The following is a 114,824-nucleotide window of genomic DNA, read 5'->3' as shown; positions in this document are numbered from 1 at the left end:
GCCCTACCATCGCATCAAAGGGCCCTGCGAGGGCCTTAACAATACGAAAGGCTGGGAGAGACGCGATGTTCAGCAAACAAGACCAGATTCAGGGATATGACGACGCACTGCTGGCGGCGATGAATGCCGAGGAGCAGCGCCAGGAAGATCATATCGAGCTGATCGCGTCAGAGAACTACACCAGCAAGCGGGTGATGGAAGCCCAAGGCAGCGGCCTCACCAACAAATACGCCGAAGGCTACCCAGGCAAGCGCTACTACGGTGGCTGCGAGCATGTGGATAAAGTCGAGGCCCTGGCCATCGAGCGCGCCAAGCAACTGTTCGGCGCCGATTACGCCAACGTGCAGCCGCACTCCGGTTCGTCCGCCAACAGCGCGGTGTACCTGGCGCTGATCAATGCCGGCGACACCATCCTCGGCATGAGCCTGGCCCACGGCGGTCACCTGACCCACGGCGCTAAAGTGTCGTCCTCGGGCAAGCTGTACAACGCGGTGCAATACGGCATCAACACCGACACCGGCCTGATCGACTACGACGAAGTCGAGCGCCTGGCGGTGGAGCACAAGCCGAAGATGGTGGTGGCCGGTTTCTCCGCCTACTCCAAGACTCTGGATTTCCCCCGTTTCCGTCAGATCGCCGACAAGGTGGGCGCGCTGCTGTTCGTCGATATGGCCCACGTCGCCGGCCTGGTTGCCGCCGGTCTGTACCCGAACCCGCTGCCTTACGCCGATGTGGTCACCACCACGACTCACAAAACCCTGCGCGGTCCGCGTGGCGGCTTGATCCTGGCCAAGGCCAACGAAGAGATCGAGAAGAAGCTCAACGCCGCCGTGTTCCCTGGCGCCCAGGGCGGCCCGCTGATGCATGTGATCGCCGGCAAGGCGGTGTGCTTCAAGGAAGCGCTGGAGCCGGGTTTCAAGGCTTACCAGCAACAAGTGATCGATAACGCCCAGGCCATGGCCAGCGTGTTTATCAAACGCGGCTACGATGTAGTGTCCGGCGGCACCGATAACCACCTGTTCCTGGTCAGCCTGATCCGTCAGGGTCTGACCGGCAAAGAGGCGGATGCCGCCCTCGGTCGCGCCCATATCACCGTCAACAAGAACGCCGTGCCGAATGACCCGCAGTCGCCGTTCGTGACCTCGGGCCTGCGCATCGGCACCCCGGCGGTGACCACGCGTGGTTTCAAAGTGCCGCAGTGCATCGAGTTGGCTGGCTGGATCTGCGACATCCTCGACAACCTCGGCGACGCCGATGTCGAGGCTAACGTGGCCAAGCACGTGTCTGCCCTGTGCGCTGATTTCCCGGTTTATCGCTGAGCGCGGTATTGGAGTAATGACTATGCAACGCTACTCGGGCTTCGGCCTCTTCAAGCACTCACTCAGCCATCACGAAAACTGGCAGAAGATGTGGCGCACGCCGACCCCTAAAAAGGTGTACGACGTGGTCATCGTCGGCGGCGGCGGGCATGGTCTGGCGACCGCTTACTACTTGGCCAAGGAGCATGGCATCACCAACGTGGCCGTGGTCGAGAAAGGCTGGCTGGGCGGCGGTAACACCGCGCGCAACACCACCATCGTGCGTTCCAACTACCTGTGGGACGAGTCGGCGCACCTGTACGAACACGCGATGAAACTGTGGGAAGGCCTGTCCCAGGACCTGAACTACAACGTGATGTTCTCCCAGCGTGGCGTCTACAACCTGTGCCACACCCTGCAGGACATCCGTGACTCCGAGCGTCGCGTCAGCGCCAACCGCCTCAATGGCGTGGATGGCGAGCTGCTGAATGCCAAGCAAGTAGCCGACGAGATTCCGTACCTGGACTGCTCGAAAAACACCCGCTACCCGGTGCTCGGCGCCACCGTGCAACGGCGTGGCGGCGTGGCCCGTCACGATGCCGTGGCCTGGGGCTTCGCCCGCGCCGCCGACGCCCTCGGTGTGGACTTGATCCAGCAAACCGAAGTGATCGGCTTCCGCAAGGAAAACGGCGTGTGCATCGGTGTGGAAACCACCAAGGGCTTTATCGGCGCCAAGCGCGTTGGTGTGGTCACTGCCGGTAACTCCGGTCACATGGCTTCGCTCGCCGGTTTCCGCCTGCCAATCGAATCCCACCCGCTGCAAGCGCTGGTGTCGGAGCCGATCAAGCCAATTATCGACAGCGTGATCATGTCCAACGCCGTACACGGTTACATCAGCCAATCCGACAAGGGCGACTTGGTGATCGGTGCCGGTATCGACGGTTACAACGGCTACGGCCAGCGCGGTTCGTACCCGGTGATCGAGCACACCATCCAGGCCATCGTCGAGATGTTCCCGGTGCTGTCGCGCGTACGCATGAACCGCCAGTGGGGCGGCATCGTCGACACCACCCCGGATGCGTGCCCGATCATCTCCAAGACCCCGGTGCCGAACATGTTCTTCAACTGCGGTTGGGGCACCGGTGGCTTCAAGGCCACGCCGGGCTCAGGCAACGTGTTTGCCGCCAGCCTCGCCAAGGGTGAAATGCACCCATTGGCGGCACCTTTTTCCATCGACCGTTTCCACAACGGTGCGTTGATCGACGAACACGGCGCTGCCGCCGTCGCCCACTAACAGGAGAAATTCCCTATGTTGCATATCTTCTGTCCTCACTGTGGCGAACTGCGCTCCGAAGAGGAATTCCACGCGTCCGGCCAAGCGCACATCCCGCGCCCGCTGGACCCGAACGCCTGCACCGACGAGCAGTGGGGCGACTACATGTTCTTCCGCGACAACCCCCGTGGCCTGCACCACGAGTTGTGGATTCACGCCGCCGGGTGCCGCCAGTATTTCAACGCGACCCGCGACACCGTGACCTACGAAATTCTTGAAACCTACAAGATTGGCGAGAAGCCGCAATTCACCGCCAAGGCTTCTGGAGAGAAGGTATGAGCCAGATCAATCGCCTGTCCAACGGTGGCCGGATCGACCGTAACAAGGTCCTGACCTTCAGCTTCAACGGCCAGACCTACAAGGGCTTTGAAGGCGACACCCTGGCCGCCGCGTTGCTGGCCAACGGCGTCGATATCATTGGCCGCAGCTTCAAGTACTCGCGCCCTCGCGGCATCTTTGCCGCCGGTGCCGAAGAGCCGAACGCAGTGCTGCAGATCGGCGCCACCGAAGCCACCCAGATTCCTAACGTACGCGCCACACAACAGGCGCTGTATCAAGGTTTGGTCGCCACCAGCACCAACGGCTGGCCGAGCGTCAACAACGACATGATGGGCATTCTCGGCAAGGTCGGCGGCAAGCTGATGCCGCCGGGTTTCTACTACAAAACCTTCATGTACCCGCAATCGTTCTGGATGACCTACGAGAAGTACATCCGCAAGGCCGCCGGCCTGGGCCGCTCGCCGACCGAGAACGATCCGGACACCTACGACAACTTCAACCGTCACTGTGACGTGCTGGTGGTGGGCGCAGGCCCTGCCGGGCTGGCGGCGGCGCTGGCGGCTGCGCGTAGCGGCGCCCGCGTGATCCTCGCCGATGAGCAGGAAGAGTTCGGTGGTTCGTTGCTCGACTCCCGCGAAAGCCTGGACGGCAAGCCCGCCAGCGAGTGGGTCGCCAGTGTGATCGCCGAATTGAAAAGCCTGCCGGACGTGGTGCTGCTGCCCCGCGCCACGGTCAACGGCTACCACGACCATAACTTCCTGACCATTCACGAGCGCCTCACCGATCACCTCGGCGACCGTGCGCCGATCGGCGTGGTGCGCCAGCGCATTCACCGTGTGCGTGCCAAACGCGTGGTGTTGGCCACCGGCGCCTGCGAGCGTCCGTTGGTGTACGGCAACAACGACGTGCCGGGCAACATGCTGGCCGGTGCGGTCTCCACATACGTGCGCCGTTACGGCGTGGCACCGGGTAAAAAATTGGTGCTGTCGACCAACAACGATCACGCCTATCGCGTGGCCTTGGACTGGTTCGACGCCGGCCTGGCCGTGGTGGCTGTCGCCGATGTGCGCCACAACCCACGCGGTGCACTGGTGGAAGAAGCTCGCGCCAAAGGTATCCGCATCCTCACCGGCAGCGCCGTGGTCGAAGCCCGTGGCACCAAGCGCGTGACCGCTGCGCGTGTCGCCGCGATTGACGTCAAGGCCCATAAAGTCACCAGCCCCGGCGAGTGGCTGGACTGCGACCTGGTAGCCAGCTCCGGCGGCTACAGCCCGGTGGTTCACCTGGCTTCGCACCTGGGCGGCAAGCCGATCTGGCGTGAAGACATTCTCGGTTTCGTCCCCGGCGAAGCGCCGCAGAAACGTGTGTGCGTCGGTGGTATCAACGGCGTCTACGGCCTCGGCGATTCCCTGGCCGATGGTTTTGAAGGGGGCGTGCGCGCCGCCAGCGAAGCCGGTTTCGCGCCGGTGGAAGGCACTCTGCCAAAGGCCCTGAGCCGTCTGGAAGAACCTACCCTGGCGATCTACCAGGTGCCGCACGACAAAGCGACCGCACGGGCGCCGAAGCAATTCGTCGACCTGCAGAACGACGTTACCGCTGCCGCCATCGAGCTGGCCACCCGCGAAGGCTTTGAGTCGGTCGAGCACGTCAAGCGCTACACCGCGCTGGGCTTCGGCACCGACCAGGGCAAGTTGGGCAACGTTAACGGCCTGGCTATCGCTGCGCGCTCGCTGAACGTGACCATCCCGCAGATGGGCACCACCATGTTCCGTCCCAACTACACGCCGGTCACCTTCGGCGCCGTAGCGGGCCGGCACTGTGGGCATATCTTCGAACCCGTGCGCTACACCGCGCTGCACGCGTGGCACGTCAAGAATGGCGCCGAGTTCGAAGACGTCGGCCAGTGGAAACGTCCTTGGTACTTCCCGCGCAACGGTGAAGACCTGCACGCCGCGGTGAAACGCGAATGCCTGGCCGTGCGCGACAGCGTCGGCCTGTTGGATGCGTCCACCCTCGGCAAGATCGACATCCAGGGCCCGGACGCCCGTGAGTTCCTCAACCGCATCTACACCAACGCCTGGACCAAGCTCGACGTGGGCAAGGCGCGCTACGGCCTGATGTGTAAGGAAGACGGCATGGTCTTCGACGACGGCGTGACCGCGTGCCTGGCCGACAACCACTTCCTGATGACCACCACCACCGGCGGCGCCGCCCGCGTGCTGCAGTGGCTGGAAATCTATCAGCAAACCGAATGGCCGGACCTCAAGGTGTACTTCACCTCGGTCACCGACCACTGGGCGACCATGACCCTGTCCGGCCCCAACAGCCGCAAGCTGCTGGCGGAAGTCACCGACATCGACCTGGACAAGGACGGTTTCCCGTTCATGACCTGGAAAGAAGGTTTGGTGGGCGGTGTGCCGGCGCGGGTGTTCCGCATTTCGTTTACCGGTGAGCTGTCGTACGAAGTCAACGTGCAGGCCGACTACGCCATGGGCGTGCTGGAACAGATTGTCGCCGCCGGCAAGAAGTACAACCTGACTCCGTACGGCACCGAAACCATGCACGTACTGCGGGCCGAGAAGGGCTTCATCATCGTCGGCCAGGATACCGACGGCTCGATGACCCCGGACGACCTCAACATGGGCTGGTGCGTCGGTCGTACCAAACCGTTCTCGTGGATCGGCTGGCGCGGCATGAACCGTGAAGACTGCGTGCGCGAAGAGCGCAAGCAACTGGTGGGCCTCAAGCCGATTGATCCTAAGGTGTGGCTGCCGGAGGGCGCGCAACTGGTGCTCGATCCGAAGCAGTCGATCCCGATGAAGATGGTTGGTCACGTCACCTCCAGCTACGCGCACAACTCCCTGGGCTATTCGTTTGCCATGGGCGTGGTGAAAGGCGGCTTGAAGCGCATCGGCGAACGGGTGTTCTCGCCCCAGGCCGATGGCAGCGTGATCGAGGCTGAGATTGTGTCTTCGGTGTTCTTCGACCCGAAAGGGGATCGCCAGAACATTTGATAGACCGAGGCGCGGCCATCGGGAGCAAGCCCCCCCCCCCTGTGGGAGGGGGGTTGCTCCCCGATGACGCCAGTAGCCACACAACAGAATTCAGAACAGGTGCTTTATGACAGCAGCCAATGTGTACCAACAACGCCCCACTACCGGCGCCAAGGCCGAGTCGTCGCTGCACCATGCCGACCTCGCCAGTCTGGTCGGTAAGGGCCGCAAGAACGCCGGTGTGACCGTGCGCGAAAAGAAACTGCTCGGCCACCTGACCATTCGTGGCGATGGTCACGATGCCGCGTTCGCCGCCGGTGTGCACAAGGCCCTGGGCATCGAATTGCCCGGCGCCCTGCAAGTTATCGTCAAAGGCGAAACCAGCCTGCAATGGCTCGGCCCGGATGAGTGGCTGTTGGTGGTGCCGAGCGGTGAGGAATTCGCCGCAGAGCAGAACCTGCGTGCCGCGCTGGGCGACCTGCATATTCAGGTGGTCAACGTCAGCGGCGGCCAGCAGATCCTCGAACTCAGCGGCCCGAACGTGCGCGATGTGCTGATGAAATCCACCAGCTACGACGTGCACCCCAATAATTTCCCAGTGGGCAAAGCGGTAGGCACGGTGTTCGCCAAGTCGCAACTGGTGATCCGCCATACCGCCGAAGACACCTGGGAGCTGGTGATCCGTCGCAGCTTCTCGGATTACTGGTGGCTGTGGTTGCAGGATGCCTCGGCGGAATTCGGCCTGAGTGTCCAAGCCTGAGGAATAACCCATGAGCCGCGCACCCGATACATGGATTTTGACCGCCGACTGCCCCAGCGTGCTCGGCACGGTGGACGCGGTCACCCGCTACCTGTTCGAGCAGGGCTGCTACGTCACCGAGCACCATTCGTTCGATGACCGCCTCTCGGGCCGGTTTTTCATTCGCGTGGAATTCCGCCAGCCCGACGGGTTCGATGAGCAAGCCTTTCGCGATGGCCTGGCTGCGCGGGGCGAGGCGTTTGGCATGATCTTCGAGCTGACGGCACCGAACTACCGGCCAAAAGTGGTGATCATGGTGTCCAAGGCCGATCACTGCCTGAACGATCTGCTGTACCGCCAGCGTATCGGCCAATTGTCGATGGACGTGGTGGCGGTGGTGTCAAACCACCCCGATCTCAAGCCATTGGCCGACTGGCATCAGATTCCCTACTACCATTTCCCCCTCGACCCCAACGACAAACCGTCCCAGGAGCGTCAGGTGTGGCAAGTGGTGGAAGACACCGGTGCCGAACTGGTGATTCTTGCGCGCTATATGCAAGTGCTGTCGCCGGAGCTGTGCCGCAAGCTCGATGGCAAGGCCATCAACATTCACCACTCATTGCTGCCGGGGTTCAAGGGCGCCAAGCCGTATCACCAGGCGTACAACAAGGGCGTGAAACTGGTGGGCGCCACTGCGCATTACATCAACAACGACCTGGACGAAGGCCCGATCATCGCCCAGGGCGTGGAGGTGGTGGATCACAGCCACTATCCCGAGGATTTGATTGCCAAGGGGCGCGATATCGAAGGGCTGACATTGGCCCGGGCGGTTGGGTATCACATTGAGCGGCGGGTGTTCTTGAATGCCAATAGGACAGTGGTGCTATGACTGCCGCTATCGGGGGCAAGCCCCCTCCCACAGTTGAATGCGTGCACAAATCAAAATGTGGGAGGGGGCTTGCCCCCGATGAGGCCCTGACAAACAACACAAGCAACAGCATCTGTACCCGAGCACTTAACGCGCTGCCCATTTGACGGCAACGCAGTTCCATAAAAACAACAGCGAGGTGAAAGCATGTCTGGTAATCGTGGTGTCGTGTATCTCGGCAACGGCAAGGTCGAAGTACAGAAAATCGACTATCCCAAAATGCAGGACCCCCGTGGCAGGAAGATCGAGCACGGCGTCATCCTGCGCGTGGTCTCCACCAATATCTGCGGCTCCGACCAACACATGGTGCGCGGCCGTACCACTGCCCAGACCGGCCTGGTGCTCGGTCACGAAATCACCGGTGAAGTGATCGAGAAGGGCAGCGACGTCGAAAACCTGAAAATCGGCGACTTGGTTTCCGTCCCCTTCAACGTGGCTTGCGGGCGCTGCCGTTCCTGCAAAGAGCAACACACCGGCGTGTGCCTGACCGTCAACCCGGCCCGTGCCGGTGGTGCCTATGGCTACGTCGACATGGGCGACTGGACCGGCGGCCAGGCCGAGTACGTGCTGGTGCCGTACGCCGACTTCAACCTGCTCAAACTGCCGGACCGCGACAAGGCCATGGAGAAAATCCGCGACCTGACCTGCCTCTCCGACATTCTGCCGACGGGCTACCACGGCGCGGTGACGGCGGGCGTTGGCCCAGGCAGTACCGTGTACATCGCTGGTGCCGGCCCGGTTGGCCTGGCCGCTGCTGCGTCGGCGCGTCTGCTGGGTGCGGCAGTGGTGATCGTCGGTGACGTCAACTCCATCCGCCTGGCTCACGCCAAGGCCCAGGGTTTTGAAGTAGTAGACCTGTCCACCGATACGCCGCTGCACGAACAGATCGCCGCGTTACTGGGCGAGCCGGAAGTGGACTGCGCGGTCGACTGCGTGGGCTTTGAAGCGCGCGGCCATGGCCACGATGGCGTCAAGGCAGAGGCCCCTGCCACCGTACTCAACTCGCTGATGGGTGTAGTGCGCGTAGCGGGCAAGATCGGTATCCCGGGCCTGTACGTCACCGAAGATCCGGGTGCCGTCGACGCCGCCGCGAAAATGGGCAGCCTGAGCATCCGTTTCGGCCTGGGTTGGGCCAAATCCCACAGCTTCCACACCGGCCAGACCCCGGTGATGAAGTACAACCGCCAGCTGATGCAGGCGATCATGTGGGACCGCATCAACATCGCCGAGATCGTCGGCGTGCAGGTGATCAGCCTGGACGACGCACCACGGGGCTACGGCGAGTTCGATGCGGGCGTGCCGAAGAAGTTTGTGATTGATCCGCACAAGTTGTTCAGCGCGGCGTAAACCCAGGCACACGAAGGGCCAAATGTGGGAGGGGGCTTGCCCCCGGTGGTATTGATTCAGTCAGTAAATAGGTGACTGAATCGACGCCATCGGGGGCGAGCCCCTTCCCACATTGGGTTGTGGTATTGGGATATCAGCGGCTGGCCAGTGCGCCCTGATAGACAGTGGGCCCGGTCGGCTGTTTGCTCACCGAGCCGCCTTTGGTTTCCGAACTCACCATCAACTCCACCGGTTTGCTGATGGACGCTTGCTGGCGTGGGTTCAGGCCGATAATGCCTTTGCCGTCCTCCGGCAACAGGCCCAGGGAGATCGGCGTGCCGTCTTTGGGAATCGCCCACAGTTCCAGGCTCTTGTCCGGCTCTGCGGCGGCGGCGGCGATGGGTTGCACTTCCAGGTAGTCTTTGTGCGCCATGATCTGCGCGGCCGGCTGCTGGGTGGTGGTCACCAGGGTGGCGGCGGATTTGACGCTGTCCTGGGTGTAGATCGCGCCGCCGATACCGGCAACCACCACGACACAGGCACCGAGGAACAGGCGAGGGCGGCTCCAGAATGGAGGCTTGTGCTCAATCACTTGGGGTTGGATCGCAGTCATAAGTCTCTTCCTGACAAATTTTGTAGTCAGTTCATGGACTCGTTTAGGCCGGATCGGTTCCTCCCTGGCTCGGAACAACCGACCGGTTACCCAGTCAAAACCCTGCTTTCGCCCCTACATCCTGAGGTTGTATCCATGAAGATTTCACGCGGTTTCGCCCTGTCCTGCCTGATGACGCTGGCCGCCGGGCCCGCACTGGCCGCAGGCTTCAGCCTGGGCGACGCGGCCAATGCCATTGCGGGTATGCAGGGTGGTAACAACAAAGCCGCTGCTGCCGCACCGTCGTCCCAGACGGCCGACCTGCTGAGCACCCTGACCTCGCAGTTGAACGTTACCCCGGAGCAAGCCATCGGCGGCACCGGCGCCATGCTCGGCCTGGCGCGCAATCAGTTGAGCGGCAAAGATTATTCGCAGTTGGGCCAGAGCGTGCCAGGGCTTGACCAGTTGTCGGGCAACAATGCCCTCGGCAGCCTTGGAGCCTTGAGCGGCATGCTTGGCCAGACCGGCGGCAGCAAGACCAGCGGCCTGGACGGCCTGCTCGGCAATGTAAAAAACACCAACGACCTCAACACCGCCTTCAGCGCCTTGGGCATGGACAGTGGCATGGTCGGCCAGTTTGCCCCGGTGATTCTGCAATTTCTGGGCAGCCAGGGCGCCAACAGTTCGGTGCTGGGCAAGCTGGCTCAAGCCTGGGGCACCGGCAGCTGATTATCCCTGCGCGCGCAGGTGCTCGATGCGCGCGTCTTTTTCCTCCCAGAGCTGGTTCACCCAGCTCTGGACGGTCTGGCGAAAGGCCGGATCGTTCTCGTAATCCCCCTGCCACAACGCCGGGTCCAGCTCGCGGGTCTGGATATCGATGATCACCTTCGGCACCGCGCCGCTGATCAAGTCCCAGAACCCCGGGATCTTCTGCGACGGGTACACCACGGTCACGTCGAGAATCGCATCCAGCTGTTCGCCCATTGCCGCCAGCACAAACGCCACACCGCCCGCCTTGGGCTTGAGCAGCCGCTTGAACGGTGAAGCCTGCTGCGCATGTTTGGCCTGGCTGAAGCGCGTGCCTTCCAGGTAATTGACCACCGTCACCGGCTGGCGCTTGAACAGCTCGCACGCCTGTTTGGTGATTTTCAAATCCTGGCCCGCCAATTCCGGGTGTTTGGCCAGGAAGGCTTTGGTGTAGCGCTTCATGAACGGGTAATCCAGCGCCCACCAGGCCAGGCCGAGGAAGGGCACCCAGATCAGCTCTTTTTTCAGGAAGAACTTGAAGAACGGCGTGCGCCGGTTGAGGGCCTGGATCAGCGCGGGAATATCCACCCACGATTGATGGTTGCTGATGACCAGGTACGACGTGTCACGGCGCAGCTCATCGCCGCCGCGGATATCCCACTGGGTCGGAATGCACAGGGCGAAGATCAGTTTGTCGATCTCGGCCCAGGTCTCGGCGATCCACATTACCGCCCAGGACATGTAGTCCCGAGAGCGGCCAGGCGCCACCAGTTTGAGCAGGGCGAACACCATCAGCGGTCCGATCAGGACCAGCGTATTGAGTAACAGCAGCAATGTAACCAAACAGCCGGTGAGCAGGCGGCGCATAAGCAACTCTTGGAATTGTGTGGGCGGGCCATGATAAGCAGCTTGAGTCTAGAGGCCAAATCACAAAACGCCGGGTGATCTAACTAAGTAGCGCTTATGCGGTCTAGAATCCGCCTACTTCTTTTCCGAGGAATCACTTCGTGAAACTGCTCCTTGCCTCCCTCGCCCTGGTTGCCCTGCCGGTCATGGCCGCCGAACCGACCCTCTACGGTCGCTACGAATACATCCAGTTGCCGGAGATCGGCGAAACCTTCAAGGCCAAGATGGACACCGGCGCGCTGACTGCCTCGCTGTCGGCTCGCGACATCGAAACCTTCACCCGCGATGGCGACGACTGGGTACGTTTCCGCTTAGGCGGCAAGGACGCGTCCGATAAGGTCTTCGAACACAAAGTCTCGCGCATCAGCAAGATCAAGAGCCGCGCCGACGAAGACGACGAAAAAGATGAAGCCAGCGTGGCCAAGCGCCCAGTGATCGATCTGGAGATGTGCCTGGGCAACGTCAAGCGTACCGTCGAGGTCAACCTCACCGACCGCAGCAGCTTCAACTACCCGTTGCTGATCGGTGCCAAGGCCCTGCGTGAATTCGGCGCTGCGGTGAACCCGGCCCGTCGGTACACTGCCGACAAACCGGACTGCTGACGGACTGCCATGCCCCACATCCTGATTGTCGAAGACGAAGCGGCGATTGCCGACACGCTGATATTCGCCCTGCAAGGCGAGGGCTTCGGCACCACTTGGCTGAGCCTGGGCCAGGCGGCGCTGGAGCATCAGCGCAAGACTCCGGCCGACATGATCATCCTCGACATCGGCCTGCCGGACATCAGTGGTTTTGAAACCTGCAAGCAATTGCGCCGCTTCAGCGAAGTGCCGGTGATGTTCCTCAGTGCCCGCGACGGTGAGATCGACCGGGTCGTGGGGCTGGAGATCGGCGCCGACGATTACGTGGTCAAGCCGTTCAGCCCAAGGGAAGTGGCGGCGCGGGTCAAGGCGATCCTCAAACGCGTCGGCCCCGGTGTGGCGCCGGCGCTGTTTCAGGTGGATCTGGAGCGCATGCAGATCGCCTATCGCGGCCAGCCCTTGAGCCTGACGCGCCATGAGTTTCGTCTGCTGCAAAGCCTGTTGGAACAACCGGAGCGGGTGTTCAGCCGCGAACAGTTGCTTGACGCCGTGGGCGTGCCTGCCGATGCCGGCTACGAGCGCAACATCGACAGCCATATCAAAAGCCTGCGCAGCAAATTGCGCGGCATTGCCGCCCAAGCCGAACCGATCCAGACCCACCGCGGCCTCGGCTACAGCTACAGCCCGAGCCACAGCTGATGCGCCTGGGGCTGCGGATGTTCCTGGTGTACGCGCTGTTTATCGGCCTGACCGGCTATTTCGTGCTCAGCACCGTGATGAAGGAAATCCGCCCCGGCGTGCGCCAGTCCACCGAAGAAACCCTGGTGGACACCGCCAACCTGCTGGCCGAGATCCTGCGCGATGACGTCAAAAACGGCACCCTCGGCCAGAGCCACTGGCCCGCGCTGCTCAAGGCTTACGGCAATCGTCAGCCGGGCGCGACCATCTGGGGGCTACCGAAAAACCAGGTTAACCATCGAATTTACGTCACCGACGCCAACGGCACCGTGTTGCTCGACTCCAGCGGCGTGGCGGTGGGCCAGGACTATTCGAAGTGGAACGACGTTTACCTGACCCTGCGCGGCGAATACGGCGCGCGTTCCACCCGCAGTAACCCGGAGGACGCCACCTCGTCGGTGATGCACGTGGGCGCGCCGATCCGCGATAACGGCCAGATCATCGGCGTGGTCACCGTGGCCAAGCCCAACAGCTCGTTGCAGCCCTATGTCGACCGTACCGAGCGGCGCCTGCTTTGGTACGGCGCCGGGCTGGTCATCCTCGGGTTGCTGCTCGGCGCGCTGTTGTCGTGGTGGGTGAGCGCCGCCCTGCGCCGTCTGACCGCCTATGCCGAAGCCGTCAGCGAGGGCCGCCGCGCCGAGCTGCCGCACTACCGGGGCGGCGAACTCAAGCAACTCTCCACTGCTGTGGAGCACATGCGCACACAGCTGGAAGGCAAAGCCTACGTCGAACATTACGTACACACCCTGACCCACGAACTGAAAAGCCCGCTGGCGGCCATTCGCGGCGCGGCGGAGCTGTTGCAGGGCGACATGACCCGCGAGCAACAGCAGCGTTTTGTCGGCAATATCGACAGCGAAAGCGCACGCTTGCAGCAGTTGATCGAACGCCTGTTGAACCTGGCGCAGGTCGAACAACGCCAGGGCCTGGAAGAGCAGGTGAGCATCCCGCTGGCGGCCCTGGTGAGCGATGTGCTCAATGCCCAATGTGCGCGCATCGAAGGCGCTGGGTTACACGTCGAGCAAGCGATTGCGGCGGATGTGAACGTGTTTGGCGAGCCGTTCCTGTTGCGCCAGGCGCTGGGCAACTTGCTGGATAACGCGTTGGATTTCACCCCGCCGGGTGGCACGTTGCGCTTCAGTGCGAGCCGCCAGCACAACGATGTGCAGGTGAGCCTGTTCAACCAGGCCGCGCCGATTCCCGACTATGCCTTGCCGCGTTTGAGTGAGCGGTTCTATTCATTGCCGCGTCCGGCCAGTGGGCGCAAGAGCACGGGCCTGGGTTTGAACTTCGTTGAAGAAGTGATGAAGCTGCACGGCGGTGCGTTGCAGATCGGCAATGTGCCGGGTGGAGTGCAGGTGGTGCTGCATCTCCACACAGTCTCCACAGTACCCACATAAAACCCCCACGCGCGCGGCTCACGCTCTGCCCATCAAAACAGGGAGAGCCCCATGAACCGCAGCCTGCTTTTCAAACTTGGCGCCATTGCGCTACTGATCCTGCTGTTACTGATTCCGTTGTTGATGATCAACGGCATCATCAGTGACCGCCAGCAACTGCGCGACGGTGTCGTGATGGACATCGCCCGCAGTTCCAGCTTCGCCCAGCGCCTGACCGGCCCGGTAATGGTGGTGCCGTATCGCAAGACCGTGCGTGAATGGAAACTCAACGAAAAGCTCAACAAGCGCTATGAGGAAACCCGTGAAGAACGCGGGCGCCTGTATTTCCTGCCGGACCGTTTTGAACTCGACGGCCAGGTGCAGACCGAGCTGCGCGCTCGGGGGATTTACCAGGCACGGCTGTTCCATGCCGATAGCCGCATCAGTGGGCGCTTCGAGCTGCCCGCGCAGTTGGGCATCAACGAAAATTTCGCGGACTACCGCTTCGAACCGGCGTTTCTGGCGGTGGGCATCAGCGATATCCGTGGCATCGAAAATGCCCTGAAGCTGGAGCTGGGCAGCCAACGCCTGGAGTTCTCGCCAGGCACCCAAGTGGATTGGCTGGGGGAGGGCGTCCATGTCACGCTGCCGGAGCAGGACAGTAAAAAACCGGCGGTGGTGGACTTCGCCTTCGACCTGCGTCTGCAAGGCACCGAACAACTGCAAGTGGTGCCGGTGGGCAAGACCAGTCAGGTATCGCTGGCGTCCAACTGGCCGCACCCCAGCTTTATCGGCAACTTCCTGCCGGCCCAGCGTGACATCACCGACAAAGGCTTCACCGCCAACTGGCAGACCTCATTCTTCTCCACCAACCTCGAACAGGCCCTGCAAACCTGCCTGGACCGCGAAGGCTGTGACGACTTCAACAACCGCAGCTTCGGCGTGAACTTCATCGACCCGGTGGACCAGTACCTCAAAAGCGATCGCGCGATCAAATACGCGCTGCTGTTTATCGCCCTGACCTTTGCCGGTTTCTTTCTGTTCGAAGTGCTCAAGAGCCTGGCGGTGCACCCGATTCAATACGCCCTGGTGGGCGTGGCGCTGGCGTTCTTTTATCTGCTGTTGTTGTCGCTGTCCGAGCACCTGGGGTTTGCCCTGGCGTATCTGATCTCGGCGAGTGCGTGCGTGGTGTTGATCGGTTTCTATGTGTGCCATGTGCTGCGCAGCGTCGCCCACGGCCTGGGGTTCTCAGCGGGGCTCGCGGCGTTGTATGGCTTGTTGTACGGGTTGTTGAGTGCGGAGGATTACGCGCTGCTGATGGGTTCGCTGTTGTTGTTCGGCCTGCTGGGCACGGTGATGGTGCTCACGCGCAAATTGGACTGGTACGGGGTGGGCAAGCGCAAGGCGAGCGAGCCGCTGCAGTTTGATCTGGAGGCGGTGCAATGATCGGCTTGCGCGAGGATCGACAAGTAGGGGCGCAGTTAGCCACAAGGATCGCCACATTCCTTGCTGTCACCACTGCCCACTGTGGCAGTGGGCTTGCCCGCGATAGCGGGGGGTCAGAAACCGATGTGCTGGATGACATACCGCAGTCGCGGGCAAGCCCGCTCCCACATTGGGTCGGTGTGCAGGTCAGGCCGGTGGCTGGGTCTGCTGCATCGAAGGCCGCTGGCTGACGTCGGCGTACCAGGCGGCAAGCTGTGGGTTGTCCACGCGCCATTGCATATCCGGATGGCGAAAATCCAGATAACCCAGGGCACAGGCCACGCTGATCGCGGCAACGTCGAAGTGGCTGGCCAGTTCGGCGATGGCATTCTGTTCCAGCTCGGCGAGGGTGCGGCGGATTTTGTTGCGCTGCTCGTCGAGCCACTGATCCCAGTGCTTCTCCACCGGGCGCAGGGCGGTTTCGTAGCGCACCAGCACGGCGGCATCCATGATGCCGTCGGCCATCGAGGCCAATGTGAGGCGGCGCCAGCGTGCCGAGCCGTCGCGGGGGATCAGCGGGTTGCCGACGTGCTGGTGGTCGAAGTAATCGAGGATCACCCGGCTGTCGTGCAGCACCGAGCCGTCAGCCAGACGCAACGCCGGGATCTTGCCCACCGGGTTGCCGTCGACCAACTGCGCATCGGGGTTGACCGGGGTCGGCATGCAGGCGTGCAGGGCCACGCGGTCCTGCTGGCCGGTTTCGAGCAGCAGCACGCGGACTTTGCGTACGAACGGCGATGCAGGGTTGTGGAACAAGGTCATGCTGGGTGTGGACATGGGCATTCCTCTGGATTGACTGTGGCTAGCCTAGAGGGTCGTGCGGTGGCTGGCGAGGGGGCTTCATCGGGGGCAAGCCCCCTCCCACAATTTGAATGTGTTAACAAATCAAAAATGTGGGAGGGGGCGAGCCCCCGATGAGGTCCTCAGCCACGCCCCTTGAACAACCCCCAACTACCAATGGCCGCTGGTATACCCAACCCCACCCAACTCAACGCATCCCACCCACCATCTCCCAATAACGCCGCAAACAGCCCGGCGGCGCTGAGCAGGCCGATTCCCAACGGAAGACCGAACACCTTCCAGAAACTCGACTGGCGCGGCCTCATGCCTTGCCCGCCCTGCGTTTGGCGATCCACAGGTAAATCCCGCTGATCAGCACGACGATGGTCAGCCCATCCAGCAGCGCCCACAGGATCTTCATCGGCATGCCGCCATAGTCGCCAAAGTGCAGCGGCTGGGACATGCCCATGGCGTCCATGTACCACGGCCGTTCGGCGATCGCCGTGACCTGCAGGGTGCTGGCGTCGATCAGCACCGGGGTGAGCAGGTGCGAAGTCAGGTGCGTGCTGCCCTTCATAAACACCGCATAGTGGTGCTCGCTGGAGAACCGCGTGCCGGGGAAGGCGATAAAGTCCGGCTGCATACCGGGTGCGGCGCGTGCGGCGATGCTCAGCAACTCGCTGGCCGGGGCGCGTAAGGTCAGCGGCGGCGCATCCTTGTACGGTTCGATCAGGGCCGTGAGGCTGTCCTGGCGCCAGGCGGCGATGAGCAGGTCGGCGCAGGCGCTGATCACGCCGGTCACGCCCACCACCAGGGCCCAGGTCAGCGTAACCACGCCGATCAGGTTGTGCAGGTCGAGCCAGCGCAGGCGGGTGGTTTTGTCCCGGCGCACGCTGGCGAATTTCAGACGACGCATGAACGGCAGGTACAGCACCGTGCCGGAAATGATCGCCAACACAAACAGCACACCCATAAACGCCAGCAGCAGCTTGCCCGGCAGACCGGCGAACATATCCACATGCAGGCGCAGCAAAAACAAGGTGAAACCGCCATTGGCCGAGGGCATCTCCAGCGCGTCGCCGTTGCGCGCATCGAGCATGAAGGTGTGGGACGCGTTCGGCTCCGTGCCGGCGGTGGCGGCCATGATCGCGATCACACCGTTCGGGTCGTCTTCATCCCAGGCCAGGTATTGCAGGGCCTCTCCGGGGCGATGGGCCAGGGCCTTGTTCACCAGTTGTTCCAGGTTCAATCGCGGCGTATCGGCCGGCATCGGCTGGAGCTGGGGTTCGTTGCCCAGCAGATGGTCGATCTCGTGGTGAAACACCAGCGGCAGGCCGGTGAGGGCGAGCAGCAGCAGGAACACCGTGCAGATCAGGCTGGTCCAGGTGTGGACGAAGGACCAGCGGCGGATGGTTGTGCTTTTCATGTTTCAGCCTGCAGCCTCTGCGCCGATCACCATTGGTACGTGGCGCTGGCGACGACGCTGCGTTGGTCGCCGAAGTAGCAGTAGTTGCCATCGCAGGTGGACAGGTAGTCCTTGTTGAACAGGTTGGTGGCGTTCACCTTCAGCGACGCGCCTTTGAGGCTGTTGTCCAGGCGACCGAGGTCGTAATGCACCGCGCCATCGAACACGGTGTAGGCGTTGGCCTTACCCAGCCAGGTGTTGGCCTGGTCGCCGTAGGTGTTGCCGGTGTAACGCGCGCCAAAGCCGATGCCGAAGCCATCGAGCACGCCGGTGTGCCAGGTGTAGTCGGTCCACAGCGACGCTTGCTGGTTGGGCATCAGTTGCAGGCGGTTGCCTTTGTATTGGCCTTTTTGCACCTCGGATTTGGCCAGGGTGTAGGCGGCGATCACCTTGAGGTTATCGGTTACGTCAGACACCGCTTCCAATTCCAGGCCCTTGACCTTCACTTCGCCGGTCTGGTCGGTGACTGAAACGCCGCCGGCCTGGAAGCTGGTCACCAGCACGTTCTTTTGGGTCAGGTCATAGACCGCCGCGCTCAGCAGGGTGTTGGAGCCGGGCGGCTGGTATTTGACCCCCAGTTCCCATTGCTTGCCTTCGGTGGGTTTGTACGACTTCACAGGATCGACGCTGGCGTTGCTCGCCGGCTGGAACGACTCGGCGTAGGACAAGTACGGCACGAAACCGGAGTCGAACACGTAGCTCAAGGCCGCGTTGCCGCTGAAGTTCTTGCTGCGGTCAGTGTTGGTCGCGTCGTTCTTGTTGAAGTAGGTGGTGCCCTGGTGCACCCAGTCTTCACGGCCGCCCAAGGTCAGGCGCCAGTTGTCCAACGCCATCTGGTCCTGGACGTAAAGCCCGGTTTGCACGGTTTTCTGGTTGTAGTCATAGAACGCTGTGGAGCGCGCAGGACGGACGGTCGGGCCCCCGTAGCTCGGGTTGAAAATATTGGTGCCCGAGGCCAGACCGAAGATCGACAGATAGGACGTGTCGGTACGCTGATGATCCAGGCCCAGCAGCAGGGTGTGGGTGATGTCCCCCGTGGCAAAGTCGGCCTGGAAGTTGTTGTCCACGGCGAACTGGCCGATGTTCTCGTCCACATTGGTGGTGGACCGGCTGATATTGCCCGCCGCGTCGGCCGGCGAGAAGGCGTAGGAGCCCACGGTCAGTTGCTGGAACGACAGCTCGGACTTGGTGTAACGCAGGTTCTGCTTGAATTGCCAGGTATCGTTGAGGCGATGCTCGAAGGCGTAGCCCAGGGCGTAGTAGGTGCGGTCGTAGAACTCATAGTCCGGATCGCCGAGGTTCTTGTGGTGGGACACCTCCCCCAGCGGCGATTTGATCTTGGTGCCCTGGATCGGCAGGAACTGGCTGGTGGTGCCGGTATCGTCGCGGGTGAACTGCGACAGCAAGGTCAGCCGGGTGTCGGGGTCGATGTTCCAGGTCAGGCTGGGGGCGATGTTGTAGCGCTTGTTGTCGATGTGATCGACCTGGGTGCCGGAGTCGCGCACCACGCCGCTCAGGCCATAGAGAAACTGGCCGTCGTCGTCGATCTTGCCGGTGCTGGCGAAGTTGATCTGGCGGTGATTGTCGCTGCCGTACTGCACTTGCACCGCATGGCTGGCCTGCTCGCTGGGACGGCTGCTGACCATGTCCAGCAGGCCACCCGGTGGAGTCTGGCCATACACCGACGAGGCCGGTCCGCGCAGCAGGGCCAGGCGATCGAGGTTCCAGGTCTCGGCTTTCGGGTTGGCATACACGCCACGCGGCAGTGGCAGGCCGTCGAGAAACTGCGTCGGCTCAAAGCCGCGTACGCGCATCCAGTCGTAGCGCGTGTCGCTGCCGTAGCTGGCGGACACGATGCCGGGCATGTATTTCACCGCGTCGTCGAGGGTGTGAACGCTACGATCCTGCATCTGCTGGCGGGTGGCGACGGAGATCGAGCGCGGCGCTTCCACCAGGGCGGTGTCGGTCTTGGTGCCGGCGGCGGTGCGTGTCGCCAGGTAGCCTTGGGCCGGGCCCCATGCGCTTTCATAACTGCCTTGCCCGGTGATGTTGGTTTCCGGCAACGCCACTACGCCGTCCGGAATCGCCACCAAGGTGAAGGTTCCGGCGCTGCTCTGTTCCAGCTGCAACCCCGTGCCGCGCAGTGCTTGGCGCAGCGCGCTCTGGGCATCGAACTGGCCGTTTACAGGAGCGGAGGTTTTACCGGCGGCCAGGGCCGGATCGAGGGTCAGCGCCAGGCCGGCCTGGCTAGCGATCTGGTTGAGCGTGCTGGCCAGAGGCGCCGCCGGCAAGTTGTAGGCACGCACGCTGGAGGCCTGTTCGGCGGCCAATAGCTGAGGCGTGATCAGCGGTGTGCCGAGGGCAATGGCCACGGCCAACAGACTGGGGCGCAGCAGGGTGTCTAGTGTGCGGGACATAGGGCGGCTCCTGAATGGAAGTAATTCGCAATTGCCTATGTGCCGAGCGAGATTCGAAAAGTGATAGGGCTGGATGAAAATATTTTTTGCCGGGGATTTTTCGGTGTGTTTGCAGGCCTATCGGGGGCAAGCCCCCTCCCACAGTTGATCGGATATTGTTCAGGTCAATGTGGGAGGGGGCTTGCCCCCGATAGCCTCAACCCAGGCCTCACTGATGCCTAACGCTTGGCACCCACCGTCACCCACCACGGCGTGTGCTGCGTGATTTGCACCGGCAACGTCGGCAGCAGCGCATTGAGCGCCAGCGTGGTGTCGTGCAGCGGGAAGCTGCCGGTGATGCGCAAGTCGGCCACGTTTTTATCCACGCCTAGATAGCCAGGGCGGTAGCGACTCAATTCCTCGACCACGTCGCCCAGGCGCGCGTTGTCCACCACCAGCATGCCGCGCGTCCAGGCATCCGTGGCGGGGGTGACGGCCAGGGACGGGCCGAGGCCGTCGCTGCGCATCAGCACTTGCTGGCCTGCTTTGAACACCTGTTCCTGAGGCAGCGCCTCCGGCTGCGCTGCAACGGCGGACTGCAGCACGCTCAGGCGCGTGGCGTCGTCTTCGCGCTTGACGATAAACCGCGTACCTAGCGCCCGCAGGCGGCCGTCGCGGGTCTGCACGTAGAACGGGCGCGCATCGTTATGGCCGGTTTCGACGAGGATTTCACCGTCCTGCAGCACGATCAGCCGGCGCTTTTCATCGAAGCGCACGTCGATGGCGCTGTGGGTGTTGAGGTTGATCTGGGTACCGTCCGCCAGTTTCAGCGTGCGCTGCTCGCCGGTGGCGGTGCGTTGGTCGGCCAGCCAATAGTGGATCGGCACATAGCGTTCGCCTGCAAATAACCCCAGGCCGCAGATAAGCGCAATGCTCGCCAGGCCGCTGCCGAGCTTGCGTACCCGTTGACGGATGGCCTGACGCGACTGCAACAACGCGGCGCGCGCCGGGCCCGAGGCGATGCTGAAACGTTGGTCGAGCATGCCCAACTGGCGCCAGGCGCGGGCGTGTTCCTCATCGCTGGCCAGCCATTTGCTGAACTCTTCACGCTCGACCGCACTGCCGTCGCCAGAATCCAGGGACAACTGCCAGGCAATCGCCGCATCCAGCACGCGGGCCGAGACCGGTTTGGCGCCGACTGCACTCATGTCGGCTCGCCATACAGTGCGATATAGCACTGGCGAATGCCCTGGGCCAGGTACTGGCGCACGCGGGGCACCGATACGCCGAGGCGTTGGGCGATCTGCGCGTGGCCCAGGCCGTCGAGACGACTGTAGAGAAACGCCGCGCGGGCCTTGCTCGACAACGTGCCGAGCAATCGGTCGATGGCTTTGAGGTCTTCGAGGATCAGTTGCTGGGCTTCGGGGGACGGGTGTTCGCTTTCCGGGATCAGCATCAATTCGGCCAGGTAAGCCTGCTCCAATGCCGCGCGCCGGAAATAGTCGAACAACAGGCCCTTGGCGATGGCCACCAGAAATGCCCTTGGCTCGCGCGGTTCCGGCAACGTGTCGCGCCCCAACAGGCGCATGAACGTGTCCTGGCTCAGGTCTTCGGCGCGGCTCGGGCACGCCACGTTGCGCCGCAGCCAGGCCAGCAGCCAGCCGCGATGGTCGCGATACAACGCACCAACCCGCTCACTGTGTGGGTTCTGGACCGACGACAAGGCATCACCGAATAAACAAGAGGTTTAAACTAACGAGAATTATTCGCGATTGTGTCAGAGGCGTGGGGTAGGCGCAATTGGCGTCTGTCGGGAGATGAGATTAAAACGATGGCGCCTGTTGCCGGCGTTTCCATTGGCTCAACCGCGTGTGCAGCGCGTGCGGTGTATCGATTGACTGCTGGCGCGCGCGGCTGAACAAAATCAGCATCAGCTCCGCCGTGGCCAAGGCGTCGGCGCTGGCGTGATGGCGTTCGCCGACTTCCAGGTGAAAGTGTTTGACCCAATCGTCCAGCCCTGCCTCGCGAAGAGGTGCTTCGGGGCACAGCAGGGGGGCGATGTCGGCCACATCCAGAAACGGGTGGGTCAGGCGATAACCCAGGCTGTCCTTGAGCGCGCGGCTCAGCATGTGTTGATCGAACGGCGCGTGGAACGCGAGCAGTGGGCTGTCGCCGACGTACTCCATAAAGTCCAACAAGGCTTCCACCGGATCGCTGCCGGCGGCAATGGCGCTGGGCCCCAGGCCGTGGATCAGCACACTGGGGCTGAGTTTGGTTTCGGGGCGTTGCAGGGTGCGCTCGAACAACTGTGAGAAGTCCACCGCGCCATCCTCGATCACTACCGCGCCGATGGACAGCACCTGGTCGCGGTTGAGGTTCAGGCCGCTGGTTTCCAGGTCCACCACCACCCAGCGTTGGCTGCGCAAGGCGCCTTCACTCAGCGGCGCGGGTTTGGGCAGTTGCGCCAAGCGCCGTTGTTGGGTTGCATCCAGCTGGGGTTTGGCCGCGCGCAGCCAGGCGAACAGGCTCACAGTTGATACCGCTGGGTCAGGCTGCTTTGCAGGCGCTGGGCCTGGCGCAGGGATTCGCGCAGGATGCGCCGGTCCAGGTGGTTGAGGCTGTCGGGATCGACGCGGTTGGAATACGGCTGGTTTTCGCGACTTTGCAGTTGGTGCTGCTGCATGCGGGTCTGCTGGATAAAGTGATAGGCCTCCTCATACGCCGCACCGTCCAGCGGTTCGATAACCTCCTTGACCACCAGTTGGCGCAGACGCTCCAGGGTGTTGTTAGCGTGAATGCCGTTGGCCAGGGCCAGCAGGCGCGCGCCGTCGACGAAAGGCGTGAGACCCTGCACCTTGAGATCCAAGGTGGCTTTTTCGCCACCTTTGCGGGTTAGCACAAAGTCACGGAAACGCCCAACCGGGGGGCGCTGGCGCAGCGCATTCTCGGCCAGCATGCGTTGGAACAGACGGTTATCCGCGACCTGATCGAGAATGCCCTGGCGCAATACCTCGCAGCCTTGCTCGTCGCCCCACACCACGCGCAAGTCAAAATAAATACTCGAACCCAACAGGTTCTCCGGCGTCGCCTCGCGGATGAACGCCGCAAAACGCCGCGCCCATTCGGCCCGCGACAGGCACAGCTCCGGGTTGCCGGCCATGATATTGCCTTTGCACAGGCTGAAACCGCATAGCGCCAGGCTCTGGTTGATGTGTTGGGCCAGGGGCAATAGACGGCCGCGGATCGCGGCGGCCTCGGCGGCGTCCTTGGCCTCGAACAGAATGCCGTTGTCCTGATCGGTGTACAGCGTCTGCTCGCGGCGGCCTTCGCTGCCGAAGCACAGCCAACTGAATGGCACGCCAGGGTCACCTTTTTCGGCGAGGCTCAGCTCGATCACCCGGCACACAGTGTGATCGTTGAGCAGGGTGATGATGTGGGTAATCTGGGTGGACGACGCGCCGTGGGCCAGCATGCGCTCGACCAACTGACCGATCTCGCCGCGAATCGCCACCAGGTTGTCGATGCGCGGGGCGTTGCGAATGGTCCGGGCCAGGTGCACCAGGTCCACCCGTTGCAGGGAAAACAGATCGCGCTCGGACACCACGCCACACAGGCGCTGGTCCTTGACCAGGCACACATGGGCGATATGCCGCTCGGTCATGGCGATGGCGGCGTCGAAGGCGCTGTGGTCCGGCGTCAAAAAGAACGGTGCCTGGGTCATGTGCACGTCGATGGCCTGGCTGAAATCGCTGACGCCGCCGGCCACCACATGGCGTAAGTCGCGTAGGGTAAAAATCCCCAGGGGCGCCTTGTTGTCGTCGACGATGACAATGCTGCCCACTTGCTGCTCGTGCATCAGCGTGACTGCTTCGCGCAAGGGCGTATGCGGGCTGCAGGTGACCGGATGGCGCATGGCCAATTCACCCAGGCGCGTGTTGAGGGAGTATTGGGTGCCGAGGGTTTCCACGGCCTTTTGCTGCACCTGCTGGTTGACCTGATCCAAGAGGCTGCTGACGCCGCGCAGGGCGAAGTCGCGGAACGGGCTGGAAAGGGCGAACAACTTGATAAAGGCCGGTTTGTTCAGTTGCAGGCAGAACGTGTCTTCGGCGGCCTTGTGCTCGGTGCGCGTGGCGCGTTCGCCCAGCAGCGCGGCCAGAGGGAAGCATTCGCCGGTGGTGATTTCGAAGGTGGTCTCGGTGGTGTCCGGTCGTTCGCCGATCACGCGGCCTTGTTTGACGATGTAGAAATGCTCGACCGGCCCGCCCGACGGTTTGAGGATGCTGTCACCGGGGGCATAAAAACGTAATTGGCATTGTTCCACCAGAAACGCCAGGTGCGCGTTTTCCATCTGGTTGAAGGGCGGGAAGCGTTGTAGAAACTGCAGCGTGCCTTGGATATTTTGCAGCACGGCAGTTTTCCCCGCCTGGGCGAAGGCATCAGCTTTACTCATAACAGTGACCGCAGTTTTTTTGTCGTTATCGAGCTGCATGGTCGACTCCTGCGCGGCGGGTGCCCATTGGACGTAAGTCTAGGTCGGTGTAAAAGACGCTGAGCTAGGGAAAAACCCTACATGTTTATCGTCCGAACCCCGTAGAACGCCCACTAGGCAAACTTTCCGACGAAGTGCACATTGTTCGCCCTTCCGCAGATGTCTGACGAGTGCTGGGAGATTGATTAGAACCGCTGAGAACCGTATGTCCGACCACGATATTTTGAGTGATGCCGAGCGCGAGGCGCTCAGCGCCGTGATGCTGGAGCCCGATCTGCCGCCACAACGCGTGTTGATTGTCGACGACGACAAGGACGCGCGCGAGTTGCTGGCGGAAATCCTGGGCCTGGACGGTATTCGCTGCATGACCGCCGACAGTGGCGAGCGCGCGTGGGATTTATTGAACTCCAGCAGTTCCATCGGCTTGTTGATTACCGACCTGCGCATGCAACCCAGCAACGGGCTGGAACTGATCAAGCAAGTGCGCGAATCCACACGCGCGGCGCTGCCGATCATCATCATGTCCGGGGACGCCGAAGCGCCGGATGTCATTGATGCGATGCATTTGAGCGTGGTGGATTTTTTGCTCAAGCCGATTGATAGCGTGAAACTGGCGAGGTTGGTGAAGCGGGAGTTGGGGATGGCTTCCTGATTCCTCCTTACATCCGCCCACGCTGGGAGGGCGCTTGCTTCCGATGGCGCCATTGCGGTCAGCCCAAGCCTCAAACAAAAAGCCCTGATCTCTCGATCAGGGCTTTTCTATTTACAGGCCGTTCTTAGCCTTGAATTCCCGACGCCGGCGATGCAACACCGGCTCGGTATACCCGTTAGGCTGTTTGGTCCCTTCAATCACCAGTTCCACCGCCGCCTGGAAGGCGATGTTGCTGTCGAAGTCCGGTGCCAGCGGGCGATACAACGCATCCCCGGCATTTTGACGGTCCACCACCGGCGCCATGCGCTTGAGGCTTTCCATCACTTGCGCTTGATTGACGATGCCGTGGCGCAGCCAGTTGGCGATGTGCTGGCTGGAGATGCGCAGGGTCGCGCGGTCTTCCATCAGGCCGACGTCGTTGATGTCCGGCACCTTCGAGCAGCCGACGCCCTGGTCGATCCAGCGCACTACATAGCCGAGGATGCCCTGGGCGTTGTTGTCCAGCTCGTTGCGGATTTCCTCTTCAGACCAGTCGGTATTGCTGGCCAGGGGAATGGTCAGGATATCGTCCACCGAGGCGCGTTCGCGCTTGGCCAGTTCGGCCTGACGCGCGAACACGTCGACCTTGTGGTAGTGCAGTGCGTGCAACGCGGCGGCCGTTGGCGAAGGTACCCACGCGGTGTTGGCGCCGGCCAGCGGGTGAGCGATTTTCTGTTCCAACATCGCCGCCATCAGGTCGGGCATCGCCCACATGCCTTTACCGATCTGCGCACGACCTTGCAGGCCGGTGCTCAAGCCGATATCGACGTTCCAGTTTTCATACGCTGCAATCCACTTTTCCGACTTCATCGCCGCCTTGCGCACCATCGCGCCGGCTTCCATGGAGGTATGGATTTCGTCGCCGGTGCGGTCGAGGAAACCGGTGTTGATAAACACCACGCGCTCACTGGCGGCCTTGATGCAGGCTTTGAGGTTGACCGTGGTGCGGCGCTCCTCGTCCATGATCCCGACTTTGAGGGTATTGCGCGGCAGGTTCAGCACGTCTTCGACGCGGCCGAACAGCTCGTTGGTGAATGCCGCTTCTTCCGGACCGTGCATTTTCGGTTTAACGATGTACACCGAACCGGTGCGGCTGTTCTTGCGGCTGGTATTGCCGTTGAGGCTGTGGATTGCCGCCAGGCTGGTGATCAGGCCGTCGAGAATACCTTCCGGTACTTCGTTGCCGTCTTTATCCAGGATCGCGTCGATGGTCATCAAGTGGCCAACGTTACGCACGAACAGCAGCGAACGACCGTGCAGGGTCACGTCCTGGCCATTCACGCCGGTGTAAACGCGATCGGGGTTCATGGTGCGGGTGAAGGTCTTGCCGCCCTTGGCCACTTCTTCGGCCAGGTCGCCCTTCATCAGACCGAGCCAGTTGCGGTAGATCACCACTTTGTCGTCGGCATCCACGGCGGCGACGGAGTCTTCGCAGTCCATGATGGTGGTCAGCGCGGCTTCCATCAGCACGTCTTTGACACCGGCGGCATCGGTCTGGCCGACCGGGGTGCTGGCGTCGATTTGGATTTCGAAGTGCAGGCCGTTGTGCTTGAGCAGGATCGCAATCGGTTGGGCGCTGTCGCCCTGGAAGCCGATCAATTGGCTGTCGTCGCGCAGGCCGCTGTTGCTGCCACCTTTAAGGCTGACGATCAGCTTGCCGTCGACAATCTTGTAGCCGGTGGACTCGACATGGCTGCCGGCGCTGAGCGGCGCGGCTTCGTCGAGGAAGGCGCGGGCGAAGGCGATGACCTTGTCGCCGCGCACCTTGTTGTAGCCTTTGCCCTTCTCGGCGCCGTCGGCTTCGCTGATGGCGTCGGTGCCGTACAGCGCGTCGTACAGCGAACCCCAACGGGCGTTGGATGCGTTGAGGGCGAAGCGGGCATTCATTACCGGCACCACCAACTGTGGGCCGGCCATGCGCGCGATTTCGTCATCGACGTTTTGGGTCGAGGCTTGGAAGTCTGCGGCTTCTGGCAGCAGGTATCCGATGTCTTGCAGGAAGGCTTTGTAGGCCACCGGGTCGTGGGCCTGGCCGGCATGGGTCTGGTGCCAGGTATCGATCCGTGCTTGGAAATCATCGCGTTTGGCGAGTAGGGCTTTGTTCTTCGGCGCCAGGTCGTGGATGACCTTATCGGCACCGGCCCAGAACTGATCGGCAGTGATGCCGGTGCCGGGAATGGCTTCGTTGTTCACGAAGTCGAACAGGACTTTGGCGACCTGCAGGCCACCGACTTGAACGTGTTCAGTCATTGCTTGCCTCACTCTGCGGAGCTTATGCGCTGTTTCGGATTTTCATTATGTAGTGCTCGGTTGGGCATACTACATGATGACTTGCGGTTGTGAAAATTAGACTAAATACGTCGTTTAGCGACCCACTTTGGTCGTACGGTCACAGCGGAGAACGGTATGTTCTCAAAAAGTTACAGGATTGTTCCAGATAAATATAAAAATGGTACACGATTTGTTTTCGCGGCACCCTGGGTCCACCTTGTAGGCTGACTTCCAGAGGGCTTCGCCATGGACCATCTTGTACTCACAATTATCGCCGCCGACAAACCCGGCCTGGTTGAACGTATCGCGCAGACCATCGCCGCCCAGGGCGGCAACTGGCTGGACAGCCGCATGGCCCATATGGCCGGGCAGTTCGCCGGGATCCTGCGGGTAAGTGTGCCGGCAGACAATCGTCAGGCGTTGGTGGGGGCGTTGGAGGACTTATCCACACACGGCATCCGCGTGCTGGTGGGCGAGGGCAGCACCGCGCCAGCGCCGGCGTCCAAACCCATCGTGATGACGTTGGTGGGCAATGATCGCGCAGGGATCGTGCGTGAGATCACGGCGTTGTTGAGCCGCCAGGGGGTCAACCTGGAAAGCCTGAGTACCGGCGTAACTCCAGCACCGATGAGCGGAGACCTGTTATTCAACGCCGAAGCGTTGTTGCAGGTGCCTTCGAGCTTGCCCCTTGAGACGTTGCAAGCCTCCCTGGAAACCTTGGCCGACGACCTGATGGTCGAGCTGCATCACGAGGAGTAATCGCCACAGGGTTATCCATGGAAATCTTGCATGGGCCTGTGGATAACCTGTAGAGACCCCTCGCCAGGCCACGCCCGCCGTGGCTCTTGCTCAGCTGAGCAAAAAACGAGCAGTTTCAATGGCTTGTGCACAAATGGCGGGGACCAGGTTGTGGATAACCTTGGGGTGAATGGCTGCAAGCCACACAGGCTGTGGCTTGCAGAGTTTTGTACGTTATTTGATCAGCGTTTGCGCACGCTCAGCCAGGCATCCACGCTGTACACCACCAGGCCGGCCCAGATAAAAGCGAATGCCAGCAGCGTGCTCGGCGCCAAGTGTTCGCCGAACAGCAGCACCGCTTCCAGCAACACCAATGTGGGCGCGACGTACTGCAAAAAGCCCAATGCGGTGTAAGGCAAATGCCGCGCGGCGGCGTTGAAACACACCAGCGGGATCAGCGTCACCGGGCCTGCGGCCACCAGCCACCAGGCTTCGGACGTGCTCCAGAATGCCAGTTGCGCGCTATGTGCGCTGGGGTTGAACAGCAGCCACGCCACTGCAATCGGTACCAGCATCCAGGTTTCCACCACCAGCCCCGGCAATGCTTTGACCGGCGCCTGTTTGCGGATCAGCCCGTAGAAACCGAAGGTCAACGCCAGCGCCAACGAGACCCACGGCAAGCTGCCCACCTGCCACACCTGTTGCGCCACGCCCACGGCGGCCAATATCACGGCGACCCACTGTAAGCGGCGCAGACGTTCGCCCAGCAACAGCATACCCAGCAGCACGTTCACCAGCGGGTTGATGTAGTAACCCAAGCTCGCTTCGAGCATGCGCCCGCTGTTGACCGACCACACATAGGTCAGCCAATTGGCCGCAATCAGCGAACCGCTCAGTGCCAGAATCGCCAGGCGCTTGGGGTTGTCGCGCAGCTCGCGGAACCAGCCGGGGTGCTTCCACACCATCAATAGCAAGCCCCCGAACAGCGCCGACCACAGCACCCGGTGCACGATGATCTCGGCGGCGGGCACGCTGGCGATGGCTTTGAAGTAGAGCGGGAACAGGCCCCAGATGACATAGGCGCTCAGGCCCAGAATGTACCCTTTGCGGGGGTTGGCGGCGTGCATGCGAAATCCTTGCTTAGGCAGCTAACAAAGCGCGATTGTAAGGATATTTGTCAACCAATGGGACTGGCTTGGTCATGAGGTTTGCTTTGTGTGGGAGGGGGCAGGCCCTCTCCCACATTAAAAGCACTCAGAAGAGTTTCAGCGGCTCTTCGTTGAGGGCCGAGAGTTGCTCACGCAGGGCCAGGACCTGATCGCCCCAATACCGCTCGGTGCCGAACCACGGAAAACTGTGGGGGAACGCCGGGTCGTCCCAGCGCCGTGCCAGCCAGGCGCTGTAGTGCATCAGGCGCAAGGCGCGCAGGGGTTCGATCAGAGCCAGTTCGCGCGGGTCGAAGTCGTGGAATTCCTGATAGCCGTCCATCAATTCCGACAGTTGCCCCAGGCATTCCTGACGATCGCCAGCGAGCATCATCCATAGGTCCTGCACCGCTGGGCCCATGCGGCAATCGTCCAGGTCGACGATGTGGAACATCTCGTCGCGGCACATCATGTTGCCGGGGTGGCAATCGCCGTGCATGCGGATGTTCTTGTGCGGGGTGGCCTTGTATACCTCTTCCACCCGTTTGAGCAGGTCGCGCGCTACTGACTCGTAGGCCGGCAACAGGCTCTTGGGAATGAAGTTGCCCTCAAGCAGCGTGGTCAGCGAATCGTGCCCGAAGTTCTTCACTCCCAGCGCTTCGCGGTGTTCGAACGGTCGCGTGGAGCCCACGGCATGCAAACGCCCCAGCAACTGCCCCAGCCGATAGAGTTGATCCAGATTGCCCGGCTCCGGCGCACGGCCGCCACGACGGGGGAACAAGGTAAAGCGGAACCCCGCGTGTTCGAACAGGCTCTCGCCGTTATGGATCAGCGGCGCCACCACCGGCACGTCGCACTCGGCCAATTCAAAGGTGAAACGGTGTTCTTCAAGAATCGCTTCGTTGGTCCAGCGCTGGGGCCGGTAGAACTTGGCGATCAGTGGCTCGGAGTCTTCGATGCCCACTTGATAGACGCGGTTTTCGTAGCTGTTGAGTGCCAGCACGCGGGCGTCGCTGAGGAAACCGATGCTTTCGACGGCGTCGAGCACCAGATCGGGGGTGAGTGTTTCAAACGGGTGGGCCATGCGAACTCCTGCGCGCAGCAGGGCGCCGCGTCCGGCCGGGTATGGTAACGCACGCGGCTGGAGATAGGGGGCGACTGTGCCATTGTCATCGGGCGCACGCCCCTCCCATCTTTGAAGGCAGTCACCTGTCAAAATGTGGGAGGGGGCTTGCCCCCGATAAGGCCGTGTCAGGCGCCGACGATGCCGCCGTCATCGCGCCGAATGGCCAGCACCGACGAACGCGGCTTACCGTTGGGCAAGTGCTCCGGCCAGGTCGAGCCACCGGTTTCGCCCGGATGCTGAATGCCCACGAACAGGGTTTTCTGGTCCGGCGCGAAGCTGATGCCGGTCACTTCACACGCCACCGGCCCCACCATGAAACGACGAATTTCCCCAGTGTTTGGATCGGCACAGAGCATCTGGTTGTTGCCCATGCCGGCGAAGTCGCCGCTGTTGCTGTAGTCGCCGTCGGTGAGAATCCACAGACGTCCAGCTTTATCGAAGCCCAGGCCGTCGGGGCTGTTGAACATGTTCTGCGGGTTGATATTCGACGAGCCGCCCTTGGGTGCGCCGGCGTGTACCGCTGGGTTACCGGCCACCACGAACAGGTCCCAACTGAAGTCGTCGGCACCGTGGTCATCGGCGTTGGCCTTCCAGCGCAGGATCTGGCCGTAGACGTTTTTCTCGCGCGGGTTAGGCCCGCCCACCGGCTGGCCGTCCTCACCGCGTTTGGCGTTGTTGGTCAGGGTGCAATAGACCTGGCCGTCGGTGGGGCTGACCACGATCCATTCCGGACGGTCCATACGCGTAGCTTTGACCACGCTGGCGGCCAGGCGCGCGTGGATCAGCACTTCGGCCTGGCTGGCAAAACCGCTGCTGGCGTCGATGCCGTTTTTGCCGTGGGTCAACTCGACCCACTGGCCCTTGCCGCGAGGATGATCGGCGTTGCCGTCGCCCGCGTCGAAGATCGCCACGTACAGCGTGCCGTGGTCGAGCAAGTCCTTGTTGGCCTTGGGGTTCTTGTGATTGATCTTGTCGCGGCTGATGAACTTGTAGATGAATTCACCACGCTCGTCGTCGCCCATGTACACCACGGCGCGGCCGTCGCTGGTTTGCGCCAGCGCCGCGTTCTCGTGCTTGAAGCGGCCCAGGGCGGTGCGTTTGGCCGGGGTGGATTGCGGGTCGAAGGGGTCGATTTCCACCACCCACCCATGGCGATTGAGTTCGTTGGGGTTCTTGGCCATGTCGAAGCGCGGGTCGTGCAGGTGCCAGTTGATGTCCTTGCTGGCCGCCACCACGCCGTAGCGTTTCTGTCCGGCGTCGAAGGCTTGCTGCGGGTTGCTGCTGCCGAAGCAATCGGTGAAGTTTTCTTCACAGGTCAGGTAGGTGCCCCAGGGGGTCATGCCGTTGGCGCAGTTCTGGAAGGTGCCGAGGGCTTTCTTGCCGGACTTGTCGGCGCTGGTCTTCAACCAGTCATGGCCGGCGGCGGGGCCACTCAGGCGGATCGGCGTGTTGCCGTGGATGCGGCGGTTGTAGCGTGAGTCCTGAACGAACTGCCAGGTGTCGCCCTTGCGACGAATTTCGATCACCGACACGCCTTCGCTGGCCTGGGCCTTGCGCACCTCTTCGGCCGATTGCGGCGCGCCGCCGTGGGCGTAGAGGTAGCGATAGTTGGTGTATTCGTTATTGATCGCCATCAGCGCGCGGTTGTTGTCGCCGGGGAACGGGAACAGGCTCATGCCGTCGTTGTGGTCGCCGAACTGCTGCTCCTGTGCCACCGCTGTGCCGTTGCCGGACGGGTCGAAGGCCGGCGCATTCTTGTGCAGCGGCTGGCCCCAACTGATCAGCACCGAGGCGCTGTAGCCTGGCGGCAGGCTGATGGTGTCGCTGGTGGCGGCGGCGATGCTGTCGAACCCCAGCAGTGGGCTGGCGTTGGCGGCATTGACCGCCAGGGCGCTACGGCTGAGCAGGTTGCCGCCCAGAAACATCGCGGCGCCGCACAGGGCGCCGGCCCCGATAAAGCGGCGGCGGGTCAGGCCGACCATCTGTTCGAGGTCGGTGGCTTGGTTCTCTTCTAACAGGCTCATCTCGGGCTCCTTGAGTGCTTTTTGCCAACACCTTAAGCAGCCGCCGTGACGAAATTGTTGCAGTTTGAAGAAAGCTGCCGCTTACACCGGCGTCCCCAGCAACACCTGGCTCGGCGCGAATTGCACCTGGATCGGTTGGCCGACCGTCGCGCCCAATGCGGTAAGTGCGTTGGTCTGCGCTAAAGCGCAGAGCACCAGGCCATTGGGCAGGCTGATGCGCACTTCGCTGGGGCCGTCGTCGGCGTCGAGAACGGTGTCGATCAAGCCACTCAGGCAATTGTTTCCAGGTGTTGCGGGTTGATCGACCGCAAGCAGTTCCAGCCAGCCGGCCTTGATCAAGGCGACGGTTTCCACGCCCGGTTCCAGTTCCAGCCGTTGCGTGCTTTCGTGGGTGATTTGCGCTTTCACTGTCACACCGCCGACCAGACGCAGGTGGATCAGGTCATTGCGCCCCTGGGCCTCAATGGCGTCCACGCGGCCATGCAACTGGTTGCGCGCGCTGGTGCGCAGCATCAGGCGGCCGAGCAGGTTGAAGTCACTGGCGGCTTCGTCCGAGGCCAGCACTTGGGCCTGTAGCGCTTGCAGGCGCTGATATAGGCGCAACACCCGCTCGCCCTCCACGGTCAGCTTGGCGCCGCCACCGCCTTTGCCGCCGACATTGCGTTCAACCAAGGGCTTTTGCGCGAGGTTGTTCAGTTCATCGATGGCGTCCCACGCGGCCTTGTAGCTCAGACCTGCGCTTTTGGCGGCGCGGGTGATCGAGCCTTGTTCGGCAATATGGGCCAGCAACGCGATGCGTTGGGGGCGGCGGATGATGTGCTGGCTGAGGGGCGTCGGCAAAGGCATGGCAATACGCTTGAGTGGGATCGACCGAACGTTGCGGGCAAGACCGAGCGCCGTCAAGTCAGCCGCCGGGCTTGGGCGTGCGGGCCAGGCAATACACATCGACCTGGCGGGCGCCGGCACTGATCAACAGGCGGCTCAGGCTATGGGCCGTCGCGCCGGTGGTGAGCACGTCGTCCACCAGGGCAAAATGGCGGCCCTGCACCTGGGCATTGGCGCAAAGGGCGAAGGCGCCGCGCAGATTGCGCTGGCGGGTTTTGGCGTCGAGGGCCTGTTGCGCAAGGGTTTCATGGGGGCGTAGCAACAGCTGTTCATCGTGGGCGATGCCCAGGTCTTGGCTGAGCCAGCGCGCAAGCATCAATGCCTGGTTGTAGCCCCGTTCGCGCAGGCGCTTGCGGGCCAGGGGCACCGGCAGCAGGCAGTCGGGGCGCGCCAGGTCAGTGTTGTCGAAGCGGTGCTGCACATGCTGCGCGAGCAGTCGTGCGAGCATGTGCCCCAACGGCCAGCGTGCCTGGTGCTTGAAGCGGCTGATCAGGCTGTCGACCGGAAAGCTGTAGGACCAGGGCGCGATCACCTGTTTAAACGCAGGCGGCTTTTTCTGGCATTGACCGCAGGTCAGCCCTTCCATCGGCAAGGGCAGGGCGCAGACATCGCACTGGTCCAGCAGCCACGGCAATTCGGTTTCGCAGACGTTGCACACACAAAGCGCTGATTCGGTGGTTTCATCGCAGATTAAACAGCTGCGTTCGTTTTTTAACCAGTTGTAAACCTGGTGTTTGTATCCAAGTTGACAGTGCATGAATCTTCCTTAAATATGCCGAGCATCCGTGTCGTGCCTGTGGGTATTGCCTGCCCACAGCGTTTGCCAAAGCATAATCAAGGAACCGCCCATGAGCGCCAGCACCACCGCCCACTTGCGTCACGACTGGTCGTTAGCCGAAGTCAAAGCGCTGTTCGTGCAGCCCTTCAATGACCTGTTGTTCCAGGCGCAGACCGTGCACCGCGCGCATTTCGACGCCAACCGCGTGCAAGTGTCGACCCTGCTGTCGATCAAAACCGGCGCCTGCCCGGAAGATTGCAAATATTGTCCGCAGTCGGGCCACTACAACACCGGCCTGGAAAAAGAAAAGCTGATGGAAGTGCAGAAGGTCCTCGAAGAGGCCGCGCGCGCCAAGGCCATCGGCTCGACCCGGTTCTGCATGGGCGCCGCGTGGAAGCACCCGTCGGCCAAAGACATGCCCTACGTGCTGCAGATGGTCAAAGGCGTCAAGGCCATGGGCCTGGAGACCTGCATGACCCTCGGTCGGCTCGATCAGGACCAGACCGCCGCTTTGGCCGAGGCGGGCCTCGACTATTACAACCACAACCTCGACACCTCGCCAGAGTTCTACGGCTCGATCATCACCACCCGCACCTACAGCGAGCGTCTGCAGACCCTGGCCTACGTGCGCGAGTCGGGGATGAAGATCTGTTCCGGCGGCATCCTCGGCATGGGCGAGTCCCTCGACGACCGCGCCAACCTGCTGATCCAACTGGCCAACTTGCCGGAGCATCCCGAGTCGGTGCCGATCAACATGCTGGTGAAGGTGGCCGGTACGCCGCTGGAAAACGCCGATGACATCGACCCGTTCGACTTTATTCGCATGCTGGCAGTGGCGCGCATCCTGATGCCTACATCCCATGTGCGCTTGTCGGCCGGCCGCGAAGCCATGAACGAGCAGATGCAGGCCCTGGCGTTTTTCGCCGGCGCCAACTCGATCTTCTACGGCGACAAACTGCTGACCACCGCCAACCCGCAGGCCGACAAGGACATGCAACTGTTCGCGCGCCTGGGCATCCAGCCGGAGGCTCGCGAAGAGCACGCCGACGAGGTGCATCAGGCGGCGATCGAACAGGCATTGGTGGAGCAGAAAAGCAGCGAGCAGTTCTACAACGCCGTCGTTTAATTGAAGTGCGATCCAAATGTGGAAGGGGGCTTGCCCCCGATAGCGGTGGGTCAGTCATTACATGCACTGGCTGGCACACCCTCATCGGGAGCAAGCGCCCTCTCACATTTTGACCGAGTTAAACCTGCCAAACCGAGGCCAGCATGTCTTTCGATCTCGCCGCGCGCCTCGCTGCCCGCCGTGCCCAACACCTTTATCGCCAACGGCCGTTGCTTGCCAGCCCTCAAGGCCCGCAGGTGGTGGTCGACGGCCAACCCTTGCTTGCGTTCTGTAACAACGATTACCTGGGCCTGGCCAATCACCCGCAGGTGATCGAAGCCTGGCGCGCTGGTGCAGCACGCTGGGGCGTAGGCGGTGGCGCTTCGCACTTGGTGGTCGGCCATGCCACGCCGCACCATGAACTGGAAGAGGCCCTGGCCGACCTGACCGGTCGCCCACGGGCACTGCTGTTTACCACCGGCTACATGGCCAACCTCGGCGCGGTTACGGCGCTGGTGGGGCAGGGCGATACCGTGCTTGAAGACCGCCTCAACCATGCGTCGTTGCTGGATGCGGGGCTGTTGTCCGGGGCGCGGTTCAATCGTTACCTGCATAACGACGCCTCCAGCCTGGCCACGCGCCTGGAAAAAGCCACCGGCAACACCCTGGTAGTGACCGACGGGGTGTTCAGCATGGACGGCGATCTCGCGGACCTGCCCGCACTGGCCCGCGCCGCCAAAGCCAAAGGCGCCTGGCTGATGGTGGATGACGCCCACGGCTTCGGCCCACTGGGCGCCAACGGCGGCGGGATTGTCGAGCATTTCGGCCTGAGCCAGGACGATGTGCCGGTACTGGTCGGCACCCTGGGCAAAGCGTTCGGCACCGCCGGTGCGTTTGTGGCGGGCAGTGATGACCTGATCGAGAGCCTGATCCAGTTCGCCCGGCCGTACATCTACACCACCAGCCAACCGCCCGCGCTGGCCTGCGCCACGTTGAAAAGCCTGGAGCTGCTGCGCACCGAACACTGGCGCCGCGAGCACCTTGACGCGCTGATCCGTCAATTCCGTGCGGGGGCCGAGCAGCTAGGTTTGGACTTGATGCCCAGCTTTACGCCGATCCAGCCGATCCTGATCGGCGACAGCGCCAAGGCGATGCGCTTGTCCCGGATGCTGCGCGAGCGCGGCCTGATGGTCACCGCGATCCGCCCGCCCACCGTGCCCGCCGGCAGCGCGCGTTTGCGTGTGACGCTGACCGCCGCCCACACCGCGGCGCAGGTGCAGCAATTGTTAGAGGCGTTGGAAGCGTGTTTGCGGGAGCCCGAGCATGCGTGATCGATTGATCTTGCTGCCGGGCTGGGGCCTAGGCGTTTCACCGCTGGAGCCGTTGGCCGCTGCCTTGCGTGGCTTGGATGAGCACTTGCAGGTGCATATCGAACCGCTGCCTGCGCTGGACTCCAGCGACCTGAATGAGTGGCTCGACGAACTCGACGCCACGCTGCCGGACAACGCCTGGCTGGGCGGTTGGTCCCTCGGTGGAATGCTCGCCGCTGAGCTGGCCGCCCGGCGCGGCACGCGTTGCTGCGGGCTCCTGACGCTGGCGAGCAACCCTTGTTTTGTCGCCCATGACCACTGGCCCAGCGCGATGCCCGCCGAAACGTTCGATGCCTTCCTCGCCGGTTGCCACGCCGACTCCCAGGTCACCCTCAAACGCTTCGGCCTGTTGTGTGCCAAGGGCGCCGACGACCCGCGCGGTCTGGCGCGCTTGTTGGTCAGTGGTGCGCCGATTACGCCTTCCACCGTATTGATGACCGGCCTTGAAATGCTCGCGCAATTGGACACCCGCGATGCGTTGCTGGCCTATCGCGGGCCGCAATTGCACCTGTTTGGCGGCCTGGACGAGTTGGTGCCCGCCGAAGCCGCCAGCGAACTGCTGGCCCTGCTGCCCGATGTCGAAATCGGCCTGATTGAACAGGCCGGCCACGCTTTTCTTCTGGAAGACCCCCACGGTGTTGCGGCGGCCATCCAGGCTTTTTTGCATGAGTGCGTAGATGACTGATTTATCCCTTCCCCCGCTGCCCGGCGCTTTGCCGGACAAACGCCAGGTAGCGGCGTCTTTCTCTCGCGCGGCGGCCAGCTACGACAGCGTTGCCGAGTTGCAACGGGCGGTGGGCGGCGAATTACTGGCGCGTTTGCCGGCCGGTATCGCACCAGCGCGCTGGCTGGATATGGGCTGCGGCACCGGTTATTTCAGTCGAGCGTTGGGTGAGCGGTTGCCCGACAGCCACGGCGTGGCGTTGGATATCGCCGAAGGTATGCTCAATCACGCGCGGCCATTGGGCGGCGCGGCGCATTTCATCGCCGGAGATGCCGAACGGCTGCCGCTGAAGAATGAAAGCTGCGGGCTGATTTTTTCCAGCCTGGCGGTGCAATGGTGTGCCCATTTCAATGCGGTGCTCAGCGAGGCCCACCGCGTGTTGCAGCCGGGCGGGGTGCTGGCGTTCGCCAGTCTGTGCGTGGGGACCTTGGAGGAACTGCGCGAAAGCTGGCGCGCCGCCGATGGTCTGGTGCATGTCAATCGATTCCGCACCTTCGACGCGTATCGGCAACTGTGCGACGCCAGCGGTTTGCGTGTGCGGTGCCTGGAACGCCAGCCCCACGTGCTGCACTACCCGGACGTGCGCAGCCTGACCCATGAACTCAAGGCGCTCGGTGCGCACAATCTGAACCCCGGTCGGCCTGGCGGCTTGACGGGCCGCGCGCGCGTTGCTGCACTGATCCAGGCATATGAGCAGTTCCGTCAGGCCCAGGGCCTGCCGGCGACTTACCAAGTGGTGTATGCCGTACTGGAGAAGCCTCTATGAGCGCCGCTTATTTCATTACCGGCACCGATACCGATGTCGGCAAGACCACCATCGCCGCCGGCCTGCTACACGCGGCCCGGCAGGCCGGCAAGAGCACGGCGGCGGGCAAGCCGGTGGCGTCCGGGTGTAGCGTGACGAGCAAGGGCTTGCGCAATGCCGATGCGTTGGCGCTATTGGCCGAGTGCTCGGTGGCGCTGAGTTACGCCGAGGTCAACCCACTGGCGTTCGAACCGGCCATCGCTCCGCACCTGGCCGCGCGGGAGGCGGGCGTTGCGCTGACGGTGCAATCGCTGCTCAAACCCATGCAACAGGTTTTGGCGCGGCAGGCCGATTTCACCTTGATCGAAGGGGCTGGCGGCTGGCGCGTGCCATTGACCGACCAGGCCAACCTTTCTGATCTGGCCATTGCGCTCAAGCTGCCGGTGATCCTGGTGGTCGGCGTGCGCCTGGGCTGTATCAGCCATGCCTTGCTGACCGCCGAAGCCATTGCGCGGGACGGTTTGCCGCTGGCGGGATGGGTGGCCAATATCATCGACCCCAAGACCTCCCGTCTGGAAGAAAACCTTGCCACCCTCGCCGAACGCTTGCCCGCGCCATGCCTGGGGCGCGTGCCCAAGCTCAAGCAGCCCACGGCTGAGGCAGTAGCCGACTACCTGCAATTGGACCTGCTTGACTGATTTTGGCTATCAGCAAGGCATTGTGCCATTAGTGTTATTGACGGGTGTTTTGCCACGATCTCTGGTTCAATCGGGGCTCACGATTCTCTAAAGGCAGGTTAACGCCATGGAAATCTCAGGAAGCAGTGCGTTTTATTCGGGCCTGAGCACCATTCAGACGGGGCAGAACCGCGTCGACCAGGCCGCCGGTAAAATCGCCAGCGCCGCAACGACTCAGCCTTCGGATGCACAGGTTGACCGGCTGCGCGCCAACGACCGCGCCCAGCCGTCCAACTCGGCGAGCAATATGGTCGAAATGGCCGAGGGTAAGTTTCAGGTGGAGCTAGGTGTCAAAGTCGCCAAGGCTTCGGATGAAATGCTCGGTACGTTGATCGACACCTACGCTTAGCCCGCACTTTTTCTGTTGAGCGGGCCTGCATAGCAGCTCGCCATCTGAATACCTAATCCCTCCCGATCTAGTGGGGCGGTCACAATCGTGGCTGCCCTCAGTTCGACGCGCACCAGTTCGCTCACCGCGCGTCTTGCGTAATGATTTCCTACACTCACTCCCTGTGGCGTCGCGCCGCAGGCATTGCCGTGCGTGGCATTGATGCCCGTCATGACAAACGGCATCCGAGCGGTGCTTGACATCCCCAGGTCGTAAACGTATGTTTCAAACACCTGTTTGACCGCCACAGTTCATCCACGCGGTTGTTCATTCCAGATACATCAGCAGAGGTTTATCGCTATGCCTGACTACAAGGCCCCCTTGCGTGATATTCGCTTCGTTCGTGACGAACTGCTTGGCTATGAAGCGCACTATCAGAGCCTGCCGGCTTGCCAGGACGCTACCCCGGACATGGTCGACGCCATCCTTGAAGAAGGCGCCAAGTTTTGTGAGCAAGTACTGGCACCGCTGAACCGCGTGGGCGACCTTGAAGGGTGCACCTGGAGTGAGTCGGGCGTTAAAACCCCAACCGGTTTCAAAGAAGCCTACAAACAGTTCGTCGAAGGCGGCTGGCCAAGCCTGGCCCACGACGTGGAGCACGGCGGCCAAGGCTTGCCGGAATCCCTGGGCCTGGCAGTCAGCGAGATGGTCGGCGAAGCCAACTGGTCGTGGGGCATGTACCCAGGCCTGTCGCATGGCGCCATGAACACCATTTCCGAGCACGGCACGCCCGAGCAACAAGAGGCGTACCTGACCAAGCTGGTGTCGGGCGAATGGACCGGCACCATGTGCCTGACCGAGCCGCACTGCGGCACCGACCTGGGCATGCTGCGCACCAAGGCCGAGCCTCAGGCCGATGGTTCCTACAAAGTCTCCGGCACCAAGATCTTCATCTCGGCCGGTGAACACGACATGGCCGATAACATCGTGCACATCGTGCTGGCCCGCCTGCCGGACGCGCCGGCCGGCACCAAAGGCATCTCGCTGTTTATCGTGCCCAAGTTCCTGCCGAATGCCGATGGCACCATCGGCCAGCGCAACGCGGTGAGCTGTGGTTCCCTGGAACACAAGATGGGCATCCACGGTAACGCCACTTGCGTGATGAACTTCGACGCGGCCACCGGTTTCCTGATCGGCCCGGCGAACAAAGGCCTGAACTGCATGTTCACCTTTATGAACACCGCTCGCCTGGGCACCGCGCTGCAAGGCCTGGCCCACGCCGAGATCGGCTTCCAGGGCGGCCTGAAATACGCTCGCGATCGCCTGCAAATGCGTTCCCTGACTGGCCCGAAAGCGCCGGACAAGGCCGCCGACCCGATCATCGTGCACCCTGACGTGCGTCGCATGCTGCTGACCATGAAAGCCTTCGCCGAAGGCAACCGTGCGATGGTGTACTTCACCGCCAAGCAAGTGGACATCGTCAAGTACGGCACCGACGACGAAGCCAAGAAACAGGCCGATGGCCTGCTGGCATTTATGACCCCGATCGCCAAGGCGTTCATGACCGAAGTCGGTTTTGAATCCGCCAACCACGGTGTGCAGATCTACGGCGGCCACGGCTTCATCGCCGAGTGGGGCATGGAGCAGAACGTTCGCGACAGCCGCATTTCGATGCTGTACGAAGGCACCACCGGCATCCAGGCCCTGGACCTGCTGGGCCGTAAAGTGCTGATGACTCAAGGCGAAGCGCTCAAGGGCTTTACCAAGATCGTGCACAAGTTCTGCCAGGCCAACGAAGGCAACGAAGCGGTCAGCGAGTTTGTCGCACCGCTGGCGGCATTGAACAAAGAGTGGGGCGAACTGACCATGAAGGTCGGCATGGCGGCGATGAAAGACCGTGAAGAAGTCGGGGCCGCGTCGGTGGACTACCTGATGTACTCCGGCTACGCCTGCCTGGCTTACTTCTGGGCCGATATGGCACGGGTTGCCGCTGAAAAGCTGGCCGCCGGGACTACCGACGAGGCGTTCTATACCGCCAAGTTGCAGACCGCGCGCTTCTACTTCCAGCGCATCCTGCCGCGTACTCGTACCCACGTGGCGACCATGCTGTCGGGCGCCAGCAACCTGATGGACATGAAAGAAGAAAACTTCGGCCTGGCTTACTAAGCCTTACCGGGTTTCTTGGAAACCGCCGCAGCCCAAAGGCTGCGGCGGTTTTTTTTCGACGGTTAAAAAACGCAGCTCAGCGCTCAGGGATTGAGCCTGGCTGCCGTTACAGTGATGGCAATGTGACGCATCCCGCGCAAGGTGTGCTTAACTGTTTGCGCTACGGCAAAGTGCCATTACTTTTTGCGGGTCGGAGCTTTACCCTTGTCACGCGTGTCCGCTGTACGTTTCAGCCATTTCCTTCCTTCGTTGCTGCTTTTACTGGCCGGGCTCTCGGCTGCGTACGTCAAGGACCTCAACGTCTTCTTCACGTCGCTGTTCAACGTGTTGCCTACCCTGGTGCTGTTGCTCGGCGGCTCGTATTGCGCGGTGTACCGCCGTCAGCGCGAACTGTTTCTGATGATCACGGTGTACGTCGCTTACTTCCTGCTCGATACCCAGACCGATTACTACCGCGATAACGGCCGCGTGCGCGAAGACGCGGCGGTGGTGTTTCATCTGTGCTGCCTGTTGTTGCCGTTGCTGTTCAGCATTTATGCGCTGTGGCAGGAAAAAACCCATCTGTTCCGCGACTTTGTCGCACGCTGCGCCGTGCTGCTGGCCGTCGGCAGTGTCGCGCTGGCCTTGGAGCAAAGTTATCCCCAGGCGCTGCTGAACTGGCTGGCGGAAATTCGCTGGCCGGCGCTGCATGGCAGCTGGATGAGCCTGATTCAACTGTCATACCCGATGTTTCTGATTGGTTTCGTCACCCTTGCCGCGCAGTACTGGTACCAGCCGCGTCCGCTGCATGCGGCGCAATTGGTGGGCGTGATGGGGTTGTTCTGGATGCTGCCGCAAACGTTCATCCTGCCGTTCACCCTGAACATCATGTGCAGCCAGGTCATGTTGATGATCGCCGCCGGCGTGGCCCATGAGGCATATCAAATGGCATTCCGTGACGAGTTGACCGGCCTGCCCGGGCGGCGGGCCCTCAACGAGCGCATGCAGCGCCTGGGGCGCAACTATGTGCTGGCGATGACCGACGTCGATCACTTCAAGCGCTTCAACGACACCCACGGCCATGATGTGGGCGATCAGGTGTTGCGCCTGGTGGCGAGCAAGCTGTCCAAGGTCAACGGCGGCGGGCGCGCGTACCGTTACGGCGGGGAAGAGTTTGCCGTGGTATTCGCCGGCAAGACCCTGGATGAGTGCCTGCCGCACTTGGAGGAGATCCGCGAGATCGTCGCCAACTACGATATCAAGCTGCGCAACGCGGACCGTCCTCAGGATGACCAACAGGGCCGTCAACGTCGGGCGGGTAGCGGGGCGTCGAGTGTCTCAGTGACGGTCAGCATCGGTGTGGCCGAGCGCCAGGTGGAGCAACGCACGCCGGAAGAAGTGCTCAAATCCGCCGACCAGGCGCTGTACGCGGCCAAGGGCGCGGGACGTAACTGCGTAATCGCGGCCGGCCAGAACCGCCGTGGCGCGGTACGCATGCAGAGCGCTGCCGGTTGAGTAATGGCGGTGTATTCAGCGGCCCTACAGTGATTGAACGGCGTGCAGGCCGGCGGTAGGTTGGAGCGATCTGCCGCTGGAGACATCGCCATGCCTGAGTACAAAGCTCCCCTGCGCGACATGCGCTTTTTGATCGACAACGTGTTTGATTTCCACGGTCACTACGCGGCATTGGGCGCGACGGACGCCAGCCCGGACATGGTCAGTGCCATCCTCGAAGAAGGTGCGAAATTCTGCGAGAACGTACTCTCGCCGCTCAACCGTAGCGGTGATGAAGAGGGCTGCCATTTCGACAATGGCGTTGTGACCACACCCAAGGGCTTCAAAGAAGCGTTCGCCCAGTACGTGGAAGGTGGCTGGCACGGCGTCGCGGCCGACCCGGCCTACGGCGGTCAAGGCTTGCCGCAATCACTGGGCCTGGTGCTCAGCGAGATGATCGGCTCCAGCAATACGTCGTGGGGCATGTACCCCGGCCTGACCCACGGCGCCATGTCGGCGATCCACGCCCATGGCACCGCCGAACAGAAAGACACCTACCTGAGCAAACTCACCGCCGGCGAATGGACCGGCACCATGTGCCTGACCGAAGCCCACTGCGGCACCGACCTGGGCCTGATCAAGACCCGCGCCGTGCCCCAGGCGGACGGCAGCTACGCCGTCACCGGTAGCAAGATTTTCATTTCGGCCGGCGAGCACGATCTGAGCGCCAATATCATCCACCTGGTGCTGGCCAAACTGCCGGACGCACCGGCGGGTACCAAAGGTATTTCGTTGTTTATCGTGCCCAAGTTCCACGCCGATTCCGGCGAGCGTAATGCGGTGCACTGCGGCTCCATCGAACACAAGATGGGCATCAAGGCCTCGGCTACGTGCGTGCTGAACTTCGACGGCGCCAAAGGCTTTCTGATCGGCGAGGCCAATAAAGGCCTCAACTGCATGTTCACCATGATGAACCACGCGCGCCTGGGCACCGGCATGCAGGGGCTGTGCAATGGCGAGGCGAGTTTCCAGGGCGCGATCAAGTACGCCAATGACCGCCTGCAAATGCGTTCTCTGACCGGCCCCAAGGCCCCGGACAAGCCTGCCGACCCGATCATCGTGCACGCCGACGTGCGACGCATGCTGTTGACCATGAAGGCCTTCAACGAAGGCAATCGGGCGCTGGCCTATTTCACCGCGCAACTGCTGGACACCGCCCACCTGGGCGACGACGCCGCCCAGCGCCAGGAGGCCGAAGACCTGTTGGCCTTCCTCACACCGATCTGCAAAGCCTTCATGACCGATACCGGCCTGGAGGTGACCAACCTCGGCATGCAGATCTTCGGCGGCCACGGCTACATCCGCGAATGGGGCATGGAGCAATTGGCGCGGGATGCGCGGATCGCACCGATCTACGAAGGCACCAACGGCATCCAGGCCCTCGACCTGCTGGGCCGTAAGGTGCTGGGCAGCAAAGGTAAGTTGCTACGTGGGTTTACCAAGATCGTGCATAAGTTCTGCGCTGCGAATGCCGAACACCCGCAGCTCAAGGGGTATGTGGCGCAGCTCAATCAGTTGAACCAGGAATGGGGCGAGTTAACCACCAAGGTGGGCATGGCCGCGATGAAGAACGCGGACGAAGTGGGCGCGGCGGCTGTGGATTACTTGATGTACAGCGGGTACATCATCCTCGCCTACTTGTGGCTACGCATGGCCATTGCCGCGCAGTCCCACAGCGACGGCGAGTTCGCCAAGGCCAAGTTGGCCACCTGCGAGTTCTACTTTAAACGCCTGTTGCCGCGCACCATCACTCATCGTGCGGCGGTGGAGGCGGGCAGTGAGTGCCTGATGAGTCTGCCTGCGGAGGCATTTATGCTGGGGTGACTTAAAAATACTTGTCAGTCACAAGCAGACCCTATGTGTCTCAAAAGTTGTTCGGTTACACTCGGGGCCTGTAAAACCGATCCTACCGAATCACTTTTTACGTTCTAACGAGGTTTGCCATGGCTGATTACAAAGCGCCGCTGCGGGATATGCGCTTCGTCCTCAACGAAGTGTTCGACGTCGCCAACACCTGGGCTCAGTTGCCGGCGTTGGCAGACAGCGTAGATGCCGAAACCGTTGAGGCGATCCTCGAAGAAGCCGGCAAAGTCACCGCCAAATCCATCGCCCCGCTCAGCCGCGGCGGCGATGAGCAAGGTTGCCGCTGGGCGGACACGGTGGTATCGACGCCGGATGGTTTCCCACAGGCCTATAAAACCTACGCCGAAGGCGGCTGGGTGGGCGTGGGTGGCGACCCCGCGTTTGGCGGCATGGGCATGCCCAAGGCGGTGTCGGCCCAGGTTGAAGAGATGATCAACTCGTCGAGCCTGGCGTTCGGCCTGTACCCAATGCTGACCTCCGGCGCCTGCGTGTCGATCGCGACCCACGCCAACGAAGACTTGAAAGCCACCTACCTGCCGAAGATGTATTCCGGCGAGTGGGCCGGTTCCATGTGCCTCACCGAAGCCCATGCCGGTACCGACCTGGGGATTATCCGCACCAAGGCCGAGCCGCAGGCGGACGGTTCATACAAGGTCAGCGGGACCAAAATCTTTATCACCGGCGGCGAGCACGACCTGACCGAAAACATCATCCACCTGGTGTTGGCCAAGTTGCCCGATGCGCCGGCCGGTCCCAAGGGCATCTCGCTGTTCCTGGTGCCTAAGTTTATGGTCAATGCCGATGGCAGCCTGGGCGCGCGTAACCCAGTGAGCTGCGGCTCCATCGAACACAAGATGGGCATCCAGGCGTCCGCTACCTGCGTGATGAACTTCGACGAAGCCGTGGGTTATTTGGTGGGCGAGCCTAACCGTGGTCTGGCGGCGATGTTCACCATGATGAACTACGAGCGTCTGGGCGTAGGCATTCAGGGGTTGGCGTCCGGTGAGCGTTCCTACCAGAACGCCATCGAGTACGCGCGTGACCGCTTGCAAAGCCGTGCGCCGACCGGCGCCCAGGCCAAGGACAAAGTGGCCGACCCGATCATCGTCCATCCCGACGTGCGTCGCATGCTACTGACCATGAAAGCGTCGAACGAAGGTGGCCGTGCGTTCTCCACCTACGTAGCCACCCAATTGGATATCGCCAAGTTCAGCGACGATGCCGCCGCCCGCGAGCGCGCCGACAACCTGGTGGCCTTGCTCACGCCGGTGGCCAAGGCGTTCCTCAGCGACTTGGGCCTGGAAACCACCGTGCTGGGTCAGCAAGTGTTTGGCGGCCACGGCTACATTCGCGAATGGGGCCAGGAACAATTGGTGCGCGATGTGCGCATCACCCAAATCTACGAAGGCACCAATGGCATCCAGGCCCTGGACTTGATGGGGCGCAAGATCGTTGGCAGCGGCGGCGCGTTCTATCGTTTGTTCGCCGACGAGGTTCGCCAGTTCACCGCGACAGCCGGGGCTGAGCTGGGCGAGTTCATCCGTCCGCTGAACGCGGCGGTGGATAACCTGGATGAGCTGACGGCCTGGGTGCTTGATCGCGCCAAAACCAACCCGAACGAAATCGGCGCGGCGTCGGTGGAGTATTTGCATGCGTTTGGTTACATGGCCTATGCCTATATGTGGGCACGCATGGCCAAGGCCGCATGGGGCAAGGAAACCGAGGACGACTTCTACGCCAGCAAACTGGGCACTGCACGCTTCTACTTTGCGCGCCTACTGCCGCGTATCCACTCGTTGTGTGCGTCGGTAAAAGCCGGTAGCGAATCGCTATTTTTGCTGGATGAAGCCCAGTTCTAAAGGCTTGGAGGGCGTGTAAGCAATCTCTTACATGACGTGCTGCTAATCGTCCTCTATCGCCACATTGGATCCATCGATAATCTACTTCACATGGACGTCGCGCAGGAAGCGCAAAGCAACAACACGGACACGTAGGATTCTGCCAGGACGGCGGAGTGAAATGGATGTCAGGGAAACAGTCTGCAAAGCCCCGCTTCGGCGGGGTTTTCTTTTGCCCGCGAAAAAGTCAGGCGGGCGTCTGCGGGGCATTCATCACGTCTTCAAGCAAGGTGCGCAACAAGGCCATCGTTGCCTGTTGGCGCTGCACATCGCGACACACCAGGCCGACTTTCAAGGGCACCCGTGGTTCGCTCAGGGGTTTCCACAGCAGTGACTGACTGTTGTGTTCGTCCTGGGAGCGTCCCGGCAGCACGGTGGCCAACCGGGTGTGCGGCAAGCTGTCGAGAATCCCCACCATGGTATTGAGTTCGGCCTGTACCTGCGGGCGCCGCCCGAGGTTAGCAAGTTGGCCTTGCCAGATTTGTCGGATCTGAAACTCTTCCCCCAGCAGCAACATCGGCAACTCAGCCGCCTGTTTCAGCGACACTTTCTTGAATTCCCGCAAAGGATGATCCTCAGGGATCACCACCTTCAGCTCATCTTCGTACAGCAACACGCCTTGCAACCCCGGCTGACGCGGCGGCAGGTAGCTGATGCCGATGTCCAGCGAGCCGTTGAGCAGTCGCCGTTCAATCTCCAGCCCGGTCAATTCGTAGATCTGCACCACCAGATGCGGTTGGGCCTTGCGCACCCGTTCGAGCATCTGTGGCACCAGGCTGGTATGCACGGTCTGCAGCACGCCGATGGCCAACGTGCGCAATGCCTGGCCTTTGAAGTTGCGCAACGCTTCGACGGCGTGTTGCATGCCATCAATCAGCGGCAGTGCATGGTTATACAGCGTGTGCGCCGCCAGCGTCGGCAGCAGGCGTTTGCTGCTGCGTTCGAATAGGCTGACGTCCAAGTGCTGTTCCAGATGGCGGATCTGCTGCGACAGCGCCGGCTGGGAGATCGAGAGACGTTCTGCGGCCCGCCCCACATGGCCTTCTTCATACACCGCGACGAAATAACGCAGTTGCTTAAAATCCATAAGGTTTGCTTATCGAAAAAGCTGGAAAAACGAAATGGCCGAAGGCCGCCGAGGCGCCTAGTCTAGCGCCTATTCGCAGGGCTTACAGGGCCGGATCGTGCAATGAGCAGCGTTCTTTTTAATAGCGTTTACATAGGCAACTCAAAAAACATCCAAGTCGTGAGTGGACAATGTCCGCTTGCTGTCGGGGGTGAAGTGTGAATCTGTTTACCTTACGCCGGCCCGCGCCTAGCCTGGATGACTTGGTACTGGATTCGACGCCCGATGAACCGTCCAGTGATGCGCTGATGCCCACCGTCGCTAAGCCCCCGCAAGTGTTCGTACGCGGCCAGGGCTCTTGGTTGTGGGACAGCGACGACCGCGCCTATCTGGATTTCAGTCAGGGCAATGCTGCCAACAGCCTTGGTCACAGCCCGCAGGTGTTGATCAACGCCCTGGCCGACCAGACCCAGGCATTGATCAATCCCGGCATGGCCCTGCACAACCGTGCGCAACTCAACTTGGTCGAACGCTTGTGCCATCGCACGGGCAGCGACCAGGCCTACCTGCTTAACAGCGGCGCGGAGGCGTGTGAAGCGGCCATCAAACTGGCGCGTAAGTGGGGCCAACTGCACCGCGGCGGGGCCTATCGCATTATCAGTGCGAGCAACGCTCGACATGGCCGCAGCTTCGCGGCACTCGCCGCCTCGTCGGGCGCCCAGGAAAACCGCTTTGAGCCGCAATTGCCAGGCTTCAGTCATGTGCCATTCAACGACTTGCCGGCATTGCACGCGGCGGTGGACGCTCAGACGGTGGCGATCATGCTTGAGCCGATCCAGGGCGCCGGCGTGGTGCCCGCCAGCGAGCACTACCTCAAGGGCGTCGAACGGCTGTGCCGGGAGTTGGGGATTTTGCTGATCCTCGACGAAGTGCAAACCGGCATCGGCCGTTGCGGAACACTACTGGCCGAGCAGCACTATGGCGTGCGCGCCGACATCATCACCCTGGGCAAGGGCCTAGGCGGCGGCGTGCCATTGGCGGCGCTGCTGGCGCGTGGCAACGCGTGCTGCTTCGATGTCGGCGAGCTGGAAGGCACCCATCATGGCAATGCGCTGATGGCGGCGGCCGGTGTCGCCGTTCTCAACAGCGTGCTGGAACACGGTTTTCTTGAGCAGGTGCGTGAGACCGGCCTCTATCTGAGCGAAGGCCTGGCTCGCCTGGCTTACCGCTATAACCATGGCGCCGTGCGCGGCCACGGCCTGCTATGGGGGCTGACGTTGTCGGAAGACTCCGCGGATGCAGTGGTCAACGCGGCATTACATGAAGGACTGATCCTCACCGCGCCACAGCCCGACTGCCTGCGCTTCACCCCCGCGCTGACCGTGAGCAAAGGCAACATCGACGAAATGCTCCTGCGCCTGGCCCGCGCCTTCTCCCGCGTGCGCACCGCGCAATTGCAGTGCCGCAAAGGCATTGCCGTTTAACCCCAATTCCTGAACCGTCTCGCGGTATACGCAACGCCCCCAGCCTGATTCTTTTGGCTGGGGGTGTTTTTTTTGCCTGATCGTTAACGCATGGCTTCGTGCCAGATCCACTGAACCCTCACGAACACCCAAGGTCGATTAGCTACACGGCTCGCACGAGCCGATTGATTGGAGCTGACCCATGGATTTCATTCGTATCATCATCGCCATTCTGTTGCCGCCATTGGGTGTGTTCCTGCAGGTAGGTTTCGGCGGCGCGTTCTGGCTGAATATTCTGCTGACCCTGTGCGGTTACATCCCAGGCATCGTCCATGCGGTGTATATCATCGCCAAGCGTTGAGGCTTCAGCCTTTCGCGATGAGCCGTGAGTTGCGCTCGTTGCGGAAGGCCAGTTGCTCGATGGTCTGGGTGGCGTGTTCGGCTTCTTCCCGTGCGTCGAGGATGATGCCGTGATGCTCGGACTTGCTGCACACCGGATCGGCATTGCTGGCATCGCCCGTGAGCATGAACGCCTGGCAGCGGCAGCCACCGAAGTCTTTTTCCTTCTCATCGCATGAACGACACGGCTCGGGCATCCAGTCGTAGCCGCGAAAGCGATTGAAACCGAAAGAGTCGTACCAGATGTGCTGCATGCTGTGGTCGCGCACATTGGGAAATTGCACCGGCATTTGTCGGGCGCCGTGACAAGGCAGCGCAGTGCCGTCCGGCGTCACCGTCAGAAAGATACTGCCCCAGCCGTTCATGCAGGCTTTCGGGCGCTCCTCATAGTAGTCCGGCGTTACGAAGATCAATTTGCACGGATGGCCTTCGGCTTCGAGCTTGGCGCGGTATTCATTGGTGATGCGTTCGGCGCGTACCAGTTGCTCCCGAGTCGGCAACAGACCCACACGATTGAGCTGCGCCCAGCCATAGAACTGGCAGGTGGCGAGTTCGACGAAATCCGCTTCCAAGGCGATGCACAGCTCGATAATGCGGTCGATCTTGTCGATGTTGTGCCGATGGGTGACGAAGTTCAGCACCATCGGATAGCCATGCGCTTTTACCGCGCGGGCCATTTCCAGCTTTTGCGCAAATGCTTTTTTCGAGCCGGCCAGCAGGTTGTTCACCTGTTCGTCGCTGGCCTGGAAGCTGATCTGGATATGATCCAGGCCGGCTTTCTTGAAGTCGCTGATCTTCTGCTCGGTCAGGCCGATGCCGGAGGTGATCAGGTTGGTATAGAACCCCAGCCTGCGTGCTTCGCCGATCAGCTCCGCAAGGTCTTGGCGCACCAGCGGTTCGCCCCCGGAAAAACCCAGTTGCGCGGCGCCCATCTCGCGGGCTTCGCGAAACACCTTGAACCATTGCTCAGTGCTCAGCTCCTTGCCCTGCTCGGCGAAGTCCAGGGGGTTGGAGCAGTACGGACATTGCAGTGGGCAACGATAGGTCAGCTCAGCCAACAGCCAAAGCGGCAGACCAATCGGCGGTTTCTCAGGCAAGGGTAATCCAGTGCTCTGCACGGGCGACCTCCATGAATTGCTCGATGTCGTCACCCAGCTCTGGCACGCCGGGGAACTGTTTATCCAGCTCGGCAATGATCGCCGCGACGTCGCGCTCTCCGTCGATCAACCCCCCGATCAACGCCGCGCTGTCGTTGAGCTTGATCATGCCCTCGGGATAGAGCAGCACGTGACCCTTTTGCGCCGGCTCGTATTGGAATCGATAACCCGGACGCCAGGTGGGTGTCTTGCTGCGATCAAAGCTCATAGGGTGATCCCTTTATGCCACACCCGCTGGTCGGTCACGCTGTGATACGGCGGGCGGTTCAGTTCATAGGCCATGCTCATGGCGTCCAGCATGCTCCACAGAATGTCCAGTTTGAACTGGAGAATTTCCAGCATGCGCTCCTGGCCCTCACGGGTGGTGTAGTGCTGCAGCGTAATCGCCAGACCGTGTTCCACATCGCGGCGAGCCTGGCCCAGACGGGTACGGAAGTATTCGTAGCCGGCCGGGTCTATCCATGGGTAATGCTGTGGCCAGCTGTCGAGGCGCGACTGGTGGATCTGCGGCGCGAACAGTTCGGTCAGCGAGCTGCTGGCCGCTTCCTGCCAGCTGGCGCGGCGGGCGAAATTGACGTAAGCGTCCACCGCAAAGCGCACGCCGGGCAGTACCAGTTCCTGGGAACGCAGTTGGTCGGGGTCCAGACCCACGGCCTGGCCCAGGCGCAGCCAGGCTTCGATGCCGCCGTCTTCGCCGGGCGCGCCGTCGTGGTCGAGCAGGCGCTGGATCCACTCGCGACGGATTTCACGGTCCGGGCAGTTGGCCAGGATTGCGGCGTCCTTCAGCGGAATGTTCACCTGGTAGTAGAAGCGGTTGGCAACCCAGCCTTGGATCTGCTCGCGGGTGGCGCGGCCTTCGTACATCGCCACATGGTAGGGGTGATGAATATGATAGAAGGCGCCCTTGGCCCGCAGGGCCTGTTCGAATGCGTCGCGCGTCAGCGGTGTATCAGTCATTTCGCTTGCTCCTACAATTCAATGCTCATGCCGTCGTAAGCCACTTCCACATTGCGCCGCGCCAGCTCGGCCCGCTCGGGGGAATCTTCGTCGAGGATTGGGTTGGTGTTGTTGATGTGGATAAGCACCTTGCGCTGCTGTGGCAACTGCTCAAGCACTTCCAGCATGCCGCCGGGGCCGTTCTGTGCCAGGTGGCCCATCTCGCGGCCGGTACGGGTGCCGACGCCACGGCGCTGCATTTCATCGTCGTCCCACATCGTGCCGTCCACCAGCAGGCAATCGCTGCTTGCCATGATGTCCAGCAATGGCGCGTCGACTTTGCCCAGGCCCGGGGCATAGAAGAGTTTGCCGCCGGTGCGCAGGTCTTCGACGATCAGACCGATATTGTCGCCCGGGTGTGGGTCGAATCGGTGCGGCGAGTAGGGCGGCGCCGCGCTGCGCAACGGCAGCGGAGTGAAACGCAGGTTGGGGCAAGCCGGGATGGTGAAGCTTGCATCCAGCTCGATACGGTTCCAGGCCAGGCCGCCGTTCCAATGGGTCAGCATGGTGAACAACGGGAAGCCGCTGCTCAGGTCCTCGTGGACCATGTCGGTGCACCACACTTGATGCGGGCAGCCCTCGCGCAGGCTCAGCAGGCCGGTGGTGTGGTCGATCTGGCTGTCCATCAGGATGATCGCGCTGATGCCGGTGTCACGCAGGGCGCGGCCCGGTTGCATGGGCGCGAAGCCTTGCAGTTGCGCACGAATATCCGGCGAGGCATTGCACAGCACCCAATTGACGCCGTCATCGGAAATCGCGATGGACGACTGGGTGCGCGCTTGGGCCCGCAGGCTGCCGTCACGAAAGCCTGCGCAGTTCACGCAATTGCAGTTCCACTGCGGGAAACCGCCGCCGGCGGCGGAACCTAGGATCTGGACAAACATGGTCGCTCCATCAAGCAAAGCTCAAAACAAAAACGCCCCGGGCGAACCGAGGCGTTGTAATACCCAGCGGATTAACGGCTGGCGAAGTACATGGTGACTTCGAAACCGATGCGCAGATCAGTGTAAGCAGGTTTGGACCAGGTCATATTCTTACTCCTACGAAGGGATGGGACGTTTACTACCAAGTAATACATATAGTCCACCTCCTGTCGGAGATGTTCAGATGCGTGCGTGGGAATGTTACTTAATTCTTTTCAAGTTAGCGCTGTCTTGGTGGAAAAAGGCTGTTACAGGGGCGGCAATGATCAGTTATTGAGAGGTCAAGCGTTCGCTGTGTGTGGGCCGTTGGCCACGCAGTGCCAGCCACCAGCGGCGTGGTTCAGCTGCTGAGCGGCGCGCTGCAGGTCTGCGTGCGTGCAGTCACGGATATGTCGTTGAAGCAGCGCGAGATAATCCGACGGATGGCCCGCCAGGTGCGAGTGCCAAATCAGTTGCGACGCCTGTGCGGTGGGGAGGGTATCGACAGCGAACTGCTGCGCCAGGGCCGCGTTGCCCAAGTCGGTGTCGTCTTCGATCAGCTCAGGCAGCTGCTCCAGGAAACTGTGCAGCTGCTGCACAATTTCATCCAGCGACAGATGGGGCGATTGCACGCCAAACAACAGGCCGGTCTGCCCGCTGATCTGTCGGATACCACTGAACACGGCGTAGCCGATCTGCTGTTCCACCCGCAGGCGTTGGTAAAACGGCCCCTGGACCCGATGAGCGAGCAGGCGCCACGCGGCTTCATCCGCCAGGGAAGGGCTGGGTGTCGGACAGAACAGCAGCAGGGCTGCTTCGCTGGCGTCAGTGTTGACCTCATGCCATACGCGTTGGCCTTTGAGGTCTCGGGTGTGGCGTTCAATGCTCGTCGGTTGCCCCGGCAGTCGCGCGGCCGCTGTCTTTATCAGCGCCTCGCACGCCGGCGGCAAACCTACTCCCAGCCCATGCCAACGCGCGGTGTTCCAGGACACGGTGTCATGTGCATCTGCGGCCGTGGTCTCTGCGCAGCAGGCGGGCAGCGCTTTAAGCAGCGTACGAATGGCGAGCAGCGGCGGCGTGGTGTCGGGTGTTTCCTGTGCTTGCGTCAGATTTTGCGCTAACGCTTCAAGTACCGTCGGCATGAGCGCGTGAAGCCCGACCAGACTGACCCGCCAATCATGGCCGATCGTTTCAACGGTCAACTCAAGCCCCGCTTGGCGAGCGTTTTCGCTCAAAGCATGCAGCGCACCTTCCAGCCCGGACGGCGCGCGCGAGTCAAATCGCCAGTTCAAGTACAGCGCACCTTCCTGGCTGTCTATGGGTAGGGCCTGGCTGAAGGTCAGCGCGGCTGCATCCCTACGGCCCCGCGAGCGGTCCTGGGCAAAGGTGCGCAAGCCGCGATGGGCGCTGGTCTGGCCACGAATCAAGCCGGCGCGTTGGTCTTTGACCGGTGGGCGCAGGAAGGGGTTGTGGGGGGGCAGTTGCCATAAGTGCCGAGCGCATGGCAGGTGCAGTGAATCCAGCAGCGTGCGCAGCGCGGTGATGTCCTGATCCGACAGGGCTTCGCGGTCGTTGCGGGCCAGGGCCAATGCGCCCTGGACCTGCCGCTGGCGCGCGGTCAATCGGGCGAACTCTTCGCGCAGTGACGTCCAATCACTGTGTGCGAAAAAGCCCAGCCAGTCGTGCAGCAACGCTTCAACCTGAGCTGCCGGCTCGCCTGGCTGGCTGAGCGTAACGTCGATGTCCAACAGCGCCTGCCCGGCGAAGTGATAGAGCACGCTGGCGTGCAACGCGGTGGCCAGGCCTTGGGCTTGCAGTTCGGCCAATAGGCCGCCGGGCGCTGGGTTGTTGAGCCAGGTACACAGGAACTCCAGGGCTTCACGTGGTGCGTTGCAGGCGATGACGTGGTGCAGATGCTGCCCTGCGACATGGCGATAACCCTGGGGCTGGCTTTGCATCAGGGCTGGTGGTGCCACCTGTGGTTGTCCGGAACCGGGGACGATGATTTCGCCGAAGCGGTGCGCCAGGGCTTGGAGTTGATCCAGCGACTGGGGACCGGCCAGGCTCAGTGTCATCTGCCCGCTCTGATAGAACTGCGCGTGAAATGTCCTCAAGCCTTGCTGAAAGGCCTCGGTTTCCACCGGCAGGCTGTCCCGGTTGCCGGCATGGAAGTCGCGCAGCGGATGACCGTTCGCCACACCTTCGAGCAAGGCCACTTGCTGCTGGGCCTTGGCGTCTTGGGACCAGGCCACGAACTCCGCTTGCAGCACTTCGCGCTCCCGTAGCTGATCGTCCAGTGCCAGGCGTGGGCGCGCCAGCATATCCGCCAACCGCTCCAGCCCTTGTGCAACGTTCGACACCGGCAGTTCGAAGAAAAATTCGGTGGTGCGTTCACGGGTGCTGGCGTTGACCTGTCCGCCATGCTGCTGCACGTAGGTCATCAGCCCTTCGCCTGTCGGAAAGCGCTCAGTCCCCAGGAACAACAGGTGTTCCAGAAAGTGCGCCAACCCCGGCCACGCCAAGGGCGCATCATGGCTACCGGCGGCCACCCGCACCACAGCGGCGCAGCGCTTTAAATGGGGTGCAGCGTGCAGGGTGACACGCAGGCCGTTGGCCAGAGTCAGGGTGGCAGGGTGAGGGTAGGCCGGGGCGGGCATGGGCACTTCCAAAGCGTGGGAAGCGCTCATGCTAGCAAACCTGCGGGATCAGGGCTTGTGCAGCGTGCCGTACAGCTCGGGGCGACGGTCCTGCAAATAGTCATTGGCCATGCGCGCGTTGAGGATTGCCTGGTGATCCAGGGTGCCGACAATCAAGGCCTCATCCAGACCTGCGAGGGCGATGCGCTCGCCATTCGGTGCTGCCAGGCTGCTCTGCCCGCAATAGTGAATGTCCTCTTCGTTCCCGCAGTAGTTGGCGTAAGCCACGTAGCACTGGTTCTCGAAGGCCCGCGCTCGCACGGTTACGTCGGCGACGAAATCGAACGGCACCATATTCGCGGTGGGCACCAGAATCAGTTCGGCGCCGGCCAGGGCCAGGCGCCGGGTGTTTTCCGGGAACTCCAAGTCGTAACAGATCAGCATCCCGAGCCTCCAGCCGTTGAGTTCCACCAGCGGGAAATCATCGTCCCCGGCACTGAACATCGAGTGGTCCAGATCGCCGAACAAATGAGTCTTGCGGTAATTGCACAGGCGCTGACCGTTGGCGTCGATCAGTTGCACGGCGTTGTAGATCTGCCCGTCATTGGCCCGTTCCGGGTAGCCATACAGGATGGCCAGGCCGGCGTTTTGCGCCAGCTTGGCAATCGCTTGCGCCGAGTCCCCGTCCGGCGCTTCGGCCAGCGCCCCGGCGGCTTTGGCCCCGATGTTATAGCCGGTCAGAAACATCTCCGGCAGCACCAGCACATCGGCGCTGCCGGACGCCTCGTGCGCCACGGTGTGCAAGCGTTTGAGGTTCGCGGCCACATCCAGCGGCAGCGGTGGGCATTGGTAGATCGCGACACGCATGGCCTGGCTCCTTAATCGGCGAGGGCGATTGGTCCGATCTCGTCGAACACATCACCTGGCCCCGGGTTTTCGGGGTGAGTGCGACCGCCAAAGTGATTCATGATGCCCCATACGGCATTCAGTGAGGTTTGTACCGCGCCTTCCACCCACGCGGGTGTCCAGGACACGTCGTCCCCGGCGATGAAGATCCCGCGTTGTTCGGCAGGCATGTCCTTTTGCATAAAATGCGCATACATGCGCTGGTTATAACGATAGTGCCCAGGCAGCGCGCCTTTGAAGGCACCGAGGAAATGCGGGTCGGCCTCCCAGGACACGGTGATCGGGTCGCCGATGATGCGCGCCTTGATGTCGACTTTCGGGTAGATCTTGCTCAACGCGTCCAGGGCCAGTTTCACCCGTTTATCGATGGGCTGCGGCAGCATCTTCAGCGCATCGCTCATCCACGAGTAGGACAGGCAGATCACCCCAGGCTTGTCGTCGCCATTGTCGAACAGGTAAGTGCCCCGGGTCAGACGGTCGGTGAGGGTCATGCTCATCAGGTCACGGCCGGTTTCCGGATCTTTGTCCTTCCAGAACGGGCGGTCGACCATCACGAAGGTTTTCGAGGACTGCATGTAGCGAGTGCGGTCCAGTGCCATCCACATCTTTTGCGAGAACAGGGTTTCATCGCACTCGATCTGGGTGGTCAGCAGCCAGCTCTGGCAGGTGGTCAGCACGGCAGCGTATTCGCGGGTGTCGCCGTAGGTGTCGGTGACGGCAAAGCGGCCATTGGCGGCGTGGGCGATACGCTTGACCCCAGCCCGTGGCGCGCCACGGTGCAGTGTGCTGAGGCTGGTGCCGGCCGGCCAGTGGGCGCAACGTTCCGGCACATGGCGCCAGATGCCCATGGGCACCTGGGCCACGCCGCCGACCACCAGGTGCTGGTGGTCGTCGCAGTTGGTCATCACCACGCGGAATATCTCCAACATCGAGTTGGGGAAGTCCGAGTCCCAGCCTCCGGTGCCGAAACCGACCTGGCCGAACACTTCGCGGTGGTGAAACGACAGTTTGGCGAAGGCTTTGGAAGTGGCGACAAAATCATAAAACGTGCGGTCGTCCCACAACGGCACCAGCTTGTTCCACAGGGCCTTGAGGCGCGGTACGTCGCGGTCGCGGATGGCCTGCTGGATATCGCCGAACTGCGAACCGGCCTCCAGCGCATCGGCCCAGGCGTCAGCCACTTCCTGGAACAGGGCCGGCAGATCCGACAATTTTTGTGCGTAGTGGGTCTGACCTTCAAGGTCGATCACGGTACTGCCGGAGGCGGGTGTCAGTGGGTTGGGGAACGGTTTGGTGTCCAGACCCAGTTTGTCTACATAGTGGTAGAACGCGGTGGACGACACCGGGAAGCGCATGCCGCCGAGTTCGGCAATGATGCCTTCGGCCCCTTCAAACGCCTGGGAACGCAAGCGGCCGCCCATTTTCGAGGCTTCATACACCACCGGTTTGAGGCCCAGCTTCATCAGCTCGTAAGCCGCAACCAGCCCGGCGATGCCGGCGCCGACGATCGCCACTTCGGCGCCATGGTGTTCGGCGGGAATGCTGCCCAGGCCGGCCGGATGTTCAATCCAGTCATCGAATGCAAACGGAAAGTCCGGGCCAAAGATGGTGATGGGTTTTTTGCCGTCGGCAGGGTGGCGATTGGTCTTGCTGATGGTGCTGGACGGAATGCTCATGGCTGACCTTACTGACGGCTTGGCGGGACGCGACCCGCTGAGTATAGGAAAAGATGGCAGCCAGTTTAGGGACGGTTGTGATCGTTAATAAGACGCAATGTGTCGTCGGATTGGATTGATTTTAGTCAATATGACGAGATGATTAGTCAAATTGGCTGGCCGCGATCCAATTTGTTACTGAGGATGATCGACGTGGTGGTTTTCTCCACACCGTCGACGCTGCCGATCTGGTCCAGCAGTTGGTCCAACTGTTCCGGCGAATCGGTGCGCAACCACGCCACATAATCGAACTCGCCGCTCACCGCGCACAGCTGTTGCACCTGAGCCATGGCACTGAGCCTGCGCAGTACTTCTTTACCGGAGCGCGGCTGTACGGTGATGCCAACATAGGCCTGCAGGCCGCCATCGACCACGCGCTGGCCCAGGCGCACGCCATAACCGGTGATCACTTGGGTTTTCTCCAGGCGCGCCAGGCGCGAGGTGACCGTGGTGCGCGCGATGCCCAGTTGGCGGGCCAGCATGGCCACGCTTTCGCGGGCATTGATCTGCAGCGCGGCGATCAGTTGGCGATCGATTTCATCCAGGACAGACAAGGGCAGAACTCCAGTGAAGGCGGCGATGGGCGGGCATGTTACAGGCTTGCGCCGGCCAGCAAGTAGCCTGGTGGCCGCAAAGGTGCCATGGCGAGAGACCGAGACGAGGGCTGCGATTCGCGCAGCTTCGGCCCCTTAAATCATCGAAATTATTTGAGCTCGGCGCGAAAACTATCGTCTTTTCATCGGCGGGAGCAAGGCTAAACTCCCAGGCATTCAAAAATCCAAAAGAGGGTTGACCTGATGGCACTCGCTCCTTTTCACCTGGCAATTCCTGTATTCGATCTGGCGGCCGCGCGGTACTTCTACCGTGAGGTCTTCGGCCTGGAGGAAGGGCGTTCCAGCGAACACTGGGTCGACTTCAACTTCTTCGGCCATCAACTGGTGATCCACGAACACCCGCAGACCGCGTCCCAGCAAGCGGCGCACACTAACGCAGTCGATGGCCACGACGTGCCCGTGCCGCATTTTGGTGTGGTGTTGGGGTGGGAAGACTGGCATGCCCTGGCCGAGCGCCTGCAAGCCAGGCAGACGAAGTTCGTGCTGGAACCGCATATTCGCTTCAAGGGGCAGGTGGGGGAGCAGGCCACGTTGTTCCTGTTTGATCCGTGCGGGAATGCACTGGAATTCAAGGCGTTCAAAGATATTGGGCAGTTGTTTGCCAAGTGAGCTATGGACGTTTTGTGGACGGTGTCAGGCTTTTTGAGATTATTGGCTGCTATTTATCAAACGCCAGAAACGCGAAAGCCGCGCAATGCGCGGCTTTGGAGTTGGTGGGCCCACACGGACTTGAACCGTGGACCAAAGGATTATGAGTCCTCTGCTCTGACCAACTGAGCTATAGGCCCTTAACAGGTCGCGGATTATAGCGATGGTTTCCTCGCTGTGCTATCCGAAAAATCCTCAACTGTCATACGAAGGAACGTGGCGGCAAAAAGCTCCGGCGGCAAAGGCAGGCTGACGATGTAGCCTTGCATCTGTTCGCAGCCTTCGTCGGCAAGGAAGGCTTGTTGTGCGGGGTTTTCCACGCCTTCGGCAATGATGGTGAATTGCATGCTGTGGCCCAGGGCGATGATGGCGCGCACGATGGCAACGTCGTGGGGGTCATCGGGCAGGCCGCGGACGAAGGATTGGTCGATCTTAAGGAAGTCCAGCGGCAAGCGTTTGAGGTAGCTGAGGGAGGAATACCCAGTGCCGAAGTCGTCGATCGCCAGTTGGACGCCCAAACGTTTGAGTTCGTGCAGCACATCGAGGGCTTCTTCGGCCTGGCTCATGATGAAGTTCTCGGTGATCTCCAGTTGCAGGCAGCCGGGCTCCAGGCGGTAGTCGTGCAGCAGTTGTTCGATGCGCGGCAGCAGGTTGGGATGACGCAACTGTGCGCCGGCGAGGTTAACCGACAGCGGGCCGAAATCGTCGAACGTGCCTTGCCAGGCGTGAAGTTGGCGGCAGGCTTGTTCCAGCACCCAGTCGCCGATCTGCAGGATCATGCCGTTCTCTTCGGCAAGCGGAATGAAGTGTTCGGGCGGCACGTCGCCAAAGGTGGGGTGGTGCCAGCGGATCAAGGCTTCGGCGCCGATCAGGGCGTGGGTCTTCAGGCAGAGTTTGGGTTGGTAATAGAGGCTGCACTCATTGCGTTCGATGGCGCGGCGCAGCTCATGTTCCAAGGCTACGCGCTCCTTGGCTTGAACCGTGAGGTCGCGGGTATAGCACTCGACACGATTACGCCCCTTGGCCTTGGAGCGGTACATCGCGGCATCGGCGTTCTTGACCAGAGTGGCGACGTCGGTGCCGTCCTGGGGATAGAGGCTGGTGCCGATGCTGGCGCTGATAAAGAACTCATGCTCGCCGGCCTGAAACGGCGGCGTGAAGCACGCCAGCAGTTTATTGGCCAAGTGCTCGGCATCGCCTTCATGTTGCAGGCCGGGTAACAGGATGATGAATTCGTCGCCGCCCAGACGCGCGACGGTGTCGATGTCGCGCAGTTGCTCCTTGAGGCGCAGCGCGATGCCTTTAAGCAGCAGGTCGCCGACAGGGTGGCCGAGGCTGTCATTGATGTGCTTGAAGCGGTCGAGGTCGAGGAACAGCACAGCGCCTTGTTTGCCAGTTTGCTGATGGCCGTTGAGCGCGGCTTGTAGCCGGTTTTCAAACAGCGTGCGATTCGGCAGGCCGGTAAGGGGGTCATGATGAGCTTGGTAGTCGAGTCGGGCCTGGGCCAGTTTGAGGCTGGAGATATCGGCGAACACCGCCACGAAGTGAGTGACGACATTCTCGCGGTTACGCACGGCGCTGATGGTCAACCAACTGGGGTACAGCTCGCTGCTCTTGCGCCGGTTGGAAATCTCGCCCTGCCAATGGCCGTGAGAGGTCAACTGATGCCACATCGCCGCATAGAAGGCACTGTCATGCAGACCGGAGGCCAGCAAGCGTGGTGTTTGGCCAAGTGCTTCGGCCTCGCTGTAGCCGGTGATCTCGCTGAAGGCGCGGTTGACGGCGATGATGTTCTGCCGAGTGTCGGTAATCAGTACGCCTTCAGCGGTGCTCTCGAACACAGTGGCGGCCTGCTGCAGCTTTTCTTGCATCAGCTGGCGTTCAGTGATGTCCCGGGCAATGGTGAGCATGCAGGCCTCGTCGCCAATGGGTAGCGGGCGGCTGGACAATTCGCACAGACGTATCAGGCCGTCGGCACGGCGGATATGACAGATGAAATCGCGCACAAACCCGTCGCGGCGCATCAGTTCCAACAGGTGTTTGCGTTCATTGAGGTCGACCCAGATGCCCAGCTCCAAGGCGGTCTGATCGATGGACGTGGCGGCGGTGAAGCCGGTGAGGCGACTGAAACCTTCGTTGAACTCAATCAGCAGCCCGTCGCGCTGGCGGCTGAGCAGCAAGCCATCGGGCGAGGCATGAAAGGCCTTGGCGAATTTCTCCTCGGAGGTTTGCAGCTGTTGCTGGGTTTCCTTGAGCTGGGTGATGTCGCGCACCACCACGACGATGGCTTCCACCATGTCGAGCTGGAATGGCTCCGCGGAAATCAGCCCGGTGAAGGCTTGGCCGTTGCTGCGTCGAAAGGACATTTCCAGATTGCGAATGCTGGTGGTCTGCACCCGATGCAGCAAGTCGGGCCCTGCGTCGTCGATGCCCCAAATGTTCAATTCAGTGGCGGTTTTACCCAGTACTTGAGCAGCGCTTAAGCCGATCTGGTCTTCAAACGCTTTATTGACCTCTAGCAGGCAACCATCGCTGAAACGGGCGATTACTAATATGTCCGGGCATTGTTGGAACACCGAAGCGAACTTCTGCTCGGACAGCTGCAGCGCCTCTTCGGTGCGCTTGGCTTCGCTGATATCAATCATCAAGCCGCGCAGGACGGGCTCATGGCCGTGTTCGATCAGGCTAACGATGTCGCGTACCCACAGGCAGCGGCCGTCGGCAGTGATTACGCGGTAGTCAACGCTGTGATCGCGCTTGGCGCGGGTTTCACGGTGGCAATAGGCTTCGGTGCGGGTCAGATCGGCGGGGTGGATGATGTTGCGCCAGAACCCTGGAATCAGCCAATGCGCGCGGGGATAGCCCAGCAGTTCCTCGGCGTGGGGGGACACATAGCTGTAGGTAAAATCAGCGATGCTGGCTTCCCAGGCAATGGCCGACAAACTCTCCACCAGGCTGCGGTAGTGGTATTCGCTACTGCGCAGTTCTTGTTCAAGCGCGACGCGGCGGGAAATCTCCGAGCTGAGCCGGCGATTGATCCGAATCGCGATGATCAATACGGCGCTCATCAACAGCAGTGCGGGCAGGCCGTATAGCAGCAGATCGTTCCAGAAAGTGCGGTTATCCGAGAAATTACCCACCCAGTGTTGCTGGATCGCGCTGGTTTCGTCGGGGCTCAGGTCCGCCAGCACTTTGTCGAGGATGCTGACCAGTATCTTGTCGTTCCGTGGCACCCCCATCGCCAGTTGATAGCGGTAGGGCGTTTCGCCGCTGACGTATAAGCCTTCGAGTTTAAGTTCGCGCAGGCTCCAGACACTTGAGGCCAGGTCGCTGACTACGGCGTCCACCTTTCCGGTGGCCAGCGCCTGGAGCGTGGAGCTGACATTGGGCAAGGCGACCAGATTGAGATCGGGATGATGGGTACGCAGTAATTCATGGGGGGCGTAGTTTTCCACTACGGCAATTTTTAACCCATAGAGCTCCTTGAGCGTGCGCGGGCGCGTTCCACCTTCGTGGGCAAGGATGACCATCGGAAAGTCGATGTAAGGTCGAGTGAAGGCCAGGTAGTTCTGGCGCTCCGGTGTGGACATGACGCCCGGTATGAGATCGAGTTGACTGTTTCGAGCCTGCTCCAACACCTGGCCCCAGCTCGCCGGCTCGATCAGTTTAATCTTGATGCCCAGGCGATCCTGAATCAGGCGCACATAGTCCGCAGCCAGGCCCTGGTAGTGGCCATTCTCGTCACGATATTCGAAGGGAGGCCACGAAGTGTCCACCCCCAAGCGCAGCTCCTGATGGTCCGCCAACCAGCCACGCTCATCTTCAGTGAGAGTCAACGCGCCAGCCGTTGCGGTCCAGGTCAGCAGCGACAGCAGTATCACGGTCGGCAAACTGGGCATAACGGTCTCGTTATGGCACGGGGAATGTTTCGAGTGTAGACGGGCATTTCTCAGGAGGGGTGAAGCGGGGATTTTTATCTGGGCAAAACAAAACCCCCGGCCTGGGCCGGGGGTTCTGGTATCACTCGTCGAGGAAGGAGCGTAGATGCTCGCTTCGCGTCGGGTGGCGCAACTTGCGCAACGCCTTGGCTTCGATTTGACGGATCCGCTCGCGGGTCACGTCAAACTGCTTACCGACTTCCTCAAGGGTGTGGTCGGTATTCATGTCGATGCCGAAACGCATGCGCAGTACCTTGGCTTCACGGGCAGTGAGGCCGGACAGTACATCGCGAGTCGCTTCTTTAAGGCTCTCAACGGTGGCGACATCGATTGGCGACTGCATGGTCGAGTCTTCGATGAAGTCACCCAGGTGGGAGTCTTCGTCATCACCAATCGGGGTTTCCATGGAGATCGGCTCTTTAGCGATCTTCAATACCTTGCGGATTTTATCCTCAGGCATTTCCATGCGTTCGCCCAGCTCTTCCGGGGTCGGTTCGCGACCCATTTCCTGCAGCATCTGCCGGGAAATACGGTTGAGCTTGTTGATGGTCTCGATCATGTGCACCGGAATACGGATGGTGCGGGCCTGGTCGGCGATCGAGCGAGTGATCGCCTGACGGATCCACCAGGTGGCATAAGTCGAGAACTTGTAGCCGCGACGGTATTCGAACTTGTCCACAGCCTTCATCAAGCCGATGTTGCCTTCCTGGATCAGGTCGAGGAATTGCAGGCCACGGTTGGTGTACTTCTTGGCGATGGAGATCACCAGACGCAAGTTGGCTTCAACCATCTCTTTCTTCGCGCGGCGGGCCTTGGCCTCACCGATCGACATGCGACGGTTGATGTCCTTGATCTCGGCAATCGTCAGACCGGTTTCGGCCTCAAGCGCGCTCAGCTTCTGCTGGCAACGAATGATGTCCGGTTGCAGGCGACCGATGGCTTCAGCGTACTTCGCTTTGCCTTTGGCCAGTGCGTCGGTCCAGCTTTCGTCCACTTCGTTGCCCGGGAACTGGCGCAGGAAGTCTGTACGCGGCATGCGTGCATCACGAACACAGAGCTGCATAATTGCACGCTCTTGTGCACGCAGGCGCTCAAGAGCGCTGCGAACGCGTTCAACCAAGCCTTCGAATTGCTTCGGTACCAGCTTGATCGGCATGAACAGCTCAGCCAGTGCCAGCAGCTCGGCAATGGCCTGCTTGTTGGCGCGACCGTGCTTTTTCAGGGCCTTGCGGGTGATTTCCATTTGATCGGAAACCGCACCGAAGCGCTGGGCAGCGATGATCGGGTCCGGACCGCTTTCGACTTCTTCTTCATCGTCGCTGCTGGCTTCAGCATCGTCGTCATCGGAATCGTCGTCGGCTTTCGCGGCTTTCGCATCGACAGGCGGTGGCACTTCGGCGGCAGGCGGCGCAATGCCGTCATCCGGGTCGATGTAACCGCTCAGGACGTCGGAGAGGCGGCCACCTTCGGTGGTCACACGGGTGTACTCGGAGAGAATGTGGTCAACCGTGCCTGGGAAGTGCGCGATTGCGCCCATCACTTCACGGATGCCCTCTTCGATACGTTTGGCGATTTCAATTTCGCCTTCACGTGTCAGCAGCTCGACCGTACCCATTTCACGCATATACATGCGCACAGGGTCCGTCGTGCGACCGATATCGGTCTCCACCGCAGCCAACGCGGCGGCAGCTTCTTCAGCGGCGGCTTCGTCGGTATCGGCGTCGGCCAGCATAAGGGAATCCTTATCTGGCGCAGTTTCGAATACGTTGATCCCCATGTCGTTAATCATGCGGATGATGTCTTCCACCTGCTCTGGATCTGAAATATCCTCAGGCAGGTGGTCGTTGACCTCCGCGTAAGTCAGGTAACCCTGCTCACGACCCAGTGTGATCAACTCTTTGATACGAGACTGCTGTTGCGCTTTTCCGGACATAACACCCTATCCACTGAAGGTCTTGGCGGGCAAAAAACAAGCCGAGGATTATACCCGAGCTATGACCTCACACGCCAGCTGAGGTCGGGTTTGATGCGGAAACATTCTGTTTTAAGAGGTCGCGCATCTGTTTTGCTATCTGAATTTGCTCTTCAGCCGATAATCCAGGCTGCCTTGCTCTCTTGATAAGTTCATCGAGGGTCTGCGTATGCTGACCCGCGGATAACCTAGTAATGGTGTCTAAAAACTGTTGTTCAAGGTTATCGCCGTCAATTAGCCACTCCTTTTCCGCGAGCGCTTTCAACAGTCGGCCTTGTTCGGTGCCATGCCAACGAGCCATCAGCTGAATGGAGTTTAGCTTAGGATTTTTCTGCATCGCCTCGATCAGTGCGATCAGTACCTGGGCGTAAGTGTTGCTCTCGTTGGCAAAATGATCCGCACTTTCAACCTTGCCCGCCAATTGCGGGTGGTGAATTAGTGTGCGCAGGGCAATCAGCGTTGGCGCTTCTACAGCGACCGGGGTGCGCGGGGCATATGCCTCATCGCGATCACCGCGTTTACCGTTCTTGTTCCAGGGTTTCTTGTTGTCCCACTTCTTGCCGCCGGCGCCGGGTTTTTTTGGTATCCATTCCTGCTGCGGGGCATATGCCTCCTGCTGTGGATGGAAGTCGGCATAGTCAGGCATGGCGTCATAGTCCATGCCGGGGTCGTAGGCGGGCGGGGTATCCTGCGGTGCGTTATGGACCAGTTGGCTCACGGCTTCGCCGCTGAGTCCGGTGATTTCCAAAAGGCGCTGGCGCATCAAGGTGCGCAGGTTAGCGCCGGGCACTTTGTCGATCAGCGGCGCTGCGAGGGTGGCCATGTGGGCCTTGCCTTCGAGGGAGCGCGGGTCGGCTTCTTCAGTCAGTTGTTGGAAGAAATAGTCCGCCAGCGGCTGCGCGTGTTGATTGATGCGTGCGCGGAAGGCGTCGGTGCCTTCGGAACGCACCAGGGTGTCCGGGTCTTCGCCTTCGGGCAAGAACAGGAAGCGTGCGCGTCGGCCATCTTGCAGGCTCGACAGTGTGGCTTCGAGTGCGCGCCAAGCCGCATTGCGGCCAGCCTGATCGCCATCGAAGCAGAACAATACGCTGGGCACCACGCGAAACAGGCGTTTCATGTGCTCTTCGCTGGTGGCGGTACCCAAGGTGGCGACGGCGTTGCGCAGGCCTTGTTGGGCGAGGGCGATTACGTCCATGTAACCTTCAACCACGATGATTTCGTCAAGGTTGCGGTTGTTTTTGCGCGCCTCGAACAGCCCGTACAACTCCTGGCCTTTGTGGAAGACCGGCGTTTCCGGGGAGTTCAGGTACTTGGGTTTATCGTCGCCGAGTACGCGGCCACCGAAAGCGATGATCCGTCCGCGGCTGTCGCGGATCGGGAACATCACTCGATCGCGAAAACGGTCATAGCGCTTGCCGGTCTCGGCGTTTTCCACCAGTAGGCCGGCGTCAATCATGGCTTTCTGTTGCAGGGTGTCGCTGCTCAGGTGTTTGTACAGGTTGTCCCACCCCGGTGGGGCGAAGCCAAGCCCGAAGTCGCGGGCGATTTCACCGGTGAGGCCGCGCCCCTTGAGGTAGTCAACGGCCGCTTTACGCTGTGGGTGGCTTTTAAGCGCCTGACGATAAAAGTCGGCAGCGGCCGTCAGCAGCGGGTACAGCGGCGAATCGGTGGGCTGTCGCGGTTTGTGCGGGCGGCCACTTTCTTCGCGGGGGATTTCCATGCCGGCGGCTTTGGCCAGCTCCTCGACGGCCTGGGGGAAGTCCAGGTTGTCGTGGTCCATGATAAAGCCGAGGGCATTGCCGCCTGCGCCGCAGCCGAAGCAGTAGTAGAACTGCTTGTCGGGGCTGACGCTGAAGGATGGGGTCTTTTCTTTGTGAAATGGGCAGCAGGCGGTGTAGTTCTTGCCGGCTTTCTTCATTTGCAGGCGCGAGCTGACAACATCGACGATGTCGGTGCGGTTCAGAAGGTCGTCAATAAAGCTCTGGGGAATTAGCCCGGCCATGGCGTTCTCGTCATCACTGCGTGTAAATGAGGGCCCATGAAGTATTCAAGCGCACGTCAGGTGGCTTGATCATCAATTCTCTGCTTGGACTGTCAGGAAGTGTATCTGCCGAACATTCGCTGATGTTAGTGTCTATCAGTCTTCGGCTTGGAAATGTCGCCCAGGCATCCGGTCTTGGCCAATGGTGGCCTCGGAAGCTCGGTGATGGGCACAGCCGACACGGTCGATCGCCTGTTTATAAAAATAAGTGTGCTCGTCAGTAGCCTTGTTAGGCTCGTCAGAAGAGACGTGCACCGCTGGCAGAAGAGCCAGTCCTGACGTGTGAAGCAGTGTCTCGGTCGCATGTGCGGCGTCGACGATGAAGCATCAAGCGTTATCCGCAAATGCCATTAGCCCGGCTGAGGGCCGGGCTTGGCAGAAGCTTGCTACGATCGTCTGTGTATTAGTACAGACGAACGGCGCGGCGCTGTTCGCGCTGAACTTTCTTGGCGTGACGCTTAACAGCGGCTGCTGCTTTACGCTTACGCTCAGAAGTTGGCTTCTCGTAAAATTCGCGGCTACGAACTTCAGCCAGTACACCGGCTTTTTCGCAGGAGCGCTTGAAACGACGCAGAGCTACGTCGAAGGGTTCGTTCTCTTTAACTTTGACGGCTGGCATCCAGAGCTACCTTCTTTCATTACCGGGATCAACGTTCTCGTCGCAAACAATTCACGGCTGAGGTCGTCGGTTTTTAAGGGTTGCGGATGTTAACCCCTCATTGCCCGGAATGCAAAGCCTCTGATCGAAAACCGCTAGTCGGGAAGTGGAGCGGCGACTATTATGCGCGCCTTCGAATTCAGCCTCTACAAGGCGCAAACCCATGCTAGTACTGGGACTTGAAACCTCCTGCGACGAAACCGGTGTCGCACTTTACGACAGTGAACGCGGGCTTTTGGCCGACGCACTGTTCAGTCAGATCGACTTGCATCGTGCCTATGGCGGCGTGGTGCCGGAACTTGCCAGTCGTGATCACGTCAAGCGCATGCTGCCGCTGATTCGCCAGGTGTTGGCCGAGGCCGGTTGTGTGCCGACCGAGATTGACGCGATTGCCTACACCGCCGGCCCTGGATTGGTCGGAGCCCTGCTGGTTGGGGCCTCTTGCGCCCAGGCATTGGCTTTCGCCTGGGGCATTCCGGCCCTCGGAGTGCACCATATGGAAGGCCATTTATTGGCCCCGATGCTGGAAAAAACACCGCCACAGTTCCCGTTCGTCGCTTTGTTGGTATCCGGCGGTCATACGCAGCTGGTTCAGGTGGACGGCATCGGCCAATACACCCTCCTCGGCGAGTCCTTGGATGATGCGGCCGGCGAAGCTTTCGACAAGACCGCCAAGATGATGGGCCTCAATTATCCCGGTGGACCGGAAATCGCCCGCCTCGCCGAAAAGGGCGTCGCCGGTCGCTACACGTTCCCGCGGCCCATGTGCGATCGCCCGGGCCTGATGTTCAGCTTCAGCGGCTTGAAAACCTCCGCGCTCAATACCTGGCAGCAAAGCATCAGCGCCGGGGACGACAGCGAACAAGTCCGTTGCGACATCGCGCTGGCGTTCCAGCAGGCCGTGGTGGAGACTTTGACCATCAAGTGCAAGCGCGCCCTCAAGCAAGCGGGCATGAAACGTCTGGTGATCGCCGGCGGCGTCAGCGCCAACAAGGCGTTGCGCAGTTCTCTGGAAAAAATGCTCGGCGATATGAAGGGCGATGTGTTCTACGCCCGCCCTGAATTCTGCACCGATAATGGCGCGATGATTGCCTATGCCGGTTGCCAGCGTTTGCAGGCGGGGCAGCATGAAAGCCTGGCGATCAGCGTGCAGGCGCGCTGGCCGATGGAGCAGTTGTCGCCTTTGTAACGGGGGTGTGAACCGGTATTTAAAAATGCCGTTCGCGCCCAGCAAACAGGTCGCGTAAATTGCCGCGATGGCGCCAGACGATCAGCAGCGTCAACACGCTCATCGGTAATAGCGCCGCCGGTTCCTGCCAGGCCAGCAACGGCAAGGTCAGGGGCGTGGCGATCAGCGCTGCCAGCGAGCTGGTGCGGGTCAGGTAGAACGTCAGCAGCCAGGCCAGTACGGCCAGTAGCGCCGCCGGCGGGTAGATCCCCAGCAGCATGCCGGCCGCCGTAGCGACACCTTTGCCGCCGCGAAAGCGAAAGTACAAGGGAAACAGATGGCCGAGTACGGCACATACGCCCACCCAGGCCTGTTGTTGCAGGGTCAGGCCGGCAAGGCTGGCGATCAGCACGGGCAACAGGCCTTTGCACACATCGCCTAGTAATGTCAGGACCGCAAGTTTTTTGCCGGCCAGACGCAGCATATTGGTAGCGCCGGCATTGCCGGAGCCACCCATTCGCGGATCGGGATTTCCCGTCAGGCGGCTGAGCAAAATGGCGAAGGACAGCGAGCCGAGCAGGTAGGCGAGAATCGCCAGTGACCAAAACATGCTAACTATTCCGGGCGAGGACGCCCTGATTCTAACGGGGCATCGCGCCCTTGTCGTGCTGCGGAGAAGAGTGCTTGGACAGAGTGTTTATCGAAGGCCTGGAAGTCGACACCGTGATCGGGGCCTACGACTGGGAGCGCGGCATCCGACAATGCCTGCGTCTGGACCTGAGCTTCGCCTGGGACAATCGCCCGGCCGCGGCCGGTGACGACCTGACCCTGGCGCTGGACTACGCGAGCGTATCCGCACGGATCCAGGCGTTCGCCGAGCAATCCCAGTTCCAGTTGGTGGAAACCTTTGCCGAGCGTCTGGCCGAAGTCTTGATGGGCGAATTCCAGATTCCCTGGCTGCACCTCAAATTGACCAAGCCCGGAGCCGTCCCGGCCGCCAAGGGTGTCGGCGTGGAGATCGAGCGCGGATGTCGCTAACTCAGATTTACCTTGGCCTTGGCAGCAATATCGAGCGCGAACGCCACTTGCGCGCGGGGCTGGATGCGCTGGCGGGCTTTCTGGTGGATGTACGCTGTTCGGCAGTGTTCGAGAGCCAGCCGGTCGGTATCAAGAGCGGGCCGTTCTTCAACCTGGTCGTGTCGGCGTATACCGACCTGCCGTTGATGGAGCTGGATCGCCGGTTGAAGTCGATTGAAGCGGATAACGGTCGCTATGCGCCGGATCGCAAAGGGTTGCCCCTGGATATCGATGTGCTGTTGTACGGCGAACTGGTCGGCAACTTTGACGGTTTGGTGCTGCCGCGAGCGGAAATCCTCAAAAACGCCTTTGTTTTATGGCCGCTGTCGTTGATGGCACCGGATCGCCTACACCCCGAAGCGGGCAAGACGATGGCGCACTTATGGCGCGATTCGCATATCGATCAGGTGCTGGCGCCGGTTGCATTTGAATGGCGGGGCCAGCCATTGACGCCGAGCGCGCTGTTATAAAGCGCGCTGTTCCTTGTAAGCCTTGAGTGTCTTGAGTCTTTCCCGCTTGAGCGCTTCACCCAGTTCAGGGCCCTTGAAACCTTTCTCCAGCAGCGGCGCCACCGCAACGCTACGTGCCGCTTGCGCCGCACCGCGCAGATAATCCGCCTGTGGATAACTGCGTTGCTCAAGGCCTTTGCGACCACGGGCGTCCATTTCGCAGGCGACCACGAATTCTTCGAAACGCTGCGGCCGGCGATACACGTCAAAACTTTGCAACAACTCCAGCAGTGTCGAGGCTTTCAGCTCCAGGGCGCGATGGCCGTGGGTGTGATATTGGCCGACCAGCAGCGCCAGCTCCTGGCAGTCCCGCGGCACTTTGAAGCGTTCATTGACCGCCTTGATCAGCTTCAGCCCCCTATGTTCGTGGGCAATGTGCTGCGGCAACTTATCCACAGGTGTCAGGCCTTTACCCAGATCGTGGAGCAAGCAGGCCCAGCGAACGGTCAACGGTTGCCGATGCAGAGCGGCCTGTTCCAGCACGCTGAGGGTATGCACGCCGGTGTCGATTTCAGGATGGTGTGCCTCGGGCTGCGGTACGCCGAACAGGGCGTCGACTTCAGGCATCAGGGTTTTCAGCGCGTTGCAGTCGCGCAGTACCTGAATAAACACCTGAGGCTGATCTTCCATTAATGCGCGGGAGATTTCCTTCCAACTGCGTTCAGGGGTCAGAGCTTCCAGTTCTCCGGACTCGCTGAGTTGGCGCATTAGCGCGAGGGTTTGCGGTGCGACTTTGAAACCCAAATGTGCATAACGCGCGGCGAACCTTGCTACGCGGAGCACTCGCAGGGGATCTTCGGCGAACGCCGGGGAAACATGGCGCAGGACGCGGGCTTTCAGGTCTTGCTGGCCGTTGTAAGGGTCGATCAGGTTGCCGTCATCGTCCTCTGCCATGGCATTGATGGTCAGGTCGCGGCGAATCAGGTCTTCTTCCAGCGTAACTTCTGGGCTTGCATGGAACACAAAGCCGCCATAACCCCGGCCACTCTTGCGTTCGGTGCGGGCGAGGGCGTATTCGTCGCCGTTCTTCGGGTCCAGAAATACCGGAAAATCAGCGCCGACAGGCTTGAACCCCTTGGCCAGCATCTCTTCGGTGGTCGCGCCGACAACGACGCGGTCAATGTCAGTGACGTCGATGCCCAGCAAGCGGTCGCGCACTGCGCCGCCAACTTTGTAGATCTTCATGAAAAAGCCTCCATTAGCTGCACAGGATACCGTCTGTGCCTGACCGATGGAGGCTTTGCTGCTTCAGAGATGCACGACGGCCATGTCCAGGCGGCCATAGTCGTTGTCATTGTGATCGCTGCGCGGCGGGACATGGTGGGTTTTCATGACCTGATCGCCTTGTAAGGTTTCCAGATGGATGTCGAAACCCCATAGCCGATGCAGGTGCTTGAGGACTTCATCGGTGGAGTCGCCCAACGGTTTGCGATCGTGCTGTTGATGACGCAACGTCAGCGAACGGTCGCCGCGTACATCAATGCTGTAGATCTGCACATTGGGTTCGCGATTGCCCAGGTTGTATTGCGCGGCCAGGGTTTCGCGGATGATGCGGTAGCCCGGTTCGTCATGGATGGCCGGTACCACCAGATCGTCCTTGAGATCGTCATCCAGAATGCTGAACAGCTTGAGGTCGCGGATCACCTTGGGTGACAGGTACTGCAGGATAAAACTCTCATCCTTGAAGCTGCTCATGGCGAACTTGATCGTGGACAGCCAGTCACTGCCCGCGATTTCCGGGAACCAACGACGGTCCTCCTCGGTGGGGTTTTCGCACATGCGCCGGATATCACGGTACATGGCAAAGCCCAGCGCATAGGGGTTGATGCCGCTGTAATAGGGGCTGTCGAAACCCGGCTGGAACACCACGCTGGTGTGGGAAGTGAGGAACTCCATCATAAAGCCGTCGGTAACCAGGCCTTCATCATAAAGGTCGTTCATCAGCGTGTAGTGCCAGAAGGTTGCCCAGCCCTCGTTCATTACCTGGGTCTGGCGTTGAGGGTAGAAGTACTGGGCGATCTTGCGCACGATACGCACGATTTCTCTTTGCCAGGGCTCCAGCAGCGGTGCGTGTTTTTCGAGGAAATACAGGATGTTTTCCTGGGGTTCGGCGGGGAAGCGCGCATTATCCTTATCGTTATTTTTGCCGGCGCGTTTTGGAATCGTGCGCCATAGATCATTGATCTGTTTCTGCAGATGCTCTTCGCGCTCTTTCTGGCGCAGGCGCTCTTCCTCGGCGGAAATCGGATAAGGCCGTTTGTAGCGGTCGACCCCGTAGTTCATCAGGGCATGGCAGGAGTCGAGCAGATCCTCCACCGCATCGATGCCGTGCCGCTCCTCGCACTGCATGATGTACTGCTTGGCGAACACCAGGTAATCAATGATTGAACTGGCATCGGTCCAGGTGCGGAACAGGTAATTGCCCTTGAAAAAACTGTTATGCCCATAGCAGGCGTGGGCCACGACCAGCGCCTGCATGCAGATGGTGTTTTCTTCCATCAGATAAGCGATGCAGGGGTCGGAGTTGATGACGATTTCGTACGCCAGGCCCATCTGGCCACGACTGTAGGACTTTTCGGTGCTGAGGAAGTGTTTGCCGTATGACCAATGGTGGTAGCCCAGGGGCATGCCGACCGAGGCATAGGCGTCCATCATTTGTTCGGCGGTGATCACCTCGATCTGGTTGGGGTAAGTGTCCAGGGCATAACCCGCCGCAATACGGCTGATTTCCCGGTCATAGGCCTGGATCAGTTCAAAGGTCCATTCGGACCCGGTGGAGAGGGGTTGGCGCTTAGTCTCTTTTTTGGCGGTCATGTCACTAACCTGCGCTGGAAGAGTTCACGGAAGACCGGGTAGATATCGCCGGCCGAGACCAATTGCTGCTGGGCGAACGTGTCGGCAAACGCTTCGCCGATACTCTCGTATTCGAACCACAGGGCCTGGTGCTCACGGGGGGTAATTTCGACGTAAGTGTAGTACTGCACGAACGGCATGATCTGGTTGATCAGAATGTCACGGCAGATCGGTGAATCGTCGTTCCAGTTATCGCCGTCCGAGGCCTGGGCGGCGTAGATATTCCATTCGTTGGCCGGGTAGCGCTCGGCCATGATCTCCTGCATCAGCTTCAAGGCACTGGAAACAATGGTGCCGCCGGTTTCACGCGAGTAGAAAAACTCCTCTTCGTCGACTTCCCGCGCGCTGGTGTGATGGCGGATAAACACAACGTCAATCTTGTCGTAGTTCCGCTTGAGAAACAGGTACAGCAGGATAAAGAAACGTTTGGCGATGTCCTTGGTGGCCTGGGTCATGGAGCCGGACACGTCCATCAGGCAGAACATCACGGCCTTGGAGCTGGGATTGGGTTGTTTGACCAGCAAGTTGTATTTCAAATCGAACGTATCGAGAAACGGCACGCGGTGAATGCGCGCACTGAGTTTTTCGATTTCTGCCTCTATTTCCTGGATATCGCCGAAGTTGTCCGGTTCATCCCGCTTCAAGCGCGCCAGTTCCTCTTTGGCCTGCTTCAGCTTGGCGCGGCTACTGCCTGACAAGGCGATCCGGCGCGCGTGAGCTGAGCGCAGGGTGCGGATGATATTGATCCGTGAGGGGTTGCCTTCGTTGCTGATGCCGGCGCGTACGGTCTTGAAGGTGTCGGTGCCGGTCAGGTTGCGTTTTACCAGGTTAGGCAGTTCCAAATCCTCGAACATGAATTCGAGAAACTCCTCCTGAGTGATCTGGAACACGAACTCATCCATGCCCTCACCGGAGTTGCCGGCTTTGCCCGGGCCCTTGCCGCCGCCACCGCCTGGGGGACGCTGGATATGCTCACCCGTGGTGAACTCCTTATTGCCAGGATGCACGACGGTCTGTTTGCCGCCTCTGCCGTGGTGCAGGACGGGTTCGTCGATGTCACGTCCTGGGATGCTGATTTGTTCGCCGTGCTCCATGTCCGTGATGGAACGGCGGCTGACGGCTTCTTCAACCGCCTTTTTAATGTGGTCACGGTAACGCCGCAGGAACCGCTGGCGGTTAACCGTGCTCTTGTTCTTGCCATTAAGGCGTCGGTCGATCACATAGCTCATGGGGCCCCTCCGGGGAGCTTCAAGTCGTGAGCTTCAAGCCGCAAGGCAGAGCCCACTGACGGGCTCTGTCGCTTTTCCCTTGCCGCTTGTCGCTAGAAGCTTACAGCTGCTTCTCTCACTGCGATTTCCGGACCCGCAGGTACCATTCCGAAAGAAGGCGTACCTGTTTGTCGGTATAGCCACGCTCGACCATTCGAGTAACGAAGTCGTTGTGTTTTTGCTGATCCTCCTTGCTGGCCTTGGCATTGAAACTGATGACCGGCAGCAGATCCTCGGTGTTGGAGAACATTTTCTTTTCGATAACCACTCGCAGCTTCTCGTAGCTGAGCCAGGTAGGGTTCTTGCCGTTGTTGTTGGCACGGGCGCGCAGTACGAAATTGACGATTTCGTTGCGGAAATCCTTCGGATTGCTGATGCCGGCCGGTTTTTCGATTTTTTCCAATTCCTCGTTGAGCGCTACGCGGTTGAGAATTTCGCCGGTTTCGGGGTCGCGGTACTCCTGATCCTGGATCCAGAAGTCCGCATACAACACGTAGCGGTCGAAGATGTTCTGGCCGTATTCGCTGTAGGACTCCAAGTACGCAGTCTGGATTTCCTTGCCGATAAACTCGATATAGCGCGGTGCCAGGTATTCCTTGAGGAATCGCAGGTAACGTTCGCGGGTTTCGGCCTGGAACTGCTCCTGTTCGATCTGCTGTTCCAGCACATACAGCAGATGTACCGGGTTGGCGGCAATCTCGTGGGGATCGAAGTTGAACACTTTGGACAGGATCTTGAACGCGAAGCGGGTCGACAGGCCATTCATGCCCTCGTCCACGCCAGCGGAGTCGCGATATTCCTGAATAGACTTGGCCTTGGGGTCGGTGTCCTTGAGGTTTTCGCCGTCGTACACCCGCATTTTTGAGTAGATGTTGGAGTTTTCCGGCTCTTTTAGCCGTGACAGCACGGTGAACTGGGCCAGCATCTTCAGGGTGTCGGGCGCGCAATGAGCCTTGGACAAGGAGCTGTTGAACAGCAGCTTGTCGTAGATCTTGATCTCATCACTGACCCGCAGGCAGTACGGCACCTTGACGATGTAGATCCGATCGATGAACGCCTCGTTGTTCTTGTTATTGCGGAAGGTGTGCCATTCCGATTCGTTGGAGTGGGCCAGCAGGATGCCTGTAAATGGAATGGCGCCCAGGCCTTCGGTACTGTTGTAGTTGCCTTCCTGGGTCGCGGTAAGCAGTGGGTGCAGCACCTTGATCGGTGCCTTGAACATTTCCACGAACTCCATCAGGCCCTGGTTGGCCCGGCACAAGGCGCCTGAGTAGCTGTAGGCGTCGGCGTCGTTCTGCGGGAATTCCTCCAGCTTGCGGATATCGACCTTGCCCACCAACGCGGAAATATCCTGGTTGTTCTCGTCCCCCGGTTCAGTCTTGGCCACGCCGATCTGATTGAGGATTGATGGATAAAGCTTCACCACGCGGAACTGGCTGATATCGCCGCCGAACTCGGCCAGGCGTTTGGTGGCCCAGGGCGACATGATGGTATTGAGATAGCGCCGTGGTATGCCGAAGTCTTCTTCGAGGATTGCGCCATCTTCCGTGGCGTTGAACAAGCCCAGGGGCGATTCGAACACCGGCGAGCCCTTGATGGCGTAGAAGGGCACTTTCTCGATCAGTTGTTTTAGCTTTTCTGCCAGGGACGACTTGCCGCCGCCGACGGGGCCGAGCAGGTAGAGGATCTGTTTCTTCTCTTCCAGGCCTTGGGCAGCGTGGCGGAAGTAGGAGACGATCTGATCGATGCATTCTTCCATGCCATGGAAGTCTTCAAAGGCCGGGTAACGGCGGATCACCTTGTTGGAAAATATTCGCGACAGACGCGAATTGTTCGAGGTGTCTACCAGCTCCGGCTCACCGATGGCCAACAGCAGGCGCTCGGCGGCGGATGCGTAGGCACTGCGGTCCTGCTTGCACAGCTCGAGATACTCTTGAAGCGTGAGTTCCTCCTGCTGTGTAGATGCGAAGCGTTGTTGGAAGTGGCTAAAAATACTCATGACGTCGTCACCTCGCTCGATACGTGGAGCCGACGCCGGATCAATCAGTCGATGCTGGCAACCATCGACGATCGCCAATGGTTGTTTTCCCCCCCAGAACACCCTGAAACGTTACCGATGACCCGCACGCCGGTGTACCGGCTCTCCCCTGATTCGGATGGCCTGCGCTTAAGGATAGTTCGGAATCGGAGAGGTCAAGGCGCGATACGTAATTAGTTTGACCGCCCCGTTCGTCAGAAACGGCGCGAGCCCAAGCGTCACGCGGGGTAGCGGGGTGTGAAAAAAATTATTGCGAATCGACTGATGCGATGTCTGCAGGAAACGTCGCACGCCACAGCTCAAACCCGCCATCTAGGCTATAGACGTCGGAGAAGCCTTGATTGACCAGATACGCGGCTGCGCTCTGGCTGGAGTTACCGTGGTAGCACGCCACGATCACCGGTGCGTCGAGGTCGGCGTCGCGGATAAAGTCAGCGATGTTGACGTTGTCCAAGTGCTTGGCGCCAGCAATGTGCGCAGCGGCGTAGGTCGGCTGGTCACGGATATCGACTACTATCGCGCCTTGCTCGCGCAGGGCCTGGGCTTGTTCGGGAGGGATACGTTTGAATTCGCTCATGGCGGGCTCCTTGGGCGGGCGGCAAGCGGCGTCTAGCGCTTGGCGGCGGCCGGCTGTGTAACGGGAAGAGGGGGTTGGCATTGGCAGCGATGACGCTCGCCGGTGTCGATGTTCATCAAGGTCATGGCGCCGCCCCACACGCAACCGGTGTCGAGGGCAAACACGCCGGGCTCATCGCACTGGCCTTCCAGGGCCGCCCAGTGGCCGAAGATGATCTTGGTGTCACGGGTTTTGCGTTCTTTATGGGCAAACCAGGGCTTATAGCCGGGCAACGCGGTGTCCGCGCCTTCCTTGCTTTTGAGGTCCAGTTTGCCCTCGGCGGTGCAGAAGCGCATGCGCGTGAAGTAGTTGGTGATGACCCGCAAGCGAGCGACGCCGGTGAGGTCGTTATCCCATTTAACCGGCTCGTTGCCGTACATGCCGTCGAGGTAGGCGGTGTACAGGCTATCGTCGGCCAGAGCGTGTTCGACTTCGGCCGCACATTTGAGGGCTTTTTTCAGCGTCCATTGCGGCGCGATGCCGGCATGCACCAGCGCCATGCGGCGGCCTTCGTCGTAATGCATGATCTTTTGCCGACGCAGCCAGTCGAGCAGTTCGTCGCGGTCAGGTGCTTCGAGAATTTCCCGCAGCGTATCGCCTTTTTTCAGACGTTCGATGTTATTCGCCGCTGCCAGCAGGTGCAGGTCGTGATTGCCCAACACGCACACCAACGAATGTCGCAGGTTATACAGGTAGCGCAGGGTTTCCAGCGACTCGGGGCCACGGTTGACCAAATCACCCACCAGCCACAGGCGATCCTGCGCCGGGTCGAAGGCGACCCGTTCCAGCAGGCATTTGAGGGGCTCCAGGCAACCTTGCAGGTCACCGACCGCATACGTCGCCATCAGTGCAGGGCTCCGGGCACGGCGAGACGGAATGGTTTGATCATGGCGTCGAATAAATGACCGTCGGTGGCTTTCATTTGATAGGAGCCCTGCATGGTTCCGACCTTGGAGGTCATCACCGTGCCGCTGCTGTAAGTGTGGCTGGCGCCGCTGTCGATCAATGGCTGCTGGCCGACAACGCCGGCGCCGCGGACTTCTTCGACCTGGCCGTCACCGTCGGTAATCACCCAGTGGCGAGAGAGGAGTTTAGCCGGCACCAGCCCGTTGTTTTTCACCGTGATGGTGTAGGCAAAGGCGTAGCGGTTCTGTTCAGGTTGCGATTGTTCCGCCAGGAAGCGGGTGACGACGCTGACGTCGATCTGGTAGCGAGGATCGGACATGCAAGAGGCCTTAAAAGCAAAAGCGGAAGACAGCAGATGCGGATCAGTCTAGGCCAAGAGGTGGGCACTAGGCCAGACATGCCGTCTGGCCCATGCACGGCAGGCTTCAGTCTGCGGCTGGCGCAGGCTGGATGGCCAACTGGTCGGCCAGGCGCACGAATGCGGCCAGGTCCAGTTGTTCGGGACGTAGGCTGCCGTCCACGCCAGCGGCTTCGATTTCCGCGTTACTCAGCAGCGCCTTGAGCGTGTTGCGCAAGGTTTTGCGACGCTGGTTGAACGCCTCGCGTACCACGCGCTCCAGTAAGCGATGATCCTTGGCCGGGTGTGGCAGCACGGCATGGGGGACCAGGCGTACGATGGCCGAATCAACTTTCGGCGGCGGGTTGAAGGCGCCCGGCCCAACGTTGAACAGGTGTTCGACGCGGCAGTGGTACTGAACCATGATCGACAGTCGACCCCAATCGCCGCCTCCAGGGCCAGCGGCCAGGCGCTCCACCACTTCTTTTTGCAGCATGAAGTGCATATCGCGGATGATCCCTGCGTTGTTCAGCAGGTGGAAGATCAGCGGTGTGGAGATGTTGTATGGCAGGTTGCCGACCACGCGCAGGCTATTGGGCGCGGCGTTGAGGCTATTGAAGTCGAACTTCAGCGCATCGCCCTGATGCAGGTTGAAGTTGGACTTTCCGGCGAATTGCTGATTGAGGATCGGGATCAGGTCCTTGTCCAACTCCACCACGTCCAACTGTCCGCCACTGGCCAGCAAGCCTTGGGTCAGTGCGCCCTGGCCTGGGCCGATTTCCAGCAGGCGGTCTTCGGGCTTGGCGTGAATGGAGCGCAGGATGCGGTCGATCACGCCTGCGTCGTGCAGGAAATTCTGCCCGAAGCGCTTGCGCGCCCGGTGTTGGTAATGCTCGGTCATATACGGGTCTCGGCCATCTGATAGGCGGTTTCCAGGGCCACGTGCAGGCTGCCGGTATCGATCTTGCCGCTGCCCGCCAAGTCCAGGGCAGTGCCATGGTCGACGGAGGTGCGGATGATCGGCAGGCCCAGAGTCACGTTTACGGCGGCGCCGAAGCCTTTGTATTTCAGCACCGGCAGCCCTTGGTCATGGTACATCGCCAGCACTGCGTCGCAGTGCTCCAGATATTTGGGGGTAAACAGAGTGTCCGCGGGCAGTGGGCCGCGCAGGTCCATGCCTTCTTGGCGCAGACGCTCCAGGGTGGGTTCGATGATGTCGATTTCTTCATGCCCCAGGTGACCGCCTTCACCGGCGTGGGGGTTAAGCCCGCAGACCAGGATGCGCGGTTGGGCGATGCCGAATTTTTGGCGCAAGTCGGCATGCAAGATGCGCGTCACGCGCTCCAAACGCTCGGAGGTAATGGCGTCGGCAACTTCACGCAGCGGCAGGTGCGTGGTCACCAGGGCCACACGCAAGCCACGGGTGGCAAGCATCATCACGACTTGTGTGGTGTGGGTCAGCTCGGCAAGGAACTCGGTGTGACCGGAAAACGCGATGCCGGACTCATTGATCACGCCCTTGTGCACCGGCGCGGTAATCATGCCCGCGAAGTCGCCATCGAGGCAGCCTTGCCCGGCGCGAGTCAGGGTTTGCAACACAAACGCCGCATTGGCCGTATCCAGCTGCCCGGCCACGACCTTGGCGTGCAGTGGGGTGTCCCACACATACAAGCTATCTGCCGGTGCCGGCACGTTGGGCCAGTTGCCCGGTGCCACGTCCAGCAAATCCACAGCCACACCCAGCTGCGCGGCCCGCTCAAGGAGCAGGTCGCGGCTGGTAATGGCAATCAGGGGGTGTGGCTGAGGTTGCGAGGCGAGCAGCAGGCACAGGTCTGGACCGATGCCGGCGGGCTCGCCGGGTGTCACCGCGAAACGCTGAGGTTTCACTGAACTGCCTGGTCGGTGCCTGTTTGCTCGGCGCCTGGCAGCTTGATTTCCACATAGGCCTCGTCACGGATCTGACGCAGCCAGGTTTGCAGCTCTTCATCGTACTTGCGGTTGCGCAGTACGTTCAGCGCTTGCTGCTCGCGGGCCTGACTGGTGTTGTCGGTGGCGCGACGGCCAAGGACTTCCAGCACATGCCAGCCGTATTGAGTCTTGAACGGCTTGGACAACACACCTTGCGGGGTATCGGCCATGACTTGTTGGAACTCTGGCACCAGTGCTTTCGGGTCGATCCAGTTCAGGTCGCCGCCGTTAAGGGCCGAACCCGGATCTTCCGAGAAGCTCTTGGCCAGGGTGGCAAAGTCTTCACCATTCTGGATGCGGTCGTAGATCTTCTCGGCCAGCTCCTTGGTTTGCGCTTCGCTACGGATTTCGCTCGGTTTGACCAGGATATGACGAACATGTACTTCGTCTTTCAGCGAGGTCTGGCCACCACGGCGCTCCAGCAGCTTCAGGATGATGAAACCACCCGGCGTGCGTGCTGGTTGGGTAATGCCACCGACCTCCATCGAACTCAGTTCACGGTCGAACGGCGGTGGCAATTGAGCGGCTTTACGCCAGCCCATATCACCGCCTTCAAGGGCGTTGTCACTGCCGGACTGGGCGATGGCCATTTGCGCGAAATCGGCACCGGCCTTGAGGCGATCGTAGATCGCTTTGGTTTTAGCGGCGGCTGCGTTGAGCTGTTCGGAGTTGGCGCTGTCCGGTGTCGGAATCAGGATATTGGCCAGGTGCAGTTCTTCGGAAAGCTGCATTTTGCCGAGGTCCGAGGCCAGGAAGTTCTTCACTTCCTGCTCGGACACCTGAACCCGCTCGGCCACACGGCGCTGACGTACACGGCTGATGATCATTTCACGGCGGATCTGATCACGGGCATCTTCATAGGACAGGCCGTCACGCGCCAGGGCGGCGCGGAACTGGTCGATGCTCATGTTGTTGCGCTGAGCAATCGTGCCTACCGCCTGGTTCAACTCTTCGTCCGAGATGCGAATGCCGGAACGTTCGCCGATCTGCAGTTGCAGGTTCTCGACGATCAAGCGTTCCAGTACCTGCTGATCCAGGACGCTGGTAGGTGGCACGCCACCGCCACGCTTGGCGATGGTTTGCTGAACTTCCTTGACCCGCTGGTCCAGTTGGCTCTGCATGATCACGTCGTTATCGACGATGGCCACAACCTTGTCCAACTGCTGGACCGCGGCATGCGCCGATGCGGTCCCAAGGAATAGCGCGCCCAGCAGGAGCGGGCGCAGACAATCAGAAAGCTTGATCTTCACGTTCACGATAACCTTGAATGCCTTTGTCGAGGAAGCTCTCTACCTTGGCGCCGGTCAGGCCGCCGAGTCCTTTGAGGACGATCTGGAAGAAGAGCCCGTGGTCACCCTTTTCGTTAAGGGGGGCGATCTGGGTGTATTCGTCGTTGGATACCCAGTAACGGTTGATGACGCGCAGTTTCCAGCAGCAGTTGTCGTACTCGAAACCACCAAACGCTTCCAGGGTGCGGTTGCGGGCATAGTCATACTGCCAGCGGGTGATCAGGTTCCACTGCGGAATGATCGGCCACATCATCGAGAAGTCGTGTTGTTGGATTTTGTAGTAATCCTTCACGAAGTTCGGTTGACCTTCGGTGCCGTAGTCCCCACCGAACTGCCATTTGCCGGTCAGCTGGTTGTAGACCACTTGGTCGTTACGATAGCGATAACCCAGGTTGACCACCTTGTTGGGGTTGTCTTCCGGCTGGTAGTGGAACATTGCGCTGCCGGAGCGAGCGCTGTGTTCCTCGGTGTCCCAGTTGTAATCGGCAGTGGCACGCCAGTCGCGGTTGAAGCGGAATTCGTATTCCAGGGCGACAGGGGATACGTCGGATTGTGCATCGGCACGGTCGGCTGCCAGGATGCCTGGCAGTTGGACCTCGCGATCTTTGAAGTAGATAGCCTGGCCGACGCTGACGCGCTGACGCTCGAAACCGTTTTCTTCGATCCAACGGCTGGTGACGCCCAAAGACAGCTTGTTCTCATCACCGATCCGGTCAGCACCGCTGAAGCGGTTGTCGCGGAACAGCGAGCCGTAGCTGAACGAGTACTCGCTGGTGTCGAAGACCGGAATATCGCTCTGGTCCTTGTTCGGGACATACAAGTAGAACGCACGCGGTTCAAGGGTCTGACGATAGTCTTTGCCAAACCAATTGGTGTTGCGGTCGAAATACAGGCCGCTATCAATACTCGCGACTGGAATCGCACGGTCTTGCGAGCTTTTGAAGCTGCCGCCAGCATAAGGATTAGTTGCCGTTGCCGCATTTTGCGCGGCAATGATCTGGTTTTTGCCTGTGCTGTCTAGGTCAAGATCGTACTTGGTGTAGACATACTTCAGCTTCGGCGTAATGAAACCGTAAGTCCAATTCATCGGATAGTCGACGGCTGGTGCTACGTTCAAACGGGTAGCGTTGGCACGAGTAAGGCCCGTGACGAATGTATCCAAGCGAGCAGAAACGAGGCCGTTTTCATCGGTAAACGTGCCGTTTTCGAGGCTGCGTTCAAAGCGGACAGCTTCGGTCTCATAACTGAAGTTCAACCCGCCAGGGTGATACGGCAATTGACCATTAAAGGTGATCTGCGGCAACCGATCATACGGAGTGATCTGGGAAATCGTCGCTAGCTGGTAAGCCTGAAGATTCAACCGAGCCTGGTAGGAATCGCCGCGGTAGGTCACCGAACCCTGTTGGTTGAGTGCGTCCTGGGATTCCACACCGATCTGGTTGCTTTTCAGATCCTGGAAGTAATAAGGATCGCTGATTCGGGTGTAATCGACCTGAGTCGACAACCGCGAATCCAACCCACCCTTATGCTGCCAATTGAGCATATAGCGGGTTTTTTCGTAATCGGTCTGTTTGCTGCGCTCGTCGTTGTCGTCGTTCAGGTACGCGCCGCCGAACTGGCCTTCGCTGGACTTGGTGAGGTAGCGGAACTCGCCTTCCATCAACAGGCCGCGTTTGGTCATGTATTGCGGGTACAACGTGGCGTCGTAGTTAGGCGCCAGGTTGAAGTAGTACGGCGTGGTCAGCGCAAAGCCCGTTTCGCCACCAGTGGCGAAGCTCGGCGGCAGGAAGCCGGACTGACGACGATCGTCGATTGGGAAATAAATATAAGGCGTATACAGGATCGGGATGTTCTTGACCCGCAACGTCGCGTTGGTCGCCGTACCGAAACCGGTGGCCGGGTTCAACGTGATGTTGTTGCCTTTGAGCTGCCAGGCGTTGCTGTCCGGCTCACAGGTGGTGTACGTACCGTCCTTGAGGCGGATGATCGCGTTTTCGGCACGCTTGGCGTACAGCGCGCTGCCGCGGATGCGCGACTTGTGCATCACGTATTCGGCGTTATCGATCTGGGCGGCGCCGGTGTCCAACTGAACCTGGGCGTGGTCGCCGACGATCAGCGCACCGTTGTCACGCAGACGCACGTTGCCGTTCAGCTCGCCACGGTTCTCGGCCTGGTACAGGCTGGCTTCCTGGGATTCGAGCTGCATGCTGCCCTGGCGCATGACGACATCACCGGCCAGGGTCGCAACTTGCGATTCCTGCTCGTAACGAGAGGCCTTGGCGCCGATGAAGGTCGGCGCGTCGCTCTTGTTGGTCTTGTCGTTCATGCCAGGACGTGTCGGTTCGACGTACGCACCGGCGCAGTAAGGACCGGTTTCGGCCAGTTGGGCCGCGGTCAACTTTTCGCGAGGCACCCAGTCCAAGTGGCTATAGTCGGCGCTGCGCGAGCGCAGGCCGCGGCCTTTGGCTTCGGTGACCAGTGCGGTCTTGGGCTCGGCCTCAGCGCTGCCACCGGCATCGGCTTGCGCCGTGCTGTTGGCCGAACTGACGGCTGCACCGTCATGCACCGGGCGCGGTGGTAGCGGGGCAGCGGCGGTTTTCGGCGCGCAATCCCAGGCACCCGAAGCAGAGACTGAGCAGTCATACTGTTCCGCGGCGACCACGAATGAGGTGGCGAAAGGTTGCATGGCCAGCAGACTGCCGGTTACCAGCAACGGAAATTTTCTACGAAACGCGGGGGATTTCAATGCCATCTTATTAGTCCGGGCTTCCTGCGTGCCATCTGCCCGCGGTGTGGGCCGCACGCCTCTCGATGGTCTGAAAAAGATGCGTGATAATAAAGCATGACCCGCTTGACGGCTAGCGCCGTCGGAGACCCTTGTAATGCCCGAGCAAGATCTACGTTTACAACAGCTGGAAGTCTGGCTGGATGAGCAGTTGCCGATCCTTTTCAACGCTCACGGCTGGGGTGCCGTACCCCCGGCCACATTGACCGCGGCCAGCAGCGACGCGAGTTTCAGGCGCTATTTCCGTTGGGAGGGAGGTGGCCGAACTTTCGTGGTCATGGATGCGCCACCCCCCCAGGAAAACTGCAAACCTTTCGTCGATATCGCGCATTTACTTGCGAGGTCTGGGATAAATGTTCCGAAAATTTATGCAGAAGATCTGCCGCGAGGCTTTCTTTTGCTCAATGACCTGGGCACAAAAACCTACCTGGACGTGATCGACGAGCACAACGCCGATCAATTATTCGCCGAGGCCATCGATGCCTTGCTGGCTTTCCAGCAATTGCCGATGGATGCGCCGCTGCCCAGTTATGACGTCGCCTTGCTGCGGCGCGAGCTGGAACTGTTTCCCGAGTGGTACGTGCGCCGACACCTGGGTATCGAATTGGATACCCACCAACAAGCCCTCTGGCAGTGCGTCAGCGATCGGTTGATCGACAGCGCCCTGGCGCAGCCCAAAGTGCTGGTGCACCGCGACTATATGCCGCGCAACCTGATGATCAGCGAGCCCAACCCCGGCGTGCTGGATTTCCAGGATGCGGTTTATGGTCCGGTCACCTACGACATCACTTGTCTGTTCAAAGACGCCTTTCTTAGTTGGCCCCAGGCCCGCGTGCGGGAATGGCAGCGTGGTTATTGGGCGCAGGCCATGAAACTTGGCATCCCGGTGCAGGCGGACTTCGATGAATTCCTGCGTGCCAGCGACTTCATGGGCGTGCAGCGCCATCTCAAGGTCATCGGCATTTTTGCGCGTATCTGCCACCGCGACGGCAAGCCTCGCTACCTGGCCGACGTGCCGCGCTTCTTCGCTTATATAGAAGCGGTAGTGGCTGAGCGTCCGCAGTTGAGTGAATTGTCCGAGCTGTTGGTCAGCCTGCGCCAGCCGGCCGAGGCCGTTGTATGAAGGCCATGATCCTGGCCGCGGGCAAAGGCGAGCGGATGCGTCCGCTCACTTTGCACACCCCTAAGCCGCTGGTGCAGGCCGGTGGCAAGCGCCTGATCGAGTATCACCTGGAGGCGCTGGCCAAGGCCGGCTTCACCGACATCGTGATCAACCACGCCTGGCTCGGTCAGCAGATCGAAAGCTATCTGGGCGACGGCGCGCAATTCGGGCTGCGCATCCGTTACTCCCCGGAGGGCGAGCCGCTGGAGACCGGCGGCGGCATTTTCCAGGCACTGCCTTTGCTGGGGGATCAACCTTTTCTGGTGGTCAATGGCGATATCTGGACTGACTACGATTTCGCCCAGCTCAAGCAACCGCTCAAGGGGCTGGCGCATCTGGTGATGGTCGATAACCCGGCGCATCACCCTTCGGGCGGTGATTTTTACCTGGATCACGGTCTGCTTCATGATGCGGCGCCCGGTGCCGATAACCTGACCTTCAGTGGCATTTCCGTGCTCGACCCCAAGTTGTTTGAAGGTTACAGCGCGGGTGCCTTCAAGTTGGCGCCGCTGTTGCGCGCGGCCATGGCGAAAGGTCAGGTAACGGGGGAGCACATGGCAGGACGCTGGATTGATGTCGGTACGCTGGAGCGCCTGGCGCAAGTCGAATCCCTGCTCATAGCGGGGCAGTAATATGTTGTGGCCAGGGACGCTGATCGGCGCCGGGGCTGGCTTTGCCATTGCCAGTATTCCGGGGGCCTTGTTGGGGGCACTGCTGGGGCAGGCGCTGGATCGTCGCCTGCAACTGCGCAGTTGGGCGCAGTTGCGCGAGCGCCTGGGCGGTCGCCCGGCGTTACGCAATGATGAATTGCTGTTTGTGTTGCTGGGGCGGCTGGCCAAGAGCAATGGCCGCGTGGTGGATGGGCATATTCAGCAGGCGCGGCAAGAAATGCGCGCCCTGGACATGACCGAATCAGCTCAGCGGCGTGCGATTGCGGCATTCAATCGGGGCAAATCCGGGTCTGACCGGGTGCGCAGATACTTGCGTGTGCTCAAGGCTCAGCCCCATGCGGCCGAAGGCGTGCTGCGCGCCTGCTGGCGGATGGTCTGGGCGGACGGCCGTGCGGATGACGCCGAGCGCGACCTGATCGAGCAGTGGGGGCGCTGGCTCGGCTGGACGCCGCAACAGCTCAAGGCGCTGGCCGCTGACTACGCGCCCGAGCGCAAGCCGTTGGTCAATCGCAGCGCAACGTATCAGGACGCCCTGCGGTTGCTGGGGGTGACGGCCACCGCGGACCCGTCAACGATCAAGCGTGCCTACCGTCGCCTGCTCAGCCGTCATCATCCGGACAAAATCGCCGGCACCGGCGCCAGCCCAGCGCAGGTACGCGAGGCCACCGAGCGCACCCGCGAGTTGCACAACGCCTATGCGTTGATTCGCGAACGCCGGGATTTTCGCTAGTCGCCACCGTTCTAGGTATAGCTGCAATCAAAAAATGTGGGAGGGGGCTTGCCCCCTCCCACTTCAGTTTTGTGTTGTTTGGGGGCTCAACCGGCCTCTGATCCTGCGATAAAGCTGTTCCTGCTCAGCGGCGCTGTTGCCGGGCAGGGTCTTGAGCGACACCTGTTTATAGCCGTCATTCTTCAACCGCTTGGCCGCCTGCAGGCGAGCCATGGCGTTTTTGCTGGACTGCGTGTTGTCTTGATAGAAAACGTCGGCAGTCGGCATTTTCAGGCCGGGGGCCAGTTGCTGCACGTCCGGCTGACGGCCATTGGGTGTCTTGGCGTCGACCATGACGAACTTCTGCACCTGGGACGGTTGCTTCTCGGTCAAGTAGCGCGCCGCCCACCAAGCTCCGGTGCCATGGCCGAGCAGCACTACACTGCGCGCACTCTGGGTTTGGGCGAAGGCCACGGCGGCGTCGATGCGATCAAAAATGCGCGAGGCATCGGTCTTATCCTGCTCGTCGGCGCCCGGAACCACCGACGGGTCGGTGCCCTCGGCTTCGGCGCTGGCGGCTTGTTCGATGGGTTTATCCGCGGTGCTGGCTTCTTTGCTGCTGGTGTCGACCGTGGCTTTGGGCGCTTCCATAACGCGCGGCGGCAGGGTGTCTACGCTCACATCCGGCAACGACAGGCTCAGGCTGCCCCAGTCGGCATCCGGCAATTTGCGGCGTAAAGGGCCGATTGCTTGCGGCCAGTCAGCATTTTCCCCGGCGCCCGGTACGATAATCACCACGCCCTCGGGCTCGGCGCTGTTGGCGGGTTTCCACAGGGCCAGGAAGGAATCGCTACCAGCCTGCAATTGCTGCTGCTCCTGCTGTGGGATTGTGCGTTCCAGGGCGCTGGCTTCAGCCTGGCTGCGTTCCGGCAAGGGCTGGCGCGCTACGGGTTTTTCGGCTTCTGGCGCGGGAGCGTCAGCGGCCTGTACAGAAAAGGCACTGGTAAAGAGCAGCGACAGGCACAATGCTGGCAGTGCCGAACGGTGGTGAAAGGGCATCGTTAATTCCCGGCCAGAAGTGATTCCAGCAGCCTAATGGGTTGGTCAGTATTTGTCAGTGATGTGAGACGTGGATCATGGGTTTTCGCTGTCTGCTGCTTATCGGCTGTTTGTGCGTTGCCTTGATGGGAAACGCCGCCCCCGCGCCTGGCATACCGCAGGCGCAACTCACTGCGCAGCAGCGCCAATGGCTGACCGAGCATCCGGAGCTGCGGGTCGGCGTAGTGTTGCAAGCGCCTTACGCGCAGTACGATCGGCGCCTACAGCGTTTGTCGGGGGCCAATGTCGAATTGATGCAGTGGCTGGCCAAGGCGCTGAATATCGAACTGACGTGGCGCAACTTTCCCACTCAGGAGCAGTTGGAAGAGGCCGTACGCGAGGGCGAGGTAGACATGGCTCCCGGCCTGCAGCAAACCCCGGCCGGTCTGCGCCTGTGGTTGTTCACCGACCCCTATATGCGCGTGCCTCAGCGTGTGGTGGGCATCCGTGAGGGCGGCGCTGCCGTGGAGCTGGAAAAGCTCAATGATCAATCCCGCGTCGCGGTGCGCATGCCCAGTGCCGTGGCCGATTACCTCAGCAGCACATACCCCAATCTCAATCTGCAAGGCGTGCCCATGGAGCGCCAGGCCCTGCAATTGCTGGTCAGCCAACAGGCCCGCTATGCCGTAGTGGATGAAGCGCAACTGAGTCGTCTTTCCGCCGAAGCGGAATTCGCCGGGCTGGCGGTGGTGGGGGATATCGGCCTACCGCAACTCTTGCGTGTAGCCACCCGCCGCGAATGGCCGGAACTGGCCGGCATCATGGAAAGCGCGCTGCGTGCCATTCCCGCCCGTGACCTGGACCAACTGCACAACCGCTGGCTGCAACCCCAATATCCCCGGCTAACGCAATCCCCGGGGCTGTGGCAGAACCTGAGCCTGTTGCTGTGCCTGCTGCTGCTCGCCAGCCTGGCGGTGGTGTTCTGGCAGCGTCGCCACCAACGCCAACTGGAACACGACCTGCTGGCCGCCCGCGAAGAAAGCGCCGCCCGTGCGGCCGGTGCCCAGGCGCTGCGGTTGACGCAGTTTTCCATCGATCAAAGCACCGTCGGCATTCTCTGGGTGAACTGGGACAGTCATGTGCGCTACGCCAACCGTGCGGCCGAAAACATGCTCGGTTATGGCCCCGGCGCTTTGATCGAGCGGCCGCTGGTCGACCTCGATCCCACGCTGGACATGGATCGCTGGCTCAATGTGTGGAAACGCGCACGGGCCAGCGAAGAAGGACCGCAGAATTTCGCCACCGATTGTTTGCGCGCCGATGGCAGCATCCTGCCGGCCAACGTTTCCTTGAGTTTTGTGCGCTTTGCCGATGCGGAATACTTGGTGGTGTACCTCAACGACGTCACCGAACTGCGCCGCACCCTGGCCGCCTTGCTGCAAAGCGAGGCGCAATTGCGCGAGCTGTCGGCCCACCTGGAAACCGTGCGCGAAGAAGAAAAGGCCCGCATTGCCCGTGAAGTGCACGATGAACTCGGGCAGATGCTCACCGTGCTCAAGCTGGAAACCTCCATGTGCGAGCTGGCCTACGCGCAGTTGGACCCCGGCTTGCACGAGCGCCTGAACAGCATGAAGCGCCTGATCGCCCAGCTTTTCCAATTGGTGCGCGACGTGGCCACTGCGCTGCGCCCGCCGATTCTCGACGCGGGCATTGCCTCGGCCATCGAGTGGCAGGCCCGGCGCTTTGAAGCGCGCACGCACATTCCTTGCCTGGTGCAGGTGCCGGATAACCTACCGGCCCTGAGCGACGCCAAGGCCGTCGGCCTGTTTCGTATCTTGCAAGAGGCGCTGACCAATGTGATGCGCCATGCCCAGGCGCATACTGTGGAACTTAGCCTGGCGATTGAAGGCACCGACCTGCGCCTGACCATCAGCGACGACGGCGTCGGCTTCGTTCAGGCACAAGGCCGTGCGACCTCGTTCGGCCTGGTGGGCATGCGCGAGCGGGTGTTGATCATGGGCGGGCAACTGAGCCTGCACAGCGAGCTGGGGGAGGGCACCACCCTGAGCGTGACGGTGCCATTGGATGCCTGACAATAAGAGGAAAGCCTTGTGATCCGTGTACTGGTAGCCGAAGACCACACCATCGTCCGTGAAGGCATCAAGCAATTGATCGGCCTGGCCAAAGACCTGCAGGTGGTGGGAGAGGCGAGCAATGGCGAGCAGTTATTGGAGACGCTGCGCCATGTGGCCTGCGAGGTGGTGTTGCTGGACATCTCCATGCCGGGCGTCAATGGCCTGGAAGCGATTGCGCGGATTCGGGCATTGAACAACCCGCCGGCGATCCTGGTGCTGTCGATGCATGACGAAGCGCAGATGGCCGCGCGGGCCTTGAAGGTCGGCGCCGCCGGCTACGCCACCAAGGACAGTGATCCGGCGTTGCTGCTGACGGCGATTCGCAAGGTAGCGGCCGGTGGGCGCTATATCGACCCGGACCTGGCGGACCGGATGGTCTTCGAAGTCGGCCTCACCGATGCCCGCCCACTGCATTCATTGCTTTCGGAGCGCGAGTTCTCGGTGTTCGAACGCCTGGCGCAGGGCGCCAATGTCAATGACATCGCCCAGCAACTGGCCCTCAGCAGCAAGACCATCAGCACCCACAAGGCGCGCCTGATGCAGAAGCTTAATATCACCTCCCTGGCCGAGCTGGTGCGGTACGCCATGGAACACAAGCTTCTGTAGCGGCATATCTATTTGCGACACCCCGCAAAACCGCGCCGCACCCATTCTTGTCGCTTGCAGCGGGGTTCTTGCCGCCGCACTGTCCAGTGCCCGCCATCGGTGTAGGGCGATCCCTACCCCCAGCCTTCCAACCGGCTGATGAGATTCTCTCCTGGCCCCCGATTTCCGGGGCCTCGCCCCTGGACTACGCTTGTGCCACAGCAGTCCAAAATAAAAGGTGCGGGTATGAGCGAGGTGGATTCAAATGATGTGCTGGTCAGCTTTCGTGGCGTGCAGAAGAGCTACGACGGCGAGAACCTGATCGTCAAAGACCTCAACCTGGAGATCCGCAAGGGCGAGTTCCTCACCTTGCTCGGGCCTTCAGGGTCGGGCAAGACCACCAGCCTGATGATGCTCGCCGGCTTCGAAACCCCGACCGCCGGTGAGATCCAGCTGGCCGGGCGCTCTATCAACAACGTGCCGCCGCATAAGCGCGATATCGGCATGGTGTTCCAAAACTACGCGTTGTTCCCGCACATGACCGTCGCCGAGAACCTGGGGTTCCCGCTGTCGGTGCGCGGTTTGAGCAAGACCGACATCAGCGAGCGCGTCAAACGCGTGCTGAGCATGGTCCAGCTCGACGCCTTCGCCCAGCGCTACCCGGCGCAGCTCTCCGGCGGTCAGCAACAGCGCGTGGCCTTGGCCCGAGCACTGGTGTTCGAACCGCAACTAGTGCTGATGGACGAACCCCTCGGCGCCCTCGACAAACAACTGCGCGAACACATGCAGATGGAGATCAAGCACCTACACCAGCGCCTCGGTGTGACCGTGGTGTACGTGACGCACGACCAGGGCGAAGCCTTGACCATGTCCGACCGCGTTGCGGTGTTCCACCAGGGCGAGATCCAGCAGATAGCCGCGCCGCGCACCCTGTATGAAGAGCCGAAGAACACCTTCGTGGCTAACTTCATTGGCGAAAACAACCGTCTCAACGGTCGCCTGCACAGCCGCAGCGGCGAACGCTGCGTGGTGGAGCTGGCGCGGGGCGAGAAGGTCGAGGCGCTGGCGGTGAACGTCGGCCAGGTCGGCGGCCCGGTGACGTTGTCGGTGCGCCCGGAGCGCGTCAGCCTCAATGGCTCCAGCGAAAGCTGCGTCAACCGCTTCTCGGGGCGTGTGGCGGAATTTATCTACCTGGGCGACCACGTGCGGGTGCGCCTGGAAGTCTGCGGTAAGGCCGATTTTTTTGTGAAACAACCGATCGCCGAGCTGGACCCAGCCCTGGCAGTCGGCGACGTGGTACCGATTGGCTGGCAAGTCGAGCACGTTCGCGCACTCGACCCACTTCTAGAGGCGAATTGATCGCCCCCATGGCTTCACCAACCCTGCACGTGGAGAGAACAACAATGTTGAGATCCCTGAAGTATTCGGCCCTGGCAATTGGCTTGATGGGCGCAACGCACGCCATGGCCGGCCCGGACCTGACCGTCGTGTCATTTGGCGGCGCGAACAAGGCGGCACAGGTCAAGGCCTTCTATGCACCGTGGGAAAGCGCGGGCAACGGCAAGATCGTCGCCGGTGAGTACAACGGTGAGATGGCCAAGGTCAAAGCCATGGTCGACACCAAGAGCGTGTCCTGGGACCTGGTGGAAGTGGAGTCGCCGGAACTGTCCCGCGGTTGCGACGAAGACATGTTCGAGCCACTGGACCCGAAACTGTTCGGCGACAGCGCGAACTACGTGAAGGGCGCGATCCAGCCGTGCGGCGTGGGCTTCTTCGTTTGGTCGACGGTGTTGGCCTACAACGCTGACAAACTGGCCTCTGCGCCAACCAGCTGGGCGGATTTCTGGGACACCAAGAAATTCCCGGGCAAGCGCGGCCTGCGCAAAGGCGCCAAGTACACCTTGGAATTTGCATTGATGGCCGACGGCGTCGCACCCAAAGACGTCTACAAAGTGCTGGCCGGCAAAGATGGCCAGGATCGTGCGTTCAAAAAGCTCGATGAACTCAAACCGTCGATCCAGTGGTGGGAAGCCGGCGCGCAACCGCCGCAGTACCTGGCCTCTGGTGACGTAGTGATGAGCTCGGCCTACAACGGTCGTATCGCCGCCGTGCAGAAAGAAAGCAACCTGAAAGTGGTGTGGAACGGCGGTATCTACGACTTCGACGCCTGGGCCATTCCAAAAGGCCTGGCCAAGGACCGCGCCGAAGCGGCGAAAAAATTCATTGCCTTCTCGGTCGCGCCGCAGCAGCAGAAGACCTACTCGGAAAACATTGCCTACGGCCCGGCCAACACCCAAGCCGTACCGCTGCTGGCCAAGGACATCCTCAAGGACATGCCGACCACCCCGGAGAACATCGCCAATCAGGTGCAGATCGACGTGAGCTTCTGGGCTGATAACGGTGAGCAGCTCGAACAGCGCTTCAACTCCTGGGCTGCGAAGTAACACCGCATAACCCTGTGGGAGGGGGCAAGCCCCTCCCACAAGGGATTTCTTGTGTGTGAAAGATTGCATTCATTTTCAAGATTCGGAGTCAGCCATGGCCATCGCCGTTCCCTCGAACGAGGTCAACAGCCCCACCCTCAAGCAGCGCCTGGCGCGTGCCGAGCGGCTCAATCGCTGGAAAGCCCAAGCGTTGATTGCGCCGCTGGTGCTGTTCCTGCTGTTGGTGTTTCTGGTGCCAATCGTCGCATTGCTCTACAAAAGCGTCGGTAACCCAGAAGTGGTAGGCGGTTTGCCGCGGACCGTGGTGGCGGTGAAAACCTGGGATGGGCGTGGTCTGCCGGGCGAACCGGTGTATCAGGCACTCAGCGAAGATTTGGGCGAAGCGCGCAAAAATCAGACCCTGGGCGATCTGTCCAAACGCTTGAACATGGAACTGGCCGGCTATCGCAGCCTGCTGACCAAAACCGCACGGGCGCTGCCGTTTACCGAAGTGCCCGGCTCTTATAAAGAAGCGTTGGAAAACCTCGACGAGCGCTGGGGCGACCCGGCGTACTGGCAGGCGATCCGGCGCAACACCAACAGCTTTACGCCGTTCTATCTGCTGGCGGCGGTGGATCACCGCATCGACGACCTCGGCGAAGTGGCGCCGGCCACCCCGGATCAGGCGATCTACCTGGATATCTTCGCCCGTACGTTCTGGATGGGCCTGGTGATCACTGCCATTTGCTTGCTGCTGGCGTACCCGTTGGCGTACCTGCTGGCCAATCTGCCAGCGCGCAAAAGTAACTTGTTGATGATCCTGGTGCTGTTGCCGTTCTGGACCTCGATCCTGGTGCGGGTGGCGGCGTGGATCGTGCTGCTGCAATCCGGCGGGCTGATCAACAGCGCCCTGCTGAGCATGGGGCTGATCGATAAACCCCTGGAGTTGGTGTTCAACCGCACTGGGGTCTACATCTCCATGGTGCACATTCTGCTGCCGTTCATGATCCTGCCGATCTACAGCGTGATGAAGGGTATCTCGCCAACCTACATGCGCGCGGCGATTTCCCTGGGCTGCCACCCGTTCACCAGTTTCTGGCGCGTGTACTTCCCGCAGACCTACGCCGGCGTCGGCGCTGGTTGCCTGCTGGTGTTCATTCTGGCGATTGGTTACTACATCACCCCGGCGCTGCTGGGCAGCCCGAACGACCAGATGGTCAGCTACTTCGTGGCCTTCTACACCAACACCAGCATCAACTGGGGCATGGCCACGGCACTGGGCGGCTTGCTGCTGCTGGCGACCGTATTGCTGTACCTGATCTACAACCGGCTGGTCGGCGCCAGCCGCCTGCGCCTGAGCTAAGGAGACCTTGCGATGCTGAGCCCTTATATGTCACCGGTGGAGCGGGTGTGGTTTTACAGCTTGCGGATTCTCTGCGGCCTGATCCTGCTGTTTCTGATACTGCCAGTGCTGGTGATCATCCCCCTGTCGTTCAACAGCGGCAGCTTTCTGGTGTACCCGCTGCAAGGCTTCTCTCTGCACTGGTACCAAGATTTCTTCGCCTCGGCGGAGTGGATGCGCGCCCTGAAAAACAGCATCATCGTCGCCCCGGCGGCCACGGTGCTGGCCATGGTCTTCGGCACCTTGGCGGCCATCGGCCTGACCCGCGGCGACTTCCCCGGTAAGGCGCTGGTGATGGCTTTGGTGATTTCGCCGATGGTCGTGCCGGTGGTGATCATCGGTGTGGCCAGCTACCTGTTCTTCGCGCCGCTGGGACTGGGCAATAGCTTCTTCTCGCTGATCGTGGTGCATGCGGTGTTGGGTGTGCCGTTCGTGATCATCACCGTGTCGGCCACTTTGCAGGGCTTCAACCATAACCTGGTGCGGGCGGCGGCCAGCCTGGGGGCGTCGCCGTTGACCGCATTCCGTCGGGTGACGTTGCCGCTGATTGCGCCGGGGGTAATTTCCGGAGCGCTGTTCGCGTTCGCCACTTCGTTCGATGAGGTGGTGGTGACGCTGTTCCTCGCCGGCCCCGAGCAAGCGACCTTGCCGCGCCAGATGTTCAGCGGCATCCGCGAAAACCTCAGCCCCACCATTGCCGCGGCGGCGACGTTGTTGATTGCGTTCTCGGTATTGCTGCTGCTGACCCTGGAATGGCTGCGCGGGCGCAGTGAAAAACTGCGTACTGCTCAGGTTTAAACTCCAGCGCAGATCAAATGTGGGAAGGGGCAAGCCTCATCCCACATAGGTTCTGTGACCATTCAGCCGCTGAATGAAAGACAACCTGTTTCAGTCAGCTACTCTTGTGCCAGCCCATCCATCAAAAAGAGGCCGCGCACATGAGTACTTCCTCATTCAAGATCGCCCACAAACTGCTGACCGGCGCCGGTGCCATCGAGCAACTGGCCGCCGAGCTGACGCGCCTGGATGTGGATAACCCACTGATTGTCACCGATGCCGCACTGGTTCAGTCCGGCACGGTGGCCCTGGCTCTGGAGCATTTGGGCGGGCGCAGCTATGAGATTTTCGACCGCGTAAAACCCGACCCGGAAATCGCCATTGTCGAAGACTGCATGCAGGCGTACTGCGACGGCGGGCACGACGGTTTGATCGGCGTGGGCGGTGGCAGCGCCATCGACATTGCCAAGAGCGTGGCCGCTTATGCCGGTTACCACGGCGCGCTGGAGGATTTGTTCGGTGTTGACCAAGTGCCGCGCAAAGGCCCGCCGCTGATCGCGATTCCCACCACCGCCGGCACCGGCTCGGAGGTGACCAATGTGGCGATCCTCTCCGACAAGGCTGCCCAGTTGAAAAAAGGCATCGTCAGCGATTACCTATTGCCGGATGTCGCACTGATCAGCCCGCAAATGACCCTGACCTGCCCGCGCAGCGTCACCGCCGCCAGTGGCGTGGACGCGCTGGTGCACGCGATCGAATCCTACTTGTCGCTCAATGCCTCGCCGATCACCGATGCCCTGGCCATTGGCGCGATCAAGCTGATCGTCAACGCGTTGCCCAAGGCCTACGCCAATCCGGTTGACCTGAAGGCTCGTGACGACATGGCCACCGCCAGCCTGATGGCCGGCATGGCCTTTGGTAACGCCGGCGTGGGCGCGGTGCATGCCTTGGCGTACCCGCTGGGTGGGCGCTACAACGTCGGTCACGGCGTGAGTAATTCGTTGCTGCTGCCCTACGTGATGCAGTGGAATAAATTGGCGTGTGTCGAACGCATGCGCGACATCGCCGAGGCCATGGGCGTGAATGTGGCCGGCTTGAGTGTCAACGCTGCCGCCGATCAGGCCGTCGAGGCGATGACGCGCCTGTGCGCCGATGTGGAGATCCCCTCCGGGCTGCGCAGTTTCGGGGTAACCGAAGATGCCATCCCTGCCATGGCTGCGGAGGCGGCAGGTATTGAGCGCTTGATGCGCAACAACCCGCGCAAGCTCAGCGCGGCTGACATCGAGAAAATCTACCGGGCCGCCTACTAGCCATTGAGCCAGGTCACGGTGCGCGGGACAAAGCATGAGGTATACAATGCGCGCCATCGTGATTTAGCTCAGAAAAGGTGCGTCATGCAGCCCTTCGTCATTGCTCCATCGATTCTCTCCGCCGACTTCGCCCGCCTGGGCGAAGAAGTGGACAAGGTACTGGCCGCCGGCGCCGACTTCGTCCATTTCGATGTTATGGACAACCACTATGTGCCCAACCTGACCATCGGGCCGATGGTCTGCGCGGCGCTGCGCAAGTACGGCATCACCGCGCCTATCGACGCGCACCTGATGGTCAGCCCGGTGGATCGCATCATCGGCGACTTCGTTGAAGCCGGCGCCACTTACATCACCTTCCACCCGGAAGCCTCGCTGCACGTCGACCGCACCTTGCAACTGATCCGCGAAGGCGGCTGCAAGGCTGGCCTGGTGTTCAACCCGGCGACGCCGCTGGACGTGCTCAAGTACGTGATGGACAAGGTCGATATGGTGTTGCTGATGAGCGTCAACCCAGGCTTCGGCGGGCAGAAGTTCATCCCTGGCACCCTCGACAAGCTGCGCGAAGCCCGTGCACTGATCGACGCCTCCGGCCGTGATATCCGCCTGGAAATCGACGGTGGGGTGAACGTCAATAACATTCGCGAAATCGCCGCTGCCGGCGCTGACACCTTTGTGGCCGGCTCGGCGATCTTCAATGCCCCGGACTATCAGGAAGTTATCGCCAAGATGCGCGCTGAACTGGCGCTGGCGCGTCCATGAGCGGCTTTGAGCAGTTGTTCCCCGGCAAATTGCCACGGCTGGTGATGTTCGATCTGGACGGTACGTTGATCGATTCGGTGCCCGACCTGGCAGCGGCGGTGGACCACATGCTGCTCAAACTGGGGCGCAAGCCGGTGGGCATTGAGGCTGTGCGCGAATGGGTCGGCAACGGCGCGCAGATGCTCGTGCGCCGCGCCCTGGCCAATCACATCGATGCCGAAGGTGTCGATGAGGTCGAGGCCGAGCGGGCACTGGAATTGTTCAACGAAGCCTATGAAGGCAGCCACGAACTTACGGTGGTCTACCCCGGCGTGCGAGACACCCTCAAATGGTTGAGCAAACAGGGCGTGGAAATGGCCCTGATCACCAACAAGCCGGAGCGCTTTGTTGCGCCATTGCTGGACCAGATGAAAATCGGTCGTTATTTCCGCTGGATCATCGGCGGCGATACCTTGCCACAGAAAAAACCCGACCCGGCGGCGCTGTTTTTCGTGATGAAAATGGCCAATATCCCGGCCTCCCAGTCATTGTTCGTTGGCGATTCGCGCAATGACGTGCTGGCGGCCAAGGCGGCCGGCGTGCAGTGTGTGGCGCTCAGTTACGGCTATAACCATGGTCGGCCGATTGCCGAAGAATCTCCGACATTGGTGATCGATGACCTGCGACTGCTAATCCCCGGTTGCTTGGGAGCGGGCGCTGAGATAACGTTGCCCGACATCGATCCGTCCCCTTCTGGAAATTCCATCGTGGTGGTCACTCGCAAACTCTGGATGAAAGTCATCAAGGCCCTGGCCCGCTGGCGTTGGCGCGCCTGACTGATCCTGGCCGCACCTGTGCGGCACGTTTGCCTACCTGACTGTTAGACCCTCACACCACGAGGCACCTCATGATCCGTGAAGAATTCCTGCGTTTGGCCGCTGCCGGCTATAACCGCATCCCCCTGGCCTGCGAAACCCTGGCCGACTTCGATACGCCGCTGTCGATCTACCTGAAACTGGCCGACGCCCCCAACTCCTATCTGTTGGAGTCGGTGCAGGGCGGCGAGAAATGGGGCCGTTACTCGATCATCGGCCTGCCGTGCCGCACTGTGCTGCGGGTTTACGACCATCACATCAGCATTACCCACGATGGCGTCGAGGTCGAAAGTCACGACGTAGAAGACCCGTTGGCCTTCGTCGAAGCGTTCAAGGCGCGCTATAACGTGCCGACCATCGCCGGCCTGCCGCGTTTCAACGGTGGCCTGGTGGGGTATTTCGGCTACGACTGCGTGCGCTATGTGGAGCAACGCCTGGGCAAGTGCCCGAACCCCGATCCTTTGGGCGTGCCGGACATTCTGCTGATGGTCTCCGACGCGGTGGTGGTGTTCGATAACCTCGCCGGCAAGATGCACGCCATTGTCCTCGCCGACCCGGCCCAGGCGGACGCGTTCGAGCAAGGCCTGGCCAGCCTCGAAGCCCTGCTGGAAAAGCTGCGGCAGCCGATCACCCCGCGTCGCGGCCTGGACCTCAGCCGTCCACCGGCGGCCGACCCGGTGTTCCGCTCCAGTTTCACTCAGGATGACTACGAGCGTGCGGTCGATACCATCAAGGAATACATCCTCGCCGGTGACTGCATGCAGGTGGTGCCGTCGCAGCGCATGTCCATCGACTTCAAGGCGGCGCCGATTGACCTGTATCGTGCGCTGCGCTGCTTCAACCCGACGCCGTACATGTACTTCTTCAACTTCGGTGACTTCCACGTGGTGGGCAGTTCGCCGGAGGTGCTGGTGCGCGTCGAAGACAACCTGATCACCGTGCGCCCGATTGCCGGCACGCGCCCGCGCGGCGCGACCGAAGAAGCGGATCTGGCCCTGGAAGAAGACCTGCTGAGCGACGACAAGGAAATCGCCGAGCACCTGATGCTGATCGACCTGGGCCGCAACGACACCGGGCGCGTCTCGGAAATCGGTTCGGTCAAACTCACCGAGAAGATGGTGATCGAGCGCTATTCCAACGTGATGCACATCGTGTCCAACGTTACCGGCGAGTTGAAAGCCGGGCTGACCGCGATGGACGCACTGCGGGCGATTCTGCCGGCAGGTACGTTATCGGGGGCGCCGAAGATCCGTGCGATGGAAATCATCGACGAGTTGGAACCGGTCAAACGCGGCGTGTACGGCGGCGCGGTCGGCTATTTCGCCTGGAACGGCAACATGGACACCGCGATTGCGATCCGCACCGCAGTGATCAAGGACGGGGAGCTGCATGTACAGGCCGGTGGCGGAATCGTCGCCGACTCGGTGCCGGCCCTCGAATGGGAAGAAACCCTGAACAAGCGCCGCGCAATGTTCCGCGCTGTGGCGCTGGCCGAACAGACCCCCAATTCCTGAGGTTTCCCCATGTTGCTGATGATTGATAACTACGACTCCTTTACCTACAACGTGGTGCAGTACCTGGGCGAGCTGGGTGCCGAGGTCAAGGTGGTGCGCAACGACGAACTGACCGTGGCTGAAATCGCCGCGCTGAACCCCGAACGCATCGTGGTTTCGCCAGGCCCTTGCACGCCGACCGAGGCGGGTATTTCCCTCGAAGCGATTAAGTATTTCGCCGGCAAGCTGCCGATCCTGGGCGTGTGCCTGGGGCACCAGTCCATCGGCCAGGCCTTTGGCGGTGATGTGGTGCGCGCGCGCCAGGTAATGCACGGCAAGACCAGCCCGGTGTTTCATAACAATGTGGGGGTTTTTCAGGGCCTGAACCTGCCGGTGACGGTCACCCGCTACCATTCACTGGTAGTCAAACGCGAGACTTTGCCGGAGTGCCTGGAACTGACCGCCTGGACCCAGCTGGAAGACGGCTCCGTCGACGAGATCATGGGGCTGCGCCACAAAACACTGAATGTCGAAGGGGTGCAATTCCATCCCGAGTCGATCCTCACCGAGCAGGGCTACGAGCTGTTCGCTAACTTTCTCAAGCAAAGCGGCGGCACGCGCTAAGGACTTTCCATGGATATCAAGACTGCCCTGAGCCGTATCGTCGGCCATCTGGACCTGAGCACCGCTGAAATGAGCGATGTGATGCGCGAGATCATGACCGGTCAATGCACCGACGCGCAGATCGGCGCCTTTATGATGGCCATGCGCATGAAGAGCGAGAGCATCGACGAGATCGTCGGTGCCGTGTCAGTGATGCGCGAACTGGCGGACAAGGTCGAACTCAAGACCCTCGACGGCGTGGTGGATGTGGTCGGCACCGGTGGTGACGGCGCGAATATTTTCAACGTATCGACGGCTTCGTCTTTTGTCGTGGCGGCGGCGGGTTGCACTGTAGCCAAGCATGGCAACCGTGCGGTGTCCGGCAAGAGCGGCAGCGCCGACTTGCTCGAAGCGGCCGGGATCTACCTGAACCTGACCCCGGTACAAGTGGCGCGCTGCATCGACAATGTCGGCATCGGCTTTATGTTTGCTCAGTCCCACCACGGTGCGATGAAGCACGCAGCCGGCCCACGTAAAGACCTGGGCCTGCGCACACTCTTCAACATGCTCGGCCCGCTTACGAATCCGGCCGGTGTAAAGCATCAGGTGGTTGGGGTGTTCAGCCAAGCGTTGTGCCGGCCATTGGCCGAAGTGCTGCAGCGCTTGGGCAGCAAGCATGTGCTGGTGGTGCATTCCAAGGATGGCCTGGACGAGTTCAGCCTGGCGGCGCCGACCTTTGTCGCCGAGCTCAAGAATGATCAAGTCACCGAATATTGGGTCGAGCCTGAAGACTTGGGCATGAAGAGCCAGAGCCTGCACGGCCTGGCGGTGGAAAGCCCGGCGGCATCGTTGGAACTGATTCGTGATGCTTTGGGGCGTCGTAAGACCGAAAACGGCCAAAAGGCTGCGGAGATGATTGTTCTGAATGCTGGCGCGGCACTTTACGCAGCAGACCATGCCTATAGTCTTAAGGAAGGTGTCGAATTGGCCCACGATGCACTGCACACCGGTCTGGCTCGCGAGAAGCTCGAAGAGCTGGGAGCATTCACTGCCGTATTCAAGATGGAGAATGAAGGATGAGCGTGCCGACCGTTCTGGAAAAGATCCTGGCCCGCAAGGCAGAAGAAGTCGCCGAGCGCCGCGCCCGTGTCAGCCTGGCTGAACTGGAGACCCAAGCGAAAGCTGCGGATGCGCCGCGCGGGTTCGCCAAGGCTTTGATCGATCAGGCCAAAAAGAAGCAGCCGGCGGTGATCGCCGAGATCAAAAAAGCCTCGCCGAGCAAAGGCGTGATCCGTGAGCACTTCGTGCCTGCCGACATCGCCGTCAGCTACGAAAAGGGCGGGGCGACATGCCTGTCCGTGCTCACCGATATCGACTACTTCCAAGGCGCCGACCTGTTCCTGCAACAGGCTCGTGCCGCATGCAAGTTGCCAGTGATCCGCAAGGATTTCATGGTCGACCCGTACCAGATCGTCGAAGCCCGTGCCTTGGGCGCCGACTGTGTGCTGTTGATCGTTTCCGCGCTGGATGACGTGAAGATGGCCGAACTGGCTGCCGTGGCCAAAAGCGTCGGCCTGGATGTGCTGGTGGAAGTGCACGATGGCGATGAGCTGGAACGTGCGTTGAAAACCCTCGACACACCGCTGGTGGGGGTCAACAACCGTAACCTGCATACCTTTGAAGTCAGCCTGGAAACCACCCTCGACCTGCTGCCGCGTATTCCGCGCGACCGTTTGGTGGTGACCGAAAGCGGCATCCTCAACCGCGCTGATGTGGAACTGATGGAAATCAGCAATGTGTACTCGTTTCTGGTCGGCGAGGCGTTCATGCGCGCTGAGAATCCAGGGGCGGAGTTGCAGCGCTTGTTCTTTCCGGAGCGCGGTGTACCGGTCAGCGGTTCCACTCTCGATTGATTTGAAACGCGATCAAAGTGGGGAGAGGGGGCTTGCCCCCGATGGCGGCGATTCAGTGGGAGCATCCTTGACTGACATCCCGCTATCGGGGGCAAGCCCGCTCTCACATTTGGGTTTGTGTTTGTTCAGATAGGTAGGTGCTCGTTGATCCAGCCAGTGTCGATGCGTGTTGAAGCAGGTCTTGCCGCGGAGCAAGCCTTATTGGCCGCCGTTTGCGCGGGTGAGCAGGCGTTTGGGTTGTTGTTCTGGCAGCCCAGCGATCAGGCATTGGTGATGCCACGCCGCTTGAGCAGATTGCCTGCTTTCGATGTCGCCAGTCGCGTGTCTGCGGATGCCGGTTGGCCGGTGCTCTTGCGCGAAACTGGCGGCGAACCGGTGCCCCAGTCCAGCGCTACGGTCAACATTGCGCTGGTCTATGCACCGCCACGCAGCGAAGGCGATCAGAATCGCATCGAGACCGGTTACCAGCGTTTGTGCCAGCCGATCTGCGATCTGTTGATCGAGCTGGGCGGCGACGCCTCCGTCGGGGAAATCGAAGGTGCCTTCTGCGACGGTCGTTACAACGTCAACCTCAATGGCCGCAAAATGGTCGGCACCGCCCAACGGTGGCGTCAGAGCGGCGGCCGCCCGGTAGGGTTGGTGCATGGGGCGTTGTTACTGGAAAACGATCGCGAAGAACTGATCGCGGCGGTCAATCGCTTCAACCAAGCCTGTGGTCTGGAGCAGCGAGTTCGTGCCGACCGTCACATCGCCTTGCATGAGGCGTTCCCTGCGCCGGATGCCATTAGTCGATTGGATACGCTGTACCGTCAGATGCTGGCCAGCTTTATGCCTGTCTAGCGAGTGCCGAACACCACCATCGTCTTGCCTTTAACGTGCACCAGGTTGCGTTCTTCCAAGTCCTTGAGTACGCGACCGACCATTTCCCTTGAACAACCGACAATGCGCCCGATTTCCTGGCGCGTGACTTTAATCTGCATGCCATCGGGGTGGGTCATGGCATCCGGCTGCTTGCACAACTCCAGCAGGCAACGGGCCACGCGCCCGGTGACGTCGAAGAACGCCAAGTCGCCGACCTTGCGCGTGGTGTCGCGCAGGCGTTGGGCAATCTGGCCGCTGAGGGCGTAAAGAATATCGGGATCGTGTTGCGCCAGTTCGCGGAATTTGGCGTAACTGATTTCGGCCACGTCGCATTCCACCTTCGCACGCACCCAGGCGCTGCGTTCCTGCTCCTTCCCGGCTTGTTCGAACAGGCCCAGTTCGCCGAAAAAGTCCCCGGTGTTGAGGTAGGCAATGATCATTTCCCGGCCATCTTCATCCTCGATCAGGATGGTGACGGAACCCTTGACGATAAAGAACAGCGTTTCGGAACGCTCGCCGGCACAGATGATGTTGTGCTTGGCCGGATAACGTCGGCGTTGGCAGTGCATCAGCAACTTGTCGATGTTCTTGATCTTGGGTATGGGAGTAAGGGCAACCATGGTTGTATCCCGAAAAGGCGTCGCAAAGGGGTTGGCGTTGTTGTATGCAGCGTATCGGCACAGAGACAAGCTGGATAAAGTGTGGCAATGAGCCATCGATTTGACGCCAGCTTAACAGACACATTCTGACTCGATTAGGGAATTTACCGAGCAAACCCTGTTATCGATTCACTTTCATGGGATGCACTGCCGTGATCGGCCCCTGTGCTAAGCTGGCGGCCCTTTTTAAGCAGTGGAGTCTGGGCGATGAAGGCACGCATCCAATGGGCGGGCGAAGCCATGTTCCTCGGTGAGTCGGGCAGTGGCCATGTGGTGGTCATGGATGGCCCGCCGGAAGCCGGTGGCCGTAACCTGGGTGTACGCCCGATGGAAATGCTCCTGCTGGGTGTAGGTGGTTGCAGCAATTTCGATGTGGTCAGCATCCTGAAAAAATCCCGTCAGGCCGTAGAAAGCTGCGAAGCCTTCCTGGACGCCGAGCGCGCCAGCGAAGATCCGAAGGTCTTCACCAAGATCCATATGCACTTCGTGGTCAAAGGCCGGGGGTTGAAAGAGGCTCAGGTCAAACGTGCCATCGAATTGTCGGCCGAAAAATACTGCTCGGCGTCGATCATGTTGGGCGCGGCCGGTGTGGCCATTACCCATGATTACGAGATCGTCGAGTTGGGTTGATAACCCGTCGACCAAAGAAAAGGGCGCTTTGAAAGCGCCCTTTTTTGCGTCTGCCGTTTGGGTCAGATGCGGTACGTGCTTTTGGTCATGACCTTGGCCAGCAGGCTCATGCCGAAGCGTACCGGTGCCGGGAAGCGGAAGCCGCCCGCGTCCAGTGCGCTTTCGGCGTGGTGTTCTTCGTCGACGCGCATCTGTTCAAGAATGGCGCGGGACTTGTCGTCTTCACTGGGCAGTTGTTCCAGATGCTCGTCCAGGTGCTTGCACACCTGATGTTCCGTGGCCGCGACGAAACCGAGGCTGACCTTGTCGCTGACCAGTCCCGCCACGGCGCCGATGCCAAACGATAAACCGTAGAACAGCGGGTTCAGCACGCTCGGGTGGCTGCCCAGGTGACGGATGCGCTGTTCGCACCACGCCAGGTGGTCGATTTCTTCCTCTGCCGCATGTTCCATGGCCGCGCGCACTTGCGGCAGCTTGGCGGTCAGGGCCTGCCCCTGATACAGCGCCTGGGCACACACTTCGCCGGTATGGTTGATGCGCATCAAACCGGCGACGTGACGGGTGTCGGCCTCGTTCATCTGCACATCGGGCTGCAGCAGGGCGGGCGATGGGCGGTAAGGTTGGCCGCTGAAGGGCAGCAGCGTGCGCATGGCCGTATCGGCTTGCAGCAACAGACGGTCAATCGGCGAGTAGTGACGTTGGGTAGTCATGCTGACCTCCGGGAAGAATCTCGGCGGCCAGTTTACCGCAAGAGAGAGGGGCGCGTTTGCGCTGCGTCAAGGGCATGGGGTCGCAGCCTTGAGACTTGACCTCGGCTTATCGGGCGATCAGCCCGGCGGCCAGTTCATCTGGCGCTGACCCAGTACGTGCATATGGATGTGATAAACGGTTTGTCCGCCCATCTCATTGCAATTCATGACCACGCGGAAACCTTCTTCGCAACCCAGCTCCAGGGCCAGGCGCTGGGCAGTGAAAAGGATATGGCCGGCCAGACCTTTATCGGCCTCGGTGAGGTCGTTCAACGTACGGATAGGCTTTTTCGGAATCACCAGAAAATGCACCGGTGCCTGCGGGGCGATGTCGTGGAAAGCGAGGACTTGATCATCTTCGTAGATGATCTTCGCGGGTATTTCTCTGTTGATGATCTTGGTGAACAGAGTATCCACAGCGGTTTCTCCATGATGAAAAGGCAGGTTGAGTGTACTCAGGCGCTCAGCGGGGGCAATAGGCCTTATTGATTGCGCCGGCGATCTTGCGGGTCAGCCAGCGCGGGCTGAATCGAGGGCTGAATGCCAGCCAGCGGTTGCGTCGCCCGGGAATAATGATGGCTTTGTTCTTTTCCAGCGCGCGTACGGTGTAGAGCGCCACTTCCTCCGGGCTCATCAACTGGTCACTGCGTTCGAGCTTGGCGGCGTCCATGTTTGCCGTGCCGAAAAACGCGGTGCGCGTCGGCCCCGGGCACAGCACCGAGACCTTGATGCCGCAGCTTTTCAGCTCTTCGCGCAGGCCCTCGGAAAAATGCAGCACATACGCCTTGCTGGCGTAATAACTGCTCATCCACGGGCCTGGCTGAAAAGCCGCAATCGAGGCGACGTTGAGAATCTGCCCGCCGCCCTGTAACGCCATGGCATTCCCCAAGGCATGACACATGCGGGTCAGGGCTAGGATGTTGACTTCGATCAGATCCTGCTCGGTCATCCAGTCCTGAGCCAGAAACGGCCCGCTGGTACCGATGCCGGCGCAGTTCACCAGCAGATCGATCTGCCGCTCGCCTTCTTCAAGCTCCAGCAGAAACCCGGATAAACGTAGCGGCTCGCCCAGGTCACAGGCGCGAAACAGCACCTCTACGCCAAAGCGTTGAGTCAATTCGATTGCAATGCTTTCCAACTGATCACGCTGGCGGGCCACCAGAATCAAGCTGCGACCGCGGCGGGCCAATGCTTCGGCCAAAGCCAGGCCAATGCCACTGGAGGCACCGGTGATCAGAGCGTAACGGGTCATGCGTTTCTCCATCGCAACGTCCCGTGCCGGTGATTGGGGCATCACCGACACGGGGCGTTCTTTACTGATCTGGAGAGTCTACAGGGTCGGCCGCTTCGTCAGCACTTTGCGTGTCTTCTTCCTCGACGGTACCGCTCTGGTCGGCGTCCTCGTCGTACGTCATGGAGCTGCTTTCGTAGCTGCTGTCCACGTTGCTTTCGAGTTGATCGAGATAGCCGTTCATCCCCAGGCCGACCACGATGATCAACATCAAAGGGATAAACGCCAGCCACAGCGAAGCCAGGACTTTGACCGCGGTGGAGTTGCGCGGCGGAGGCGCGCCGTATTGGTTGGCGCCTGTGTTACCCGGCAATACCAGCAGTAGCAGCGGGAAAATGCTGTTGACCAGCGGAACGAGGTTAAGCAAATACAACCAGCCGGACCAGCCCAGGTCGTGCAAGCGCTGCACGCCGATCTGCACGCTCACGACGACCAGCGCCACGAACAGTGCGAAACCCAGCAGCGAGCCGAGGATGATGGCGATAGTCGGCGAGGCAGTCGCCACGGCAAAACCCACGGTGCTCAGGATGCCGGCTGCCACAAGCATTGCGACGGTAAGTACCAGCGTCCATGCCAGGTACCGCAGGCGACCGATGCGCCCATTGATGGTGAACACTTTGAGGGTGGCATATTCCGGCAGGTTGTCACCCACGGCAGCCCGTGGCGGCGCGTACGGTGATGCGGCGGGGCTGGAGAAATCGGTGGAGCCGGAATCCGTTTCGTGGGTTTCGGCGAGACTGAAGGCCACCGGCTGCTCGGCTTCGATGCGTGCATCGACCCCGGCGTTTTTCAGCGCGGTCAGGTAGGTTTCGGCGTCTGGCCGGGACAGGTCGCGTTTGAGCGCGACGGTGCGGCCGGTGAAGAGTTTTTCGATGGCCTCTACGTCACTTTTGAACAATTCGGCCAGGTTCAGCTTGGCCGTGGTGCTTTCGACACCCGGGAGCAAGGCTCCATCAAACACAATCTTGAAACGGTTGTCGCTCATGCGGGCATCCTTGTCATTCAAACATTAGGGGAGTGCAGGCCCGTGCCAATTCGCGGGCCTTGCAGGGTTGTTCAGCGTGGCCAGTGTAACTGTGTCGCCTGTGTTTGCGCCTCGCGGTATTCGGCATTCAGGCGGGCAACGAGTTCATCGACGCTGGGTAAATCATCAATCTCACCGACACCTTGGCCGGCGGACCAAACAGTCTTCCAGGCCTTGGCTTCGTCGTTCAACGGTTTGAGCTTGGAGCCAAAGTTGACTTCACCTTTGCCTTGCAACGCATTTAAGTCGAAACCGGCGTTTTCCAGGCTCTGGCGCATAAAGCTTGCAGGCACGCCGGAGACAGCGGGAGTGTGCACGATGTCAGCGGCGCGCGATGTGAGCAGCATCTCTTTATACGCATCCGGAGCGTGGCTTTCGGTGGTGCCGATAAAACGGGTGCCCAGATAGGCCAGGTCTGCGCCCATGATTTGAGCAGCGAGAATCTCATGCCCGTGGTTGAGGCAGCCTGCCAGCAGTACGGTTTTATCGAAGAATTGACGGATCTCGGCGATCAGCGCGAACGGGCTCCAGGTCCCGGCATGACCACCGGCGCCGGCGGCCACGGCGATCAGGCCATCCACGCCGGCTTCGGCGGCTTTTTCGGCGTGCCGCCGGGTAGTGACGTCATGAAACACCAGGCCGCCGTAGCTGTGCACCGCGTCCACCACCTCTTTGACCGCGCCGAGGCTGGTGATGACGATCGGCACTTTGTGCGCGACGCAGATCGCCAAGTCGGCCTCAAGGCGTGGGTTGCTGCCATGCACGATCAGGTTGACGGCATAGGGCGCGGGGCTATCCAACTGCGCCAGACCCGCTTCGATTTCTTCCAGCCAGGCTTTGAAACCGCTGCTTTCACGCTGGTTGAGCGCCGGAAAGCTGCCGACGATCCCGTTGCGGCAACACGCCAGGACCAGCTGTGGGTTGGAAATCAGAAACATCGGCGCAGCCACCACGGGTAGGCGCAGACGTTGTTCGAGCAGAGCGGGCAGCGACATTGGATGTACCCCGATTGATTGACGTTAGAACGGTTTGACCACCACCAAAATTACGACAGCCAGCAATATCAGAACTGGAACTTCATTGAACCAGCGATAAAAGACATGGCTGCGGGTGTTTTCGCCACGGGCAAAACGTTTTACCTGAGCGCCGCACATATGGTGGTAACCGATCAGCAGCACGACCAGGGTCAGCTTGGCGTGAATCCAGCCGCCCGTGCTGAAGATGCCGGGGTTCAGCGCAATCAGCCAGATGCCGAAGACAAGGCTGGCAAGCATCGCCGGATTCATGATGCCGCGGTACAGCTTGCGCTCCATGATGCTGAAGCGTTCCTTGCTGATGGTGTCCTCGCTTTGAGCGTGGTAGACGAACAGGCGTGGCAGGTAGAACAGCGCTGCAAACCAGCAGACGATGCTGACGATGTGGAAGGCTTTGACCCATAGATAGAGCATTTTTAGTTATTCCCAGGTTCACGGTAGCGAGGATAGTAGTGGCAGATGCGTCCATACGTCACGTTGGCGGTTGTCGCAGATCGATGCGGCCCCTATTATCGACGGCTTTCCAGTGGGTTCGTTGAGGGCAGGTTTATGGTCAAGGTCGGTATCGTCGGCGGCACGGGTTACACCGGTGTCGAATTGCTGCGTCTGTTGGCTCAGCATCCGCAAGCTGAGGTGGTGGTCATCACCTCCCGATCCGAGGCCGGCCTGGCTGTGGCGGATATGTACCCGAACCTGCGCGGCCATTACGACGGCCTGGCGTTCAGCGTCCCGGACACCCAAACCTTAGGCGCCTGCGATGTGGTTTTCTTCGCCACACCTCATGGCGTCGCCCATGCACTGGCCGGCGAGTTGCTGGCTGCCGGGACCAAGGTCATCGATCTGTCGGCGGACTTCCGCCTGCAGGACGCCGACGAATGGGCCAAGTGGTACGGTCAGCCTCACGGCGCACCGCAGTTGTTGGAAGAGGCGGTATACGGTCTGCCGGAAGTCAATCGTGAGCAGATCAAGCAGGCGCGTCTGATCGCCGTGCCGGGTTGCTATCCAACCGCAACTCAGTTGGGGTTCCTGCCGTTGCTCGAAGCCGGCCTAGCGGATGCGTCGCGCCTGATCGCTGATTGCAAATCAGGTGTCAGTGGCGCGGGGCGCGGCGCCGCGGTGGGGTCTTTGTACTCCGAGACGTCGGAAAGCATGAAGGCCTACGCGGTAAAAGGGCATCGTCACTTGCCGGAAATCCGTCAGGGTCTGCGTCGCGCTGCCGGTAAGGACGTTGGGCTGACCTTCGTGCCGCACTTGACCCCCATGATCCGTGGTATCCACTCCACGCTCTACGCGACCGTGACCGATCGTTCGGTAGACCTGCAGGCACTGTTTGAAAAACGCTATGCCAATGAGCCGTTCGTCGACGTAATGCCAGCCGGCAGCCATCCGGAAACCCGCAGCGTACGTGGTGCCAATGTGTGCCGGATCGCCATGCATCGCCCGCAGGACGGTGACTTGGTCGTGGTGCTGTCGGTGATTGATAACTTGGTCAAAGGCGCGTCAGGCCAGGCAGTACAGAACATGAACATCCTGTTTGGCCTAGATGAGAAGCTGGGCTTGTCCCATGCGGGCATGTTGCCGTAAGGACGTCTGTTGCTTTGCAAAAGGCCCGTTGATCGGGCCTTTTGTGTTTTTAAGCCCTGCCGAGCAGATTGATATACCGTAACAATAGTTGACCGCTTTTCTAGGAGAAGCGGATAATGCCCGCCATTACGCATATGGCGGCGCGACGCCGGGAGATTATCAGCATGAGCGTTGAATCCTTCACCCCCACGGCTTTGCAATTCACCCACGGTGCTGCGCACAAGGTGAAGAGCCTGGTCGATGAAGAGGGTAATGATCGCTTGAAGCTGCGCGTATTCGTTACGGGCGGCGGTTGTTCAGGGTTTCAATATGGTTTTACCTTCGATGAAGAAGTGGCCGATGACGACACCATCGTTGAGCGCGAGGGTGTAAGCCTGGTCGTCGATCCGATGAGCTTCCAGTACCTGGCTGGCGCTGAGGTGGACTATCAGGAAGGTCTGGAAGGCTCGCGTTTTGTGATCAAAAACCCTAATGCCACCACCACCTGTGGTTGCGGGTCTTCGTTCTCGATCTAATCGATAGCGCATACAAAAACGCCGCTTGGCTTTGATCGGCCAAGCGGCGTTTTGCTGTCTGGGGTTCAGGCGGGATAGATCGCGCCGAGTATTCTCAGCCCGCGCGCGCCGGTGACGCTTGGGCGGTTAGCGGGGATACCTTCCAGGCAGCAGTGTGCCAGCCACGCAAATGCCATGGCTTCTACCCAATCCGGGTCAACGCCGTATGGAGCGGTTGTGCTGACGTGAGTGGAGGGCAGTAGATCGGCCAGGCGGTTCATCAGTGTGGTGTTATGGGCGCCACCGCCACAGACCAGTAGGGTTTCAGTGTGGCTTTGTGCTGCTCGCAGAGACTCGACGATGGTCAGCGACGTCAATTCCAGCAAGGTTGCCTGGACATCTTGGGGAGCGAACGTCGGTAGGCGGGCAAGGTGTTGTTGCAGCCAATCCAGATTGAATACTTCACGGCCGGTGCTTTTCGGACCCTTGGTCAAGAAGAATGGATCGCTGAGCAGTGTGCTGAGCAACTGCTGCTGAACGTTCCCGCTGGCGGCCCACTGACCATCACGGTCAAAGTGTTCGCCCCGTTGCCAATGAATCCACGCATCCAGCAGTACGTTGCCTGGTCCGCAGTCGAAGCCCGCGACGGGCTTGTCGGTCTCGATCAGGCTGAGGTTGCTGAACCCGCCCACATTCAACACCGCGCGATTGCCAGTGCGCTCGCCAAACAGTGCCTCATGGAAGGCCGGTACCAGCGGCGCGCCTTGGCCACCCGCTGCCACATCGCGGCTGCGGAAGTCGCTGACGACGGTGATTCCGGTCAATTCAGTGAGCAGTGCTGGGTTGCCGATCTGGACCGTAAAGCCGCGGGAAGGCTCGTGGCGAATTGTCTGGCCGTGGCTGCCGATCGCGCGAATGTCCGTCGGTTTGAGCGCCTGCTGCTCCAGCAAGGCATGAATGCCTTGGGCAGCGAGCGCTACCCAGTGTTGTTGGGCGATGGCCGAGCGGGCAATTTCGTCCGGCCCGCTGGCGCACAGACTCAATAATTCAGTGCGCAGCGTATCTGGCATGGGGATGTAGTGAGTGGCGATCAACTTGATCGCCGAGTCTTGTTCGATCAGCGCGATGTCCAGGCCATCCAGGCTGGTTCCGGACATCACTCCAATATAGCGCGGCATCGCTTAGCGCTTCGCCGATGCCAGCAAGGTAGAGCGCTCCTGATCCATACGCGCCATCAGCGGTTGGCTCTGTTGCATGAAGCGTGCGCGCTCGGCCTTGGCGATGGGGTCGGCCATCGGCAGCTTCTGGCCCAGTGGGTCGACGTGTACGCCGTTGACCTGGAATTCATAATGCAAGTGCGGACCAGTGGATAGGCCGGTGGTGCCGATATAGCCGATCACCTGGCCTTGCTTCACGGTGCCGCCAGTCGTCACGCCTTTGGCGAACCCTTGCATGTGGCCATATAGCGTGCGGTAAGTGTTGCCGTGCTGGATGATCACGGTGTTGCCATAACCGCCTCGACGGCCGGCCAGCAAGACCTTGCCATCGCCGGCAGCCTTGATCGGCGTGCCGCGCGGGGCAGCATAGTCGACACCTTTGTGGGCGCGGATCTTGTTCAGGATCGGATGTTTACGACCCATGGAGAAGCGCGAGCTGATGCGCGCGAAGTCTACCGGGGTACGGATGAAGGCCTTGCGCATGCTGTTGCCGTCAGCGGTGTAGTAGCTGGTGTTGCCTTGTTTGTTGGTGTAGCGCACAGCGGTGTAGGTTTTGCCGCGATTGGTGAAGCGCGCGGAAAGAATGTTGCCGGTGCCGACCACTTTGCCGTTGGCGACTTTTTGCTCGTAGATCACGTCGAATTCATCACCCTGGCGGATGTCCTGGGCGAAGTCGATGTCGTAGCCAAACACGTTGGCCATATCCATGGTCATGTTGTGTGACAAGCCGGCGCGGGCGGCGGATTGCGAAAGCGAGCTGTTGATCACGCCGTGAACATAGGCGGAGCGCATCACTGGCTTGGTGGTGATGCGATTGAAGGCATAGCCTTTGGCGCCCTTGGTCAGCGTAATGCTTTCCAGGTCGCTGAGATTGGTGTGCAGGTTGCTCAGTTGGCCATCTGGGGTCAGTTCGAATTCAAGCTTCTGGCCACGTTTGAGCTGGGTGAATTGCTTGGCTTGCTTATCGCTGGCAAGCACTTCGGTTACGGATGCGGCCGGGAGGCCAACCTTTTCGAACAAGGTAGACAGCGTGTCACCTTTAGACACGATCACTTCGCGGTGTTGCGGGTTTTTCGCAGGGGTTGCAGCCGGCGTGGGCTGGCTCTGAGCGGCTTGCTGAGTGTCCTCGGGAGAGCTTTCTATCTGAGCGAAGGGTGATTCGACGGGAGCATTTGTGGCTTGTTGAACGTCAGAAGCGTCTTGATCTTGTGTCAGTTGTTCAGCCGGAGTCTCCAAGTCAAGGCTCAGAGACGTCCGTTTGGCTTCCACGTCACTGGAAGGGAATACCAGGAGTGCCAGGCTGAGAAGAGCGGCGATACCACTTGCGGCGAGCAGGTGGGTCTTCGGGTAAAGCGGCGGCGCTTTAGACGGTTCAGTGGTCATAAGTAATTTTGACTTTGAAAAGATGAAATGGAAAAGATGAATGACATGATGAAGATGAAATAACTGTATAAAATATAACCAAATCATCTGTGGCGCAAGCTCGCGAACGCTGGGCTTGCTGAACGGTGTCCGTTCGCAGGGCAAAACTTGTAATTAGTCCCTGATCTTGTATGGTTGGTTCCCTTTTGAATCTGAGCCTTGCGGGTCTGTTATGAAGTCGGTTGAAGAGCAGCTAGCGCTGATAAAACGTGGTGCGGAAGAACTGTTGGTCGAAGCTGAGCTGATTGAAAAGCTCAAGCGCGGCCAGCCCCTGCGTATCAAGGCCGGCTTTGATCCGACGGCGCCTGATCTGCACCTAGGGCACACCGTGCTTATTAATAAGCTACGTCAGTTCCAAGAGCTGGGGCACCAGGTGATCTTCCTTATAGGTGATTTTACCGGGATGATTGGTGATCCCAGTGGCAAGAGCGCGACGCGCCCTCCGTTGACGCGCGAGCAGGTTCTCGACAATGCCGAGACCTACAAAACCCAAGTGTTCAAGATTCTCGACCCAGCCAAGACCGAAGTGGCCTTCAACTCCACTTGGATGGATCAGATGGGGCCGGCAGACTTTATCCGTCTGACCTCCCAGTACACCGTGGCACGCATGCTGGAGCGCGATGATTTCGACAAGCGCTACTCCACCAATCAGCCGATCGCGATCCACGAGTTCCTCTATCCGCTGGTTCAGGGGTACGACTCGGTAGCGTTGCGCGCGGACGTTGAGCTGGGTGGTACGGATCAGAAGTTCAATCTCCTGATGGGGCGCGAGCTGCAGCGCGCTTATGGGCAGGAGGCTCAGTGCATTCTGACCATGCCTCTATTGGAGGGATTGGATGGTGTTAAGAAGATGTCCAAGTCCTTGGGCAATTACGTGGGCATCCAGGAAGCACCGGGTGTGATGTACGGAAAGCTTGTGTCGATTCCTGATGCGTTGATGTGGCGCTACTTCGAACTGTTGAGCTTCCGCTCGATGGATGAGATTAATGCACTGCGTGCTGAGGTTGAAGCAGGGGCCAACCCTCGTGACGTGAAAATCAAGCTGGCCGAAGAGATCGTTGCGCGCTTTCATGGTGAGGAGGCTGCTGCCAGTGCTCATCGTGCTGCGGGCAATCGTATGAAGGAGGGCGAGTTGCCTGACGACCTGCCGGAGGTCGAGCTGACTGCGACTGAGGCAATGCCAATCGCGGCTGTCCTTAATAAGGCAGGCTTGGTGAAGAACTCGGCGGTTGCGCGTGATCTTTTGGGGTCGGGTGGTGTGCGAGTTGATGGTGAGGTTGTGGATCGCTCCTTTATATATCAGCTGGGTGCGACCCATGTTTGCCAGGCTGGCAAGAAGGCATTTGCGCGTATTACGCTCAAATCGGACTAATCCTGAAATTAAGTGTTGACGGCGAATTATATCTGTCTATAATTCGCCCCACTTCCGGCGCAGTCGAAACGGAAAACTCCTTGGTAAACAAAGGGTTACGCAAGATTCGACAGCGGATCGCTTCAGTTCATCGAAGCCCAGAAGGAG

At 60.8% G+C, this 114,824-nt stretch carries 104 protein-coding genes and 1 tRNA gene; 51 read left to right on the top strand and 54 right to left on the bottom strand.

The annotated features are described in order from the left end of the window. The first annotated feature begins 65 nt into the window (after positions 1–65). From glyA to fdhA, 7 genes are all read left to right on the top strand, one after another. Positions 66–1,319: a serine hydroxymethyltransferase gene (gene glyA / locus YA0848_RS13315; protein ID WP_034101149.1), complete on the top strand. Its 1,254-nt coding sequence runs from the start codon at positions 66–68 to the stop codon at positions 1,317–1,319. 22 nt (positions 1,320–1,341) lie between these two features. Beyond that, entirely contained in the window at positions 1,342–2,592 is a 1,251-nt protein-coding gene (locus YA0848_RS13310) for a sarcosine oxidase subunit beta (RefSeq protein WP_034115307.1), read from the top strand. Between the two features lie 15 nt (positions 2,593–2,607). After that, the gene (locus tag YA0848_RS13305; RefSeq protein WP_003194855.1) at positions 2,608–2,910 is read left to right on the top strand and encodes a sarcosine oxidase subunit delta; all 303 of its coding nucleotides are present in this window, start codon (positions 2,608–2,610) and stop codon (positions 2,908–2,910) included. Continuing rightward, the gene (locus tag YA0848_RS13300; RefSeq protein WP_034101146.1) at positions 2,907–5,924 is read left to right on the top strand and encodes a sarcosine oxidase subunit alpha; all 3,018 of its coding nucleotides are present in this window, start codon (positions 2,907–2,909) and stop codon (positions 5,922–5,924) included. Before YA0848_RS13305 ends, YA0848_RS13300 begins: the two co-directional genes overlap by 4 nt. A 106-nt stretch (positions 5,925–6,030) precedes the next feature. Further along, complete coding sequence (locus tag YA0848_RS13295) at positions 6,031–6,663, top strand: sarcosine oxidase subunit gamma (protein ID WP_024077781.1); 633 nt, start codon at positions 6,031–6,033, stop codon at positions 6,661–6,663. 10 nt (positions 6,664–6,673) lie between these two features. Further along, the gene (gene purU, locus YA0848_RS13290) at positions 6,674–7,531 is read left to right on the top strand and encodes a formyltetrahydrofolate deformylase (RefSeq protein ID WP_034101145.1); all 858 of its coding nucleotides are present in this window, start codon (positions 6,674–6,676) and stop codon (positions 7,529–7,531) included. A gap of 186 nt (positions 7,532–7,717) precedes the next feature. Continuing rightward, complete coding sequence (gene fdhA / locus YA0848_RS13285; protein ID WP_017530750.1) at positions 7,718–8,917, top strand: formaldehyde dehydrogenase, glutathione-independent; 1,200 nt, start codon at positions 7,718–7,720, stop codon at positions 8,915–8,917. A 133-nt stretch (positions 8,918–9,050) separates the two neighbouring features. Here fdhA and YA0848_RS13280 read toward each other — a convergent pair whose 3' ends face one another. Continuing rightward, positions 9,051–9,509 carry an anti-sigma factor domain-containing protein gene (locus tag YA0848_RS13280; RefSeq protein ID WP_040267110.1) on the bottom strand — a complete coding sequence of 153 codons (459 nt, stop codon included), beginning with the start codon at positions 9,507–9,509 and terminating at the stop codon, positions 9,051–9,053. A 135-nt stretch (positions 9,510–9,644) separates the two neighbouring features. Between YA0848_RS13280 and YA0848_RS13275 the strand changes: the two genes are divergently transcribed. Next, positions 9,645–10,217 (top strand): DUF2780 domain-containing protein, encoded by a 573-nt coding sequence (locus YA0848_RS13275; RefSeq protein ID WP_034101142.1) that lies wholly within the window; start codon positions 9,645–9,647, stop codon positions 10,215–10,217. Here the strand turns inward: YA0848_RS13275 and YA0848_RS13270 are convergent, their stop codons facing one another. After that, positions 10,218–11,102, bottom strand: coding sequence for an acyltransferase (locus YA0848_RS13270; RefSeq protein ID WP_034101141.1), 885 nt, complete (start codon positions 11,100–11,102; stop codon positions 10,218–10,220). 140 nt (positions 11,103–11,242) lie between these two features. Here YA0848_RS13270 and rloA2 point away from each other — a divergent pair, with 140 nt between their 5' ends. Genes rloA2 through creD form a run of 4 tightly spaced genes read left to right on the top strand, consistent with a single transcriptional unit; the run spans position 11,243 to position 15,285 of the window. Next, complete coding sequence (gene rloA2 / locus YA0848_RS13265) at positions 11,243–11,743, top strand: retropepsin-like aspartic peptidase RloA2 (protein WP_034101138.1); 501 nt, start codon at positions 11,243–11,245, stop codon at positions 11,741–11,743. 9 nt (positions 11,744–11,752) lie between these two features. After that, entirely contained in the window at positions 11,753–12,421 is a 669-nt protein-coding gene (creB, locus tag YA0848_RS13260) for a two-component system response regulator CreB (protein ID WP_169868663.1), read from the top strand. Continuing rightward, positions 12,421–13,860, top strand: coding sequence for a two-component system sensor histidine kinase CreC (gene creC / locus YA0848_RS13255; protein WP_034101134.1), 1,440 nt, complete (start codon positions 12,421–12,423; stop codon positions 13,858–13,860). The genes creB and creC overlap by 1 nt, the downstream gene beginning before the upstream one ends. A gap of 51 nt (positions 13,861–13,911) precedes the next feature. Beyond that, positions 13,912–15,285, top strand: coding sequence for a cell envelope integrity protein CreD (gene creD / locus YA0848_RS13250; protein WP_034101132.1), 1,374 nt, complete (start codon positions 13,912–13,914; stop codon positions 15,283–15,285). 186 nt (positions 15,286–15,471) lie between these two features. Here the strand turns inward: creD and YA0848_RS13245 are convergent, their stop codons facing one another. The 8 genes from YA0848_RS13245 to YA0848_RS13210 all read right to left on the bottom strand — a co-directional run bounded on the left by YA0848_RS13245 (position 15,472) and on the right by YA0848_RS13210 (position 24,415). Then, positions 15,472–16,101: a glutathione S-transferase N-terminal domain-containing protein gene (locus YA0848_RS13245; protein ID WP_034101130.1), complete on the bottom strand. Its 630-nt coding sequence runs from the start codon at positions 16,099–16,101 to the stop codon at positions 15,472–15,474. 146 nt (positions 16,102–16,247) lie between these two features. Then, positions 16,248–16,430 (bottom strand): hypothetical protein, encoded by a 183-nt coding sequence (locus YA0848_RS13240; RefSeq protein WP_034115302.1) that lies wholly within the window; start codon positions 16,428–16,430, stop codon positions 16,248–16,250. Then, positions 16,427–17,530 (bottom strand): PepSY-associated TM helix domain-containing protein, encoded by a 1,104-nt coding sequence (locus YA0848_RS13235; protein ID WP_034115301.1) that lies wholly within the window; start codon positions 17,528–17,530, stop codon positions 16,427–16,429. The genes YA0848_RS13240 and YA0848_RS13235 overlap by 4 nt, the downstream gene beginning before the upstream one ends. A 26-nt stretch (positions 17,531–17,556) precedes the next feature. After that, entirely contained in the window at positions 17,557–19,986 is a 2,430-nt protein-coding gene (locus YA0848_RS13230) for a TonB-dependent siderophore receptor (protein WP_034115300.1), read from the bottom strand. Between the two features lie 218 nt (positions 19,987–20,204). After that, on the bottom strand, positions 20,205–21,173 hold the full coding sequence (locus YA0848_RS13225; protein WP_040267120.1) for a FecR domain-containing protein: 969 nt from the start codon (positions 21,171–21,173) through the stop codon (positions 20,205–20,207). Beyond that, entirely contained in the window at positions 21,170–21,688 is a 519-nt protein-coding gene (locus tag YA0848_RS13220; RefSeq protein ID WP_034101123.1) for an RNA polymerase sigma factor, read from the bottom strand. The genes YA0848_RS13225 and YA0848_RS13220 overlap by 4 nt, the downstream gene beginning before the upstream one ends. 100 nt (positions 21,689–21,788) lie before the next feature. Further along, entirely contained in the window at positions 21,789–22,496 is a 708-nt protein-coding gene (locus YA0848_RS13215; protein ID WP_169903041.1) for a 3'-5' exonuclease, read from the bottom strand. Next, a complete protein-coding gene (locus YA0848_RS13210; protein ID WP_169903085.1) occupies positions 22,493–24,415 on the bottom strand; it encodes a putative nucleotidyltransferase substrate binding domain-containing protein in 1,923 nt (640 codons plus the stop codon). The genes YA0848_RS13215 and YA0848_RS13210 overlap by 4 nt, the downstream gene beginning before the upstream one ends. Before the next feature lie 244 nt (positions 24,416–24,659). On the opposite strand from YA0848_RS13210, the gene YA0848_RS13205 reads away from it, so the two are divergent. Next, the gene (locus YA0848_RS13205) at positions 24,660–25,106 is read left to right on the top strand and encodes a response regulator (RefSeq protein ID WP_047882496.1); all 447 of its coding nucleotides are present in this window, start codon (positions 24,660–24,662) and stop codon (positions 25,104–25,106) included. Between the two features lie 111 nt (positions 25,107–25,217). On the opposite strand, the gene YA0848_RS13200 is transcribed toward YA0848_RS13205, so the two are convergent. Continuing rightward, positions 25,218–27,395 carry a malate synthase G gene (locus tag YA0848_RS13200; RefSeq protein WP_034115297.1) on the bottom strand — a complete coding sequence of 726 codons (2,178 nt, stop codon included), beginning with the start codon at positions 27,393–27,395 and terminating at the stop codon, positions 25,218–25,220. Between the two features lie 267 nt (positions 27,396–27,662). On the opposite strand from YA0848_RS13200, the gene YA0848_RS13195 reads away from it, so the two are divergent. Continuing rightward, complete coding sequence (locus tag YA0848_RS13195) at positions 27,663–28,175, top strand: glycine cleavage system protein R (protein WP_034101118.1); 513 nt, start codon at positions 27,663–27,665, stop codon at positions 28,173–28,175. A 221-nt stretch (positions 28,176–28,396) separates the two neighbouring features. Here the strand turns inward: YA0848_RS13195 and rarD are convergent, their stop codons facing one another. The 5 genes from rarD to YA0848_RS13170 form a co-directional block, all read right to left on the bottom strand. Next, a complete protein-coding gene (gene rarD / locus YA0848_RS13190; protein ID WP_034101117.1) occupies positions 28,397–29,281 on the bottom strand; it encodes an EamA family transporter RarD in 885 nt (294 codons plus the stop codon). 127 nt (positions 29,282–29,408) lie between these two features. Further along, positions 29,409–30,383 carry a serine/threonine protein kinase gene (locus tag YA0848_RS13185; RefSeq protein WP_034101116.1) on the bottom strand — a complete coding sequence of 325 codons (975 nt, stop codon included), beginning with the start codon at positions 30,381–30,383 and terminating at the stop codon, positions 29,409–29,411. A gap of 167 nt (positions 30,384–30,550) precedes the next feature. After that, complete coding sequence (locus YA0848_RS13180; protein WP_169903045.1) at positions 30,551–32,449, bottom strand: PhoX family protein; 1,899 nt, start codon at positions 32,447–32,449, stop codon at positions 30,551–30,553. 81 nt (positions 32,450–32,530) lie between these two features. Beyond that, entirely contained in the window at positions 32,531–33,295 is a 765-nt protein-coding gene (locus YA0848_RS13175) for a TOBE domain-containing protein (protein ID WP_169903046.1), read from the bottom strand. 58 nt (positions 33,296–33,353) lie between these two features. Then, positions 33,354–34,091 carry a ComF family protein gene (locus YA0848_RS13170; protein ID WP_169868658.1) on the bottom strand — a complete coding sequence of 246 codons (738 nt, stop codon included), beginning with the start codon at positions 34,089–34,091 and terminating at the stop codon, positions 33,354–33,356. Between the two features lie 91 nt (positions 34,092–34,182). Between YA0848_RS13170 and bioB the strand changes: the two genes are divergently transcribed. The 6 genes from bioB to YA0848_RS13140 all read left to right on the top strand — a co-directional run bounded on the left by bioB (position 34,183) and on the right by YA0848_RS13140 (position 39,142). Further along, the gene (bioB, locus tag YA0848_RS13165) at positions 34,183–35,238 is read left to right on the top strand and encodes a biotin synthase BioB (RefSeq protein WP_034101112.1); all 1,056 of its coding nucleotides are present in this window, start codon (positions 34,183–34,185) and stop codon (positions 35,236–35,238) included. A 143-nt stretch (positions 35,239–35,381) separates the two neighbouring features. Further along, the gene (gene bioF / locus YA0848_RS13160) at positions 35,382–36,548 is read left to right on the top strand and encodes an 8-amino-7-oxononanoate synthase (protein WP_169903050.1); all 1,167 of its coding nucleotides are present in this window, start codon (positions 35,382–35,384) and stop codon (positions 36,546–36,548) included. Beyond that, entirely contained in the window at positions 36,541–37,272 is a 732-nt protein-coding gene (locus tag YA0848_RS13155; RefSeq protein WP_169903051.1) for an alpha/beta fold hydrolase, read from the top strand. The genes bioF and YA0848_RS13155 overlap by 8 nt, the downstream gene beginning before the upstream one ends. Further along, positions 37,265–38,077 carry a malonyl-ACP O-methyltransferase BioC gene (bioC, locus tag YA0848_RS13150; protein WP_169903053.1) on the top strand — a complete coding sequence of 271 codons (813 nt, stop codon included), beginning with the start codon at positions 37,265–37,267 and terminating at the stop codon, positions 38,075–38,077. Before YA0848_RS13155 ends, bioC begins: the two co-directional genes overlap by 8 nt. Then, complete coding sequence (gene bioD, locus YA0848_RS13145; RefSeq protein WP_169903055.1) at positions 38,074–38,754, top strand: dethiobiotin synthase; 681 nt, start codon at positions 38,074–38,076, stop codon at positions 38,752–38,754. Before bioC ends, bioD begins: the two co-directional genes overlap by 4 nt. A gap of 106 nt (positions 38,755–38,860) precedes the next feature. Next, positions 38,861–39,142, top strand: a complete 282-nt coding sequence (locus YA0848_RS13140; protein WP_034101107.1) for a hypothetical protein — start codon at positions 38,861–38,863, stop codon at positions 39,140–39,142. Here YA0848_RS13140 and YA0848_RS13135 read toward each other — a convergent pair. Continuing rightward, entirely contained in the window at positions 39,139–39,429 is a 291-nt protein-coding gene (locus YA0848_RS13135) for a hypothetical protein (RefSeq protein ID WP_169903057.1), read from the bottom strand. The genes YA0848_RS13140 and YA0848_RS13135 overlap by 4 nt on opposite strands. A gap of 52 nt (positions 39,430–39,481) precedes the next feature. Between YA0848_RS13135 and YA0848_RS13130 the strand changes: the two genes are divergently transcribed. From YA0848_RS13130 to YA0848_RS13115, 4 genes are all read left to right on the top strand, one after another. Then, positions 39,482–41,287, top strand: a complete 1,806-nt coding sequence (locus YA0848_RS13130) for a phenylacyl-CoA dehydrogenase (RefSeq protein ID WP_034101105.1) — start codon at positions 39,482–39,484, stop codon at positions 41,285–41,287. Positions 41,288–41,491: 204 nt separating this feature from the next. Next, positions 41,492–42,781 carry a GGDEF domain-containing protein gene (locus YA0848_RS13125; protein WP_034115292.1) on the top strand — a complete coding sequence of 430 codons (1,290 nt, stop codon included), beginning with the start codon at positions 41,492–41,494 and terminating at the stop codon, positions 42,779–42,781. A 90-nt stretch (positions 42,782–42,871) separates the two neighbouring features. Then, on the top strand, positions 42,872–44,644 hold the full coding sequence (locus tag YA0848_RS13120) for an acyl-CoA dehydrogenase C-terminal domain-containing protein (RefSeq protein ID WP_169903059.1): 1,773 nt from the start codon (positions 42,872–42,874) through the stop codon (positions 44,642–44,644). Positions 44,645–44,763: 119 nt separating this feature from the next. Beyond that, positions 44,764–46,542, top strand: coding sequence for an acyl-CoA dehydrogenase C-terminal domain-containing protein (locus YA0848_RS13115; protein WP_034101102.1), 1,779 nt, complete (start codon positions 44,764–44,766; stop codon positions 46,540–46,542). 226 nt (positions 46,543–46,768) lie between these two features. Here the strand turns inward: YA0848_RS13115 and YA0848_RS13110 are convergent, their stop codons facing one another. After that, a complete protein-coding gene (locus YA0848_RS13110) occupies positions 46,769–47,668 on the bottom strand; it encodes a LysR family transcriptional regulator (protein WP_034101101.1) in 900 nt (299 codons plus the stop codon). Positions 47,669–47,865: 197 nt separating this feature from the next. Between YA0848_RS13110 and YA0848_RS13105 the strand changes: the two genes are divergently transcribed. Beyond that, positions 47,866–49,131: an aspartate aminotransferase family protein gene (locus tag YA0848_RS13105; protein ID WP_034101100.1), complete on the top strand. Its 1,266-nt coding sequence runs from the start codon at positions 47,866–47,868 to the stop codon at positions 49,129–49,131. Between the two features lie 181 nt (positions 49,132–49,312). Then, complete coding sequence (locus YA0848_RS13100) at positions 49,313–49,471, top strand: YqaE/Pmp3 family membrane protein (RefSeq protein ID WP_003228885.1); 159 nt, start codon at positions 49,313–49,315, stop codon at positions 49,469–49,471. A 4-nt stretch (positions 49,472–49,475) separates the two neighbouring features. Here the strand turns inward: YA0848_RS13100 and pqqE are convergent, their stop codons facing one another. The 9 genes from pqqE to YA0848_RS13055 all read right to left on the bottom strand — a co-directional run bounded on the left by pqqE (position 49,476) and on the right by YA0848_RS13055 (position 58,375). Then, positions 49,476–50,606 (bottom strand): pyrroloquinoline quinone biosynthesis protein PqqE, encoded by a 1,131-nt coding sequence (pqqE, locus tag YA0848_RS13095; RefSeq protein ID WP_094064219.1) that lies wholly within the window; start codon positions 50,604–50,606, stop codon positions 49,476–49,478. Then, a complete protein-coding gene (pqqD, locus tag YA0848_RS13090; RefSeq protein WP_034101097.1) occupies positions 50,599–50,874 on the bottom strand; it encodes a pyrroloquinoline quinone biosynthesis peptide chaperone PqqD in 276 nt (91 codons plus the stop codon). The genes pqqE and pqqD overlap by 8 nt, the downstream gene beginning before the upstream one ends. After that, positions 50,871–51,623, bottom strand: a complete 753-nt coding sequence (pqqC, locus tag YA0848_RS13085) for a pyrroloquinoline-quinone synthase PqqC (RefSeq protein ID WP_034115287.1) — start codon at positions 51,621–51,623, stop codon at positions 50,871–50,873. The genes pqqD and pqqC overlap by 4 nt, the downstream gene beginning before the upstream one ends. Positions 51,624–51,634: 11 nt before the next feature. After that, entirely contained in the window at positions 51,635–52,546 is a 912-nt protein-coding gene (gene pqqB, locus YA0848_RS13080; protein ID WP_034101094.1) for a pyrroloquinoline quinone biosynthesis protein PqqB, read from the bottom strand. A gap of 71 nt (positions 52,547–52,617) precedes the next feature. Continuing rightward, positions 52,618–52,692, bottom strand: a complete 75-nt coding sequence (gene pqqA, locus YA0848_RS13075) for a pyrroloquinoline quinone precursor peptide PqqA (protein ID WP_003194766.1) — start codon at positions 52,690–52,692, stop codon at positions 52,618–52,620. A 174-nt stretch (positions 52,693–52,866) separates the two neighbouring features. Further along, positions 52,867–55,221, bottom strand: a complete 2,355-nt coding sequence (pqqF, locus tag YA0848_RS13070; RefSeq protein ID WP_184316195.1) for a pyrroloquinoline quinone biosynthesis protein PqqF — start codon at positions 55,219–55,221, stop codon at positions 52,867–52,869. Between the two features lie 48 nt (positions 55,222–55,269). Next, the gene (locus tag YA0848_RS13065; protein WP_034101091.1) at positions 55,270–56,067 is read right to left on the bottom strand and encodes a carbon-nitrogen hydrolase family protein; all 798 of its coding nucleotides are present in this window, start codon (positions 56,065–56,067) and stop codon (positions 55,270–55,272) included. Between the two features lie 11 nt (positions 56,068–56,078). Beyond that, on the bottom strand, positions 56,079–57,761 hold the full coding sequence (locus tag YA0848_RS13060) for a flavin monoamine oxidase family protein (protein ID WP_034101758.1): 1,683 nt from the start codon (positions 57,759–57,761) through the stop codon (positions 56,079–56,081). Between the two features lie 167 nt (positions 57,762–57,928). After that, positions 57,929–58,375 carry an Lrp/AsnC family transcriptional regulator gene (locus tag YA0848_RS13055; RefSeq protein WP_034115283.1) on the bottom strand — a complete coding sequence of 149 codons (447 nt, stop codon included), beginning with the start codon at positions 58,373–58,375 and terminating at the stop codon, positions 57,929–57,931. Between the two features lie 243 nt (positions 58,376–58,618). Here YA0848_RS13055 and YA0848_RS13050 point away from each other — a divergent pair, with 243 nt between their 5' ends. Further along, positions 58,619–59,044, top strand: coding sequence for a VOC family protein (locus YA0848_RS13050; RefSeq protein ID WP_094064214.1), 426 nt, complete (start codon positions 58,619–58,621; stop codon positions 59,042–59,044). 102 nt (positions 59,045–59,146) lie between these two features. Here YA0848_RS13050 and YA0848_RS13045 read toward each other — a convergent pair. From YA0848_RS13045 to rpsU, 5 genes are all read right to left on the bottom strand, one after another. Next, positions 59,147–59,223: transfer RNA gene (locus YA0848_RS13045), tRNA-Ile, on the bottom strand. Positions 59,224–59,238: 15 nt separating this feature from the next. After that, on the bottom strand, positions 59,239–62,982 hold the full coding sequence (locus YA0848_RS13040) for a bifunctional diguanylate cyclase/phosphodiesterase (RefSeq protein WP_169903062.1): 3,744 nt from the start codon (positions 62,980–62,982) through the stop codon (positions 59,239–59,241). A gap of 121 nt (positions 62,983–63,103) precedes the next feature. Beyond that, entirely contained in the window at positions 63,104–64,954 is a 1,851-nt protein-coding gene (rpoD, locus tag YA0848_RS13035) for an RNA polymerase sigma factor RpoD (protein WP_034101087.1), read from the bottom strand. A gap of 67 nt (positions 64,955–65,021) precedes the next feature. Beyond that, positions 65,022–66,995: a DNA primase gene (gene dnaG / locus YA0848_RS13030; protein WP_034101086.1), complete on the bottom strand. Its 1,974-nt coding sequence runs from the start codon at positions 66,993–66,995 to the stop codon at positions 65,022–65,024. 442 nt (positions 66,996–67,437) lie between these two features. Then, positions 67,438–67,653: a 30S ribosomal protein S21 gene (gene rpsU / locus YA0848_RS13025; RefSeq protein WP_002551877.1), complete on the bottom strand. Its 216-nt coding sequence runs from the start codon at positions 67,651–67,653 to the stop codon at positions 67,438–67,440. Positions 67,654–67,855: 202 nt separating this feature from the next. Between rpsU and tsaD the strand changes: the two genes are divergently transcribed. Then, positions 67,856–68,881 carry a tRNA (adenosine(37)-N6)-threonylcarbamoyltransferase complex transferase subunit TsaD gene (gene tsaD / locus YA0848_RS13020; RefSeq protein ID WP_040267147.1) on the top strand — a complete coding sequence of 342 codons (1,026 nt, stop codon included), beginning with the start codon at positions 67,856–67,858 and terminating at the stop codon, positions 68,879–68,881. A gap of 19 nt (positions 68,882–68,900) precedes the next feature. On the opposite strand, the gene plsY is transcribed toward tsaD, so the two are convergent. Next, positions 68,901–69,470 carry a glycerol-3-phosphate 1-O-acyltransferase PlsY gene (plsY, locus tag YA0848_RS13015; protein WP_034101082.1) on the bottom strand — a complete coding sequence of 190 codons (570 nt, stop codon included), beginning with the start codon at positions 69,468–69,470 and terminating at the stop codon, positions 68,901–68,903. A 74-nt stretch (positions 69,471–69,544) separates the two neighbouring features. Between plsY and folB the strand changes: the two genes are divergently transcribed. Both folB and folK read left to right on the top strand, forming a co-directional pair. After that, entirely contained in the window at positions 69,545–69,898 is a 354-nt protein-coding gene (gene folB / locus YA0848_RS13010; RefSeq protein WP_034101080.1) for a dihydroneopterin aldolase, read from the top strand. After that, positions 69,889–70,407: a 2-amino-4-hydroxy-6-hydroxymethyldihydropteridine diphosphokinase gene (folK, locus tag YA0848_RS13005; protein WP_034101079.1), complete on the top strand. Its 519-nt coding sequence runs from the start codon at positions 69,889–69,891 to the stop codon at positions 70,405–70,407. Before folB ends, folK begins: the two co-directional genes overlap by 10 nt. Here folK and YA0848_RS13000 read toward each other — a convergent pair. From YA0848_RS13000 to YA0848_RS12950, 11 genes are all read right to left on the bottom strand, one after another. After that, positions 70,402–71,631 (bottom strand): multifunctional CCA addition/repair protein, encoded by a 1,230-nt coding sequence (locus YA0848_RS13000; protein ID WP_034115278.1) that lies wholly within the window; start codon positions 71,629–71,631, stop codon positions 70,402–70,404. The two genes, folK and YA0848_RS13000, sit on opposite strands and share 6 nt — an antisense overlap. Before the next feature lie 63 nt (positions 71,632–71,694). After that, positions 71,695–73,260, bottom strand: coding sequence for a SpoVR family protein (locus YA0848_RS12995; RefSeq protein WP_034101076.1), 1,566 nt, complete (start codon positions 73,258–73,260; stop codon positions 71,695–71,697). Further along, positions 73,257–74,528 carry a YeaH/YhbH family protein gene (locus YA0848_RS12990; protein ID WP_169903064.1) on the bottom strand — a complete coding sequence of 424 codons (1,272 nt, stop codon included), beginning with the start codon at positions 74,526–74,528 and terminating at the stop codon, positions 73,257–73,259. The genes YA0848_RS12995 and YA0848_RS12990 overlap by 4 nt, the downstream gene beginning before the upstream one ends. A gap of 115 nt (positions 74,529–74,643) precedes the next feature. Next, positions 74,644–76,566, bottom strand: coding sequence for a PrkA family serine protein kinase (locus tag YA0848_RS12985; protein WP_034101074.1), 1,923 nt, complete (start codon positions 76,564–76,566; stop codon positions 74,644–74,646). A 286-nt stretch (positions 76,567–76,852) separates the two neighbouring features. Further along, positions 76,853–77,182 (bottom strand): thiosulfate sulfurtransferase GlpE, encoded by a 330-nt coding sequence (gene glpE, locus YA0848_RS12980; protein WP_169903065.1) that lies wholly within the window; start codon positions 77,180–77,182, stop codon positions 76,853–76,855. Between the two features lie 32 nt (positions 77,183–77,214). Continuing rightward, positions 77,215–78,066, bottom strand: coding sequence for a symmetrical bis(5'-nucleosyl)-tetraphosphatase (locus YA0848_RS12975; protein WP_034101071.1), 852 nt, complete (start codon positions 78,064–78,066; stop codon positions 77,215–77,217). Beyond that, positions 78,066–78,446: a Co2+/Mg2+ efflux protein ApaG gene (gene apaG, locus YA0848_RS12970; protein ID WP_034101069.1), complete on the bottom strand. Its 381-nt coding sequence runs from the start codon at positions 78,444–78,446 to the stop codon at positions 78,066–78,068. Before apaG ends, YA0848_RS12975 begins: the two co-directional genes overlap by 1 nt. Before the next feature lie 106 nt (positions 78,447–78,552). After that, positions 78,553–79,365 carry a 16S rRNA (adenine(1518)-N(6)/adenine(1519)-N(6))-dimethyltransferase RsmA gene (gene rsmA, locus YA0848_RS12965; RefSeq protein ID WP_034101068.1) on the bottom strand — a complete coding sequence of 271 codons (813 nt, stop codon included), beginning with the start codon at positions 79,363–79,365 and terminating at the stop codon, positions 78,553–78,555. Then, the gene (pdxA, locus tag YA0848_RS12960) at positions 79,362–80,351 is read right to left on the bottom strand and encodes a 4-hydroxythreonine-4-phosphate dehydrogenase PdxA (protein WP_047882509.1); all 990 of its coding nucleotides are present in this window, start codon (positions 80,349–80,351) and stop codon (positions 79,362–79,364) included. Before pdxA ends, rsmA begins: the two co-directional genes overlap by 4 nt. Next, positions 80,348–81,688: a peptidylprolyl isomerase gene (locus YA0848_RS12955; RefSeq protein WP_034115275.1), complete on the bottom strand. Its 1,341-nt coding sequence runs from the start codon at positions 81,686–81,688 to the stop codon at positions 80,348–80,350. The genes pdxA and YA0848_RS12955 overlap by 4 nt, the downstream gene beginning before the upstream one ends. After that, positions 81,663–84,473, bottom strand: a complete 2,811-nt coding sequence (locus tag YA0848_RS12950) for an LPS-assembly protein LptD (protein WP_198731302.1) — start codon at positions 84,471–84,473, stop codon at positions 81,663–81,665. Before YA0848_RS12950 ends, YA0848_RS12955 begins: the two co-directional genes overlap by 26 nt. A 130-nt stretch (positions 84,474–84,603) precedes the next feature. On the opposite strand from YA0848_RS12950, the gene YA0848_RS12945 reads away from it, so the two are divergent. The 3 genes from YA0848_RS12945 to YA0848_RS12935 are packed head-to-tail and all read left to right on the top strand — an operon-like array spanning position 84,604 to position 87,069. Continuing rightward, entirely contained in the window at positions 84,604–85,629 is a 1,026-nt protein-coding gene (locus tag YA0848_RS12945; protein ID WP_169903069.1) for an aminoglycoside phosphotransferase family protein, read from the top strand. Further along, positions 85,626–86,300, top strand: a complete 675-nt coding sequence (gene murU / locus YA0848_RS12940) for an N-acetylmuramate alpha-1-phosphate uridylyltransferase MurU (protein WP_169903071.1) — start codon at positions 85,626–85,628, stop codon at positions 86,298–86,300. Before YA0848_RS12945 ends, murU begins: the two co-directional genes overlap by 4 nt. A gap of 1 nt (position 86,301) precedes the next feature. Continuing rightward, entirely contained in the window at positions 86,302–87,069 is a 768-nt protein-coding gene (locus tag YA0848_RS12935; RefSeq protein WP_034101061.1) for a TerB family tellurite resistance protein, read from the top strand. Positions 87,070–87,132: 63 nt separating this feature from the next. On the opposite strand, the gene YA0848_RS12930 is transcribed toward YA0848_RS12935, so the two are convergent. Further along, the gene (locus YA0848_RS12930; protein WP_198712389.1) at positions 87,133–88,107 is read right to left on the bottom strand and encodes an alpha/beta hydrolase family protein; all 975 of its coding nucleotides are present in this window, start codon (positions 88,105–88,107) and stop codon (positions 87,133–87,135) included. A gap of 77 nt (positions 88,108–88,184) precedes the next feature. Between YA0848_RS12930 and YA0848_RS12925 the strand changes: the two genes are divergently transcribed. From YA0848_RS12925 to YA0848_RS12860, 14 genes are all read left to right on the top strand, one after another. Then, positions 88,185–90,179 (top strand): PAS domain-containing sensor histidine kinase, encoded by a 1,995-nt coding sequence (locus tag YA0848_RS12925; RefSeq protein WP_198712390.1) that lies wholly within the window; start codon positions 88,185–88,187, stop codon positions 90,177–90,179. A gap of 18 nt (positions 90,180–90,197) precedes the next feature. Continuing rightward, entirely contained in the window at positions 90,198–90,827 is a 630-nt protein-coding gene (locus YA0848_RS12920) for a response regulator (RefSeq protein WP_034101058.1), read from the top strand. A gap of 225 nt (positions 90,828–91,052) precedes the next feature. Next, complete coding sequence (locus tag YA0848_RS12915; protein WP_169903075.1) at positions 91,053–92,165, top strand: ABC transporter ATP-binding protein; 1,113 nt, start codon at positions 91,053–91,055, stop codon at positions 92,163–92,165. Between the two features lie 44 nt (positions 92,166–92,209). Then, the gene (locus YA0848_RS12910; RefSeq protein WP_034101055.1) at positions 92,210–93,250 is read left to right on the top strand and encodes an ABC transporter substrate-binding protein; all 1,041 of its coding nucleotides are present in this window, start codon (positions 92,210–92,212) and stop codon (positions 93,248–93,250) included. A 94-nt stretch (positions 93,251–93,344) separates the two neighbouring features. Beyond that, complete coding sequence (locus YA0848_RS12905; protein ID WP_034101053.1) at positions 93,345–94,592, top strand: ABC transporter permease; 1,248 nt, start codon at positions 93,345–93,347, stop codon at positions 94,590–94,592. A gap of 12 nt (positions 94,593–94,604) precedes the next feature. Continuing rightward, the gene (locus YA0848_RS12900; protein WP_034115270.1) at positions 94,605–95,429 is read left to right on the top strand and encodes an ABC transporter permease; all 825 of its coding nucleotides are present in this window, start codon (positions 94,605–94,607) and stop codon (positions 95,427–95,429) included. Between the two features lie 140 nt (positions 95,430–95,569). Then, complete coding sequence (locus tag YA0848_RS12895) at positions 95,570–96,718, top strand: iron-containing alcohol dehydrogenase (RefSeq protein ID WP_169903077.1); 1,149 nt, start codon at positions 95,570–95,572, stop codon at positions 96,716–96,718. A gap of 84 nt (positions 96,719–96,802) precedes the next feature. After that, entirely contained in the window at positions 96,803–97,477 is a 675-nt protein-coding gene (gene rpe / locus YA0848_RS12890) for a ribulose-phosphate 3-epimerase (protein WP_034101050.1), read from the top strand. Continuing rightward, on the top strand, positions 97,474–98,292 hold the full coding sequence (locus YA0848_RS12885) for a phosphoglycolate phosphatase (protein WP_034115269.1): 819 nt from the start codon (positions 97,474–97,476) through the stop codon (positions 98,290–98,292). Before rpe ends, YA0848_RS12885 begins: the two co-directional genes overlap by 4 nt. A 71-nt stretch (positions 98,293–98,363) precedes the next feature. Beyond that, positions 98,364–99,845 (top strand): anthranilate synthase component I, encoded by a 1,482-nt coding sequence (gene trpE / locus YA0848_RS12880; RefSeq protein ID WP_034101048.1) that lies wholly within the window; start codon positions 98,364–98,366, stop codon positions 99,843–99,845. A gap of 9 nt (positions 99,846–99,854) precedes the next feature. Continuing rightward, positions 99,855–100,448 (top strand): aminodeoxychorismate/anthranilate synthase component II, encoded by a 594-nt coding sequence (locus YA0848_RS12875; RefSeq protein WP_034101046.1) that lies wholly within the window; start codon positions 99,855–99,857, stop codon positions 100,446–100,448. Positions 100,449–100,457: 9 nt separating this feature from the next. Then, positions 100,458–101,507: an anthranilate phosphoribosyltransferase gene (gene trpD / locus YA0848_RS12870; RefSeq protein ID WP_034101045.1), complete on the top strand. Its 1,050-nt coding sequence runs from the start codon at positions 100,458–100,460 to the stop codon at positions 101,505–101,507. Then, a complete protein-coding gene (gene trpC, locus YA0848_RS12865; protein ID WP_169903079.1) occupies positions 101,504–102,340 on the top strand; it encodes an indole-3-glycerol phosphate synthase TrpC in 837 nt (278 codons plus the stop codon). The genes trpD and trpC overlap by 4 nt, the downstream gene beginning before the upstream one ends. A gap of 144 nt (positions 102,341–102,484) precedes the next feature. After that, positions 102,485–103,180 carry a lipoate--protein ligase family protein gene (locus YA0848_RS12860; RefSeq protein ID WP_040267161.1) on the top strand — a complete coding sequence of 232 codons (696 nt, stop codon included), beginning with the start codon at positions 102,485–102,487 and terminating at the stop codon, positions 103,178–103,180. Here the strand turns inward: YA0848_RS12860 and crp are convergent. Next, complete coding sequence (crp, locus tag YA0848_RS12855; RefSeq protein ID WP_034101041.1) at positions 103,177–103,821, bottom strand: cAMP-activated global transcriptional regulator CRP; 645 nt, start codon at positions 103,819–103,821, stop codon at positions 103,177–103,179. The two genes, YA0848_RS12860 and crp, sit on opposite strands and share 4 nt — an antisense overlap. A 246-nt stretch (positions 103,822–104,067) precedes the next feature. Between crp and YA0848_RS12850 the strand changes: the two genes are divergently transcribed. Next, positions 104,068–104,490: an OsmC family protein gene (locus tag YA0848_RS12850; protein WP_034101039.1), complete on the top strand. Its 423-nt coding sequence runs from the start codon at positions 104,068–104,070 to the stop codon at positions 104,488–104,490. 62 nt (positions 104,491–104,552) lie between these two features. On the opposite strand, the gene coq7 is transcribed toward YA0848_RS12850, so the two are convergent. The 6 genes from coq7 to hemJ all read right to left on the bottom strand — a co-directional run bounded on the left by coq7 (position 104,553) and on the right by hemJ (position 109,002). Continuing rightward, the gene (gene coq7 / locus YA0848_RS12845; RefSeq protein ID WP_169903081.1) at positions 104,553–105,200 is read right to left on the bottom strand and encodes a 2-polyprenyl-3-methyl-6-methoxy-1,4-benzoquinone monooxygenase; all 648 of its coding nucleotides are present in this window, start codon (positions 105,198–105,200) and stop codon (positions 104,553–104,555) included. 117 nt (positions 105,201–105,317) lie between these two features. Further along, entirely contained in the window at positions 105,318–105,656 is a 339-nt protein-coding gene (locus YA0848_RS12840; RefSeq protein WP_034101037.1) for a histidine triad nucleotide-binding protein, read from the bottom strand. A 46-nt stretch (positions 105,657–105,702) separates the two neighbouring features. Next, positions 105,703–106,491 carry an SDR family NAD(P)-dependent oxidoreductase gene (locus YA0848_RS12835; RefSeq protein ID WP_034101036.1) on the bottom strand — a complete coding sequence of 263 codons (789 nt, stop codon included), beginning with the start codon at positions 106,489–106,491 and terminating at the stop codon, positions 105,703–105,705. Between the two features lie 61 nt (positions 106,492–106,552). After that, positions 106,553–107,515 (bottom strand): DUF805 domain-containing protein, encoded by a 963-nt coding sequence (locus tag YA0848_RS12830; RefSeq protein WP_034101035.1) that lies wholly within the window; start codon positions 107,513–107,515, stop codon positions 106,553–106,555. A 71-nt stretch (positions 107,516–107,586) separates the two neighbouring features. Beyond that, positions 107,587–108,549 carry an NAD(P)H-dependent flavin oxidoreductase gene (locus tag YA0848_RS12825; protein WP_034101034.1) on the bottom strand — a complete coding sequence of 321 codons (963 nt, stop codon included), beginning with the start codon at positions 108,547–108,549 and terminating at the stop codon, positions 107,587–107,589. 24 nt (positions 108,550–108,573) lie between these two features. Then, positions 108,574–109,002 (bottom strand): protoporphyrinogen oxidase HemJ, encoded by a 429-nt coding sequence (gene hemJ / locus YA0848_RS12820; RefSeq protein WP_034101032.1) that lies wholly within the window; start codon positions 109,000–109,002, stop codon positions 108,574–108,576. Between the two features lie 135 nt (positions 109,003–109,137). On the opposite strand from hemJ, the gene argC reads away from it, so the two are divergent. Both argC and erpA read left to right on the top strand, forming a co-directional pair. Further along, on the top strand, positions 109,138–110,172 hold the full coding sequence (argC, locus tag YA0848_RS12815) for an N-acetyl-gamma-glutamyl-phosphate reductase (RefSeq protein ID WP_198712391.1): 1,035 nt from the start codon (positions 109,138–109,140) through the stop codon (positions 110,170–110,172). Positions 110,173–110,336: 164 nt separating this feature from the next. Further along, positions 110,337–110,687, top strand: coding sequence for an iron-sulfur cluster insertion protein ErpA (erpA, locus tag YA0848_RS12810; RefSeq protein ID WP_007906865.1), 351 nt, complete (start codon positions 110,337–110,339; stop codon positions 110,685–110,687). 65 nt (positions 110,688–110,752) lie between these two features. Here the strand turns inward: erpA and YA0848_RS12805 are convergent, their stop codons facing one another. Next, positions 110,753–111,844 (bottom strand): anhydro-N-acetylmuramic acid kinase, encoded by a 1,092-nt coding sequence (locus tag YA0848_RS12805; protein ID WP_047882519.1) that lies wholly within the window; start codon positions 111,842–111,844, stop codon positions 110,753–110,755. Between the two features lie 3 nt (positions 111,845–111,847). Next, positions 111,848–113,266 (bottom strand): peptidoglycan DD-metalloendopeptidase family protein, encoded by a 1,419-nt coding sequence (locus tag YA0848_RS12800; protein ID WP_034101027.1) that lies wholly within the window; start codon positions 113,264–113,266, stop codon positions 111,848–111,850. Between the two features lie 211 nt (positions 113,267–113,477). Between YA0848_RS12800 and tyrS the strand changes: the two genes are divergently transcribed. Further along, positions 113,478–114,677 carry a tyrosine--tRNA ligase gene (gene tyrS / locus YA0848_RS12795; protein ID WP_034101026.1) on the top strand — a complete coding sequence of 400 codons (1,200 nt, stop codon included), beginning with the start codon at positions 113,478–113,480 and terminating at the stop codon, positions 114,675–114,677. Positions 114,678–114,824: the final 147 nt, after the last annotated feature.

Origin of the sequence: Pseudomonas sp. S4_EA_1b, from assembly GCF_016307435.1 — a bacterium.
GTDB lineage: Bacteria > Pseudomonadota > Gammaproteobacteria > Pseudomonadales > Pseudomonadaceae > Aquipseudomonas > Aquipseudomonas rhodesiae.
The sequence above is the reverse complement of the archived record's forward strand: the minus strand, read 5'-3'. Positions and strand labels throughout refer to the sequence as shown.

Bases quoted from the DNA above. Each gene is read 5' to 3' on its own strand.
- YA0848_RS12975 (WP_034101071.1), bottom strand. From the start codon at position 78,066: ATGGCGACGTATGCGGTCGGTGACCTGCAAGGTTGCCTGGAGCCCCTC.
- plsY (WP_034101082.1), bottom strand. From the start codon at position 69,470: ATGTTTTGGTCACTGGCGATTCTCGCCTACCTGCTCGGCTCGCTGTCC.
- glyA (WP_034101149.1), top strand. From the start codon at position 66: ATGTTCAGCAAACAAGACCAGATTCAGGGATATGACGACGCACTGCTG.
- YA0848_RS13240 (WP_034115302.1), bottom strand. From the start codon at position 16,430: ATGAGGCCGCGCCAGTCGAGTTTCTGGAAGGTGTTCGGTCTTCCGTTG.
- YA0848_RS12825 (WP_034101034.1), bottom strand. From the start codon at position 108,549: ATGTCGCTGCCCGCTCTGCTCGAACAACGTCTGCGCCTACCCGTGGTG.
- YA0848_RS13245 (WP_034101130.1), bottom strand. From the start codon at position 16,101: ATGTCCACACCCAGCATGACCTTGTTCCACAACCCTGCATCGCCGTTC.
- YA0848_RS13310 (WP_034115307.1), top strand. From the start codon at position 1,342: ATGCAACGCTACTCGGGCTTCGGCCTCTTCAAGCACTCACTCAGCCAT.
- rpsU (WP_002551877.1), bottom strand. From the start codon at position 67,653: ATGCCAGCCGTCAAAGTTAAAGAGAACGAACCCTTCGACGTAGCTCTG.
- YA0848_RS12830 (WP_034101035.1), bottom strand. From the start codon at position 107,515: ATGAGCGACAACCGTTTCAAGATTGTGTTTGATGGAGCCTTGCTCCCG.
- YA0848_RS13295 (WP_024077781.1), top strand. From the start codon at position 6,031: ATGACAGCAGCCAATGTGTACCAACAACGCCCCACTACCGGCGCCAAG.
- YA0848_RS12805 (WP_047882519.1), bottom strand. From the start codon at position 111,844: ATGCCGCGCTATATTGGAGTGATGTCCGGAACCAGCCTGGATGGCCTG.
- rsmA (WP_034101068.1), bottom strand. From the start codon at position 79,365: ATGACCGAGCATTACCAACACCGGGCGCGCAAGCGCTTCGGGCAGAAT.
- fdhA (WP_017530750.1), top strand. From the start codon at position 7,718: ATGTCTGGTAATCGTGGTGTCGTGTATCTCGGCAACGGCAAGGTCGAA.
- YA0848_RS13200 (WP_034115297.1), bottom strand. From the start codon at position 27,395: ATGACTGAACACGTTCAAGTCGGTGGCCTGCAGGTCGCCAAAGTCCTG.
- YA0848_RS12835 (WP_034101036.1), bottom strand. From the start codon at position 106,491: ATGACCCGTTACGCTCTGATCACCGGTGCCTCCAGTGGCATTGGCCTG.
- coq7 (WP_169903081.1), bottom strand. From the start codon at position 105,200: ATGACTACCCAACGTCACTACTCGCCGATTGACCGTCTGTTGCTGCAA.
- murU (WP_169903071.1), top strand. From the start codon at position 85,626: ATGAAGGCCATGATCCTGGCCGCGGGCAAAGGCGAGCGGATGCGTCCG.
- trpC (WP_169903079.1), top strand. From the start codon at position 101,504: ATGAGCGTGCCGACCGTTCTGGAAAAGATCCTGGCCCGCAAGGCAGAA.
- rpe (WP_034101050.1), top strand. From the start codon at position 96,803: ATGCAGCCCTTCGTCATTGCTCCATCGATTCTCTCCGCCGACTTCGCC.
- purU (WP_034101145.1), top strand. From the start codon at position 6,674: ATGAGCCGCGCACCCGATACATGGATTTTGACCGCCGACTGCCCCAGC.
- bioC (WP_169903053.1), top strand. From the start codon at position 37,265: ATGACTGATTTATCCCTTCCCCCGCTGCCCGGCGCTTTGCCGGACAAA.
- trpD (WP_034101045.1), top strand. From the start codon at position 100,458: ATGGATATCAAGACTGCCCTGAGCCGTATCGTCGGCCATCTGGACCTG.
- YA0848_RS12985 (WP_034101074.1), bottom strand. From the start codon at position 76,566: ATGAGTATTTTTAGCCACTTCCAACAACGCTTCGCATCTACACAGCAG.
- YA0848_RS12885 (WP_034115269.1), top strand. From the start codon at position 97,474: ATGAGCGGCTTTGAGCAGTTGTTCCCCGGCAAATTGCCACGGCTGGTG.
- YA0848_RS13185 (WP_034101116.1), bottom strand. From the start codon at position 30,383: ATGGCCCACCCGTTTGAAACACTCACCCCCGATCTGGTGCTCGACGCC.
- glpE (WP_169903065.1), bottom strand. From the start codon at position 77,182: ATGAGCGAATTCAAACGTATCCCTCCCGAACAAGCCCAGGCCCTGCGC.
- YA0848_RS13130 (WP_034101105.1), top strand. From the start codon at position 39,482: ATGCCTGACTACAAGGCCCCCTTGCGTGATATTCGCTTCGTTCGTGAC.
- YA0848_RS13040 (WP_169903062.1), bottom strand. From the start codon at position 62,982: ATGCCCAGTTTGCCGACCGTGATACTGCTGTCGCTGCTGACCTGGACC.
- YA0848_RS13120 (WP_169903059.1), top strand. From the start codon at position 42,872: ATGCCTGAGTACAAAGCTCCCCTGCGCGACATGCGCTTTTTGATCGAC.
- YA0848_RS13175 (WP_169903046.1), bottom strand. From the start codon at position 33,295: ATGCCTTTGCCGACGCCCCTCAGCCAGCACATCATCCGCCGCCCCCAA.
- YA0848_RS13140 (WP_034101107.1), top strand. From the start codon at position 38,861: ATGGAAATCTCAGGAAGCAGTGCGTTTTATTCGGGCCTGAGCACCATT.
- YA0848_RS12910 (WP_034101055.1), top strand. From the start codon at position 92,210: ATGTTGAGATCCCTGAAGTATTCGGCCCTGGCAATTGGCTTGATGGGC.
- YA0848_RS13195 (WP_034101118.1), top strand. From the start codon at position 27,663: ATGGACCATCTTGTACTCACAATTATCGCCGCCGACAAACCCGGCCTG.
- YA0848_RS13065 (WP_034101091.1), bottom strand. From the start codon at position 56,067: ATGCGTGTCGCGATCTACCAATGCCCACCGCTGCCGCTGGATGTGGCC.
- YA0848_RS13115 (WP_034101102.1), top strand. From the start codon at position 44,764: ATGGCTGATTACAAAGCGCCGCTGCGGGATATGCGCTTCGTCCTCAAC.
- dnaG (WP_034101086.1), bottom strand. From the start codon at position 66,995: ATGGCCGGGCTAATTCCCCAGAGCTTTATTGACGACCTTCTGAACCGC.
- tyrS (WP_034101026.1), top strand. From the start codon at position 113,478: ATGAAGTCGGTTGAAGAGCAGCTAGCGCTGATAAAACGTGGTGCGGAA.
- YA0848_RS12925 (WP_198712390.1), top strand. From the start codon at position 88,185: ATGGGTTTTCGCTGTCTGCTGCTTATCGGCTGTTTGTGCGTTGCCTTG.
- YA0848_RS13270 (WP_034101141.1), bottom strand. From the start codon at position 11,102: ATGCGCCGCCTGCTCACCGGCTGTTTGGTTACATTGCTGCTGTTACTC.
- YA0848_RS13000 (WP_034115278.1), bottom strand. From the start codon at position 71,631: ATGAAGATCTACAAAGTTGGCGGCGCAGTGCGCGACCGCTTGCTGGGC.
- argC (WP_198712391.1), top strand. From the start codon at position 109,138: ATGGTCAAGGTCGGTATCGTCGGCGGCACGGGTTACACCGGTGTCGAA.
- YA0848_RS12935 (WP_034101061.1), top strand. From the start codon at position 86,302: ATGTTGTGGCCAGGGACGCTGATCGGCGCCGGGGCTGGCTTTGCCATT.
- YA0848_RS13155 (WP_169903051.1), top strand. From the start codon at position 36,541: ATGCGTGATCGATTGATCTTGCTGCCGGGCTGGGGCCTAGGCGTTTCA.
- pqqF (WP_184316195.1), bottom strand. From the start codon at position 55,221: ATGCCCGCCCCGGCCTACCCTCACCCTGCCACCCTGACTCTGGCCAAC.
- YA0848_RS12850 (WP_034101039.1), top strand. From the start codon at position 104,068: ATGAAGGCACGCATCCAATGGGCGGGCGAAGCCATGTTCCTCGGTGAG.
- YA0848_RS13110 (WP_034101101.1), bottom strand. From the start codon at position 47,668: ATGGATTTTAAGCAACTGCGTTATTTCGTCGCGGTGTATGAAGAAGGC.
- YA0848_RS12915 (WP_169903075.1), top strand. From the start codon at position 91,053: ATGAGCGAGGTGGATTCAAATGATGTGCTGGTCAGCTTTCGTGGCGTG.
- bioB (WP_034101112.1), top strand. From the start codon at position 34,183: ATGAGCGCCAGCACCACCGCCCACTTGCGTCACGACTGGTCGTTAGCC.
- YA0848_RS12800 (WP_034101027.1), bottom strand. From the start codon at position 113,266: ATGACCACTGAACCGTCTAAAGCGCCGCCGCTTTACCCGAAGACCCAC.
- bioF (WP_169903050.1), top strand. From the start codon at position 35,382: ATGTCTTTCGATCTCGCCGCGCGCCTCGCTGCCCGCCGTGCCCAACAC.
- YA0848_RS12945 (WP_169903069.1), top strand. From the start codon at position 84,604: ATGCCCGAGCAAGATCTACGTTTACAACAGCTGGAAGTCTGGCTGGAT.
- YA0848_RS13235 (WP_034115301.1), bottom strand. From the start codon at position 17,530: ATGAAAAGCACAACCATCCGCCGCTGGTCCTTCGTCCACACCTGGACC.
- YA0848_RS13230 (WP_034115300.1), bottom strand. From the start codon at position 19,986: ATGTCCCGCACACTAGACACCCTGCTGCGCCCCAGTCTGTTGGCCGTG.
- YA0848_RS13180 (WP_169903045.1), bottom strand. From the start codon at position 32,449: ATGAGCCTGTTAGAAGAGAACCAAGCCACCGACCTCGAACAGATGGTC.
- YA0848_RS12875 (WP_034101046.1), top strand. From the start codon at position 99,855: ATGTTGCTGATGATTGATAACTACGACTCCTTTACCTACAACGTGGTG.
- YA0848_RS13050 (WP_094064214.1), top strand. From the start codon at position 58,619: ATGGCACTCGCTCCTTTTCACCTGGCAATTCCTGTATTCGATCTGGCG.
- folK (WP_034101079.1), top strand. From the start codon at position 69,889: ATGTCGCTAACTCAGATTTACCTTGGCCTTGGCAGCAATATCGAGCGC.
- YA0848_RS12905 (WP_034101053.1), top strand. From the start codon at position 93,345: ATGGCCATCGCCGTTCCCTCGAACGAGGTCAACAGCCCCACCCTCAAG.
- erpA (WP_007906865.1), top strand. From the start codon at position 110,337: ATGAGCGTTGAATCCTTCACCCCCACGGCTTTGCAATTCACCCACGGT.
- rpoD (WP_034101087.1), bottom strand. From the start codon at position 64,954: ATGTCCGGAAAAGCGCAACAGCAGTCTCGTATCAAAGAGTTGATCACA.
- YA0848_RS12995 (WP_034101076.1), bottom strand. From the start codon at position 73,260: ATGACCGCCAAAAAAGAGACTAAGCGCCAACCCCTCTCCACCGGGTCC.
- bioD (WP_169903055.1), top strand. From the start codon at position 38,074: ATGAGCGCCGCTTATTTCATTACCGGCACCGATACCGATGTCGGCAAG.
- YA0848_RS13305 (WP_003194855.1), top strand. From the start codon at position 2,608: ATGTTGCATATCTTCTGTCCTCACTGTGGCGAACTGCGCTCCGAAGAG.
- YA0848_RS13300 (WP_034101146.1), top strand. From the start codon at position 2,907: ATGAGCCAGATCAATCGCCTGTCCAACGGTGGCCGGATCGACCGTAAC.
- YA0848_RS13100 (WP_003228885.1), top strand. From the start codon at position 49,313: ATGGATTTCATTCGTATCATCATCGCCATTCTGTTGCCGCCATTGGGT.
- YA0848_RS13275 (WP_034101142.1), top strand. From the start codon at position 9,645: ATGAAGATTTCACGCGGTTTCGCCCTGTCCTGCCTGATGACGCTGGCC.
- YA0848_RS12900 (WP_034115270.1), top strand. From the start codon at position 94,605: ATGCTGAGCCCTTATATGTCACCGGTGGAGCGGGTGTGGTTTTACAGC.
- creC (WP_034101134.1), top strand. From the start codon at position 12,421: ATGCGCCTGGGGCTGCGGATGTTCCTGGTGTACGCGCTGTTTATCGGC.
- crp (WP_034101041.1), bottom strand. From the start codon at position 103,821: ATGGTTGCCCTTACTCCCATACCCAAGATCAAGAACATCGACAAGTTG.
- trpE (WP_034101048.1), top strand. From the start codon at position 98,364: ATGATCCGTGAAGAATTCCTGCGTTTGGCCGCTGCCGGCTATAACCGC.
- creD (WP_034101132.1), top strand. From the start codon at position 13,912: ATGAACCGCAGCCTGCTTTTCAAACTTGGCGCCATTGCGCTACTGATC.
- YA0848_RS13280 (WP_040267110.1), bottom strand. From the start codon at position 9,509: ATGACTGCGATCCAACCCCAAGTGATTGAGCACAAGCCTCCATTCTGG.
- rarD (WP_034101117.1), bottom strand. From the start codon at position 29,281: ATGCACGCCGCCAACCCCCGCAAAGGGTACATTCTGGGCCTGAGCGCC.
- YA0848_RS13205 (WP_047882496.1), top strand. From the start codon at position 24,660: ATGTCCGACCACGATATTTTGAGTGATGCCGAGCGCGAGGCGCTCAGC.
- pqqB (WP_034101094.1), bottom strand. From the start codon at position 52,546: ATGTTTGTCCAGATCCTAGGTTCCGCCGCCGGCGGCGGTTTCCCGCAG.
- YA0848_RS12950 (WP_198731302.1), bottom strand. From the start codon at position 84,473: ATGGCATTGAAATCCCCCGCGTTTCGTAGAAAATTTCCGTTGCTGGTA.
- apaG (WP_034101069.1), bottom strand. From the start codon at position 78,446: ATGTCCGATCCTCGCTACCAGATCGACGTCAGCGTCGTCACCCGCTTC.
- YA0848_RS12895 (WP_169903077.1), top strand. From the start codon at position 95,570: ATGAGTACTTCCTCATTCAAGATCGCCCACAAACTGCTGACCGGCGCC.
- creB (WP_169868663.1), top strand. From the start codon at position 11,753: ATGCCCCACATCCTGATTGTCGAAGACGAAGCGGCGATTGCCGACACG.
- YA0848_RS13210 (WP_169903085.1), bottom strand. From the start codon at position 24,415: ATGAGTAAAGCTGATGCCTTCGCCCAGGCGGGGAAAACTGCCGTGCTG.
- YA0848_RS13225 (WP_040267120.1), bottom strand. From the start codon at position 21,173: ATGAGTGCAGTCGGCGCCAAACCGGTCTCGGCCCGCGTGCTGGATGCG.
- hemJ (WP_034101032.1), bottom strand. From the start codon at position 109,002: ATGCTCTATCTATGGGTCAAAGCCTTCCACATCGTCAGCATCGTCTGC.
- YA0848_RS12930 (WP_198712389.1), bottom strand. From the start codon at position 88,107: ATGCCCTTTCACCACCGTTCGGCACTGCCAGCATTGTGCCTGTCGCTG.
- YA0848_RS12990 (WP_169903064.1), bottom strand. From the start codon at position 74,528: ATGAGCTATGTGATCGACCGACGCCTTAATGGCAAGAACAAGAGCACG.
- pqqC (WP_034115287.1), bottom strand. From the start codon at position 51,623: ATGACTGATACACCGCTGACGCGCGACGCATTCGAACAGGCCCTGCGG.
- YA0848_RS13170 (WP_169868658.1), bottom strand. From the start codon at position 34,091: ATGCACTGTCAACTTGGATACAAACACCAGGTTTACAACTGGTTAAAA.
- pqqD (WP_034101097.1), bottom strand. From the start codon at position 50,874: ATGAGCTTTGATCGCAGCAAGACACCCACCTGGCGTCCGGGTTATCGA.
- tsaD (WP_040267147.1), top strand. From the start codon at position 67,856: ATGCTAGTACTGGGACTTGAAACCTCCTGCGACGAAACCGGTGTCGCA.